The organism is Myceligenerans cantabricum (assembly GCF_054777735.1).
Window position 1 is genome coordinate 170,031 of record NZ_BAAHAJ010000009.1, and the last position, 112,546, is coordinate 282,576.

Here is a 112,546-nt window from a genome sequence, read left to right on the forward strand (position 1 = left end):
CGCACGCTGCACGATGCCGGCGCCCACGTCGTGATCACGGACGTGCTGACGGACGAGGGCGCCGCCCTCGCGACGGCGCTCGGGGAGCGCACCCGGTTCCTCGAGCTGGACGTGACCGACGAGGACGCGTGGGCGCGGGTGGTCGCCGAGGCCGCCGGGCGGACCGGTACGGTCGACGTCCTGGTCAACAACGCCGGCATCGCCAACGCGGCTCCGATCGAGCACTTCACGCTCGCCAAGTGGGAGGCCGTGATGGCGGTCAACGTCACCGGGACGTTCCTCGGCTGCCGGTCGGTGGTCCCCGTGATGAAGGCCGCGGGGCGCGGGTCGATCATCAACGTCTCCTCGGTGGAAGGGCTGTACGGCAGCCCGCACCTGCACGGCTACACGGCCTCCAAGTTCGCGGTGCGCGGGCTGACGAAGTCCCTGGCCGTCGAGCTCGGGGCCGCGGGCATCCGGGTGAACTCCATCCATCCGGGCTTCATCGACACCGCGATGACCGTGAAGATCGACCCCGCCCACCTCGACGTCCCGCTCGCGCGGCCGGGGGTCCCCGACGACCTCGCGGGCACGGTGCTGTACCTCGCGAGCGACGCGTCGGCGTACGTGACCGGGGCGGAGCTCGTCGTCGACGGGGGGATGACGACGGGAATCCCGCACAAGTAATGCTGCCCGTGACATTCCGTCCGGTCGGTTTTCCGAGACGGACATCTCACACCTGAGACCCCAGACCACGAAGAGGTGCCGACGATGGCGTCAGCAACGCACTCACCCCCCGAACCCGTGCCGCGGCTCGACGTCGCCGGCCTCACCGTCTCCTTCGGCGGCCTCGTCGCGCTCGACGACGTGTCGTTCACCGTCGGCGACGGCGAGACCGTGGCGCTCATCGGCCCCAACGGCGCGGGCAAGACCACCGCGTTCAACGCGGTCTGCGCGCTGGTCCGGCCCGCGCGGGGGCGGATCACGCTCGGGGGCGCGCGGGCGCCGTCGGCGGCCACGGGGCTGCTCGGCGCCGGGGTCTCCCGGACGCTGCAGGGCCTCGGCCTGTTCGACCGCATGACGGTGGCCGAGAACGTCCTCGCGCCGCTGACCAGCCTCGACGGCGCCCGGGCCGACCGGGCGGCGGACCACGCGGCGGTGGCCGAGACGCTCGCCCGGCTGGACCTGGCCGACGTCGCGCAGCAGCCCGCCGGGACGCTCCCGTACCCGGAGCGCAAACGGGTCGCCCTGGCCCGCGCGCTGGTGACGCGGCCACGCCTGCTGCTGCTCGACGAGCCCGCCGGCGGCCTCGGGTCCACGGACATCGACCTGCTGGCCGGCACCGTCCGGGAGGTCGCGGGCGGCGGCTGCTCGGTGCTGCTCGTGGAGCACCATGTGGACTTCGTCATGCAGGTCGCGGACCGCGTCGTCGTCCTCGACTTCGGCAGGGTCATCGCGTGCGGCACCCCCGACGAGGTGCGGGGCGACCCGGCTGTCGAGGCGGCCTACCTGGGGGTCCCCGCATGAGCGCGCTGAGGGTCGAGAGGCTGGTCGTCGGCCACGGCGACGGCGCCCCCGTGCTGGACGGCCTCGACCTGGAGGTGCCCGACGGCGACGTCGTGGCCCTGCTGGGCGCGAACGGCGCGGGCAAGACGACGCTCCTGCGCACCGTGGCCGGGCTGCTGCCCGCCCGCTCGGGTCGCGTCCTGCTCGGCGGCGCGGACCTGGCCGGCGTCCCGCCGGAGGAACGGGTCCGGCGCGGGCTGGCGCTCGTGCCGGAGGGGCGCAGCGTCGTCGTCGAGCTGACCGTGGACGAGAACCTGCGGCTCGGCGCCCTCTGGAAGCACGCCGGCACCGCCCGGCGGGCCGCCGTCGCCGGCATGTACGACCTGTTCGAGCCGCTCGCACAGCGGCGTGACGCCGCCGGGCACACCCTGTCCGGCGGCGAGCGCCAGATGCTCGCGCTGGCCCGGGCGCTCGTCGCCGAGCCGGACGTGCTGCTGCTGGACGAGCCGTCCCTGGGCCTCGCGCCGCTCGTCACGGCGCAGCTGCTCGCGGTGCTGCGCGACGCCGCGGGACGGACCGGCATGACCGTGCTGCTCGCCGAGCAGAACGTGACGGGCGCGCTCTCGGTCGCGGACCGGGGCGTCGTGCTGAGCCTGGGCGAGGTGGTGGCCGACCGGCCTGCCGCCGAGCTGGCCGCCGACCCCCAGCTCCGGCACGCCTACCTGGGCTTCTGAGGCCCGGACCACCGAGGAGGGAGGAAAGACCGTGGATCAGTTCGTCTTCTTGCTGGCCGCAGGGACCGCCCGCGGCGCCGTGCTGGCGCTCTTCGCGATCTCGCTGGTCATCGTGTGGCGCGCGGCCCGGGTGGTGAACTTCGCGCAGGCCGCGATGGCGATCGTCGGCGTGTACGTCGCGTTCGCGCTCACCGCCGTGAGCGGCTCGTACTGGGCCGGGCTGGCGGGTGCGGTCGCCACGGGCGCCGTCGTCGGCGTGCTCGTGGAGCGCGGGCCGCTGCGGCTCGTGCCGAAGGACGACCCGCTGCCCGGCATGATCGTCGCGATCGGGCTCGTCATGGTGCTCCAGGCGGGGCTCGCGATCGCGTTCGGCGCGGCGCACCGCCCGGTCGAGGCGCCGTTCTCGCAGCGGCCGTTCCTGCTCGGCGGGATCCCGGTGCTCTCGCGGTACGACCTGTTCGTGCTGCTCACCGCGGCCGTGGTGATGGCCGCGCTGGCGTGGGTGTTCAACCGGACGTCGCTCGGGCTGCGGCTGCGCGCGTCGGCGTTCGCGCCGGAGACGTCGCGGCTGCTGGGCGTGCGCGTCGGGCGGATGATCACCATCGGCTGGGCGGTGTCCGTCGCCGTCGCGGCGCTGGCCGGGCTGCTGCTGGTGCCCACCGAGCTGGGCCTGAACCCGCACGCCGCCGACATCCTCTTCGTGCAGGCGTTCGCCGTGGCGGTGATCGGCGGGCTCGACTCGACCGTCGGGGCGATGCTCGCCGGCGTGGCCGTCGGCGTGCTGACCAGCCTGGTGACCGGCTACGTCGCGTCGGCCGCCGCGCCGATCGCGGTGCTCGTCCTGCTCACGGCCGTGCTGCTGGTGCGGCCGGGCGGGATCTTCGCGGCGAGGGAGGCCCGGGCGGCATGAAACGGACGCTCGTCAAGGCCTCGCTCCTGACCGTCGTGGCGCTTGCCGCCACCTTCGGGCTCGACCCGTTCCGCAACTTCCAGCTCGCCACCGCGGCCGGCGTGTTCGCGGCCGTCGCCGGGCTGACCGTGCTGGTCGGGCTCACCGGGCAGCTCTCCCTCGGGCACGCCGTGCTCATGGCGGCCGGCGGGTACGGGTACGCGCTCGCGTCGTCGGCGACGTCCGAGGCGCTGGCGGCGAACGGGTCCGACGGCCCGCTCCTGCCCTTCCTCGCGGGGGTCGCCGGCGCGCTGGCGGCGTCCGGCCTGCTCGGGCTGCTGCTCGGCATGGCGGCCGCGCGGCTGCGCGGTCCCTACCTCGCGGGCCTCACGCTCGCCCTGGTCATCGCCCTGCCGTCGGCGGCCGTGGTGATCGGGCCGCTCGGCGGGGACCAGGGCCGCGGCGCGCCGTTCCTGCCCGTGCCGGAGCCGCTGGCCGCCCTGGTCGCCGTCGAGCAGTGGCACGCCTGGATCGCGATCCTGCTCGCGGCCGTCGCCGTGACGCCGCTGCTGGTCCTGCGCAACGGGCGCGCCGGCCTGCGGATGCGGGCCGTGCACGACGACGAGACCGCCGCCCGGCTGGCCGGGATCGACCCGGGCCGGGTCAAGGCGGGCGCGTTCGTCGCCAGCGCGCTCGCCGCCGGTCTCGGGGGCGCGTCCCTCGCGGTCACCACCCAGAACGTCAGCCCCGGCGCGTACGGGCTCGGGTTCTCGCTGCTGCTGGTCGTGGCCGTCGTCATCGGCGGGCTCGGCAGCATCGGCGGGGCCGCCGTCGGGGCCGGCATCGTCGTCGTCCTGCCCTGGGCCGCCGACACGCTCACCCGCGCCCTGCCCGCCGGCGCGGGCGAGCGCCTCAACGGGAACCTCGCGCTCCTCGTCCTCGGGCTCGTCGTGATCACCGTGACGGTGGTCGCGCCCGGCGGCGTGGCACGGCTGGCGGGACGGTCCCGCACGAAGAGGTCCCGCACGCAGAAGAGCACCACCCCCGTCCCCACCACCCCCGTCTCGAACACAGAGAGGTGATCGACATGAACCATTCCCTGAGGACCCGCCCGGCCCGGAGAGCCCTGACCGCCACCGCGGCGGCCACCGCCGCCGGCCTGACCCTGGCCGCCTGCTCCACACCGAGCGCCGCGGACACGCCCGGCGTCACCGACGACACGGTGACCATCGGCACGCACCAGCCGCTGACCGGCCCGGCCGCCGCCGGCTACGCGCCGATCTCGGCGGCGACGACGGCCTACTTCGAGTACGTCAACGACAACGGCGGCATCCACGGCCGCAGCATCGAGTACGTCGTCAAGGACGACGGCTACAACCCCGCCAACACGCAGACCGTGGTGCGCGAGCTCGTCAGCGAGGAGAACGTGTTCGCCCTCGTCAACGGCCTCGGCACCCCGACCCACACGAACGTGCTGGACTACGTCACCCAGAACGACGTGCCGGACCTCTTCGTCGCGTCCGGCTCCTCGACCTGGAACGACCCCGAGCAGCACCCGAACACGTTCGGCTTCAACGCGGACTACGTCACCGAGGGCGCCTCGCTCGCGCAGTACGCCGCGGACACCGACCCCGACGCGACCGTGTGCGTGCTCGGGCAGGACGACGACTTCGGTGCCGGCATCCTCGAGGGCGTCGTGTCCGTGGTCGGCGACGACGGCGTCGGCGCGGTCGAGTACTACTCGACGTCGAGCGAGGACATCACCGCGCAGATCGGCGCCCTCAAGGCGGCCGGCTGCGACGTCAACGTGCTCGGCACCGTCAACGGGTTCACCGCCCTGGCCATCGGCACCGCCGCACAGCTCGAGTGGTTCCCGCGGTGGTACGTGTCCTCCGCGGGCGGCGACTACGAGACCGTCCTGGAGTACCTCGGTGCGGAGAACGGCCCGCCGCTGCTCGAGGGCCTGGTCAGCGTCAACTACCTGCCGCAGGCCGCCGACGACGAGTGGGTCACCCTCTTCGAGGAGATCAACGAGGAGTACAACGACGGCGCGCTGTTCACCGGCACCACCGTGTACGGCATGAGCGTGGGCTACCTGTTCGCCGAGGCGCTCGCGGCCGCGGGCGAGGAGCCGACCCGGGAGTCGCTGCTGGAGGCCGTCGAGTCCGGCGAGCTGGTCGGCAACGGCGTCGTCCCGCTGTCCCTGGGCGCCGACGACCACGGCGCGTACCACGCGTCGGGCATCACGGTCGTCGAGGATGCCGTGCAGGACTACGTCGGCGCCACGTACGCGTGGGACGGCGGGTCCGTCGAGCCGGTCGAGGCCGAGCCGGTCCCGCTCGAGAACGACGGCATCCCCGGCTCCTGAGCACCGTGTACTGAGAACGCGGTACGGCGGACGCCGTGCCGAGAACGAAGGGGGAGCGATGAACGACGACGCGCAGACGCCCGGCCTCGACGTCGGGGGCCTGGGCCGGTGGCTCCGGCGTGAGCACCCGGACCTGTACGACGGCGGGACGGCGCAGGGCGGGCTGACCGCGAGCCTCGTCACGGGCGGGCGCAGCAACCTCACGTACCGGGTGGACGGTGCGCGCGTGCCGCTCGTGGTGCGGCGCCCGCCGCTCGGGCACGTCCTGGCCACCGCGCACGACATGCGGCGCGAGCACCGGGTGACCACCGCCCTGGCAGGGCGCGTCCCGGTGCCGCCCACCGTCGACGTCGTCGACGACACCCCCGGTGACGACGGGTCCGGCGGGGACGTGACCGGCACCGTGTTCTACGTCATGGAGCACGTGGCGGGCGAGGTGCTGTCCCGGCCCGAGCAGAACGCGGCGTTCACGCCCGCGGGCCTGCGCGGGCTCGGGCTGCACCTCGCCGACGTGCTCGCCGACCTGCACGACACCGACCCGGACGCCGTCGGGCTCGGCGACTTCGGCCGCGCGGCCGGGTACCTGGACCGGCAGATGGCCACGTGGCGGCGGCAGTACGACGCGTCGCGCTCGCGGGAGCTGCCGGACCTGGACCGGCTGCAGGACGTGCTGACCGCCTCGGTGCCCGACGACGGCGGCCGGGCGGGCATCGTGCACGGCGACTACCGGCTGGACAACGTCATCGTGTCCGGCGGTGCCGCGCCCCGCGTCGCCGCGGTCCTCGACTGGGAGATGGCCACGCTCGGGGACCCGCTCGTCGACCTCGGGATGCTCGGCATGTACTGGGGCATCCGTGACCTGGCGGGGGAGGACGTCGTCGCGGGCGCCGTCGTGCCCGGGGTCGGGTACCCGGAGTTCGGTGAGCTCGTGGAGACGTACGCGGCCCGGCGCGGGATCGGGATGCCCGACCTGTCCTGGTACCGCGCGTTCGCCTGCTACAAGCTCGCCGTCATCCTCGAGGGCGTGCACTTCCGCTACCGCGCCGGCCAGACCGTCGGCGGAGGCTTCGACATGATCGGCGAGCTGGTGGGCCCGCTCGCCGACGAAGGGCTGGCGCAGGCCGGTGCCACCACGACCGAGGGAAAGGGACGCTGATGGACTTCGCCCAGGACGAGACCACCGCCGGGATCACGCGGAGGGTCCGCGCGTTCCTCGACGAGCACGCGGTGCCCGCCGAGCCCGTGCTCGCCGAGCAGGTCGCCGCCACGCCGGACGACTGGTCGTTCCGGCCCGTCGTGCGCGAGCTGCAGGCCGCCGCCCGCGAGCAGGGGCTGTGGAACCTGTTCCTGCCGCCCACCGCGCCCTCGGGCGCGCGCGGCGCCGGGCTGACGAACGTGCAGTACGCGGCCGTCGCCGAGCTCACCGGGCGCAGCCCGGCGCTCGCGCCGCCCGCGTTCAACTGTGCCGCCCCCGACACGGGCAACATGGAGGTGATCGACCACTTCGGCACTCCCGACCAGCGGGAGCAGTGGCTCGAGCCGCTGCTGGAGGGCCGGATCCGGTCCGCGTTCTGCATGACCGAGCCGGACGTGCCGTCGTCGGACGCGGCGCAGATCGCCACCCGCATCACGCGGGTGGGCGACACCTACGAGATCACCGGGCGCAAGTGGTTCGCCACCGGCGCGATGAACCCGGACGCGAAGATCTTCGTCGTCATGGGCAAGACCGACCCGGACGGGCCACGGCACCGGCAGCAGTCCATGATCCTCGTGCCCCGCGACACCCCGGGCGTGACCGTGCGGCGCGGGGTCACCGTGCTCGGCTACGACGACCGGGACCACGGCGGGCACGCCGAGGTGACGTTCGATGGCGCCGTGGTGCCGGCGTCGAACATCCTGGCCGGGGAGGGCGAGGGCTTCGCCATCGCCCAGGCCCGGCTCGGGCCCGGCCGCATCCACCACTGCATGCGTGCCGTCGGCACGGCGGAGCGCGCCATGGACCTGGTGCGCGAGCGGGCCCTCGACCGCGCGCCGTTCGGGCGGCCGCTCGGCGAGCAGGGCGTCGTGCGGGAGTGGCTCGCGACCTCCCGCATCGAGATCGAGGCCCTGCGCCTCCTCGTGCTCAAGACCGCCTGGCTCATGGACCGCAGCGGCACCAAGGAGGCCATGACCGAGATCCAGGCCATCAAGATCGCCGTCCCGCGCGCCGTGCAGGCCATCCTGGACCGCGCCATGCAGCTCTTCGGCGCCGCCGGGCTCAGCGGCGACACGCCCCTGGCGGGCATGTTCGCCGGCGCCCGCGCCCTGCGGATCGCCGACGGGCCCGACGAGGTCCACCTCGCCTCGCTCGGCAGGGCCGAGCTGAAGCGCTGAGCCGGCGCCCCCGAGGCGCCGCGCACCCATCGACCGGATCAAGGGAGATCACCATGACAGACCCCGCAATCGACGGGCCCGGGCAGGGGACCCTGTCCATCGCCAGCATCCTCGCCGAGACCGCGACGCGGAAGCCCGCGCGGCCCGCGCTGCACTTCATGGACCGCACCATCACCTACGGCGAGCTCTGGGACCAGACCCGCGCGTACGCCGGTGCGCTCGCCGCCCGCGGGATCGGCCCCGGCTCGCGCGTCGCGATGATCGTGCCGAACGTGCCCGACTTCCCGCGCGTCTACTACGCCACGCTCGCCCTGGGCGCGGTGGTGATCCCCGTGCACCTGCTGTTCAAGGCGGACGAGATCGAGTTCGTGCTGCGCGACGCCGGGGCCGACGTGCTCGTCGTGGCGGCGCCGATGCTGGCCGAGGCCGCCCCCGCGGCCGCCCGGGCCGGGGTGCCGCTGCTGACCGTGCTCGCGCCCGAGGAGGTGGCGCGGGCGAACGGCCTGGCGCGACTCGAGGACGAGGCGGCCGCCGCGGCCCCGATCGAGCGGCACACCCCGGTGAACCCGCTGGCCGCCGCGACCGTGCTGTACACGAGCGGGACCACCGGCACGCCGAAGGGCGCCGTGGGCTCGCACCTGGCGATGGTGGAGCAGGTGCACTGCTCGCTGATCGACTCCATCAAGATGGATCCCGACGCCGTGATCTACGGCGGGCTGCCGCTGTTCCACTCGTTCGGGCAGATGGCCGTGATGAACGTCGGCTTCCGGGTCGGGGCGTCGATCATCCTGCTGCCGAAGTTCGACCCGGACGACGCGCTGGCGCTGCTCGTGAAGTACCGGGCGACGGTGTTCACCGCCGTGCCCACGAACTTCGCGGGCATGGTGGAGGCGGCCCGGCGCTCGTCCGCCCGCCCGCCGCTGGAGTTCGCGGTGTCGGGCGGCGCGGCGCTGCCCGTCGCGCTCCTGGAGGCGTTCGAGGAGGCGTACGGCGCGCAGGTGCACGAGGGGTACGGGCTCACCGAGACGTCGCCGTCGTGCACCTTCAACATCACCTCCGAGCCGATCCGCCCCGGGAGCGTGGGGCAGCCGATGTGGGGGGTCGACGTCGCGGTCGCGGCGTCCGACGTCGAGGAGCGGATCGAGCTGCTGCCGCGGCCCGCACCCGGGGCCACGAGCGGGCTCGGCGAGATCGTGGTGCGCGGGCACAACCTCATGAAGGGCTACCTGGGGCGGCCCGACGCGACCGCCACGGCCGTCGTGGACGGCTGGTTCCGCACCGGTGACCTCGGCACGGTGGACGGGGACGGCGTCGTGACGATCGTGGACCGGAAGAAGGACATGATCATCCGCAACGGCTACAACGTGTACCCCACGGAGGTCGAGGCGGTGCTCGCCCGGTTCCCGGGGGTGTCGCTCGGGGCGGTGTTCGGGCTGCCCGACGACGTGCACGGGCAGGAGGTGCACGCCGCCGTCGTGCCGTCGCAGGACGCGACCGTCCGCGCCGACGACGTCGTCGCCTGGATGCGGGAGAAGGTCGCCGCGTACAAGTACCCGCGCGTCGTGCACGTCGTGGACGACCTCCCCCTGGGGCCGAGCGGGAAGGTGCTGAAGCGGGACCTGGTGCAACGGTTCCGGGACGCCGGGTCCTGACGGTGTCAGCCCGTGACGTCGAGGTGTTCCTCGATCGCCGCCCGGATCCCGGCAGGGACCGGCACCGGGCGGCGGGTCCGCCCGCCGACGAACACGTGCGTGAACGTGCCCAGGGCGAGCGCGTCGCCGCGGCCGGGCGCGCCCGCCGGCAGGATCGCCAGGTCCCAGGTCACCGACGTGTTCCCGAGCCGCGCGACCGCGACGTCGACCTCCAGCTCGTCAGGGAAGGACGCCGGGGCGAGGAACTCGCAGTGCGAGACCCGCACGAGCCCGATGACGTCGCCTGCCGGGTCCAGGCCGCCGTGCCGGATCATCCAGGCGTTCACGCAGGTGTCCATCGCCTCGTAGTAGACGGTGTTGTTCATGTGGCCGTACTGGTCGTTGTCGTTCCAGCGCAGCGGGAACGGGATGCGGGCGGTCATCTACCTCTCCTCGACCCGGAGCAGGTGTCGGAAGGCGGTGCGAGCCCGCTCCGGGCTGGGCTCGTCGCCGGTGATCAGGTCGGCGTAGGTGAACGACTCCGACACCCGCACCACGAGGTAGGCCAGCTCGTCGGGGGTGATGGCGCCGCCGAACGGCGCGTCGCCGAGCTCGCGGCGCACCAGCCACTCGGCGGTGGCGCGGAAGCGGCGCTGGATCGGGCTCCCGGCGGTGGTCAGCAGGCGCAGGGCACGGGCCGGCTCGCGGCGCAGGAACGTGCGGAAGTAGTCCGCCTCGATGAGGTCGGTCGCGAAGCGGGTCAGCAGGCCGGCGACGCGGTCCGCGCCGGACGACGACGCCGTCGCGCGCCACGCCTGGACGAGCGTCGGCTCGGCGAGCGACCACAGGACCTCGCCCAGCAGCGCGTCCCGGTTGCCCACCCAGCGGAACACGGACGTGCGGTCGACGCCGAGGCTCGCCGCGAGCGGGCCCATGTCGAGACGCCGGCCCGCGATGAAGCTCTCCCGGGCGAGCTCCAGGACCCGCCGCGCCTCGGGGTGGGTGGTCAGCCGCGCGGACAGCCGCGAGGGGGCAGCGGCCAGCCCGACCGTCGCGATGCTCGGCGCGGCGGTCTCGGTGCTCGGCGGGATGTCGGTGCTCGGCATGGCGCACACCATAACCCGGCCGACCGGGGGTTGTGCAACATATTCAAGAATGATGCATACTGGACACGATGCAGGTACTGACCCGCGATCAATGACGACCGGAGGACCGATGGCACTCACATCCGACCCCGCGACCGAGCAGGCGACAGCGCTGCTCGACGCCGACTTCTACGCGTTCCAGACGCTCCTGGCCCCGCACGAGCAGGAGATCGCGGCCCGCGTCCGGGAGTTCATGGAGCGCGAGGTGCGCCCCGTCGCGGACGACTACTGGGACCGCGCGGAGTGCCCGGTCCACCTGTTCAAGCCGTTCGCGCAGCTCGGCACGCTCGGCTCGGCGTGGGAGGAGACCCGCACGGCCGAGGTGTCCGCCGTCGCGCGCGGCTGGTTCGGCCTGGAGACCGCCCGGGTCGACTCGTCGTTCTGCACGTTCATCGGCGTCTCCGGCGGGCTGGCGATGAGCTCGATCGGCGTGGGAGGCTCGCCCGAGCAGCGCGCGCAGTGGCTGCCGCCCATGGCGGCCGGCGACGTGATCGGCGCGTTCGGCCTCACCGAGCCGCTCGCCGGCTCCGACACCGCCAAGGGGCTGCGCACCACCGCGACCCGGCACGGCGACACCTGGGTGCTGAACGGCGAGAAGCGCTGGATCGGCAACGCGACGTTCGCCGACGTCGTCGTCATCTGGGCCAAGGACACCGCCGACGACCAGGTCAAGGGCTTCCTCGTGCGCAAGGGCACGCCCGGGTTCGGTGCGACGAAGATCGAGCGCAAGCAGTCGCTGCGCATCGTGCAGAACGCCGACATCGTGCTCACCGACGTCGAGGTGGCCGAGGCCGACCGGCTGCAGGGCATCAGCTCCTTCCGGGACGTGGCGCAGGTGCTGCGCATCACGCGCGACGGCGTCTCCTGGCAGTCTCTCGGCACCGCCTGGGGGGCCTACGACGCCGCCGTGAAGTACGTGGGCGAGCGGGAGCAGTTCGGGCGGACCATCGGCGGCTTCCAGCTCATCCAGGACAAGATGGCCACCGCGCTCGCGAACCTCACCTCCAGCCTGGCGATCTGCGTGCGCGTGGCACAGCTCCAGGACGAGGGCCGGCAGACCGACGCGCACGCGGCCATGGCCAAGTCCTTCGTGACCACGCGCATGCGCGAGACCGTGGCGCTGTGCCGCGAGGCGTGCGGCGGCAACGGGATCACGCTCGACACCGGCGTCGCACGGCCGTTCGCCGACGCCGAGGCCGTGTACACGTTCGAGGGCACCAAGGACATGAACCAGCTCATCGTGGGGCGGGCCATCACCGGGCAGGCGGCGTTCGTCTGAGGCGCGGGCACCCTGCCCGCCGCCGCGCACGCCACCCCGCACGAGCACCACAGACGCAGGAGGAATCATGACCGAGGCCTACATCGTGGCCACCGCGCGCTCGCCGATCGGGCGCGCGTACAAGGGATCGCTCACCGGGATCCGCGCCGACGACCTCGCCACCCTGATGGTGCGGGCGGCCGTCGCGAAGGTGCCGGGCCTGGACCCGGCCCGCATCGACGACCTGCTGCTCGGCTGCGGGCTGCCGGGTGGGGAGCAGGGCATGAACATGGCACGCGTCGTCGCCGTGCTGTCCGGCTGGGACGAGGTGCCCGGCACCACCGTGACGCGGTACTGCAGCTCCAGCCTGCAGACCACGCGGATGGCGTTCCACGCCATCAAGGCGGGCGAGGGCGACGTGTTCGTGTCCGCCGGCGTGGAGTCGGTGAGCCGGATGCAGGTCGGCTCCAGCGACTACATCCCGGGCGCCGAGCTTGAGAACCCCCGGTTCGCCGAGGCCCTCGAGCGGACGGCGGCGCGCGCCGAGGGCGGCGAGCAGGGCTGGACGGACCCCCGCGCGGCCGGGAGCCTGCCCGACCCGTACATCGCGATGGGGCAGACGGCGGAGAACGTCGCCGCGCTGCGCGGCATCACGCGCGCGGAGCAGGACGCGTTCGCCGCCCGCAGCCAGCAGCGCGCCGAGCAGGCGGTCGCCGACGGCTTCTGGGCGAACGACATCACGCCGGTCACGCTCCCGGACGGCACCACGGTGACCGCCGACGACGGCCCCCGGCCGGGCACCACCGTCGAGAAGCTCGCCGCGCTGGAGCCCAGGTTCCGTCCCGACGGAACCGTCACCGCCGGCAACGCCTGCCCGCTGAACGACGGCGCGGCCGCCGTGGTGGTGATGTCCGAGCGGATGGTCGAGGAGCTCGGCGTGCAGCCGGTCGCCCGGATCCTGTCGACCGGGGTGAGCGGGCTGTCGCCCGAGATCATGGGGCTCGGGCCGGTCGAGGCGTCGCGGCAGGCGCTGGGGCGGGCCGGGCTCGCCGCCGGCGACATGGACCTGGTCGAGATCAACGAGGCGTTCGCCGCGCAGGTCATCCCCTCGGCGCGCGAGCTCGGCATCGACGAGGAGCGGCTGAACGTGAAGGGCGGCGCGATCGCCGTCGGGCACCCGTTCGGGATGACGGGCGCGCGCATCACGTCCACCCTCCTGAACGCCCTGGCCGACACCGGCGGGCGGTACGGCCTGGAGACGATGTGCGTGGGCGGCGGGCAGGGGATGGCGATGGTGGTCGAGCGGCTCTGACCGGCACGCACGAGAGGGGCGCCCCGGCGATCGCCGGGGCGCCCCTCTCGTGCGTGCCGGTCAGTCCCGCGGGCCGCCCGCGACGTACAGCACCTGGCCCGAGACGAAGCCCGCGGCCTCCGACGCGAAGTACGCGACCGCGGCCGCGACGTCCTCCGGCAGGCCCACCCGGCCCACGGGGATCTGCTGTGCGGCGCCCTCCAGGAGCTGGTCGAAGGTGATGCCCATGCGCTCGGCCGTGGCTTGCGTCATCGCGGTCCGGATGGTGCCCGGCGCCACCGCGTTCGCGGTGACCCCGAACTTGCCCAGCTCGATCGCGAGGGTCTTGGTGAAGCCCTGCATGCCGGCCTTCGCCGCCGCGTAGTTCACCTGGCCGCGGTTGCCCAGCGCCGACGTCGAGGACAGGTTCACGATGCGGCCGTACCCCGCGGCCACCATGTGCGACTGCACGGCCCGCGTCATGAGGAACGCGCCCCGCAGGTGCACGCCCAGCACGGCGTCCCAGTCGTCGGCGGACATCTTGAACAGCAGGTTGTCCCGCAGGATCCCGGCGTTGTTCACCAGGACCGTCGGCGCCCCGAGCTCGCTCGCGACCCGCTCCACGGCGGTGGCCACGGCGGCCTCGTCGGACACGTCCGCGCCGACGGCGATCGCGGTGCCGCCCGCGTCCACGATCTCCTGGGCGGTCACCTCGGCCTGCTCCTGGAGGAGGTCCAGCACGGCGACCGCGTAGCCCTCCGCGGCGAGGTGCTTGGCGGTCGCGGCGCCGATGCCGCGCGCGGCTCCGGTCACGATGGCGGTACGAGAGGTCATCATCGTCCTTTCGGATCAGGGTGTGTGCTCGGTCTGGCGGGTCAGGGGAAGTCGATGAGCTGGCGCAGGGCGGTGCCGGAGGCGAGGCGGTCCAGGGCCGTGGGCAGATCCTCCAGGGTGATGCGGTCCGAGACCAGCTTCTCCAGGGGGAGCCTGCCCTCGCGCCACAGCCCGACGTAGCGGGGCACGTCCCGGCCCGGCACGGCCGACCCGAGGTAGGAACCGACGACGGTGCGCGCCTCCGCGGTCAGGCTCAGCGGCGAGACGGCGGCGCGGGCGTCCGGGTGGGGGAGCCCGACGGTGACCGTCGTCCCGCCCGGCGCCGTGATCGCGTAGGCGCCCTCGAACGCCCGCGGATGGCCCGCGGCCTCCACGACGACGGGCGCCCGGAACCCGGCCCCGGCCGCCTCCTGCGGCGTGTACGCGGCGACCGCCCCGAGCTCCCGGGCCAGGCGCAGCTTCTCCGGCACGGCGTCGACGCCGACCACCTCGTGCCCCAGCGCGGTGGCGACCAGCAGCGCGGCCATCCCCACCCCGCCCAGCCCGACGACGGCGACCGTGTCGCCCGCGCGCGGCCGGCCCGCGTTGACCACGGCGCCGCCCCCGGTCAGCACGGCGCAGCCCAGCAGGGCCGCGACGTCCGGCGGGACGTCGTCGTCCACCGCGACCACCGACGTCGAGGAGACGACGGCGTGTGTCGCGAACGCGCTCACGCCCAGGTGGTGGTGCACGGGTTGCGGGCCGCCGCCGGCGGTGCGGTGCAGGCGCGTGCCGCCGCCCACGAGCGAGCCCTGCGCGTTCGCCGCGCTGCCGACGGAGCAGGGCAGCCGCCCGTCGGTGCGGCACGCGTCGCAGTCGCCGCAGCGGGGGAGGAACGTCATGACGACGCGCTGCCCGACGTCCGCCGTCGCGCCCGGGCCGGCCTGCTCGACGCGGCCCGCCGCCTCGTGACCGAGCAGCATCGGCACCGGGCGCTCGCGGTTCCCGTCCACGACCGACAGGTCGGAGTGGCACAGCCCGGCCGCCTCGATGCGGACCAGGACCTCGCCCGGGCCGGGCGGGTCGAGCTCGAGCGGGCCGATGGTGAGCGGCTGGGAGTCGGCGTAGGGCGCCGGCGCGCCGCAGCGCTCCAGCACGGCACCGGTGATCTCCACGGTCTGGCCTCCTTGCCATGGGGGATGTGCCGACAGCATACCGACCAAGCGGTATGTTGCCTAGCAGGCCCGCGGCCGCCGTCAGGGAGCGGCGTGGTCCGGCAGGGCGCACACGCCGTCGACGCACGCGGCGCCGTCCACGGCGAGCATGTTCAGGACGGGGGCCGTGGGCGGCGACCCGGTCGTGGTGCCCTCGGCGGTCTCGGTGCCCTCGGCGGTCTCGGCAGCGGGCCGGGCGGCGTCAGGCATCGGCGGGCTCCGTGGTCCGGGCGCCGGAGGCCTCGTCGATCACCTGGACGAGCACCGCGGGGTCCTGCGCGCCCGAGACGCCGTACCGGCCGTCCAGCACGAAGAACGGGACCCCGTTGATGCCGTAGGCGCGGGCCTGGGCGATGTCGGCGGCGACGTCGTCGGTGAACCGGCCGCTCTCGAGCGCCGCGAGCACCTCGTCCCGGTCCAGCCCGACCTCGGCGGCCAGGTCCGCCAGGTCGGAGGCGTGCCCGACGTGGCGCCCGTCCGTGAAGTACGCCTTGAGCAGGCGCTCCTTCATCTCGTACTGCTTGCCGTGCTGCTTGGCCAGGTGCAGCAGCTCGTGGGCCTTGAGCGTCCTGGTGTGCCGCACCTCGTCGGTGCGGAACTCGACGCCCTCCGCGGCCGCGAGCTCGGCCACGTGGTCCTGCATCTGCCGGGCCTGGGCCAGGGGGATGCCCTTGTGCCCGGCCAGGAACTCGGTCGCGGTGCCCTCGAAGTCGACCGGCGTGTCCGGCGACAGCTCGAAGGAGTGGTACTCGACGGTCACGTCCGGGCGCGCGCCGTCACGCTCGGTGATGCGCTCCAGGGCGGACTCGAGCCGGCGCTTGCCGATGTAGCACCAGGGGCAGGCGACGTCGGACCAGATGTCGATCTTGAGGGTTTCGCTCACGTGGGGCGACAACGCCGCGCCCGGGCACTGCATTCCAGCCCTCAGCCCACCGAGCGGCGGTGCAGCTCGGCCAGCTTCCGGTACTCGACCGCGTTCTCCCGCACGCGCTCGCGGGCGGCGTCGTCCAGCTCGCCGCGGACCGTGGCCGGGAGTCCCGCGGCCAGGTGGCCGGCCGGGATCTCCTGGCCCTCGCGCACGAGCGCGCCGGCCGCGACGAACGATCCGGCGCGGACCACGCTGTCGTTCAGGAGCGTCGCGCCCATGCCGATGAGGCAGCCGTCCTCGACCGTGGCGCCGTGGATGACCGCCCCGTGCCCGACGCCGACCCCGGCACCGATGCTCGCCGGGACGCCCGTGTCCGTGTGCACCACGCAGTTGTCCTGGATGTTGCTGCCCGCGCCGAGCGTGATCGCGTCCATGTCGCCGCGCAGCACCGCGCCGTAGAAGACGCTCGCGTGCGGGCCGATCGTCACGCGGCCGACGACGGTCGCGGTCGGCGCGATCCACGCCGTGGGGTCGATCTGCGGTTCGTGTCCGTCGAACGGGAGAACTGTCGCCATGGACCGCACCCTACGTTCCCGGGCGCGTCGCCGGGACGCCCGGGCGCTCGCACCGGGAGACTGTGCGGCATGGAAAGTCAGTACAAGCCTCACGATGTCCGGTTCATGACGTTGAGTGACGTCTGCAAGACCCTCGACGTCTCCAGCGCGATCGTCTACGGCCTGCTCCGCAGCGGCGAGCTGCCCGGCATCCAGGTCGGGCCGAAGAAGGTCTGGCGGATCGAGCGGTCCAGGTTCGAGGAGTACGTCGCCGCCCAGTACGCGCAGGTCAGGGAGCGGATCGAGCGTGGCGACGTCTCGTAGCGCCCGGTCGTCGGGCAGCGCTCAGTCGCCGGCGACCTCCACCACGAGCTTGCCGTGGTTCGCCCCGCTGGCGAGGCGCTCGTAGGCCGCGCGCGCGTCGTCGAGCGGGAACACGCGGTCGATGACCGGGCCGACGGCGCTCGTGGTGACCAGGGCGGTCACCGCGACCAGGGCGTCGCGGCTCTGCGGGACCACGAGCACGCGCACCCGCTTGCGGGTGAGCCACTGGATGCTCGGCCCGGCGACGAGCGTGGCGAGCAGGACCCGGGTGCGCCCGCCCACCATGTAGTACGTCCCGCCGGGCCGCAGCGCCCGCTGCACGCGGTAGGGGGAGCGCCGGGCGACGAGGTCGACGACCAGGTCGTAGCGCTCGCGCTCCTCGGTCCAGTCCTCGGTGTCGAACGCGATCGTCCGGTCGGCGCCGACGGCGCGCAGGTAGTCGGCCTTGTCCCGGTGGTCGACGGCGGTGACCACGGCTCCGGCGTGCTTCGCCAGCCCGACGACGAACGACCCGCCGGCACCACCGGCCCCGTTGACGAGGACCTGGTGACCGGGCCGGACCTTGCCCGCCTCGTGCACGGCGCGCCAGGCGATGCAGCCGGCCTGCGGCACGGCGGCGGCCTCGGCGAACGACAGCTCGGCGGGCTTGCGGGCCAGGAGCCTCGGCGCGGCCGCGACGTACTCGGCGAGGCCGCCGCGGTACCCGGCCAGCTCGCCGAACACCTCGTCGCCGGGGGCGAAGTCGGTGACGTTCCTCCCCACGGCGGCCACGACGCCCGCGATGTCGGACCCGGGCACGGGGTTCCCGGGGCGCAGCAGCCCGTGGATGCGCGCGTAGAAGGGGGTCCCGGCGAGGTTCTCCCGGTCGGAGCCGTTGAGCGAGGTCGCGTGGACGCGCACCAGCACCTGGTCGTCGGTGGGCACGGGCTGGGGGACGTCCTCGAGACGGATGCCGTCGGCGGGTCCGTATCTGTCCTGGATGACCGCTCGCACGGAGCCTCCTCGGGCGTGGAAGTGCTGGTGAGAACGCTATCGGCCGAGGGCGGCCGGCACCAGGTGCGGCTCAGGTGAAAAACTTCGCGGGGTCAGGAGCCGCGGGTGAGGCGACCGTGGTCGTCGAACCGGGCGTCGTCGGACCGCCCTGACCAGAACTCGCGCAGGATCTCCTCGGGGCTGAGCAGGGTGTCCGGCCGGACGGCGGGCTCGGTGCCGCCGGAGAGCTGCTTGACCTCCTCGTGGATCCGCTCCATGGACGTGTCGAGGGACTGGGCGACGTCGGCGGCCAGCTTGAGCGAGTCGATCAGGTGGCGGGGGACCTCGCGGTCGTACTTGTAGTAGATCTTGTGCTCGAGCGAGGCCCAGAAGTCCATGGCGATGGTGCGCAGCTGCACCTCGACGATGACGTCCTCGACGCGGTCCGACAGGAAGACCGGCACCTGGAGGATGAGGTGCATCGACCGGTACCCGTTCGGCTTGGGCGTGGCGATGTAGTCGCGCTCCTCCACGAGCGTGATGTCCGCCTGCTTGGTGAGCATGTCGCGTACGTGGTAGATGTCCGAGACGAAGCTGCAGGTCACGCGGATGCCTGCGATGTCGAACATGTGCTTGCGGATGCCCTCGGGCGTGAACGGGATGCCCTTGCGCCGGCACTTGGCCACTATCGAGTCGAGCGACTTGAGCCGGGAGCCCACGTGCTCGACCGGGTTGTACTGCTGCATGTGACGCAGCTCGTCGCGCAGGATCGAGATCTTCGTCATCACCTCGTCGATGCCGAACTTGTAGGTCAGCGCCATGCGGCGGACCTCGTGCATCACAGTCCTGAGCTCGTGCGGGTCAGGGTCGACCGTGTCCATGGGCAGATCCTAGGCGGAGCGAGGGTTGACGGACGTGCGGCGCGTTCGTAGGCTCATGGGCGCGCAAGAAGTGAACAGTCGGCTGCACAAAGTTGTCAGTCGGTGAGAAACATTCCGATACCGCTCTTCGCCGCCGCCATCGTCGCCGGCCACGATCCCTGGAGATCCGATGAGAAGACGCAAGCGCATCACCACCGTCGCCGCGCTGGCCGGGCTGACCGGCCTGCTGCTGTCGTCCCTGGCCGCCGTCGTGACGCAGTCGGCGTCCGCGGAGCCGCAGGACCTCGCCGCCGGGCGCCCGGTGGTGGCGTCGTCGTCCACGCAGACCTACGTCGCGTCGCACGCCACCGACGGCGACGTCCGGAGCTACTGGGAAGGCGGCGTCGGGCAGTACCCGGCGACCCTCACGGCCGCCCTCGCCGGGCCCGCCGAGCTGGCCTCGGTGACGGTCCGGCTGAACCCCGACCCCGTGTGGGCCGAGCGGTCCCAGGCGTTCGCGGTGCTCGGGCGCACCGGGTCGGGGGAGTTCACCACGCTCGCCCAGCCGGCCGAGCACACGTTCAGCCCGGGCAGCGGGAACGTCGTGACCGTCCCGGTCACCGGCACGGCGCGGGAGGTGCGCCTGGAGTTCACCGCGAACTCCGGCGCGCCGGGCGCCCAGGTGGCCGAGCTCGAGGTGCACGGCACCCCCGTCGTCGACCCGAGCGACCCGCCCACCGACCCGAGCGACCCGCCGACGGACCCGAGCGACCCGCCGGAGCTGCCCGACGGGCGCGGGGCCGACATGCCGTACCGGCTCCTGGAGGCCGAGGACGGCACCGCCGGCGGCGGTGCCGAGCAGCTCGGGCCGAACCGGACCGTGGGCGACCTCGCGGGCGAGGCGTCCGGGCGGCGGGCCGTGCACCTCGCGCAGGACGGGGCGTACGTGGAGTGGACCCTGACCGAGCCGACGAACACCCTCGTGACCAGGTTCTCCATCCCGGACGCCGCCGGGGGCGGCGGCCGGGACGGCAGCGTCGACATCTTCGTGGACGGCGAGTTCCACCGGCGCCTCGACCTGACGTCGCGGTTCGCCTGGGTGTACGGGAACGAGGCGAGTCCCGTCGACCAGCCGTCCGCGGGCGGCCCGCGGCACCTGTACGACGAGGCGAGCACGTTCCTGGACGGGACGGTCCAGGCCGGGTCGACGATCCGGCTGCAGAAGACGGCCGGCAACCCGGTGCCGGTCGCGGTCGACCTGGTGAGCACCGAGCAGGTGAGCCCGCGGGCGAACCCGGACCCGGACCGGTACGTGGAGCCCGCCGGGTTCACGCACCAGGACGTGCAGAACGCGCTCGACACGGCCCGGACGGACACGGGCGGCGAGTACGACGGCGTCTACCTGCCCGAGGGCGACTACTCGACGTCGCACAAGTTCCAGGTGTACGGGGAGGCGGTCGACATCGTCGGCGCCGGTCCCTGGTACACACGGTTCCACGCGCCCGAGGGGCAGCAGAACACCGACGTCGGCTTCCGTGCCGAGGCGAGCGCGAACGGGTCGAAGTTCCGCAGCTTCTCCTACTGGGGCAACTACACGCGGCGCATCGACGGCCCGGGCAAGGTGCTCGACTTCAGCAACGTCGCGGACATGACCGTCGACGACCTGTGGGTGGAGCACATGGTCTGCATGTTCTGGGCGTCGAACATGGACGACTCGACGATCACGAACTCCCGTATCCGCAACACCTGGGCCGACGGCATCAACATGACCAACGGCTCGTCCGGGAACGTCGTGCGGGACATCGAGACCCGCGGCACCGGCGACGACTCCTTCGCTCTGTTCGCGGCGACCGACAGCGGCGGCTCCGGCCAGTCGGGGAACCTCTACGAGAGCCTGACGTCGCTGGTCACGTGGCGCGCGGCGGGCCTGGCCGTGTACGGCGGGCAGGACAACACCTTCCGCGACGTCCTCGTGGCCGACACCCTCGTGTACTCGGGCGTGACGATCAGCTCGCTCGACTTCGGGTACCCGATGGAGGGCTTCGGGCCGAGCGACACGACGTTCGAGGAGATCTCGCTGGTGCGCACCGGCGGGCACTTCTGGGGCGACCAGACCTTCCCGGCGATGTGGCTGTTCTCCGCGTCCGAGGAGTTCCGCGCGATCCGGATCTCCGACGTCGACATCGTCGACCCGACGTACTCCGGGATCATGTTCCAGACGGGCTACGTGGGCGGGCAGCCGCAGCAGGCCGTCGAGGACACGGTGCTCACGCGGGTCTCGATCAGCGGCGCCCGGCGCAGCGGCGACGACTGGGACGCGAAGTCCGGGTTCGGCATCTGGGCGAACGAGCTGCCCGAGCCGGGCCAGGGTCCCGCGGTCGGCTCGGCGAGGTTCGTCGACCTGACCCTGGCGGACAACGCCGTCGACATCCGCAACGAGACGAGCACGTTCACGATCGACCAGGAGTGACCCGGACGTAGAAAGGCGCGCGTTCGGCGCAAGATCTCGCAAGCCGTGCAAGCGGCTTGCGAGATCTTGTGTAAAGTCGCTTCCATGGGACGACGACTTGCCGATGTTGCCGAGAAGGTCGGGGTCAGCGAGGCGACCGTCAGCCGGGTGCTGAACGGGAAGCCGGGGGTGTCGAGCGCGACGCGCGAGGCGGTGCTGACGGCGCTGGACGTGCTGGGGTACGAGCGCCCGGTGAAGCTGCGCGGTGACCGCGCCCGACTGGTGGGGCTGGTGCTGCCCGAGCTGGCGAACCCGATCTTCCCGGCGTTCGCCGAGGTGGTGGGCGGCGCGCTCGCGCAGCAGGGCTTCACGCCGGTGCTGTGCACGCGCAGCGCGGGCGGCATCACCGAGGCCGAGTACATCGACCTGCTGCTCACCCAGCAGGTCTCCGGGGTGATCTTCGCCGGCGGCCTGTACTCCGAGCGGGACGCGGACCACGAGCACTACGAGCGCCTGGAGTCCCTCGGGCTGCCGGTGGTGCTGATCAACGCGTCGATCGACGAGCTCGGGTTCCCGCACGTGTCGTGCGACGACCTGATCGCCACGCACCAGGGCCTGGAGCACCTCGTCTCGATGGGGCACGAGCGGATCGGCCTGCTGCTCGGCACGAGCGACCACGTGCCCTCGGAGCGGAAGCTGGACGCGGCGCGGTCCTTCGCCGAGCGCGCCGGGCTCGACCTGCCGGACGAGCTCGTGGTGCACAGCCGGTTCGGCATCGAGCCCGGCCAGGCGGCCGCGTCGAAGCTGGTGGACCGCGGCGTCACCGCGATCCTGGCGGCGTCGGACCCGCTGGCGCTCGGCGCGATCCGGGCCGTGCGGCGCGCGGGCCTCGACGTGCCGCGCGACGTGTCCGTCGTGGGCTACGACGACTCGGCGCTGATGAACTCCACGGACCCGGCCCTGACCACGGTGCGCCAGCCGATCGACCAGATGGGCCGCGCCGCGGTGGACCTCCTGGCGAGCCTGATCGACGGCGGGACGGTGTCTCGCGACGAGCTGCTGTTCGAGCCGGAGCTCGTGGTCCGCCGGTCGACGGCGGCGGCGCCCCGGAGGTAGCCGGGACGTCTCCGCGCCGGTGCGCGGAGCCCTCGCCGAAATTTCCTGCACCTATTCCTGTCAGGTTCTTGCGCGAATTCTGTCGGGTCGTTACGGTCGTGCCCAGCAGCAGTGCACACGACCCACGACGTGGAGGGCAGCGTGAACGACCCGGACGAGCGCGCATGGTGGCGGGACGCGGTGATCTACCAGGTCTACCCCCGGTCGTTCGCCGACGCCGACGGCGACGGCACCGGCGACCTGGCAGGCATCAGGTCCCGGCTCGGCTACCTGAGAGACCTCGGCGTCGACGCCGTCTGGTACACCCCCTGGTACGCGTCACCGCTGGCCGACGGCGGCTACGACGTCGCGGACTACCGCGCCATCGACCCCGTGTTCGGCGACCTCGCCGAGGCCGAGGCGCTCATCGCGGAGGCCCGCCGGACGGGCATCCGCACCATCATCGACGTCGTCCCCAACCACGTCTCCGACCAGCACGCCTGGTTCCGGGCGGCGCTCGCCGCCCCGCCCGGGTCGCCCGAGCGGGACCGGTTCTGGTTCCGCGACGGCGCCGGCCCCGGCGGCGACGAGATGCCGACCGGCTGGATCTCCAGCTTCCAGGGCACCACCTGGACCCGCACCACCGACCCGGACGGCACGCCCGGGCAGTGGTACCTCCACCTGTTCACCCCCGAGCAGCCCGACCTCAACTGGGCCAACGCCGACGTGCGCACCGAGCACGAGGAGGTCCTGAGGTTCTGGTTCGACCGCGGCGCCGCCGGCATCCGCATCGACTCCGCCGCGCTCCCCGTGAAGGACCCCGCCCTTCCCGAGGTCCCCGAGACCTGGGACGCCGGCGAGCACCCCCACCTGGACCGCGACGAGCTGCACGACGTCTACCGCTCCTGGCGCGCCGTCGCCGACTCCTACGGCGACGAGCGCGTCCTGGTGGGCGAGGTCTGGCTGCCCGACCCCGAGCGCTTCGCCCTCTACCTGCGTCCCGACGAGATGCACACGGCGTTCAACTTCGACTTCATGACCCGCCCCTGGGACGCCAAGGAGCTGCGCGAGTCCATCACGCGCACCCTCGACGCCCACGCCCCCGTCGGCGCGCCCCCCACCTGGGTGCTGTCCAACCACGACGTCACCCGGCCCGTGACCCGCTACGGGCGCGCGGAGACCTCGTTCGACTTCGCCGCCAAGCGCTTCGGCACCCCCACCGACCTCGAGCTCGGCACCCGCCGCGCCCGCGCCGCCGCCCTCCTGACCGGCGCCCTGCCCGGCTGCCTGTACGTGTACCAGGGCGACGAGCTCGGGCTCCCCGAGGCCGAGGTCCCGCGCGCCGCCATCCAGGACCCGATGCACTTCCGGTCCGACGGCGTCGACCCCGGACGCGACGGCTGCCGCGTGCCGCTGCCGTGGACCGCCGAAGGCCCCGGCCACGGCTTCGGGCCCGCCGGCGGCGCCACCCCCTGGCTGCCGCAGCCCGACGGCTGGGGCGAGTACGCCGTGGACACCCAGCTCGGCGACGACGGCTCCATGCTCACCCTCTACCGGACCATGATCGCGTCCCGCCGCAGCGAACCCGGGCTGCGCGACGAGACGTTCGCCTGGCTCGACCTGACCGGCGCCGACGCGGACTCCCGCGTCCTGGCCTTCACCCGCGGTCCCGGCTTCGCCTGCGTCGTGAACCTCGGGCCCGACGCCGTGCCGCTGCCCCCCGGCGCCACGGCCACCCTCACGAGCGCGCCCCTCACCGACGACGGGCGCCTCCCCACCGACACGGCGGTCTGGTGCCGCCTGCGGGACTGACCCACAGGTCCCGTGAACAACCAAGGAGTGATGATGAAGTCACGCACAGCTGCCGTCGCAGCGATCACCGCCATCGGCCTGGCCACCGGCCTCGCCGCCTGCTCGGCCGACGACGACGCGCTCACCCCCGCCGACGCCGAGGCCGCGCTCGCCGACGAGGAGGTCACCCTCCAGGTCGCCATCGACGAGGGCCTCGAGGAGGAGGCCGTCCAGGCCTTCGAGGACCGCGCCGCCGAGTTCACCGAGGCGAACCCGAACATCACCGTCGAGCACCAGGAGTACACCTGGACCGGCACCACGTTCGCCGCCGACCTCGCCGGCGGCACCCTGCCCACCGTGTTCACCCTCCCCTTCACCGACGGGCGCGGCCTCATCGAGCGCGAGCAGATCGCCGACATCTCAGGCCTCGTGGCCGAGCTGCCGTACGCGGACCAGCTCAACGAGACCGTCGCCGTCGCCGGCCGGTCCGCGGACGGCGCGCAGTGGGCCGTCCCGATCGCCGCCTACGGGCAGGGCATCCACTACAACCGGACCCTGTTCGAGGAGGCGGGTCTCGACCCCGACGCCCCGCCCGCCACGTGGGACGAGGTCCGCGAGGCCGCGAAGACCATCAGCGACGAGACCGGGAAGTCCGGGTTCTCGATGATGACGCAGGGCAACACGGGCGGCTGGATCCTCACCACGCTCGTCTACGCGCTGGGCGGCCGCGCCGAGGTGGTCGACGGCGAGGAGGTCACCGCCACCATCGCCACGCCCGAGTACCGGGAGGCCCTGGAGTACCTGCACGCGATGCGGTGGGAGGACGACTCCATGGGCGACGAGTTCCTGTACGACTGGGCCACGAGCCACGCCGACCTCGGCGCCGGGAAGATCGGCATGCTGATCTCCGGCGGCGGCGACTACGGCAACCTCGTCACGCAGAACGCGATGGACCCCGACGACTACGGCGTCACCGTCCTCCCGCTCGAGGGGGACGACGCCGCGGCGCTGGGCGGCGGCACCCTCGCCGCCGTCGACGCGAAGGCGACCCCCGCCGAGCAGGCCGCCGCCGTGAAGTGGATCGACTTCTACTACATGGGCAAGCTCATCACGCGGGAGGGCGCGGTGTCCGACGCCGAGGCCGCCGCCGCGCAGGACCTGCCCGTGGGCGCCCCCATCCTGCCCGTCTTCGACAAGGAGACGTACGACCAGTCGCAGGAGTGGATCGCCGACCTGATCAACGTGCCGCTCGAGCAGTTCGCGCCGTACAGCGACGGGATCTACGACCAGCCGCTGGCCGCGGAGCCGCCGGCCGCCACGCAGGACCTGTACGCGGCCCTCGACCCGGTGGTCCAGGCGGTGCTCACCGACGAGGACGCCGACATCGACACCCTGCTGGCCGACGCCGAGCAGCAGGTCCAGACCCTGATCGAGCGCGGCTGATCCCATGGCCGTCTCCCTCGCGGTCCGCTCGCCGTCCCCTGCTTCCCAGCAGGCGGCGGCGGGCGGGCCCCGCCGCGGACGCGTGGCCGGCTGGGTCCGTCACGGAGGTTTGTCCACGCTGGTCATCGCGCTGCCGATGCTCGTGTGCTTCGGGCTGTTCTCCTGGTTCCCGATCGTCCGCGCCATCGTCATGAGCGTCCAGTACACCAACCTCGTCGCCCCGCCCGACTTCGTCGGGCTGGAGAACTTCGCCTACGTGCTGTCCGACCCGCTGCTGCCCGTCGCCGTGCGCAACACGCTGTACTTCGCCGTGCTCGCGCTCCTGTTCGGGTACCCGCTCCCGCTCCTGGCGGCCGTCGTGATGAGCGAGGTGCGCCGGGCCCGCGGGCTGTTCGCCGCGCTGGCGTACCTGCCCGTCGTCATCCCGCCCGTGGTGGCCGTGCTGCTGTGGAAGACCTTCTACAGCGGGTCCGACACCGGCGTGTTCAACACGATCGCGGCCTGGTTCGGGGCGGGCCCCTTCCCGTGGCTGCAGCACCCCGACTGGGCGATGCCGTCCCTCGTGCTCGAGGCGACGTGGGCGTCGGCCGGCGGCACGGTGATCATCTACCTCGCCGCGCTGACCGGCGTCTCGCCCGAGCTGTACGACGCCGCGGAGGTCGACGGCGCCGGGATCTGGCGCAAGGTCTGGCACGTCACGCTGCCGCAGCTGCGGCCCGTCCTGTTCATCACCCTCATCCTGCAGATCATCGGCACGTCCCAGGTGTTCACCGAGCCCTACCTGTTCACCGGGGGAGGGCCCGCGAACTCCACCACCACGATCCTGCTGATGATCTACAACTACGCCTTCGGCGGGCGCGGCGACTACGGCGCCGCGACGGCACTGAGCCTCCTGCTCGCCGTCGTCCTCGCGCTCCTGTCGGCGATCTACTTCCGGACCACCAGACGCTGGAGCACCTCATGAGTCGGCGTACCACCGTCCCGACGGCCGACCGCGGCATCGTCTCCGACGCCGACCTGCGCCGCCCCGGCGTGCGCCGGGGCCTGCGCGGGGCGCACGGCCTGCTGCTCGCCGCGCTCGTGGTGGCCGGGCTCGGGCCGGTCCTGTGGCTGGCCAAGGCCGCCGTCACCCCGACGCAGGACACGCTGCGCGCCCCGGTCGAGGTCTTCCCGCACGGCACCGACTGGGCGAACCTCACCGAGGCGTGGACCCGGTTCGACATCGACCTGCACTTCTTCAACACGCTCTGGCTCGCGCTCGGGTCCTGGGCCGTGCAGCTTCTCATCGCCGTGACCGGCGGGTACGTGCTGTCCGTGCTGCGCCCGGCGTACTCGCGGGTGCTGGGCGCGCTCGTGCTGTCCACCCTGTTCGTGCCCGCCGTCGTCCTGCTCGTGCCGCTGTACCTCACCGTGCTCGACGTGCCGGTGGTGCACGTGTCGCTCATCAACTCGTTCTGGGCCGTGTGGCTGCCCGCCGGGGCGAACGCGTTCAACGTCCTGCTCGTCTCACGGTTCTTCGACAGCCTGCCGCGGGAGGTGTTCGACGCCGCGAAGGTCGACGGCGCCGGGCCGTTCCGGCTCGGGTGGTCGGTGGTGCTGCCGATGTCCAGGCCGATCGTCGGGGTGGTGTCCGTGTTCGCGTTCATCACGGCGTGGAAGGACTTCCTGTGGCCCCTGCTCGTGCTGCGCGACCCCGCGGTGCAGCCGCTGTCCGTGCGCCTGCCCGCGCTGCAGGACTACGTCGAGCTCGACGTGCTGCTCGCCGCGCTCGCGATCAGCACCATCATCCCCGTCGCGATCTTCCTGGTGTTCCAGCGCCTCTTCCTCGACGGGGCCGGGCTCTCCGGAGCCGTCAAGGGATGACGGGTCCGCCGGGCGCCGGGGGAGCGGGTAGGCTGGTCCTCAGACTTCCGGCGCCGAGGCGCCGGCGGGATCCGACATGAGACAGCGGATCGCGCAGGGCCCCGCAGATTCCACAGCTGCGGGGCCCTGCGTGTGTCCCGGTCCCCCGGCGTCACCACCCGGCCGCCAGGTCGTCCGCCATCTCGACGACCAGCGGGCCGACCCGCTCGGCCCAGGTGCCGGCTGCCGGGCTCCGGGTCCCCGGCGGGGCCGGGGGCACCGGGGGCTCGGCCCGGGCCGAGGGCAGCCGCAGCGCCGGCCGGCGCAGCGCCTCCGTGACGGCGGCCTGCACGATGATCCGGGTCGCCCGGCGGGCCGGGCAGGCCGTCGTCCCGGACCCGAAGGCAAGGTAGGACCGGTTGCCGAGCTCGGCGGATCCCTCCGCGCGCAGCCGGGTCTGGGCCGCGTTCAGGCCGACGACGACGACCTCGCCACGCCGCAGCGCCTGCCCGCCCACCTCGGTGTCCTCGGTGACGAGCCGCCGCGGCAGCGCGAGCAGGGGCGGGTCCGACCACAGGACGGCGTCGAGCACCTCGTCGGCGTACAGGCGTCCGCCCGCCAGACGGGCCGCGACGTCGCCGTCGGTCACGACGCGCCGCAGGGTCAGGGCGGTCCAGACCGCCGTCGGCTCGGCGGCGTGCACGAGGAGGCGCACCACGGCGGCGACCGTCGCGTCGTGGTCCGGGGCGAGCCGGCCGCCGATCCCGGCGGCGAGATCGTGGGACCGGGCGGCAGGGCGCCCGGTCGCGAGATGGACGACGCCGTCGACGACGCGGGCGACGTCGGCCGCACGACCGTCGGCGCGCAGCCCCTCCACGACGCGGCGGCCCGCCGCCGGGCCGATCCGGAGCACCCGGGTGAGCACCAGGCCCGCGACGGGCAGCGCGTAGTCCGTGGTGAGGTCGAAGCGCGGGCGGGTCTCCAGCGCGTCGAGCACCTCGCCGCACACCGCGCGGGCGGTCGAGCCCAGCCACGCCTCGTCCAGGTCCGACAGTGCCTCGGCCACCGCGTCGCGCACGGGGCGCGGGACGTCGTCGACCGGGCGGAACACCCGCTCGTTGCGCAGGATGCCGATGACGGACGGCGGGTCCTCCACGAGCCAGCCCGTGACGCCCGCGGCCAGGACCACCAGGACGGGCGGCTCAGCCATCGAGGCCTCCCTCCGGGACGGGCGACGCGGCGGGCACCGTGGCGGGCGCGGACGCCCGCGTGATCTCGTCGATCAGGCGTCCCGCGGCGGCCACGCCGTCGTCCGCCTCGCGGCCGCCGACCGCGGCGAGACCGCGGTACAGGTGCAGGGCCTCCTCGGCCCGGCCGGCGACGACGTCGGGCCGGCTGAGCCGGAGCAGGCGGCCCGCGACCGCGAGCAGCGTGCCGGCCAGGGCCGCACGGCGGCGCGCGCCGCCCGACGGGCCGTCGGGCGCGGCCCGCCACAGGGCGACCGCCTCCCGGTCGACGGCGACGGCGTCGCGCGGACGGGCCAGCCGGTCGTAGACGTCCGCGAGGTCGGCGAGCAGCCGGCCGTCCTCGTCCGGGTCGCGGACCGTGCCGCCGGCCCGGAACCCGGCCACGCCGGCCTCCAGCAGCCCGAGCGCCGCCGCGAGGTCCCCGCGATCGGCGAGCAGACCACCGTGCACGCCCTGGACGGCGGCCAGCTCGGCGCCGTGCGACGGCTCCGCCGCGGCGACGGGCCGCAGCAGCTCGACCGCCTCCGCCGCGGAGGCCTCGCCCGCCTCGCCCGCACCGAGGGCCCGGCAGGCCGTGGCCAGGTTCGCGAGACAGACCGCCAGGGTGTGGGCCCGCAGGCCGGGGCGCTCGCGGTAGAGCACACGGGTCAGCGCGACGGCCTCGGTCAGGTCCCGGTGCGCCACCTCCGGACGGCCGCGGTGCACCTGTCGCACGCGGGTGGCCAGGGCGCGGACCAGGAGCTCGGTGAACTCGCCGGCGTCGCGGCCCACGCCGTCCCGCAGGATGCTCAGCGCCCGTTCCCCGGCCAGGTCGGCGGCGATCTCCTCGCCCGTGATCGACAGGCAGAGGGCGCGTTCGGTCAGGAGCCTGCCGAGCACCTCGGACGTCCAGCCGGTGCCCGTGCCGCCCGTGCCGTCCACGAGCGGGATCGCCCGCGCGGTCAGCGCCACGGCCTCGTCCGCGCGGCCGGCGATCATCCGCGCCGTGGCGGCGACGCCGAGCGCCCGTGCGGAGAGCTCGGGCGCGCCGGGGACGCCGTCCGCGGCGAGGGCCCGGGCCCGGTCGGCGGCCTCGACGGCCACGAGCGTGGCGACCTCGTGGTCCACGGACAGCAGGCCGGTCGCACGGTCGACGAGCGCGGCGAGGTGCTCCCGGCCGTCCGGGCCGGCGAGGTCGGCCGCCACCCGCGCCACGTCCTGCAGGACGCCGCGCAGCGGCACCTCGAGCCGGCCGGACAGCGAGAGATGGATCCGGTGCACCGCGGCGGGCTCCGGCGGAGCCCCGGCGTCGCGGTGGGCGACCGCGGCCACGGCGGCGGCGTACAGGTCCAGAGCCAGGCGGTCCGTACCGGGCGGCTGCGGGCCGTCGTGGTCCAGCCGGGCGGCGAGCGTGGCCAGCGAGGCGGCCTCGGACGGGCTGAGCGCCGTCGTGCAGGCGGCCGTCATGCCCGGTGAGCCGGTCAGGGTGCGGGCGACGTGCAACTCGGCCAGGCGGTCCGGGAGCCCGGTGGCCAGGGCCTCGGTGGTGAAGGTGGCGGCCGCCGGGTGCGGCGGGCCACCGAGCGCACGCTCGATCTCCCGCTCGGCGACGGGCCGCGTCCCGTCACCGAAGACCATGACGGCGGCCAGGGCGCCGTCGACCTGGCCGGGCGACAGCCCGGCGCCGGCTCCGGCGGCGTGCCAGCCGGTGCGGACGAGGTCGAGCAGCTCCGCCAGGCCGGTGGCGGGGTCCGCGTCGACGGGAAGGCCGCCCGGCGCGGGGGCCAGGACCGTCGCGAGAGCCGCCGCGTGCGCGTCCAGGTGGACGGACCCGGCCGACGGTGGGACGACGACGTGCGGGGTGCGCACGCCCAGCGACCCGGCGAACGCGGCGGCGGCGGAGCGGACCGTGGCGGGGATCCCGCTGGGCGCGGGGGCCGCCAGGCCGGTGCGGTCCGCGGCGGCGCCGTCGGCCCACAGCGGGGACCAGCCCAGACGGTGCCACCAGCCGCGGCCGGTGCGCGCGGTGAGCAGCACGCGCAGGCGCGACGCGGACGCGGCGGCGAGCGACTCGACGAGCGCCAGGACGTCGTCGCGCTCGCCGGCGTCGTCGAGGACGACGAGCAGCGGGCGGCCGCGGCGCAGCGCGGCGTGGCAGGTGCGGTGCGCCGCCTCGGGGCCCGTGTCCCGGGGGACGAAGGCGGTGCGCCACCGGCGGCGGTGCAGCGCCGCCTGGACCTCCACCGCGAGGCGGGTCTTGCCGACCCCGCCGCGCCCGGTCAGGAGGCGCACCCGGAGCGGCAGCGGGTCGGCCGCCCACTCCTCGAGGCCGGCCAGCTCGCCGTCCCGCCCCTGGAGGGGGACCACTCGGGCTGCCGGGTCGAGGAGGTGCAGGGGCGGGAGCCCGGCCGCCGGTCGTGGGGTCCCTTCGCGCAGCGTGCTCATCGCTGACAGTGAACCCCAGTGGCGATTGCGCGATCAAGACAAACAGGTAACAGTTGTGTGTGCTCAGCGTCCGTCGAAGAGCCGGCGGAACACATTGGTGTCGGCGAGGTCCACGAGCTCGTCGCCGCGGCCGGACATGATCGTGCGGATCGCGTACAGCGTGAAGCCCTTGACCTGCTGGGCCGAGACCGCCGGGGGGATGGACAGCTCCTGGCGCGCGGTGACGACGTCGACCAGGGCCGGGCCGTCGTGCTCGAACGCTGTCCGCAGGGCGACCTCCAGGTCGTCCGGCCGCTCGACCCGCTGCCCGTGGATGTCCATCGCGTTCGCGACGTCGGCGAAGCTCGGGTTGTCGAGCTCGGTGCCGAAGTTCACGAAGCCCGCCGCCTTCATCTCCACCTCGACGAAGTTCAGCGACGAGTTGTTGAACACCACGATCTTGACCGGCAGCGCGTGCTGCCGGATGGTCAGCAGCTCGCCGAGCAGCATCCCGAGTCCGCCGTCGCCGGCGAGGGCGACCACCTGACGTGCCGGGAACGCCGACTGGGCGCCGATCGCGTGCGGTACGGCGTTCGCCATCGTCCCGTGGCTGAACGACCCGATCAGCCGCCGCCTGCCGTTCATCCTCAGGTAGCGCGACGCCCAGACCACGGGGGAGCCGACGTCGGGGACGAACACCGCGTCGTCGGCCGCCAGCTCGCTCACCAGCCGTGCGACGTACTGCGGGTGGATCGGTGCGCGGTTGCGGTCGTTGTCGGCGAGGGCGTCGAGGTCCTCGCGCGCCTTCGCGTAGTGCGTGAGCGAGGTGTCGAGGTGCTTGCGGTGGGTGTGGTCGTCGAGCAGGGGCAGCAGGGCGTCGACCGTGTCGCCGACGTCGCCCACCAGGCCCAGGTCGATCGGCGTACGCCGCCCGAGCTGCTCGCCTCGGAGGTCGACCTGCACGATCTTCGCCGTCGACGGGTAGAACTGCTGGTAGGGGAAGTCGGTGCCGAGCATCAGCAGCGCGTCGCAGCTCTCCATGGCGCGGTAGCCGGAGGAGAAGCCCAGCAGGCCGGTCATGCCGACGTCGTAGGGGTTGTCGTACTCGAGGAACTCCTTGCCGCGCAGCGCGTGCACGACCGGCGCCTTGAGCCGTTCGGCGAGGGCGAGCACCTGCTCGTGGGCGCCTTCGGTGCCGGCCCCGCCCAGGATCGTCACCCGCTTCGCCGCGTTCAGGATCTCGGCGGCCCGCCGCAGCTCGCCGTCGCGCGGGCGGACGATGCTCTGCGTCGCCCGGATCGGCGCCGACGGCCTGCGGCCCGCCGCCTCGGCCAGGAACACCTCGCCGGGGACGACGACGACGGCGACGCCGCGCTTCTCCACCGCGGTGCGCAGGGCGATCTCGAGCACGCGCGGCAGCTGCTCGGGATCGCTCACCATCTCCGAGTAGACGCTGCACTCGCGGAACAGCTCCTGCGGGTGGGTCTCCTGGAAGTAGGTGCTGCCGATCTCGCCGGCCGGGATGTGCGCGGCGATCGCCAGCACGGGGACCCGGCTACGGTGCGCGTCGAACAGGCCGTTGATCAGGTGCAGGTTGCCCGGCCCGCAGCTTCCCGCGCAGACGGTGGGCTCGCCGGTCAGGGTGGCCTCGGCGGCGGCCGCGAAGGCCGCGGCCTCCTCGTGGCGCACGTGCTGCCAGGTGATCGTGTCGCTGGTGCGGACGGCGTCGGTGAAGCCGTTCAGCGAGTCGCCGGGCAGGCCGTAGACCCGCTCGACCCCCGCACGCGCGAGAGTCTCGACGACGGTCTCTGCTGCTGTGGTCATGTGTCGGCTCCTTCCTGTCCTGCCTGTCCTGGTGGGAACTCCTGAGAACGTAGACCGTGCGGTCCTGGACCGCACGGCGGGCGGACGTCAGTCCTCGCTGCGTGGCCTGGAGGAGCGCAGCCTCTTGGTCGCGGACCGCTGCTTCTTGGCCGTCAGCCGGCGTTCCTGCGAGCCGCGGGTGGCGCGCGTGGCCCGGCGCGCGGGCGGGCCGGGGGACAGGGCGCCGGCGACGAGGGCCGCCAGCCGCCGGGCGGCGGCGTCGCGGTTGCGCCGCTGCTCCCGGTGCTCGGAGGCGACGACGGTGAGGATCCCCCCGACGAGGCGGTCGCCGAGCCGTTCCAGGAGCCGCTCCCGCCGCGTCCTGTCCAGGACGGTGGACCGGTCGACGTCCCAGGACAGCTCGACGCGGGAGTCCGTCGTGTTCACGCCCTGGCCCCCGGGCCCGGAGGAGCGGGAGAACCGCTCCGTGAGCTCGGCCCGGGGGATGGTCAGCGAGGGAGCGACCCGGAGGCCGGGACGCGCAGGTGCGGGCATGCACCTATCGTGCCGCATCTCCGTGGCCGGACCGGGTCAGCGAGGTTCCCGGGGAGTCACGTAGATCATCCGCTTGCCCCACCACTCGGTCAGCGACCACAGGCCGCTGCGGCCGGGGTCGTCGCCGGGCCAGTAGGACAGGTCCTCGATGCCGATGCCCGCGGGGCGGCCGGCGAGCGAGAACCGGAGCACACCCGTGGTCTCCCCGGTCTCCTGCACGGCCGTCATCAGCACGCTGCGGTTCGTCATGCCGTTGCTCTGGGTGAGGTACCAGCTCCCGTCGTACCGCGTCGCCCCCTGGATGTTGCCGACGCCCGCGGGCAGGGCGAAGGCGTTGTCCGCGCGCCAGCAGGGGATCTGCTCGTGCGGGGGCGTGCGGGACGTGCAGGTGCCGTTGATGTCCGGCCTGCCGGTGCTGCCGTCCAGGGGCCAGGCGGCGACCCGGCCACCCGCCTCGCCGTCCTCGGGCGTCCGGCCCGGGCAGTACTCGCCGGTGATCAGGTGGTCGATGCCGCTGCGGTCGATCGAGACGAACGAGGTGTTCGGCGACCCCGCGTTCGTGCAGCGCTCGGCGGCCGGCGGCCGGGGCACGTTGTTGGTGTAGGCCGCGACCTCGGGCATCACGTAGCGGTAGCCGTGCCCGTAGAAGACCCCGTCCTGCCGGCCGATCTGATGCTTGTCGCTGGTGTCGCCCTTCTCCCCGGCCGCCTCCAGGTCGAAGATGTACCGCATGTCGAAGACGCGGACCCCTCGGGCCGTGTCGGCCACGTACAGGTAGTTCCCGTACCAGGCCACGCCGCCCGCGTGGAGCGATTCCCCGGCCGCGGTCTGCTGGGTGCGCAGGCTCATGTAGGTGGCGTTGCCGGAGTCGTTGATGAACGGGTACGCCAGCAGCACGTGCGCGTACCTGCCGGTGTCCGGGTCGACGAACGTGACACGCACGCCCTTGACGCACTCCTCGTCGTACCGGTCGCACAGCGAGTCGTCGTCGTCCCCGCACAGCTTCTCGCCGTCGACGGTGTGGCACTGGTACCAGGTGACCAGCAGCGGCTGGGTGCCGTTCCACTCCTTGTCCGCCTGGGCGTCCGCGACCGTCGTGATCCCCTGCGGCGTCCACTCGTAGGTGCCGTCGCCGGCCGCGTTGTCGGCCGCGTCCCAGCAGAAGCTGAAGGTGATGTCCGGCTCCAGCGCCCCGACCGCGTCGTCGTTGCACGCCTCGCCGGCCGCGGTGGTGCCCTGGCGCGGGGCCTGGGCCAGGATGTTCCGGACCCCCAGCTTGGGCAGCTGCTCGTCCAGCAGCTCCACCCGCTCCTGGAGCTGGTCCGCGTTGTTGGCGGGACGCATCCGGTAGTCCTCGAGGGACGGGACGGGCGGCTCGTCGGCGCTCGCCGGGATCGCCGGTACGACGACGAGCCCGGCCGCGACGAGCAGGGTTGCCAGGAACCCGCCGACGAGTGACCTCGGTTGCTGCTTCATGCGCTCTCCTCCTGTCGATCTTGGGTGTCGTGACCCGTGGGCGGCCCTGTCCACGGCTCGGTCGGCGTGCGCGGGTCCTCCGGCAGCAGCGTGCCCACCCAGGCGTCGCGGCGTCTCCCGCGCTGCAGGCCGTGCCGCCGGATCGTGCCCTCGACCCGGAACCCGAGGTTCCACGCCACGCGGCGCGACCCCCAGTTCCCGACGTAGGCCACCCAGGTGACCACCGACAGCCCCAGCCCCTCGGGGTCGAAGCCCCAGTCCACGACCAGCCGCGCCGCCTGGGTCGCGAGCCCCTTCCCCCGCACGGCGGGCGCCGTCCAGAACCCGAGCTCCGCCGACCGCTCCTCGTCCGCGGCGCCAGCGCGGCCCTCGAAGTGCAGGCCCACCATGCCGAGCAGGGGCCCGTCGGCGTCGCCCGGCGCACGGACCGCCCAGTTGAACTCGCTGCCGCGGGCCCAGCCGTCCGGCACGAAACGCCCCACGAACAGCTCCGCGTCCCGTCGCGTGTACGGGGACGGCACGACCGTCCAGTCGGCGATCTCCGGGTCCTGGCAGGCGTCCGTGATCGCGGCGACATCGGCCTCGACGGGGAGGGACAACCGGACGGAATCGTTGGCCAGGACAAAGGGTTCCACGCGCATACTCTGTCATAGACAGGCGCACTGACCTGCAAATTTAAGGGTCTTTACCCGCTTCGGCGGGACCCGGTGCCGACGCGTGCGCGACGTCGTTCCCGGAGGCGCCGTCGTCCGCGGACCCCCGGCGCAGCGCGTCGAACACCGCCCACGCGACCGAGACCAGCGGGACCGCCACCACCGCCCCGAGCACGCCCGCCACGAGCGTGCCGCAGGTGACCGCCAGCGCCACCACGACGGGGTGCAGGGAGACCTGCTTGCCCATGATGAGTGGTTGCAGCACGTGCCCCTCGAGCTGGCCGATGGCGGCGATCCCGATGATGACGAAGAGGGCGGCCAGGGGCCCGTCGGCGGCGAGGGCGACGACGGCGGCGATGATCATGGCGAGCGGCGCGCCGATGAGCGGGATGAACGTGCCGATGAAGACGAGCACGCCGAGCGGTGCGGACAGCGGCACGCCGATGATCGCGAGGAAGGTCCCGGCGAGGACGCCGTTGGTGACGGCGACGATGACGATGCCGCGCGTGTACCCGGAGAACGTGTACCAGCCGGCAGCGGCGGCGTGGCGCCAGTGCTCGCGGTGGACGGCGGGGACCTGGTCGAGGAACCACCGCCACATCCCGGATCCCCCGGAGAGGAAGAAGACGGTGCAGAAGATCGCCAGGACGATCGCGGCGAACGCCTCGACGACGGAGCCGGCGCCCTCGGCGGCCCGGCTGACGAGCTCCTCGCTGTTCTCACGGACCCAGCCGGAGACGTCGTCGAGCCACTGGCTGCGCTGGGCGATCTCGACCTCGAAAGGGCCGGGCAGGGCCTCGACGATCTCCACGAGCTGGTCGACGCCGCTGCTGAACTGCTGCGCGAGCCGCTCCCACTGCCCGGCCACGGACGCGACGACGTAGGTGAGCAGGCCACCGACGACGACGATCCCGGTGAGGATCGCGAGCCCCGTGGCCGCAGGGCGGGGCACGACACGCCCGTAGAGCGCGGTCACAGGGTTGAGCACGGCGGTGAACACGAGGGCGAGGAAGACCGCGACGAAGAGCAGCTGCACCTGCCACGTCAGCCAGAACACCGTCGCGACGGCAGCCAGGAGCACGATCAGCCGCCAGGACCAGCCCGCGGACGAACGCAGCCAGCCGGGCGGCACGGGGTCGGTGGCGCTCACCCCGCCAGTCTCCCGCAGAACGGCGGAACCGGCCCGGCCGGCCGCCGGGCGAGGCCCGCTCCCGAGGCACAGGTCACACCGATATCGATGTGAGGTCCGCGCCCGCTTCGTGCTATGTTTTTACCCGCACCGGAACGGAGCCGAGAGGCCCGGGAAGGTCCACCTGTCCGGGTGGCGGAATTGGTAGACGCGCTAGCTTGAGGTGCTAGTGCCCGTATTAGGGCGTAGGGGTTCAAGTCCCCTCTCGGACACATCGATCCTCACGCCCTGCTGTGATCGGCGGGGAAACGCTGAGGATGACTTCACGCTCACGAGCGTCGAAGTCGACCCGAACGCCGAGCGCCTCGTAGAGGTCTCGGCGTTCTTCGTCTGTGGCCTGTCCCAGCACCGCGACGCTGCCGCCGAGGCCGTGGAGTATCTCCGTGACCTGGTCGACGGTGGGGCTCACCGATGACGATGCCGTCGAACCGGCGGTTGCTCCGCTTGACCTCCTCGAGCAGAGCCGCGGCCTGTGGCTGGCGCTTCCACGGTAGGGACTGGCTCTGCCCGATGTCGGCCTGTTCGTCGCCAACGGGCCGTGGACGAACGACGACCTGACGAACCAGGCGATCGGGCGCCCGTGGATGATGGCTTACTGGTTGATCTACTGCGGGTCAGGTGGCCTCGCCTCGGGCGCATTCGGGCTGTCCGCGCTGCGCTCGAGCCGAGCGCTCGGCCTGCGGTATGGCTGGGGGATGGCGGTCGCCGCCGTCGGGGGAGCGGCTGGCCTCGCGCGGGCGGTCGTGTCGCTCGTCAACCATGCATCCAGGGATCCTCAGGCACGGGAATCGGTGTTGGGCATGAGCGCGAGCGCGCTCACGACCATGGCGACGGCGTTCCTGTCCATCGGCGTCGTGGGCCACCTGCTCCTCGCGATGGCGCGCAAGCGACGCCGCCAGGCCCACCTGCAAGTCCTGCACCAGCACCTGACGTCGACAGTCTCCGAGGCCTCGCTGGAATTACCCAGGTCCGAGCTCGCCCAGTTCCACGCCTCCATCGAGATCATGGACGCGCTGGCGGTCCTGTCGCGGTTCTCCGACGTGGACGACGTCGGTCGCGTCCGCGCGGTGGTCGGCGACGCCCCGAGAGAGGTCCATCTCGCCTTCCAGATCGACATCGCGCGGCCCGACGCGGCATGGACGACCCGCCGGACCGCAGCGACGACTGGAGGGCCTGGCTCTCGGACGACGACGCCCTGCGCCGACTCGGTCGAGCGTTTCGGGACGAGACCACCAGCGAGTCCCGCCGTCGCCTGGTCAAGCAGGTGGTCGGCTCCTGACCGCAGGTCCCGACGTCGGCCGACAGCAGTACAGGCCGCGCTGGGCGCACGTGGTCGCGTGGGTCTTTGAGCCGACGCACGTCTTCTCGATCGCCGTCGTGGCGATGGGCCTCGCCACGACCTCGGGTGCACGAGGGTTCATGTTCGCTGCGGCCGCTTTGCTGTTGTGCGTCCTCCTGCCTGCGACGCTCGTGAGGATTCTGGCGCGGGTTGGTGTCCTTGAGTCGAAGTGGGTCCGCCCGCGGGTGCGGCGGGCCGTCGCTCTCGCGGGCGTCGTGGTTGTCGAGCTGGCGGCGATCGCCGTCCTCGCGTGGCTCGGCGCACCTCCGAGACTGCTGACCTTTCTCGGCGCATGGTTGGTCGGGGTCGCCTCCCTCGCGGCGATCACGCCGTGGATTCGCGCGTCGATCCATACCGGCACGATGAGCGTCATCGCGGGTGTCATGACGCAGGTCGATCTGGTGCTGGCGGGCGCTCTGCTCCTGGGGTCGGCCGTCGTCGGCGCGTCGCGGCTCGTCCAGCGGGAGCACACCCCAGTCGAGGTGATCACCGGCTTCGCGTGAGGTTTCGCAGTGGGAGCTGCGGCGTCCTGGGTGGTCGGATAGTGGTTCGGTTGCGCTCCGCTGGGCTCGTTCAGGTGATCAGGTCTCGGCGACCGCGAGCAGCGTGCATTCCCCGTGGGGTTGTCCGTCCGCGGGCGGTTGCTCGTGGCGGTGGGTCTGGCGTAGTCCGGCGTCGGACATCCATCGTGTGACCTGGTCGGGTGTGAAGGGGTGGCGCACGAGTTCGATGTCGTGTCCGTGGCGGCGGTAGGCGGGGGCGACGTCGTGGACGCCCTGGCCGGTCTGGAAGCCGGCGAGGACGTGGCCGCCGTCGCGCACGACGCGGCGGATCTCGGCGAAGATGTCGGGCTGGGTGTGGGCTGGGGTGTGGATGATCGAGTACCAGAGCAGGACGCCGGTGAACGTGCCGTCGTCGTAGGGCAGGTCGGTGAGGGAGCCGACGTCGAACGTGACTCCGGGCTGTGCCAGGCGCGCCTGGGCGATCATGCCGGGGGAGAGGTCGATGCCCTGTACGGCCACTCCGCGGGCCGCGAGGTAGCGGCTCATGCGTCCGGTGCCGCACCCGGCGTCCAGGACGACACCGGGGAGTGGTCCCTCGGCCACGGCGTCGGCGAACTGGTCGACCATGGCGAGGTTGTCCGCGGTCTCGGTGCTGGCGTCGTGGAAGAACGTGGCGTAGTCCTCCGCAACGGTGTCATAGGCACGACGGACGCTCGCGAACTCCGACGTCTCACCCACGAGCCGATCGTATCAGCGACAGAACACGTGGGTCAGGTGGGCGGGAGGTTGGGTGAAGTGAGCTCAGTGCTTGACTCCTGAGTCAAGAGTTCCGTTCAGAAGGTAGTCTTGCCTGATGGGGCAGGTGGGACGGCCGAAGGCGGCGCTGGTGCTGAGCGCGGATGAGCGTGCGGCCCTGGAGGGGTGGGTGCGTAAGCGGTCGACGCCGCAGTCGTGGGCGTTGCGGTGCCGGATCATCCTGGAGTGCGCGACGGGCGCGACGAACATGGCTGTGGCGGAGAAGGTGGGGGCGACGCCGCATGCGGTGGGCCGCTGGCGGGCGCGGTTCGTGGAGCACCGGCTCGCGGGCCTGGGAGACGTGCCGCGCTCGGGTGGCCCGCGGTCGGTGACCGACGAGCAGGTCGCGGCGCTGGTGACCCGGACTTTGGAGACCAGGGCGAAGGACGCCACGCACTGGTCGACCCGGGCGATGGCGGCCGAGATGGGCATGTCGCAGTCCACGGTCTCACGCGTCTGGCGGGCGTTCGGCCTGCAGCCCCACCGCAGCGAGGGGTTCGAGCTGTCGACCGATCCGTTCTTCGTGGACAAGGTCCACGACGTGGTCGGCCTCTACCTGGACCCGCCGGAGCGGGCGCTGGTGTTCTGCGTGGACGAGAAGTCCCAGATCCAGGCCCTGGACCGTTCCCAGCCGGTGCTGCCGATGATGCCCGGGGTGCCCCAGCGAGCAACGCATGACGATGTGCGCGCCGGCACCACCACGTTGTTCGCCACCCTGGGGTCGTCACCGGCAAGGTGATCGGCTCCCTGCACCGGCGCCACCGCGCCGAGGAGTTCAAGAAGTTCCTGATCACGCTCGACAAGCAGACCCCCGCCGACCTGGACGTACATCTCGTGCTGGACAACTACGCCACGCACAAGACCCCGGCGATCAAGACCTGGCTGGTCGCCCACCCCCGCTTCCACCTGCACTTCACACCGACCAGCTCCTCCTGGCTCAACCTCGTGGAGCGATGGTTCGCCGAACTCACGAACAAGCAGATCCGCCGCGGGGTCCACAAATCCGTCCAGGCACTGGAGAAAGGCATCCGCGACTGGATCGCCGGCTGGAACACCAACCCACGCCCCTACGCCTGGACCAGAACCGCCGACGAGATCCTCGAACGACTCGCCACCTACCTGAACAGAATTCCTGACTCAGGGCACTAGTGAGCTCGCGTTCCAGTAATAGTGTGCCAAGCGGGCGGAAGTCGCGCTCTACTGCACCTCGGACCAGCTTCCGCGCGCACCACGTCTCGTCGGCCTGGTGCTCGCGCGAGGGCTGCTGGCGATAGTCGTCACCGCTGACCAAGTTGACCACGTCGATCTCGATGGACTCCGCCTTGAGCCCTGCGAGCCTTCGCTTCAGATCGCCGAGGTGGACCCCCTCGCTCACGAGGGCATCGGTGATCGCCTCTGAGGTGGCGGGTGAAATACGGGCCAAATCATGACAAACCACGGACATCCTGTTTGACTGTCTCGTACGCCTGCTTCAACTGCACCACCCGTCTGGCGTTCTTCACGATCCGATGGGAGGCACCCTTGAACCGCGCCGTCAAGCTTGCGACCACCCTCTTCGCCAGTACCGTCCTCGCCTCGATGGCTGTTGTCGGCGCTGCCGCGCCCGCCACCGCCCGGGCCTACGCCTCCTCCGTACAAGTGGCTCCGGAGAACGCTCCCCTCCTGGAATCCTTCGGGATGGATCAGCGGAACGGCGGCCCGCTCTACCTCCGGGGCACCGGCCTCGCTCCCGATACCGACTACCGCATCAACGCCCGCCACCTCGACAGCGACGCCACGGTGTTTCCGGAGGGCGCGGAACCTGTCGTCACCACCGATGCGGACGGCTACTTCGACGCCCGGCCCGACAGCCCGTTCAGCATGACCACCAGCGGCTTCTACCGCGCGTTCGTCGTCGCCCCGGACGACACCGTGATCGAGGCCGACCGGACTGTCCTGTTCGACGTGTTCGGCATGCCGACGGTGTCGTGGTTCGAGATCGACGGCGGCTGGCTGCCCGACCCCGACACAGTCCTGCGCGGATCCAGCTACGACGTCATCGCCGGCGCGTTCCCGGACGGAGTGCTCGTCGAGTACGAAGTGCGGGATCCATCAGGTCAGGTCGTGGAGAGCGGCACGGAGAACAGCGGCGAGGCGGGCGCCGTCTACCACCAGTTCACGACCGGCCCGAACACCGCGCTCGGGCTCTGGACCTGGGAGTACCGTTACGGCGAACTCGTCGCGACCAGCAAGATCACCGTCGTGTGCGGTTGACCCGTTCGGCAACGCGAAGCGGGTGTCGCGGCTACGCCGTCACCTTTGCCGGCTGCGCCTCGCGCTGCTTCTGCTTGAGCGCCTTCACCTGCCGCTCGGACCTTGAGGGGCGATGACCCGAACCAGCCGAGCGCGCCCGCCCAGGCGGTCAGGGTCTTGAGCAGCCCGTCGGCCCGATCAGGTCCTCCCCGGGGTCGCGCAGCCCGCACAAGCTGTGCGATCGCAGCCCGCTCAGACGCCTTGCCCAGATCTGACGGATGAGGCGTGGGCGGTGGTCGGGCCGTTGCTGCCGGTGGCGGCGCGTGGTCGTCCGGCACGGAATCTGCGGCGGCAGGTCGACGGGATCCGGCACCGGGTACGGCTCTGGCGCACTTCCGGTGGTCAACGGCTCGTCCCGAAAGTTCTTGCTCCGACGGCCCCAGAGTTGGCGCTGTCGTGGTGCTGCCCGCTGACCGCGACCACCGGAAGTGCGCCAGAGTCGAAAGTGCGACAGAGCCGTTAACTCGACAGACCCCTACTCGGGGGAACCCCCGTGGCGAACTGGTGCATGCGTCTGGCGACGATGACGACTCGAGCGCGCGCAAGCCGTGGCAAGAAAAGTATGCCAAGCGGCCGGCTCATCTCCCTCGCTGAAGCTGCGCGAGACCTGAGTGTGTCCGTGAAGACGATCCGGTGGCGGATCGCGGACGGGACCGTGCGTGCGTACCGGGTCGGGCGGCTCATTCGGATCGACGCCGACGAACTGCGGGCGGCGTTGCTGATCCGGATCCCCGGGGCGAGGTGGTGGGCGCATAGGCCTCCGTGTGGCCCGTATCCGACGACGGCCAGTGCGGCGGGCCGTTCGGTGCGGGAACCCATGCGGGCCAGCTGTTCGGCGACCGTCGGCGTGCTTGCTGAGCACCGGCCGGCCGAGAGCCGACGCGTCGCCACGTCGTCAGCCCGTGAAACTGCCGCCGAACTGCTCAGGTACCAGGTCAGCCCGTTCGGCACCTGTCCTGATGAGCTCAAGGATCGTCTCGGCGACCTGTTCTGGGCTCTGCGGGCGTGGTCCGTGGTCGGACTCCAGCTGTGCTGCGGACTCGTGCCCGGCTCGCACCGAGTCCAGGAACTCGGTGGCAGTGATGAACGGGTACACCGTCGAGACCGTGATGCCCGCGCCGGCGAGATCGGCTCGTGCTACTGCGGAGAGCTGGTTGAGGCCCGCCTTGGAACTTGCGTAGGCACCGCTGCCGGGGATGGTGGACAAGGTGATACCCGAACTCACGTTGATGATGCTGCCGGTGCCCTGCTGGCGCATCACCGGAACCACCTCGCGCATGGTGAGCAGCGGCGCGACCAGGTTGAGCTCGAGCACGGCGCGGAAGTCGTCGGGGTCGATCTCATCGACAACAGCTTGCAGGCCCTGCCCGGCGTTGTTCACGAGGACGTCGATCCGACCGAACGTCTCCATCGTCGTCCGCACGGCCGAGGCGACCTGGTCAGGGTCCGTGACGTCACAACGAACGGGTATCGCGCCGCCCAGCTCGTCGGCCAGGGCCCTGAGTCGCGTCTCCCGGCGCGCGGCCAGCACCACTTGTGCGCCGGCGTGGGACGCGGCTCGTGCCGTGGCCGCCCCGATGCCCGACGAAGCACCCGTCACGAGAACTACTGCGCCAGCGATCTTCATGTCTCACTCCACTTCTGCTCTGCGGTCTGGCGTGCCAGGATTCACCGTCCGGTGGCACGCCCCGGGTGCCCGCCGCACCCGGGCGACGGGGGAGTCGGCAGTGGCGTACCGGTGCGCCACTGCCGATTATAGTTAATGGGTAGGCTACTAGTTAACGTTTGGAGTGGCAATGTTCAGGACTCGCGATCTGTGGCGGGAGAACGCTCCCGATGTGGACACCTCACCGATGACCATCGTGGCCTTGGTCAAGGGCGCCTCAGCGATGTTCGAGCGCGCGCTGGAGCCGCTCTTCGACGGGACCTCTGTGAGCCCGCCGGAGCTCGACATGCTTATCGTCCTTCGCCACACTCCCGGGCGAATGATCGCGCGGCACCTGGCGGACGAGATGCGGATCTCACGGCCGGCTGTCGGTAAGACTCTCGCCAAGCTGGAGGGCCGGGGGCTGGTCGAGCGCGCACGCAGCCCTACGGACGGCCGTGCACAGCTGGTGACCGTCACCGACGCGGGCAAACGGATCGTGGACACGCTGTTTCCCCGGCAGCTGGCCATCGAGGCGGACCTCCTCGCCGGGCTCGGCGAGGATCGCGCTCGGGTGATCGACGCTCTGAACACCCTAGTGACGGCGATGGCCAGCCGGTCCGCACATCCCGGAAACCACTGAACCTGCCGCGGGGGTGCGCAGCGAAGCGGGTACGGACCACCGCGTGCGGGTTACCCGGCGGTCTCCGGACCGTCGGGGCGTGCATCGGCGACCTCCACGGGGAACGGATATGTGCGGGCCGCGGTGAACGCGTCGTGGATCGGCAGGATGAGCGAGGCGAGGCGACGAGCGTCGGTGTCACCGGTCGCCGTCCACAGAGCGGCACAGTGCTCGTCGGTCTCGACCTCGAGCTGCTCACGCGCCGCGATGCCGGCGTCGGTCGCCGCACCGCCGGCGTCGAGCCATCCGCGCGCCACGAGACGCGCCGTCGCCGCCGTCACCTCCTCCTCGCTCCACAGCCGGGTCGCACGTGCGAGCGCCTCCGGGAGGTGCCCCGTCGCCGTCTGCAGCACGTTGCAGTCGCAGGGCCCGATACCGTTCGCGGCGAGCACGATGACGTGCGCGTCACCACGCCACTCCCGCAGCACCGTGATCTGCTGCCACAGCGCGAGGAGCGGATCGCCAGGAAGGGGGACCGCGGCGTTGGCGGCGGCCATCGTCTTTCCCGCGTAGTCGGCACCCGCGACGACCGGGTCGATCAGCGAGCGCGCCTCCGCGACCTGATCGTCGCTGAGGTTCGCACCGACGCGCTGGAACGCACGGTGGACCGCCGTGAAGCGAGCTGCCTGCCACTGCTCGGGCGGCGCGACGTCCCACACGCCCGACACGGCCTGGACCGACCGTGGACTGAAGTTGTAGAAGGCCGCGAGCGTGACCTGCCACGGGACCGGCCCCAACGCGGCCGACCGGAACGCGAAGTACGCCCGCCGGCCACCGGTCACACCGAGCCCGGCCGCCTCTTCGCGAACCTCCGGGATGAAGTAGACGAACAGGTGGGCCGCGTTGAGGGCCAGACTGACCTCACGAACGGCGCCCAGGTCCAGGTCCGAGGGACGAGAGGTGGTAGGGAACCGCATCGCGGATCGTCTCCTGACAGAGTGACGGGACAGCTTCGGGCGCGGGCACAGCGCCACCGTACGACCTCTCCCCACGGCGAAGAACAAACAGGAGAGCGTGGGCCCCTCCGGAGCCTCAGGACGACTCCAGGACGACTCCAGGACGACTCCAGGACGACGATCCGCACGAGAACCACGCCGAGCTCACAGGCCTGGCTGACGGTGCCGTCCCCGCCGGCCGCCCTCCCCGCATTGCTGACATGACGCTCGAACGCAGCGAAGTCCCGGACCGCCGGGGGGCGAGTCCCCTCTCGGACACTCGACCACGGACCACCATGGCCTTGCGGCTCATGGTGGTCTGGTCTCGTTCGTTCTTGTGGGGGCGGTGCCCTCACGCCCGCCCCGGGTTCTGTGGAGACTTCAGCTGTTGACGATGACCGGCTCTCCCGCGGCTGAACCGCGCACTGCGCACAGCGGTCACCACCGGTTGATCCCACCCGCAGAATGGGCGTATGCCTCAGCAACCCCACAGGCGCCTGTTCTCCTCGATACACAGGGTGCTGCGCAGCGATCCGCCGGAGGCGATCACCGAACCGATCCCGATCCTCGACGACGCCTGGATGCTTCGGACGCTGGACCTCGCCATGCGGATCGGGGAGTCGATGTTCGCGGTCGGGGCGTCGGCGCACGAGGTGACGCTGGTGATCACGCGCGTGGCAGGTGCGTACGGGCTCGAGGGCGTCCACGTGGACGTGACCTACAGCTCGATCGCCGTGTCGTACCACCGCGGTGGCGAGGGCTGGCCGCACACTCTGTTCCGCGTCGTGCGGGTGGCGGCACCGGACCACACGAAGCTGCAACGTCTGCAGGCGCTGATCGTCGACATCACCGACGGTCAAGATCTCGAGGAGGCCCGCACGAGGTTCCGGGCCATCCGTCGCGTGCCGTTCAGGTACAAGTCGCCGGTCGTCGTGATCGCCCGCGCCCTGCTCGCAGTCGGCGTGAGCATCCTCGCGGGAGGGTCCGCGGTGCTTCTGGGGCTCACCTTCGTCGCCGCGCTGGGAGCCGCGGCGACCCAGGCGGGGCTGGCACGGCTCCGGGTGCCCTCGTTCTTCAGCCAGATCGCCGGGGCGTTCGTGACCACGGCGGTCGCGGTGGCCGTGTCCGCTCTCATCACCGCGGGCTTCGAGCCGTTCACCGGGGTGCGCCCGTCCATCATCGTGGCGTCCGGGATCGTCCTGATGCTCTCCGGCCTCACGGTGGTCGGCGCGGCCCAGGACGCCATCGACGGGTTCGCGCTCACGGCGGCCGGCCGCATCCTCGACCTCACGCTGCAGACCGTGGGCCTGGTCGTCGGAATCCTCATCGGGCTCGAGCTCGGCAGCGTGCTCGGGTTCCGGATGACCTTGCCGGACGCGCCGTCGGCATTCGGTCCGCTGCCGAACCAGCTCGCGGGCGCCGTCATCATCGCGATCGCCGTCGCCCTGTTCAACGGTGCCGGTGCGCGCATCATCGCCGTCAGCGGTGTGCTGGGCACGATCGCGGTACTCGGGCACGCGTTCACGGTGGCGCTGGACCTGCACGAGGCCGCCGCGAGCGGCGTCGCGGCGCTGCTGGCCAGCTTCGTCGGGATCCTGGTCGCGCACCGGCTGCACGTCCCGTCCGTCGCGGTCACGACGGCGGCCATCGTGCCGCTCGTACCTGGCGGTGCCGTGTTCTACGGGCTGCTCGGTGTGGTGCAGGCCGATACACCGGGTGCCGGCGCGAACTCCCTCGTCCTGGCGGCGTCCATCGCCGTCGGTCTGGCCGCGGGCGCCTCGCTGGGGATCTATCTCGGCACACCCGTACGAGCCACGCTGGCCGGTGTGGCTCGCTCCCGCGCCCGCGTCCGCCACTGAGCCGACCACCGCACGACGGCGTGTCCACCCGTCCGGCTCAGCGCAGCAGCACGCCCACCAGCCGCTGTGCGGCGCCCGGTTCGACGGGGGAGCGCTGCAGCACGTGGAGGATCACCGCCCCGACCGCGGCGTCGATCAGCTCCCGCAGGGGCGTGCCTTCGGGGAGGTCTCCGGACTGTGCCGCCGTTGCCAGCCGCGTGGTCAGCAGCGACGAGACGCCGAGCGACGTGTTGAGCTGCCGGCCGACGTCCTCGTTCTCCGCCGCCACCGTGATGAGCGACCTGACCAGCCCGTTGTTCCCCGGGGCGTCGACGAACCGGAACAGCTCGTCCAGCCAGGTGGTCATGTCGGTCCGGATGTCGCCGGTATCGGGTGGCGTGAGCTCGGCGGGCAGCAGGAGGCCCTCGAAGAGGCACTCCGCGACGAGCGCGCTCTTGGACCGCCACCACCGGTAGATGGTCTGCTTGGACACGCCCGCCTCGGCGGCGATGCCCTCGATCGTGAGGTGGTCGTACCCACGCTGCGCGAACAGTTCAGCCGTCGTCCGGAGCACGGCGAGGCGGGCGCTCTCGCTCCGGGCGGCTCCTCGCCGACGCTCTGCCATGTGCAGATCCTACGGATTGATCCACTGGACGCAACGTTGCGTATGATGCTTGCGTCACCACCTGACCGGCGAGGAGTACGACCATGGCGGAACTGCTGTACAGGCTGGGCAAGGGTGCCGCACGGCGCGCGTGGGTGGTGATCGGCTCGTGGGTCCTGGTGCTCGCCCTTGCCGGAGGTGCGTTCGCCACCTGGGCCGGGACGCTCGCAACCAGTTTCGACATCCCGGGGCTGGCTTCCTCCGAGGTGGTCGAGGAGCTCGAGTCCGGCTTGCCGGATCTCGCGGGTGCCTCCGGCACGATCGTGTACCGGACGCAGGATGGTTCACCGCTCACGGACGCTCAGCGGGTGCAGATCGGCGCCCTGGTCGACGATGCCGACGACCTGCCCGACGTCTCGACGGTGACCGACCCGTTCGAGGCCGAGCGGGAACGCGCCGATCAGGCGAAGCAGCTCGAGGACGGCAGGACGCGGCTCGAGGACGCCCGGGCGGAGCTGAGGGCCGGCCAGAGGGAGCTGGACGCGGGCCAGGCCGAGCTGGACGCGGGCCAGGAGCAGCTCGACGCCGGTCAGGAACAGCTCGACGCCGCGCGTGCGCAGGCCGAGGCCGCCGGGTACCCGACCACCGAGCTGGACGCGCGCCAGGCCGAGCTCGACGCGCAGCAGGAGCAGCTCGACGCCGGCCGTGCCGAGGCCGAGCAGGGTCAGGCCGACCTGGACGAGGGACGCGCCACGCTCCGGGAGAACGAGCAGGAGCTCGAGGAGGGATCCGAGCTGCTGGGCTTCGCCGAGAACATCCGTCTGGTCTCCGAGGACGGTTCGACCGCGCAGGTGAACGTCGCGTTCGACGTGCCGCGCCTGGAGCTGCAGGACGAGTCCAAGCAGGCCGTCGTGGAGCACTTCACCGCCGAGCCGATCGACGGGGTGGAGGCTGCCGCGTCGTCGGACATCTCGCAGGGCGTGCCGAGCCTCGTGGGGCCGGGCGAGATCGCAGGGCTCCTGGTCGCGGCCGTGGTGCTGCTGGTCATGCTCGGCACCGTGCTCGGAGCGGGTATCCCTATCGTCACCGCCCTGACCGGTGTGGCGATCGGCGCGCTCGGCGCACTGTCGTTCTCCGGCCTGGTGGAGATGGCGTCGGTGACCCCGGTCCTCGGTCTCATGCTGGGGCTGGCGGTCGGGATCGACTACTCGCTGTTCATCCTCAACCGTCACCGCAAGCAGCTGCTGCACGGCATGGGGGTGCGCGAGTCGATCGGGCTGGCGAACGGCACGTCCGGCACGGCCGTCGTCTTCGCGGGCAGCACCGTGATCGTCGCGCTCCTGGCCCTGAACATCACCGGCGTCCCGTTCCTGGGTCTGATGGGCACTGTCGGCGCTGCCTGCGTGGCCATCGCGGTACTCGTCGCGATCACGCTCGCCCCGGCCCTGCTGGGGCTGCTCGGCGAGCGGATCGTCAGCCGTCGCGCTCGCGCGAAGGTTGCGAGGCAGGACGACGCCGTCGCGCACGTCAAGCCCATGTCCGTCGTTCGTGCCGTGGTGGCGGTGCTGGTCAGCGGCGTCGCCCTGCTCGCGCTGGCGATACCCGCCCAGTCGATGCGGCTCGGCCTGCCGGACGGTTCCTCCGAGCCCTCCGGCTCCCAGGCGGAGCGTGCCTACACGATCTCGGAGGACGCCTTCGGCGCCGGGACCAACGCCCGGCTGCTGGTCGCCGCGAACCTGCCCGAAGGGCTCGGCGAGTCCGAGCAGACCACGGCCCAGCTCGCGGTGGCCCGCGTCCTGTCCGGCGTCGAGGGCGTCACCGCGGTGGCACCGATCGCCGTGTCTGACGACGGCCTCCTGGCTGCGTTCCAGGTGGTGCCCAGCGAGGGGCCGAACAGCGAGTCCACCGAGCGGCTGGTGCGCGACCTGCGGGAGCTTCCGCCCGTCGACGGCGAGCTGGCGCTCGGCGTCGCCGGCCAGGCCGCCATCAACATCGACATCTCGGAGAGCCTCAACGAGGTGCTGCCGCTGTACCTGGTGGTGGTCGTCGGCCTGTCGCTGCTGATCCTCGTTCTCGTCTTCCGCTCCATCCTGGTGCCGGTCATCGCGACCGGCGGGTTCGTGCTGTCGCTGCTGGCGACCTACGGAGCGATCACCGCCGTGTTCCAGCAGGGTTTCGGCGCGGGCCTGATCGGGCTGGACAGCACGGGCCCGATCCTGAGCTTCCTGCCGATCATCCTGGTGGGCATCCTGTTCGGCCTGGCCATGGACTACCAGCTCTTCCTCGCCACCGGCATGCGAGAGGCCTACGTGCACGGCGCGTCGGCGCGGCTCGCCGTCGCGCGCGGCTTCCGCGCCGGCCGATCCGTCGTGATCGCCGCCGGGCTCATCATGGTCTCGGTGTTCGGCGGCTTCGTCTTCGCGGACTCGGCCATGATCCGGTCGGTCGGGTTCGGCCTCGCGTTCGGTGTCCTCGCGGACGCTTTCGTGGTCCGCATGCTGCTCATGCCCGCACTGATGCACCTGCTGGGCAAGAGCGCCTGGTGGCTGCCGAAGTGGCTCGACAAGATCCTGCCCGACGTCGACGTCGAGGGCGCGACCCTGGAGCGACGCCACCGCACGGAGGCCTGAGGGGAGCGTCCACCGGTGTCGTCGGGTCCTTCGGAAGGTTCGTGTGCCGATTCGCTCCCGCGACACCATCAAAGATGGGGCACCGACCACCTCGGCCGCACTCCACGAACCCAGGTGCGAGACACCAGGTGCAGGGAGGCGCTCCTCAGATCTTGACATTAATAATCGTTCTCAAATATGCTCGGACGTGCCCCTTTTGTGGTTGAATGAGTGCTTCATGGACTGTTCATCAGCTTCTATCGCGGAGCGGGGTACCGCGCGGGAACCGGCCGTCATGAGAACGGAGTGATCGTCTGATGAGAGCTCGCAGCGCCTGGGCCGCTGTCGTACCCCTTCTGCTGGTGGTGGCCACGGGGTGTGGCGCCCCGGCCGATACCGCCGCGGGCCGCGGTGACTCGGATGCGGGGCCGGTCAGCATCGACAGCTGTGGCAGGGAGGTCGTCTTCGACTCTCGCCCGGAGCGGGTGCTCGCGGTAGGTTCCGAGGCGCCGTCGCTCCTCGTCGCTGCCGGTGTCGGTGACCAGCTGACGCACTATGCCGGCATCATGGAGGTTCCCTTCGAGCCGGAGACCAAGGCCGTGCTCCACGAGGCCGAGCACGTGACCGACGACTCGTACTCCGTGTCGTTCGAGATGATCGTCAGCGCGGGCGTCGACACCGTCATCGGCACCGACATCGCCTCGGGTGTGGACATCGACCTGCTCGCGGCCCGCCTCGACGAGGCCGGCGTTCAGCTTGTCACCGTGAGTGGTTACTGCGCGGGCGTCGAGGGACGGTCCACGGGTGGTGCGAGCGGCTTCGACCTCATCTACCGGGACGTGGAGAGCTACGGCCGGCTGTTCGGCACCGAGCAGGTGGCAGCATCCGCGGTGCAGGACATGCAGGAACGCGTCGAGGCGGCCACGGGGCTGGTGGGGGACCGGCCGGGTGAGAGTGCGGTCCCGCTCTACGTCTCGTCCGGCGGGCCGTTGGGCTCGTACGGCGGCCTGTCGTTGGTGTCGGAGCAGATGTCGGCGCTGGGCCTGGAGAACGTGTTCGCCGACGTGCCGAAGCGCTACTTCGAGCCGAGCACCGAGGAGGTGGTCGGCCGCGAGCCCGACCTGGTCTTCGCCATGTATCTGCCCATGGGCTCCTCGACCATCGGGTCGGACGAGGCCGTGGTGGAAGAGCTGCGCGGCCGGCCCGAGCTCGCGGGCCTCCCGGCGGTCGACGACGACGCCGCCGTGCTGCCGCTCAACTACTACTACACCTCTCCCGGTCCGCTGGCCGTGGACGGGCTCGAACGGCTCGCCGAGCTGCTGGCCGACGCGTGAGCGGACCGGGAGGGCTGCGTCATGGCTCCCGCGCCTCCGCCGTCCGGCACACGCATCCGCATGTGCGCAGGCGGTCGCTGCGGGCACTGGCGCGGGCCGCCACGGAGGTCGACTTCGTGAAGCTGAGCCCGACGCAGAACATGACCGTGCTGGTGACGAGCACCCATGCCCTCGCCGACTACCGGGCCATCGCGGCGCAGATCCTGTCCGCAGGGCACCTGCAGGCCGAGCAGGTGGGATTCGTCCGTGGTGCGACGACCACCGAGGCTCAGGCGCGCCTGCACATGGCAGGAGACGAGTTCTGCGGCAACGCCTGCATGGCACTGGCGGTGCTGATCGCCGCGGAGCGGGAGCCCGCCGTCGGCGACCGGACCGACGTCGTCCTGGAGGCTTCGGGCGCAGAGGGCCCTCTGACCTGCCGGGTCGAACGTCAGGATGCCTCGTACCGGTGCGAGCTCACGATGCCGCTGCCGGGCCCGATCGAGCCGTACCTCTTCCCGGGGGTGGGCGCCGGCCGGTCCGCCTTGGTCCGCTACCCGGACGTCGTGCACCTCGTGGTCGAGAGCGGGCGGCACGACCAGGCGCTGAGGGAGCGTGCCCAGGAGGTCGCCGTGCGACTCGCGGCGACCGCGGGCGTCCCCGTGGTGGGCGTCATGCTCTACGACCCCCACCGCCAGGAGCTGGCTCCCCTGGTCGCCGTCCCCTCGCTGGACAGCATGGTGTGGGAGCGTAGCTGCGGGTCCGGGACGGCCTCGGTCGGTGCCTACCTCGCTGCGACGTCCCGGGTTCCGGTGCGCACGTGCGTGCACCAGCCCGGTGGCACCATGCACGTCCGGGCCGACCACGGGAGCCGTGGGGTGACCGATCTGCGGATCTGCGGGCAGGTCCAGGTCGTGGCCGAGGGGACGGCGTACGTCCATGGCTGATACCGCTCCCCGCGGGCCCGCCGCAGACCTCACCCCGACGCGCCCCGACCTGCTCCGATCACTGCACGAGTACCGACGCCGATTCGTCGCAGCCGCGGACGGGTACGACGGGTCGACCCGTCGCGCCGCCGACCTCGAGGCGGTGATGGCTGACTACTGCGTGTTCGTGACCGACCAGCGCCACGAAGCACCGTTTCTCTCGCTCGACCAGGAGGGGCCGCCCGGCTCCGCCGAGCTGGTGAGCGACCTGCGAGCGCAGTCCGCGCGGTGTGCCGCGGTCGTGGAGAAGTACCGCGCACTGCGGCTGCTGGACGGCACCGAGGGGGCGGCCGGCTACTTCGCGAACGTGGAGTCGAGCATCGCGGAGGAGTTCGGCGCCCTCGAGCCGACCCCGGACTCCGCGGTGCTCCTCGTCGGCTCGGGCTCGTTCCCGATGACCCTGCTGCACATCGCGGAGCGCACCGGTGCGCCCGTGGCGGGGGTCGACATCGACGGGGAAGCCATCGCCCTCGGGCGTCGCGTGGTGCAGCGGCTGGCGGACTCCTCGGACATCACGCTGGAGCACGAACCGGTCGAGGACCTGCCCTTCACCGGACGCGCCACCCATGTGGTCTTCAGCTCCACGGTCGAGGCCAAGTACGACCTCCTGCACCGGATCCACCCGCTGACCCGCGACGACGTCGTCGTCGTCATGAGATTCGGGGACGGGCTGAAGTCGCTCTTCAACTACCCGATGCAGCCGGTCGACCCGCAGCGATGGCGCCTTGCGGAGACCGTCCGCCGGCCGGGCCAGGTCTTCGACATCGCGGTCTACACGAAGTCACACGTCGGAGGGGCGGGATAGCGCATGGCCGAACTCGGGAAGGTGCTCGTCGCCGGTACGGGACCGACCGCGGTACAGACCGCCGTGCTGATCGGACGAGCCGGAGGGGCTGTCGGGATCGTCGGACGCGAGTCGGTGCGCTCGGAGGCGTTCTTCGCCTCCCTCGCCGAGAGCGGCGGCGTCCTGCGGGTCGCCGTCCAGAACGACCAGCACCAGGCGCTGGCCGGAGAATGCCGGCTCGACCAGTGGTTCCGGGGCTACGAGGCGGTCGCGGGGGAGTGGAACACCCTGGTCCTCACGGTGACCGCCGATGCCTACGTCCCGGTGCTGCGACGGCTGGACCGACGCCTCCTCGCGCAGATCGAGCGCATCGTCCTGCTCTCGCCTACGCTCGGCTCCAGCTCCCTGGTTCGTGGGTATGCCGTGCAGGCGGGCGCGGACCCGGAGGTCATCAGCTTCTCGAGCTACCTGGGTGACACCCGGTGGGCGAACGGTACGCCCGGCGGCACCGTGCTGACCGCCGGGGTCAAACGGAGGATCTACATGGGCTCGACCACCCCGGCCTCGCCGGTGCTGGGACGCCTGCGCGCCCTGCACGGGTCGGTCGGCGTCACCGCCGAGGTCCTCGACCACGCGATCGAGGCCGAGAGCAGGAACATCTCGCTCTACGTGCACCCGGCACTGTTCATGAACGACGTCGCGCTGGGCGCGGTGTTCGCCGAGCCCGGACCCACGACCTACGTCTACAAGCTGTTCCCCGAGGGCCCGGTCACCCCGTCGCTGATCCGCACCGTGGTCGCCATGTGGCGGGAGCTGACGGCCGTCGTCGTCGCGCTGGGAGGCACCGGCGTCAACCTGCTCGCGTTCATGCTCGAGGACAGCTACCCCGTGCGCCCGGAGAGCATCGGCGTGGCCGACGTGGCCGCGTTCGAATCCTTGCCCACCATCCACCAGGAGTACCTCGTCTACGTGCGCTACGCCTCCTTGCTCATCGACCCCTTCTCTGCGCCCGACCGCGACGGAAGATACTTCGACTTCTCAGCCATCCCGATCCGGCCGGTCTTCCGCAACACCGCCGGTGAGTGGGACGTCCCCCGCATGCCGAAGGAGGACTACTACCGCACCAAGGTCATCCAGGGTGTCGCGCGGCACCTCGCCGTGGCGTGTCCGACGATCGACACGCTCCTGACCGCCTACGAGGCGCGACGGGAGCTGGCGGCGGAGGCGCTGGCGGGTGAGCCCCTGTCCGAGGCCTTCACCGTGGAGGACTTCGACACCGACCTGGCCATGATCCGCGCCGGGCTGTCGGAGGCATCGTGAGCGAGACAGGCGTGGTCGAACCCGAGACGCTTCCCGGCGAGCGACGGATCATCGCCGCGGTCTGGCCGACCCTGCTCGCCTCCGCCGTGGGCCTGCTGCCCTTCACCGTGTTCAGCACCTACCTGGTGCAGATCGCCGACGCCGCCGGCGACGGATACGCCGAGATCGGTTCCCTGCGGGGACTCGGCGGCATCGGAGCGGTCCTGACCGGTGTCGCGCTGGCTCCGCTCATCGGCCGGCTGGCGCCCCGGCTGGCGGCCGCCGGGGCGCTGGTCCTGCTCGGGGTGGCCGCTGTGGTCGGCACACTGTCCTGGGTGCCCGCCCTCGCGGCGTTCTGCCTGCTCACCGGTGTGTCGAACGCTCTGCTGTACCCGGCGCTGTCCACGGCGGCGGCGGACCGGTTCGGGTCCGGGCCTGCCGCGAGCCGTGCCGCGACGCTGGTCATGACGTCCCAGACGCTGGCGTCCACGCTGGGGGCGCCCCTGATCGTGCTGCCGACCCTGTGGTGGGGCTGGCAGGGAGACCTGATCGCGATCGCCGTACTGGCCTTCGCTCTGGCCCCGCTGCTGTCCCGCTTCGGCCGCGACGACTCTCCCACCGAGCACCACGGCCCACGGCTCGGCTACCTTGCCGCCTTCCGCGCGCTCGCGGCCGTGCCGGGAGCCCTTGCGCTGCTCCTCGTGGCGTTCGCGCGGGCCGGTGCCTTCATGGGCCACCTGGCCTTCCTGGCCCCCCTGTATGCCGACAGGTTCGATCTGACACCCACGCTGTTCGCCTTCGTCTGGGGGCTCAGCGGAGGGTCGTTCTTCGTCGGCCACCTCCTTGCCGGCCGGCTGCTCAACCTCGACGAGTCCGATCATCGGGCACGTCGCGTCATGGCGACCAGCCTCCTGACCGCACTGGCGGCGCTCGTCGGGGTGTATGTCGCCCCGGTGCCGGCGCTCGCGCTGCTCTGCACGGCGGTGCTGTCGGCCGGCCACGCCGTGGTCGCGGCAGCGGTGGTGACCATGCTGGTGCGGCGCTGCTCAGAGGTTCGCGGGCCCGCGCTGAGCCTCAACGCCGCGGGGATGAGCCTGGGCCTGTTCCTCGGGACGGCGGCCGCGGGGGCCGGGCTGGGAGCGGCCGGCTACGCCGGGGCGGCCGTGGCGCTCGCCGCCCTGACCGTGGTCGCCCTCGGCGCCGTCCTGACGCTCCGGGACCCTGCCCGGTGAGCGCGGCCCGTCCGGACAGCGCGCGCACGGAGCCGGGGAAGGGCCCGGCCGGGAACCAGGGGGCAGGCCTCTACGACGACGACCTGGAGCACGACCGGCGTCGGCGGCACGGCGGGCTCTGGACCGGCGGGCTGCTGGCCGCCCTGCTCGTCACGCTCCCGGTGGCGTTCGGGCTCGGCCCCGTGGCGATCCCGCTGGACACGGTGGCCCAGGTAGTGGGTCGGCATGTCTTCGGCGTGCCGGTCGAGGTCACCTGGACTCCGGCTGAGGAGTCCGTCGTCTGGCTGCTGCGGGTGCCGCGCGTGCTGCTGGGCGCGGCAGTGGGTGCGGGACTCGCGATCGCCGGTGTCGCCCTCCAGGCGCTGACGCGCAACATCCTGGCCGAGCCCTACCTCCTCGGGGTGACCTCCGGGGCGTCGACCCTGGCCGCCGCGTCCATCCTGTTCGGCTTCGGCGCCACCGGTGTCGGCTCGAGCTCGCTCGCGGGAAGTGCCTTCGTGGGCGCCCTCGCGGCAGGAGTCGGGGTCTTCCTGCTCGCCCGGGTCGGTGGGCAGATGACCTCGACCCGACTGGTGCTGGCCGGCGTCTCGGTCGGCTACGTCCTGCATGCGATGACGTCGTTCCTGATCTTCGCCTCCGACGACCCGGACGCCGGACGCTCCGTGCTGTTCTGGACGCTCGGGTCCCTGACGCTCGCGACGGGCCAGTCCGCCCTCCTCACGTGGGCAGCGGTGCTCGCGACCGTGACGCTGCTGATGGCCCGCGCCCGCCACCTGGACGCCCTGGCGATCGGGGACAGCACCGCTCAGGCGCTCGGCATCTCGCCGACCCGTCTGCGCGCGGCCGTCATGGTGGTGGTCGCACTCTGCGTCGGGGCGCTGGTCGCGGCCTCGGGCGGCATCGGGTTCGTCGGCCTGATCATCCCGCACGTCGCGCGCAGGTGCGTCGGGACCGGACACCGGCTGCTGCTCCCGGTGGCTGCGTTGTTCGGGGCGATCTTCTTGGTCTGGGCGGATGTCTTCGCGCGGACCGTCCTCGCGCCGCAGGAGCTGCCCCTGGGAATCCTCACCGCCCTGGCCGGGGCACCTCTGTTGTTCCTGCTCGTCCGCCGCCTCGACCCGACCCGCTGACCCGCGACCACGCAAGGAGCCGGTGACGATGATCTCAGCGAGCGATGTCTCGGTCGACTACGACGGCAGGCTCGTGGTCGACGGCGTCGAGCTGCATGCCGGCCCGGGGGAGACGGTCGGGCTGATCGGACCGAACGGGAGCGGCAAGACCACGTTCCTGCGCACCCTGTACGCCGCCCTGCGCCCGCGGGCAGGCCTCGTCACGGTCGACGACGAGCCGGTCACCGCTCTGCGCGGAAGCGAGCTCGCCCGGCGGATCGCCGTGGTTGCCCAGGAGACCCCTTCGGACCTGCCCGTCACCGTCGCGGACATGGTGCTGCTCGGCCGGGCTCCGCACCGTAGCGCTCTCGCTGCGTTGAGCAGGGAGGACCACCGGGCGGTCGCAGCCGCCCTGACCCAGGTCGGTGCCCGGCAGCTCGCCGACCGTCGCTACGCCACGCTGTCCGGCGGGGAGAAGCAGCGCGTGCTGGTCGCCCGGACGCTGGCCCAGCAGGCCGACCACCTCCTCCTGGACGAGCCGACCAACCACCTCGACATCGGCTACCAGCACGATCTGCTGCGGATGGTCGGCCGGCTCGGGGTCACCACGATCGTCGTCCTGCACGACCTCAACCTGGCCGCCCGCTACTGCACGAAGCTGATCCTGCTCGACGGCGGCCGGGTCGTGGTCGCCGGGGCGGCCGACGAGGTCCTGACCCCGGACACCCTCCATCGGGTCTACGGGGTCCACGTGGAGCGGGTGACCGTGAGCGGCTGCCTGCAGCTGGTGTTCAGCCCCGTCGAGGAGCAGGGGACACCTGTGAGGGGGGCGCGGATGAGCGGGGACACGCGTGCCGCCGGTCCGGCCCAGGGCGAGGCGCTCCGCAGCTGACGTCCCCGAGGCCTGTGACGGCGCCCCGCGTGCCGACGCCTGATGGATGCACAGGGCGCCGGCACGCGGCGGTCAGGCGAGGGGGTAGGTCGCGAACGCGCGCTGGAGGGCGGAACGAGTCACCTTGACGGTGCTCCTGCTGACCCCCGAGCGTCGCCCGACGCGAAGCGCCAGGGGGACCGGGTGCGGCGGGGCCGGGAGGGACCGCTTGCTCGGACGCGGCAGGCCCCAGAGGCGGTCCCCGTTGTCCAGCAGGCACCCGACGCCGATCCCGGTCTTCATCGCGGCCCGGAGACCCGGTAGATCGGATCCCTCGTAGGCGACGTGCCAGGGCACGGACTCCGCGTCGAGCACCCCGATGACCTTCCCCCGCAGCGACGACGGCTCCGTCGGCAGGGTGAGCGGCAGCCGGTCGCCCTCGTCCGCGGACTCGCCGAACCAGCCGAGCCGGACGCTGCCGAGCTCGAGGTCGGACAGGGTCGAGCTGGCGCGGTCGGAGGGGTCGATCAGGACCGCCAGATCGAGCCCGTCGGTGTCCACGGCAGCTTCGAGGCTGGCGCTCGCGGCCGTCCGGAACGAGATCTTGGCGCGTGTCAGGACGGTGGTCAGCTGCGTGAGGACCTCGGGCAGGGCCTCGGCGAGCTGATCTCCGACGCCGATGACGAGGCGTTCGCCGCTCGGCACGGCGGTCAGGAAGCGTTCCACGGTCTCGTCGTTCAGAGCCACGATGCGGCGTGCGTATCCTAGGAGCTCCTCGCCGCGTGGCGTCAGCCTGAGCTCTCGTCCCGTGCTGGCGAACACGGGTCCCTTGATGAATCGGTCGAGGTGGCGGATCTGCTGACTCACGGCCGGCTGGGTGATGCACAGCACGCTTGCCGCGCGGCGGAAACCGCCATGGTCCACGACGGCTGTGAGGGTGCGTAGACGGTTGATCTGAAGGTCCTGAGTCATCGGTGTGCTCCCAAGGCTTCGTCCTGCGCCCGGGTTTCCGGGGGGTTGTACCCACACTTGCGACGACCCCTGTCTGCCACAAGGTAACCAGTTGCCATGGCATCTTCTGCGCGGCGGTGCGGCGCGTCAGCGCGGCGGCAGAGCGGCTCCCTGAGGGTCGCGGACTGCTCCGCGCGCTGTTCTCAACGAGAAGGACCACTGATCGGTGACGGTCTTGTCGGACATGCGTTACTTGCGTCAAGGTTTAGTCGGTAACGGACCCGATGAGGAGGAGTGCCCCATGCAACTCGACGATGTCTGGATCAACGGTCTGGGCAGTTATGTGGGCTCGCGGGCGTTCGTCGACGCGGCGGTCGAGTCCGGTGACTATTCCTCCGAGAAGGCGGCGAGCACGCGGATCAGGTCGGTCGCCGTCACCGACCTGGCCCCGCCTGACATGGCGCTTGCCGCCGCGGCGCCGGCGATCGAGCAGGCGCGCGCGGCCGGGGTGACGGTCGACGCCGCCTCCCAGCTGATCCATGTCCACGTGGGGTTCCAGGGCCTGGACCTGTGGCCCGTCGAGAACTGGCTGGCGAACCAGCTCCTCGGCGAGGAGCTCTCGGAGCGGCCGTTCCGGGTCGACGCCGCGTCGAACGGATCGCTCGCCGGTCTCGAGACGGCGGGTGCGCTGCTCGCGGCCAAGCCCTCCATGCCTTCAGCGCTGGTCACGGTCGCAGACCGGTACGGAAAGCCCCTCGACAGGTGGAACCTGTCGCCCGGCATGGTCTTCGGCGACGGTGCCGCCGCGGCGGTGCTCTCGCGGAGACCGGGCCGCCTGCGCCTGCTGTCCGTGAGCTCCGTCGCCGACACGGCACTCGAAGGACTGTCCCGGGGCGACGCCCCCTTCACCCACGAGCCACGTCCGGTGGACACCGTCGCACGCACCCGCGAGTTCTTCACGTCCGGCAAGGTCTCGCTCAAGCAGATCCGCAACAAGTCGCACGACGGCGTGCGCCGTTGTGTCGCGGGAGCGCTCGCGGACGCCGGTCTCGACGCCTCGGACGTGACGTGGCTGGTGCCGCCGTTCGTCGGGGCGGACCTGCTCAGGGACAGCTTCCTCGGTCCCCTGGACTTCGAGCCCGCGAAAATTCTGTCCGATCCCGGCCTCACCGTGGGCCATCTGGGGCCGGCCGACCAGATCTACGCCCTGGACCACCTCAGCGGGCACGAGTCCCTGCACCCGGGAGACCACCTGCTCCTGATCGGCACGGGGATGGGGTTCACGTTCTCCGCGGCCGTGGTCCGGGTCGAGAACAACCCGACCGAAGGAGCCTGAAGATGTCTGATCTGACCGTCGCCCCCGAGCTCGATGTCCACCTTCCTTCCCCCGGGGAGCTCCGAGAAGCGTTGCCGCTGCACCCTGCGAAGCGCGAGCTCGTGCGGGAGACCCGGAACCAGATTCGCGCGGTCCTGCGCGGCGACGACGACCGGATCCTGGTTTTCGCCGGCCCGTGCTCGCTGCACGACCGGGCTGCGGCCCTGGAGTACGCCGCACGTCTCGCGGAGATCGCCGCCCAGTCGGCGGACGACCTCCTGATCGTCATGCGCGCGTACGTGGAGAAGCCGCGTACCCGCCTCGGCTGGACCGGTTTCCTGAACGACCCGTCCCTGTCCGGCGCGCCCGACCTCGAGGCTGGTGCGACCGCGTCCCGGCAGCTCCTGCTCGACCTTCTGGACCAGGGGATCCCGCTGGCCACCGAGGTCCTCGACCTGGCGCTCCAGCCCTACCTGGAGGATCTGATCTCCTGGTCGTGCATCGGCGCCAGGACGGTCCAGAGCCAGCCCCACCGCCAGGCGGCGAGCGGGTTCGACGTCCCCGTCGGGTTCAAGAACGGCACGGACGGATCCCCTGACGACGCGATCGACGCCCTGGTCGCCGCGTCACGCCCGCACACCGTCACCCGCGTCGGCGCGGACGGTCGCCTGGTGCAGCGCCGCACGAGCGGCAACCGGGACGCCCACCTGATCCTGCGGGGCGGCGTGACCGGTCCGAACTTCGACGCGCTCACCGTTGCCCGCGCCGGGCGCCAGTGCGCCGAGGCCGGGGTCGACACCGGGATCGTCATCGACGCCAGCCACGGGAACTCCGGCAAGTGCCACCTGCGCCAGGCCGAGGTCATCGACGAGCTCGCGGCGAGGCTCGCGACGGGGGAGAACGGGATCAGCGGCCTCATGATCGAGAGCTTCCTCGAGGCCGGACGACAGAACCTGCCCGTCGGACCCGCCGCGCCCGGCGAGCTCGTCTACGGCCTGAGCGTGACCGACGCCTGCATGGGCTGGGACGCGACCGTCGCGGCGATCGAGGGGCTCCGGACCGCCGCCCGCCGGCGTTCCGGCATCCCCGAGGCCGCCGCCGTCGCCTGAGATCCCGCAACCCGCCCACCCGGACCGACCACGGAGGAAGAAACCATGACATCCAGCGATATCCAGCTCCCGCTGACGCGCCCTCGCCCGGCCGATGCCGCCGAGGGGTGCACCACCGCCCCCGTCCCCGTCCCGGCCGGCCTCCCGGCCGAGGAGCGACGCAGCGTCGCACAGGTCGCGCTGGCGACCCTGCTCTACCGGTACGCCGGTACGCCGTCGTTCGCGCTCGACGTCGTCACGCCGACCGGCACCGAGACGGCCGAGTACTGCCTCGACCCCACGGCTTCCTTGGAAGACCTGGAACCGCAGGACGTCGTCCGGCACGCACCCGGCACGTCGGACGCGGTGGCGACCCTGACGGTCGACGCCCCGGCGCCGTCGGCAGTGGCCGACGTGGAGCTCCGCGTCACTCCCGAGGCGTGGACGGTCCGCCTGGGCGCCAGGACGTTCGTCCCCCAGGCCGCGGAGCAGTACGCCCGTCACCTGGGCGCGGTGATCGAGGCAGCGGTCGGTGACGAGAAGACCGCCGTCGCCGACGTCGCGCTGCTGTCTCCCGACGAGAACGACACGATCGTCTTCGACTGGAACCGCACCGAGGAGCCGGTCTCGCCGCTCTACATCCACGAGCTCGTCGCCCGGATCGCCCAGCAGGACCCCGGCCGTCACGCCGTGCGAGACGGGCAGGAGGTGCTCACCTACGGCGAGCTCGAGGACCAGGCGAACGAGCTCGCGGCCACGCTCGAGGCGCGGGGCGTCACGCAGGGCGACCGGATCGGCGTGTGCATGCCGCGTTGTGGGCTGAGCCTGGTCGCGCAGATGGCCTGCTTCAAGCTGTCGGCCGCGGCGATCCTCCTCGACCCCGACTTCCCCGCCGACCGCCTCGAGTTCATGCTGCACGACGCCGGAGCAGTGCTGGCTCTCACGCTCGACGCACATCGCGCGGTCGTGGACGGTGGCGTTCCGGTCCTGGCGCTGGACGCCGACGACTGGAGCAACCCGGGCCGAGCGGCCCACGACGCGCCCCCGGCCGGCGACGACCTCATCCACATCTGCTACACGTCCGGCTCCACCGGCAAGCCGAAGGCGGTCATGGTCCGCTTCGAGGCGGCCCGCAACCTCGTCCACAGCATGCGCGAGGTCTGCGGGATGGACAGCGGTACCCGGGGCGCGTGGATGGCCGCACCCGGCTACGGGATGGTCGAGGTCGAGGTCTTCCCGGTGCTCGCGGCCGGCGGCACGGTGCTCGTCCCGGACGCCGACGTGATCCCCTCGCCGGAGCGGCTGCAGCAGTGGCTGCTCCAGGAGTCGGTCACGCACGCCCTGATGATGAAGGCGATGGCGGAACGCCTGTGGACCCTGCCGTGGCCCCAGGACACGCCGCTGCGCAACATCCGCATCTGTGGCGAACGCGTCCAGGCCTGGCCTCCGGCCGACCTGCCGTTCGCGGTGATGAACCTCTACGGGTCGGCAGAGGCGACGGTCGTCGCGTGCTGCGACCTCACCGAGATGGCCCGGACCGAGGGGGAGGGGCTCGAGCTGCGCATGCCGCCGATCGGCAGGCCCACCGCCAACGTCCGTACCCACGTCCTGGACCCGCGGCTGCGTCCGGTGCCGGTCGGGGTCATCGGCGAGCTGTGCGTCGTCGGCGACAGCCTGTCCGCCGGGTACCTCGGGCTGCCCGAGGCCACGGCGGAGAAGTGGGTCGCCAACCCGATCGACCCCGAGCGCCGGCCGACCCTCTACCGGACCGGTGACATGGCCCGGTACTGGATCGACGGCAGCATCGAGATCGTCGGCCGGACCGACCACCAGGTCAAGATCCGTGGTCACCGTGTCCACCTCGGCGAGATCGAGGTGCTGATCGCCGAGCAGCCGGGGGTGCGGCAGACCGTCGTGCTCGCGAAGCGGGACGCCCAGGGCGACGCCTGGCTCGCCGCCTACGTGGAGCCGCGCCGCGGTGAGGTGCCCGACGTCGTCGCGATCCGCGCGGCGCTCGCCGAGCGCCTGCCGGCCTTCATGGTCCCGACCGCGTACGTCGTCGGTGAGTTCCCGCTCACGACGAACGGCAAGATCGACCGCAAGGCGCTGCCGGAACCGCCACGTGCCCGCCCGGAGCTGTCCACCCCGTACAGCGCTCCTCGCGGTGACGTGGAGGAGCGTCTCGCCGGACTCTGGAGGAGCGTCCTCGAGATCGAGGGGATCGGCCGGGACGACAACTTCTTCGAGCTCGGCGGGACGTCGCTGCGAGCGGCCCGGATCGGGGAGCAGGTGCAGCGCGCGTTCGAGGTGCAGATCCCGGTCGAGGACCTGCTCGAGGGCCCGACGATCGCCGTCATGGCCGAGCTCCTGGCCGCGACGGAGAGCGACGACGGCAGGGCGGTGGCCTGAGATGCGTGTCGTCGTCGCCGGTGGTGGCATCGGTGGACTGGCGACGGCGCTCGCCGTGGCCGCCACCGGTGCCCGTGTCGAGGTCCTGGAGCGTGCGACCGAGCTCAGAGAGCTGGGCGCGGGGATCCAGCTCGCCCCGAACGCCTTCCGGGCGCTGGAGCAGCTCGGCGTGTCGGACGCGGTCGAGGCGGTCACCACGCGCATCGACAGTCTCGATCTCCTGGACGGAGAGAGCGGCGATGCTCTGGTTCGCGTCGACACCGGACCGGACTACGTGTCCGAGTTCGGGCACCCGTACGCCGTGGTCCATCGTGGTCAGCTGCATGCCGCGCTCGTCAGGGCGTGCTCGGCCGACCCGAACATCCAGGTGCACTGCTCCGCACACGTCGTCGGGTACCGGGAACGGCGTGGCACGGTGGCCGTGACGCTCTCGGACGGGCGCACCTTCGTCGGTGACGTGCTGATCGGTGCCGACGGGATCCGGTCCGCCGTACGCCGGCAGCTCCTCGGCGACGGTCCGCCGAGGATCTCCGGGCACACCATCTACCGGACCATGGTGCCCATGGACCGGGTCCCCGCGGAGCTCCGGGCGCCCCGTGTCACCCTGTGGGCGGGGAACAAGTGGCACTTCGTGCACTACCCGGTGGCCGGGGGCGGCATGCTCAACATGGCCATCACCCGCGACGACGACGCACCCGCCGAGAAGAGCGGCGTACCCGTGGACCGGGATCAGGTCCTGCGCGAGTTCGGCGACCTGTGTCCGCGGGCCGCCGGACTGCTCCGGCTCGGCGAGGACTGGAGGTCGTGGGTGCTGTGCGACCGCGACCCGCAGACCCGATGGGCCCGGGGCAGGGTGGCGCTCCTCGGGGACGCCGCCCACCCGATGCTGCAGTACGCCGCCCAGGGAGCGTGCATGGCCCTCGAGGACGCGATCGTGCTGAGCCGCGCGCTGGCCGGGGACGGCTCGGTCCTGCGGGCGCTGCGCACGTACGAGCGGCTGCGCCGGCGACGCGCCGGCGATGTCCAGGTCGTGGCCCGGGACATGGGCAGCTACTTCTACCACCCGAGCGGGGGCGCCGCGGCGGACCGCGACGGGCTGCTCGCGGCCCTGGACCAGACGGCGCTCCGTGCGGAGCTGGCCTGGCTGCACGGCGCGACCACCTTCACCGAGGGGCGTGGCGCGATGCTCGAGCAGCCGCTCGCTGCCTGAGCACCGGTGCCGGGGGTGCCCCGGCGGAGGACCGGTCCGGCGGTGATGGAAAGGAGAACGAGCACTGATGAGGAACCCGTTCACCCCATCGTGTTACCTCCGTAATGTCATAGCCAGTAACAACCTGATCGTGCAGAAAGCGAGCAGCGATGAACACCCGTGAATACATCGTGTCCACCGATCCTCTTCCGGCGACGTTCCGTCCGATGGACCTCATGACGGGCCTGGCGGCGGCGAAGGTCTTCGAGGACTACGTGGTCTTCGAGGGCGAGCGCCGCGAATGGTGCTACGCCGGCGGTGCCGAGGCCGAGGTCCGCCTGACCGCGAACCGGATCACGTTCTCCCGGCGGGGGACCGTGGAGATCGACAGGCCTTGGACCGGTGACCCGCTTCGTGAGATGCAGTCCCTCATCGAGGACGTCGGCGTACCGGCCTGGCGGGCCTACGGATGGGCGGCGTTCGAGCTGTCCTACCTGCTTGCCGGCGACCACGTGGAGGGTGACGAGACCCTCGCCTACCTCGTCGTCCCGAAGGTCGACATCCGCGTCCTGGACGGGCACCTCAGCGTCCGGGCACTCGACGAGATCGACCTGCGCCGCGTGAACCGGGCCATCCTGGAGGCTTCCCGGTACGTCTCCGACGCGGTCCCCACCGAGACCGACGTCCGGGCGTCCGGCGGCGCGGAGTACAAGGAAGCCGTCACGAACGCGGTGGAGGACATCAACGACGGCCGGCTGGCCAAGGTGATCCTCTCGCGGGTCCTGCCCATCGAGCCGGACTTCGACATGGTCGCCTCCTACCGTGCCGGGCGCGCCGGCAACAATCCCGCACGGTCGTTCCTGCTCGATCTGCCGGGCATCGAGGCCATGGGATTCAGCCCGGAGATCGTCGTGAACGTCACGCCCGACGGGAAGGTCACCAGCCAGCCGCTCGCCGGTACGCGCGCGCTGACCGGGAACGCCGTCGTCGACTCGGATCTGCGGGCCGAGCTCGTCGCCTGCCCGAAGGAGGTCTACGAGCACGCCATCTCGGTGAAGGTGGGCACGGACGAGCTGATCGACGCCTGCGAGCCGGACTCGATCGAGGTCCCCGACTTCATGGCTGTCCTGCCCCGCGGCAGCGTGCAGCACCTGGCCTCGCGCGTGACCGGCCGGCTGCGCGACGGGAAGAACCACTGGGACGCGTTCCGGGCCGTCTTTCCCGCCGTCACGGCCTCCGGCGTCCCGAAGAAGGCCGCGTACGAGACCATCCGCCGCTACGAGCACGGCTCCCGCGGTCTGTACAGCGGGACGGTCATGACGCTCGACAGCGACGGGCGGCTCGACGCGGCACTCGTGCTGCGCAGTGCCTACCGCCGGGACGGCAAGGCCTGGCTGCGCGCCGGGGCGGGCATCGTCGGCCAGTCCACGCCGGAGCGGGAGTACGAGGAGACGTGCGAGAAGCTCGAGAGCGTCGCGCGCTTCATCGTGCCGATACCGGAGAGGGCGGCCGCGGCATGACCTCGCTGTACCTCAACGCCATCGGGGCGCACATCGCGGAGAAGGTCGGACTGGACCAGGCGGTCGAGGAAGGCCGGCTGAGCAGTGCTGCCCACGAGCAGATCGGGCTGACGTCCGTCGCGGTCTCCCCGTGGACCTCGGCGCCCGAGATGGCGGTGCACGCGGCACGGGCGGCCGTCGCCGAGGCGGCCGCGACCGCATCGCTCACCGCCGACAGCTTCCGCATGCTGATCCACGCCGTCACCCACCATCAGGGACCCGACGGCTGGTCCGCTCCGCACTACATCCTGAACCAGGCTCTCGCCCGGCCGATCACCGCCTTCGAGCTGCGGCAGGGCTGCCTCGGCATGGTCACGGGGATGGGCCTGGCCGAGAGCCTGCTGGCCGGCGCGGGTCCGGAAGAGCCGGCGGCCGTGCTCCTGACGTCGGCGGACAACTTCTCCGTCCCGCTCGTCGACCGCTGGACGGCCTCGCGCCTGTTCGTCCTCGGCGACGCGGCGTCCGCCGTCGTCCTGTCCAACCGGCCCGGCTTCGCCGAGCTCGTCTCGCACCACAACATGTCCGCGCCCGAGATGGAAGGGATGCACCGCGGAGCCGAGCCGCTCTACCCGCCCGCCGTCACGGTCGGGCGGCCGATGGACTTCGACTCGCGCAGCGCGCACTGGCAGAAGCGCTGGGCCGAGCAGGGGGAGCCGCCACCCGGCGACCTCGCTCTGCTGGTCGAGTCCACGGTCGAGGTCGCGCTCGCCAAGGCCGGTCTGAAACCGGACCAGATCGACGCGGTCGCCCACGTCGGCTACGGGAAGCAGGCGATGCAGGCGCTGGTCCTGGAACCGCTGGGTCTCGGCGACACACCGACGTCCTGGGACCTGCACCGCCAGGTCGGGCACGCCGGGGCCAGCGACCCCTTCCTCGGCCTGCGCCACCTCTGGCGCGGCCGGACCGTCGGGCCGGGCGACCACGTGCTGCTGCTGGCCGCCGGACCCGGCATGGAGGTCGCGTCCGCCGTCGTCCGCATCATCGAAGCAGTTCCCGCGCACAGCGGACCAGACACGAAGGAGGAGGCAGATGTCTGAGGACTTCACGCCCTGGCCCGCCGACGTCGCGGACCGCTACCGGACCGACGGGGTGTGGGAGGGAACCCTGCTGTCCACGCTGCCGGCACGCTGGGCCGAGACCTTCGCGGACCGCACGGCCCTCGTCGACGGCGCACGCCGCATCACCTTCCGCGAGCTCCACGAGCTCGTCCTCGAACGAGCCGCCGGATTCGCCGGCCGCGGGCTGGGCCCCGGCGACCGGGTGCTGCTGCAGCTGCCCAACTGCGCCGAGTTCGTCGTCACCTTCTTCGCGCTGATCCATGCCGGGGCGCAGCCGGTCTTCTCCCTGGCGTCGCACCGCTCCCACGAGCTGGGCCACCTGGCCCGCATCTCCGGCGCGCGGGCGTACATCGCACCCTGGCAGCACCAGGGGTTCGGACATGCCGAGCTCGGCGCCGCCCTCCGTCGCGATCACGGCGTCGAGCTGGAGCTCTACCTGGGCGCGCCGGAGGACCTGACGGAGAGCGACCTCGAGCTGGTCCGGGGCGACACGGCCCGGCGGCCCGCTGCCCTCGCCCCCGGTGAGCCCGCGTTCTTCCTGCTCTCGGGCGGCACGACGGCGCTCCCGAAGCTCATCCCGCGCACCCACGACGACTACCTCTACCAGCTCCGCCGCACCGCCGACGTCTGCGGTGTCACCGGGGACGACGCGTACCTGGTGGTGCTGCCCATCGAGTTCAACTTCGCCTGGGGGTGCCCCGGCGTCCTGGGCGTGCTGAACCAGGGCGGCAAGGCGGTCCTGGCCCCGGGGACGTTCCTCGAGGACTGCCGCGACCTGGCCGCGACGGAGGGCGTGACGTTCACCTCCGTCGTCCCGACGATCGCGCGACTGTGGACGGAACAGGCCGCCGAGGACGGCACCACGTTCCCGGTCCGGTTCATCCAGATCGGCGGGGCGCGTCTCGAACCCGACCTCGCCGCCACGGTGGAGGACACGCTGGACGTGCGCCTGCAGCAGGTCTTCGGCATGGCCGAGGGACTCCTGTGCATGACCGACGGCGACAGCAGCCGGGAGCAGCGCATCCACACGCAGGGCCGGCCGGTCTCGCCGCACGACGACATCCGGATCGAGTCGGCGGACGGCACCGAGGCCGCCCCCGGTGAGTCGGGCGAGCTCCTCACCCGCGGCCCGTACACGCTGCGCGGCTACTTCCGTGCGCGGGAGCACAACGCGCGGGCCTTCACCTCGGACGGCTACTACCGGTCCGGCGACCTGGCACGCCGCCGCACGGACGGCAGCATCGTGGTCACCGGACGGCTCAAGGACGTGATCATCCGCGGCGGGGAGAAGATCTCCGCACCGGAGGTCGAGGCGCATCTGACGGCGCTGCCCCAGGTGCGGCAGGCAGCGGTCCTGCCGATCCCCGACACGATGCTCGGCGAGCGGACGCTCGCCGTCGTCGTCGCTTCCGAACCCGCACCGACCCTGCAGACGGTCCGTCAGCAGCTGATGGCCCGCGAGATCTCGACCACCAAGCTGCCCGACCGCGTCGAGACGGTCGAGGTGCTCCCGCTGACCCCGCTCGGCAAGGTCGACAAGAAAGCCCTTGCCGCGCGATTCGTGCAGACCGCCTGAGGAGGAGCCATGACCGCACTCACCATCGACGAGATCCGCGCGGACGTCGCGGAGATCGTCGCCAAGGACCCGTCCGCGATCGACCCGGGGCAGAACCTCATCGTCCTCGGCCTGGGATCGATCGAGATCATGCGGCTCGCCACCCGCTGGCGCCGCGGCGGGCACGCCGTCGACGTCGGCCGGCTCGCCGCCGACCCGACGATCGACGCGTGGCACGGACTGCTCGCCGGGGAACGGGGCGAGACACCATGAGTACGACAGTCGTGACCGGCGGCTTCGTCTACGACGGCGATCCCGCGAGCGCGCCACGACCCGACACCGACATCCTGCTGCGCGACGGGAGGATCCACTCCATCGGCCCGGCCGCCACACGGGAGGCGCGGCGGCTGAGGCAGCAGCGCCTCACCACCGACCACACCGAGATCGACGCCGCCGGCATGCTGGTGCTCCCCGGGTTCGTCAACGCCCACTGGCACGACATGTTCGCGATGCGGGTCGCGTTCAAGGGGGCGCTGCGGCCCGCGGCCGACCAGGACGACACCGCCGCGTTCATGGCGGCCGGCGGGGACATGTACGCCATCGCGGCCGCGTTCGACAAGCTCGGCGCCGCGGCCCGCGCGCTCACCCCGGACGAGGCCGTCCGCATCGCCCGCTACTCGATCGCGACGCAGCTCCTGTGCGGGTCCACCACGCTCGGCGACGTCGGATCGGTGAACCTGCCGCCGGCGCTGGCGCAGGCCGCCCTCGAGCTCGGGGTCCGCTGCTCCGTGAGCACCTGGGCGGCCGACGGGCTGATCGTGCCGGACAGCGGCGCGTACCAGCAGACGCGCGACCCCGCGGAGATCATCGAGGAGCTCCGGCACCTGGAAGAGCTGACCAGCGCACACCCGGAGCACCTCCGGATGCGTCCCACCGCCGCCTACGGAACGAACATGAGCGACTCCCTCGGTGCGGCGCTCGCGGACCTCTGCCGGGAGTCGGCCCTGCCGTTCGCGACCCATGTCGGAGCGCTCCGCCACGAGGCCGAGGTCGTCCGCCGGCACTTCGGGACGACCCCGGTGCGCCGGTTGCACCGTCTCGGCCTCACCGGGAGCGGGCTGATGGCGGTGCACACCGGGTTCGTCGACGACGGCGAGACCGGGATCCTGCTCGAGACGGGGGCCCATGTCTCGCACTCGCCCGCGAAGTACGGGGCCACGGGTGAGGACACGATCACCGGTACCGGCGCGATGACCGAGTTCCTGCGCCGGGGGATCCCGGTCTCGCTGTCCACCGACGGCGCACCGACCCCGGTGGGCGGCATGGTCGAGTCCATGTCCGCTGCCTGGCGCATGCACAACGAGTACACCGCGGACCCGACGACGGTGCTCCCGTCGCGGGCGCTGGCCATGGCGACGTCGACCGCGGCCGCGGGGCTGGGCTGGTCCGATGTCGGCACCCTCGCTCCGGGCCACGCGGCCGACCTGGTGCTCGTGCCGCGCACCGACTGGAGGTTCACGCTCAGCTCCCGGCCCCTGGAGGCGCTGCTCCAGCTCGGGGGGAGCCGGGACGTCCACACGGTCGTCGCGGGCGGGCGGGTCGTGGTCCGGGACCACGCGCTGGTGGGGGCCGACCTGCGGCAGCTCGAGGCGGACTACCTCGACGCGCTGCGCAGCTTCAGCGCCCGGGTGCTCCACGTGCCGGCCGACGCCCTCGCCTCGGTCCTCGGCGCGACCCGGAACCGGGAGGTGCTGACATGAGTCATGTCGTCGTCACCGGATCGGCCGGAGGGATCGGCAGGGCCGTCGTCGAGACGCTCCTGGCGCGGGGCCACGCGGTCACCGGCTGGGACGCGGACCCGGGAGGCGACGCGGGAACGGTCGCCTGTGACATCACGGACCCCGATGCCGTCGCGCACGCGCTGAAGATCAGCACGGAGGCCGGCGGCACCGTCACCGGGCTCGTCAACGGTGCCGGGATCCTGGAGAGCGGCGAGCTCGTCACGGGAGACGCCGGAGCATGGCACCGCGTCCTCACCGTGAACGTGATCGGTACGTTCCTGGTGACCCGGGCGATCGCCCGGCACATGATCGACGAGGGAACACCGGGCTCGGTCGTCACCATCGCCTCGAACGCCGCCCGCACCCCCCGCTGGGGGATGGGCGCCTACGGGGCCTCCAAGGCCGCGGTCGTCGCGCTGACACGCACGTTCGGACTCGAGCTCGCCGGGTCGGGGATCCGCTGCAACGTGGTCGCTCCCGGGTCGACGCTCACGCCCATGCTGACCGGGATGCATCCCGCCGGCGACGCGGCCGGGCGGTCCGTCGACGGCGATCCCGGCGTCTACCGGCTCGGGATCCCGCTGGGCAGGGTGGCCACGCCGAGAGACATCGCTGCCACCTGCGGCTTCCTGCTCTCGGACGATGCCCGGCACATCACGATGGAGACCATCACCATCGACGGCGGCGCCACGCTCGGCGCGGCCTGACATCGCACTCACCGTCCAAGGAGGAACTGTCATGGCCATACCTGCGATTCCGTCGTACCGACTGCCGGCGGCCGACGAGCTCCCGGCCAACCGGCCGGCCTGGGAGGTCGACCCCGCGCGGGCGCTCCTGCTCGTGCACGACATGCAGGAGTACTTCGTGCGTCCCTTCGGCGACCGGCTGCGGGCCGAGCTGGTGAGCGGCGTGGCCGCGCTCCGGCGCGCCTTCCACGCCGCGGGGGCCCCCGTCGCGTACAGCGCGCAGCCCGGCGCCATGACACCCGAGCAGCGCGGGCTCCTGGCCGACATCTGGGGGCCGGGCATGAGCGGCGACCCGGCGGACACCCAGATCGTCGACGACGTCGCCCCGTCGGGCGGCGACACGGTGCTGACCAAGTGGCGGCCGTCGGCGTTCTTCGGCACCGGGCTGCTCGAGCTGCTGCGGGAGTCCGGACGTGACCAGCTGGTCGTCACCGGCGTGTACGGGCACGTCGGTCTGCTCATGACGGCGCACGAGGCCTTCTCGCACGACATCGAGACCTTCGTCGCCGCCGACGCGATGGCCGACTTCAGCCGCAGGCACCACGTCGAGACCCTCGAGTACCTGGCGGGACGCTGCGCCAAGGTCGCCCTGGCCGCGGACCTCGCCGCGGCCGTGTCCGTCGAGTCCTGGGAGGTGGCGGCATGACGCTCACACCGGAGCGGTTCGTCGCGGCGCTCGACCGTCCCGATCCGCCGCCCTTCGCGGTCCTGCGTCGCGAGTCGGACCCCGGGAAGGTGGACTACTGGATCGGCGCGTGCACGACGGCCGACCGGCTCGCCGACCTCACCGCGGCCCCGGCGACGACTCCGCACCTCGCCCTCGTGCCGTACCGCCAGGTCCACGAGCGGGGGTACGAGGCGCATGACGACGGCACACCGCTGACGCTGGTCACTCCCGTGGAACGGGGCTCCTGCCCCGTGGGCCGCTTCGCCGAGGCGGTCGCGCACGTCCCCGCACCCGAGCGGGTCGGTCCCGGGGTCTTCGACCTGTCCGACGACGAGTACGCGAGGGCGGTCGAGCGGGTGCTCCGGGAGGAGGTCGAGGGCGGCGAGGGCGCGAACTTCGTCCTCAGCCGCGGCCTGCGGTTCGCCGTCGACGGCTGGCGGCCGCAGCAGGCGCTCCCGCTCCTGGTCCGTCTGCTGTCCGGTGCGCCCTCGGCCTACTGGACCTTCGCCGTGCACACGGGCGAGCGCACCCTCGTCGGGGCCTCACCGGAACGGCACATCACGTTGCGTGACGGTACGGCCACCATGAACCCGATCAGCGGAACCTACCGGCACCCCGCCGGCGGGCCGGACCAGGACGAGCTGCTGGCGTTCCTCGCCGACACCAAGGAGGCTCGCGAGCTGGCGATGGTCGTCGACGAGGAGCTCAAGATCATGGGGGACGTCTGCCGGCACGGCGGACGGGTCGCCGGTCCCTTCCTCAAGGAAGCCCCGGGCATCACCCATACGGAGTACTACCTGAGCGGCGAGACGGATCTCGTTCCCGGGGAGCTGCTGCGCCGGAGCATGATGGCGCCCACGGTCGTCGGCGGCCCCCTCGAGAACGCGTGCCGGGTCATCGCCCGGCACGAGACCGGCGGCCGCGGGTACTACGCCGGGATCATGGCGCTCGTCGAGGACGGCGGGCGCCCGTCGCTCGACTCGGCCATCCTGATCCGGACCGCCGACATCGGCAACGACGGCACCGGGACGATCCGGGCGGGCGCGACCCTGGTCGCCGAGTCCGACCCCGCGGCGGAGGCCGCCGAGACCCGTGCCAAGGGGACCGGCCTGCTGCGGCTCCTGAGCGACCCGACGACGCGGGCGGCCGCGGAGGCGACCGACGTCGCCGGGTCGTCGCGGGTGGAACGGGCGCTGCGCCACCGCAACGACGTGCTCGCGCCGCTGTGGTTCGCCGAGCCGGCCCGTCGCCGCCTGGGGCCGGGCCCGCTCGACGGGCTCCGGCTGCTGGTGATCGACGGCGAGGACACGTTCACCGCCATGGCCCGCCACGTCCTGGCCGGCCTCGGGATGGACGTCACGGTGTGCCGCCACGACGACGTGCCGGACCTCGACGGGTACGACGCCGCGGTCCTGGGCCCGGGGCCGGGCAACCCTCTGTCCTTCGACGATCCGAAGATCGTCCGGATGCGCTCGCTGGCCGCCACGCTCCTCGGTTCGGGACGTCCGTTCCTCGCCGTCTGCCTCGGGCACCAGCTCGTGGCGCAGCAGCACGGGCTGGACCTGCACCGGCACGTCCCGGCGACCCAGGGGCGCCAGGAGGTCATCGACCTCTGGGGCCGGTCCGAGCGGGTGGGCTTCTACAACTCGTTCGTCGCCGCAAGCCCGGACGACACCGTCGCCTCACCGCGCGGGGGCACCGCGGTGGTCGACCGGGACCCGGTCTCCGGCGTCGTCCACGGTCTGCGCGGTCCCGGGTACACCACCGTCCAGTTCCACCCGGCGTCGATCCTGACGCCGGCCGGCCAGCAGATCCTCCGCGAGGCGTTCGAGCACGCGCTCGCGACCGCGAGCCGGAGGCCCGACGGGAGGCGCGATGCGCCACGAACCGTCTGAGGACCCCGGGCTCCCCACCATCGGCGGCCGCGAGGTGCAGGTGTGGTGGTCGACCCCCTCCCGGGTCAACTGGCGTCTGACCGACGTCATCAGCCCCGGCGAGCAGGGTCGGCTGGAGCTCCTGGCCCGGGAACCCGACCGGCGCAGGTTCCTCGCCGCCGCGTCGCTGCTCCGGCTCGTGGGCGCCCACCACCTGCGTACGGACCCGTCGCTGGTGGTCGTCGACCGCACGTGCCCGGACTGCGAGCGACCGCACGGCAAGCCGAGCCTGCCCGGGGCGGGGATCGAGGTGTCGCTCAGCCACGCCGATGATCTCGTCGTGCTGGCAGCGACCCGGCTCGGCGAGGTCGGCGTCGACATCGAGAAGGTGGGGCACCTGCCTGACGCCGAGGCGATGGCAGACCTCGTCGTCGGCCCGGACGAGCCGGTGGCTCCTGGCCGCGCCGAGGAACAGCTGCTGCGCTACTGGACCAGGAAGGAGTCGCTGCTCAAGGCGACCGGTGCCGGACTACGGGTGCCGATGCGTGAGCTCACCGTGAGCCCGGCCGACGGGCCGGCGCGCCTGCTCTCGTGGGCCGGTGACGAGGCCCCCGGGACGGTCAGCATGGTCGACCTCGTCACCAGGGACGGCTACTGCGGGGCGCTCACCGTGCTGGCCTCCGGGCCGTTCACCGTCGTCGACCACGACGGGGACCGCCTGACCGCCTGTCCCGCTGAAGCTCTCGCCTGAGACCCGGATGCCTGGTGGTGCGAGATCTGTCTCGCACCACCAGGCATCCGGGTCTCAGGCGAGAGCTCCCGGCAGGATGGGCCGCTCCGGCGGCGACACCGGCCGGGGCCCAGCCTTCACGGCGTCGCCGTCTGCGTCGCCGCGAGGCGTTCGACGTGGCGTGCGATCCGGCGTGCCCGTGTCTCGGGCTTCACCGCCTTCTGGATGTCGAGCAGGATCTGGTAGCGGGCGCTGCGGCTGAGCGCGTCGAAGGCGGTGGTCGCGTCCGGGGACGCGTCGAGGGCCGCCTGCAGGTCGGGTGTCACCTCGGCGGTGCTCTGCGGCGCGTAGGCGGCCTCCCACCGCCCGTCGGCCTTGGCCTGCTCGACCTGTGCGATCCCGGTCGGGCGCATCCGGCCGCCGGCGAGCAGCTCCTCGACCCGGCCGCAGTTGATCTTCGACCACGGGCTGCGCTTCCGGCGCGGGGAGAACCGTTGCGACCACCAGCCGTCGGGGACGTGTCCCGAATAGGCCTTGCCGTCGATCCAGCCGAAGCACAGTGCGACGTCGAGGGCCTCGGACCGCGTGAGCGAGGCGACGTCCGTGCCCTTCTTCGGCAAGGCGACCCAGACCTCGTCCGCGGTCTCGTGATTCTCCTCCATCCACTGCTCGAACTCGTCGATCGTGTCGCAGTGCACGATGCCCTCGCCCATCATCCTCACGGGGATCTCCTCTCGTCGGTTCTCGTTCTCGGTACCACGTCGAGAACCCCCGCCGGGTTCCGGCGGGGGTGTCTCGCGTCGTGCTCACGCCACGGCGTCTTCCCGGGGCGCGTCGTTCTCCGGCGGCGCCACGGACGCCATGGCCAGCGCGGCCGTGGGCATCGCCCGTGCACCGTCACCGGGCGCCGCGGCACGCGCCGGCGCCTCGTCACCCCGGTCCCGGTGCGGCGCGGCGGCCTCGGCCGAGGCTTTCACACGCGCCAGCGTCGCACGCATTCCCGCGCGGAGCTCTGCCGTGTGCGCCGGGAATCCTCCGAGCGCCGAGTTCGCGAAGGACGCCGACAGCCGGTGCTGTCTGTCGCTCTGCCCCGAGACGTCCCACCACTCGGTGATCAGGGTGCCGCCGTCGCGCGGCGTGAGGCGATAGCCCCACCGGACTCCGTTGGTGGTGGTGCGGAACGCGAAGGCTCGGCCCGGCTCCCACTCCTCGACCCGGTTGTTGGTCACCCACACCACCCCCCGGCGGCGGTTCCAGCCGATGAACTGCGCTCCGACGCCGCGCGCGCGGCCCCGCCAGCTGCAGCGGCGGCACTCGGGGCTCCACTCACCCATGCGCGTGACGTCGCTGATCAGCTCCCAGACGGCCCGGGGCTCGGCGTCGATCCACACCGACTCCTCCTGGGGCTCGCGCGCGGGCGGGCGCACGCGCTCGACCAGCCGTGCCCCGGCACGCCGGGCCTTCCGCAGCTCGTCGAGGTACGGGAAGTGGTCCACCTGCATCGTGTGCCGCTTGGACCGCACGTACCGCTTGGCGAGCCGTTCACGGTACCGGCGGATCTCCTTGCCCATGGCCGCGGGCGACGGCAGGGCCGCGGTGCCGGTCAGGAGGTCGGCGATCCACCTGGCCTGGGCCTCGGCCAGCACGGGGGTCGCGCCCAGGGGCTGGAACAGGCCGACGAAGTAGAGGCCGGGGTGTGCCGGGTCGACGACGCGGTGGAACAGCGCGACCTCGTTGTCCGTCGGCGCGGCGACCGACTCGTCGAGGAACGGGAAGCTGATCCGGTACCCGGTGCAGTAGACGACGGCGTCGATGTGCTCGCTGGTGCCGTCGCTGAAGTGCACGGTGTCGCCGTCGTAGCGCACGATGGCCGGCTTGACGCCGATGTCGCCGTGGCCGAGCTTCGGCAGCAGGGTCTCCGAGACGGTCGGGTGGGAGTTGAACAGCTTGTGGTCCGGCTTCGGCAGCCCGAAGTCCGTGACCTTGCCGATCGAGAGACGCAGCAGCGCGGCCATGATCCAGCGCTGCACCTCGCGCGGCAGCATCTTGGTCACGAACGGGTTGATCATGTCGTCGCCCGGCTTGCCGAACATGAACTTGGGGAAGACGTACCCGCCGCGGCGGGTGGACAGGAAGGTGCGCTCGGCCACCGAGGACGTCTCGACCGCGATGTCCGACGCCGAGTTGCCGAAGCCCACGACCAGGACCCGCTTGCCCGTGTACTCGTCGGGCACGCGGTAGTGGTGCGAGTGGGTCACCGTCCCGGTGAAGGTCTCGGCCCCGGGATACTCCGGCTCCGGGTGGCGGGGGTCCCAGTGGTGGCCGTTGGCCACGAGCACCGCCCGGTACCGGCGGACGGTCTCCGCACCGGTGTCGCGGTGGCGGGCCGTGACCGTCCAGCCGCCGCCCTCGGCGGCCTCGACCCGGGTCACCTCGGTCCGGAAGCGGATCGCGTCGCGGAACCCGAAGTGGTCGACGAACCCGTCGAGGTACCGCGACATCTGGAACACGCTGGGGTAGGGCGGGTAGTCCGCCGGCATGGGCAGGCTGCGGTACTCGGAGATCTTCCTGGAGGTGTTGATGTGCAGGGAGCGGTAGGCGGAGGACATGTCGTTGTCGTTGTCGTACCGCCAGTTGCCACCCACCTGCGAGCCGGCCTCGTAGCAGTCGTAGGCGATCCCGCGCTCCTGCAGTACCTGGCACGCGGCGAGCCCGGACCAGCCGGCCCCGATGATGCAGACGTCATCCATGACGGATCCCTCCTGAGGTGGTTGCCCCGGACCGGGGGTGCGGCAGCTCCGGGTCGCGAAGGTGGTGGCCGCCTGCCGTGACCCGCACGGGTCCGGCGACGGCGGTGAGGACGTCGTGGGCGACGCGGACGAGCACCCTCCCGGCGGCGGAGTCGATCGCGCCGGCGAGGTGCGGGACGCTCGTGCCGAAGCTGACGTCGTAGGTGACCTCGCAGCCGTCGGGCCGCTCGGTGCACGTCCAGGACCCGAGCAGGTGCTGGAAGTCTCCCCGGAGCTGGACGAACTCGATGCGGTGCGGCGCGTCGTCGGGCGTCCGGGTGGCCTGGCTCCACGACGCGGTGCCGCCGCGGAAGCGGAGGACCCACTCGCGTGCGCCGTCGCCCGCCTCGGTGACGGAGACCAGGTCGGAGGCGTGGTCGGGGTATGCGGTGTCGTCGGCGAGGTGCCGTAGCACGGTGGCGGGGGGCGCCGGCACGTGTGCCGTCAGTGTGCGGGTCGTCATGACGTGTGCTCCTTGCGGCCGATGCTGACGCCCTGCAGGCGGGTCGTGCGCAGCATGGGGTGGCTCGCTTCGCCGAACGCGCCGCCGGTGAGGCCGGGCCCGCCCTGGTTGGGCAGGAAGGGGACGAAGCCGCTGTGCGAGTCGTTGATCTTCAGGTTGCCACCGTTGGTGACGCCGGTGAGGAACTCCGTGATCGTCGCGGACCCGGAGGACCAGAACGAGTTGCGCAGGCCGTAGGCGTTGGAGTTCACGAACTCCAGCACCTGGGCCAGGAGCTCGTCCTCGCCGGCGCTCCCCGGCACGATGATCGGCAGCAGCGGGAAGAACGTCTCGTCGCGGACGACCGACATGGACCGGGCGTCCTCGAGGCCGTCGATCCGGACGATGGTCGGCTCGACGAAGAAGCCGGTGTCCGACTCGGTCCCGTCCACCTCGAGGCGCCGGCCGCCGTGGAGGAGCTCGGCGCCGTTGCCGAGCGCCTCGCTGAGGCAGCCCTGGAACCAGTCGACGCCGAGCACCGGGGTGAGGACGACGCCGGGCTCGTCCGGGTAGCCGGGCCGGATCTTCGCCGTGGCGTCCACCAGCCGCTCGATGAGCTCGTCGGCGATCGCCGGGTGGGCGATCACCTGGTTCGGCACGTTGCAGATCTGTCCGGAGTTGAGGAAGAACTGGGTGATCGACGCGACGGCGTCGTCGAGATCGGCGTCGTGCCAGACGACGCAGCAGTCGTTGCCGGCGAGCTCCAGGATCGGCTTCTTGCCGGCCGCGACGCACTCCCGCTCGAACTCCAGCCCCTTGCGGCTGCCGCCGAAGTAGAGGATGTCGTCGACGTGCTCGCTGGCGAGCCAGTCCTCGAGCAGGGGCGGGCCGCACAGGGCGTTGAGGGTGCCGGGCGGGGCGCCGGCCTCCTCGAGCACGGGCGCCACGACCTCGCGCATCGTGTACATGCAGCTCAGCGCGACGCCGCGCGGGGCGCGCACCACGACCGTGTTGCCCGAGAGCAGGGCGACGAGCCCGTTGAGCGCGTTGGCCGTGGCGGCGTTCTGCGGCGGGTTGATGCAGACCACGCCGTCAGGGACGCGGCGCAGGATCATCTCCCGCTCGCCGTCGCGGCGCACGACCTCCAGCTGCTCGGCGCACCATTCGAGGGTCTCCCGGCTCCAGCTGGTGTGCGGGATGCCGCCGATCATGCCCCGGGCGGAGTCGTGCGGCATGCCCTCGGCGACGAGGATCTCGGTGATCGGGTCGAGGTGCTCGAGCAGCCGCTCCGCGATGCGCCGGCCGATCTCCAACCGGTCCTCGAGCGGGGTGCGGGCCCACGCGGGCGCGGCCGCCGCGGCCGCCTCGAGCGCCGCCGCCGCCAGGTGCTCGTCCGCGACGGCGCAGGCCCCGGTGACGCGGTCGTCGGCGGATCGCGCGTCGGCGACTCCCCGGTCGAGATCATGCTTGAGCCGCAGGGCAGGAAACGTGTCCTCGATCAGGGCCCGGGCGGACACCGTGTGCACGTACCGCGGGTCGTCGCCGACCACGTCCTGCCCCCCGACGTACGCCTGATACGTTCCGAACTTCATGCCGTCCTCCTTTCGTCGGTCCTACTCCTGTGAGGGTCACCACCAAACTAGGCAGCGCTGCCACGGGGCGGAACGGTCGCGCGATAGGGATCTCTTATGCCGGTGATTCCGCAGGTGGCCGGGCGCGGGTAGCATGTCGGCGTGGTTACGCGACAGCCCGGCGACCGGGTGCCCGCACCCGATCCGGCATGGTTCGTCCAGGACTTCGTCAACAGCGTGAACATCGAGTTCGGGCCGGATCGGTTCGCCGACCTGGCCGGGTTCACCGCATGGGTGCGTGAGCGCTGTCCCGAGGCCGCCCCGGACACCCTGTCCGAGGCGGACCGGGAGCTCGCCGTCTCGGCCCGTGAGCACCTGCGCACGCTGCTGCGGGCGAACGCCGGCCACGGCACGGCGGACTGGGCCGGCATGGCGGCCTACGCCGCCGTGGCCCGGGTCACGCTCGCGCCGCGGGACGGTTCCCTGTCGCTGCTGCCCTCGGGAGCCGGGATCGAGGTGCTCCTGGGCAGGCTCCTGGAGTCGGTCCACCGCTCCCAGGTCCTGGGCCTGTGGCCCCGGTTGAAGGCGTGCGAGGAGGACCGCTGCCGTTGGGCCTTCTACGACCGTTCGCGGAACGGAGCAGGGCGCTGGTGCTCGATGTCCGTGTGCGGCAGCCGGGCGAAGATGGCGGCGTACCGCGGCCGACGCCGGAGCACGGCGTCCGGTGCCCGTCGCTGAGGCGTCACGAGCGTGACGTCGTCACGGCGCGCTCTCCCGGCCGACCAGGGCGCGGGCGACGACCATCTTGGTCGCCGCCGCCGTCCCGTCGGCGAGCTGCATCCCGATCACGTCGCGCAGCCGCTTCGCGACCGGGCCGTCCTCGTCCCACCCGTAGTGGCCCATGGCCAGGAGCGCCTGGTGCGTCGCCTCGACGGCCGCCTTGGGCGCCCACCACTTGACCATGTTCGCCGGGACCCGTGGGTCTTCGCCGCGGTCCGCCGCCTCGAGCGCCTCGTACGCCAGCGAGCGTGCGGCGCGGATCGTCGTCGCGTGCTCGACCAGCGGGAAGATCACCGACTGGTGGCTGCTCAGCGGTGCCCCGAAGGAGTCGCGTGCCGTGACGTGGTCGAACGCCGCGGTCAGCGCGGACTGGGCGACGGCGAGTGCCATGAGGGCGATCAGCGGCCGCGAGATCCCGAACCCGCGCATCACCTCGACGAAGCCGGAACCCGGTGCACCGACCATGTCGTCGTCGGACACGTCGAAGCCGGAGAAGTGCAGGTTCCCGCGCCCGCCGGCACGGCAGCCCAGGTCGCGCAGCCGTTCCCGCCGGAGCGTGGGCCCGTCGGCCAGGGGCGTGAAGAAGGCCGAGACCCCTCGCGCCCCGGGCGGGCCGGTACGGGCGAACACGAGCCCGCTCGTCGCGTAGTGCGTTCCCATGATCGACGCCTTGGTCCCGGTCAGCCGCCAGCCGTGCGGCGACCGTTCCGCGCCCATGGTGATGCCGGCGGCGTCGGTGCCGTGCCCGGGTTCGGTGAGGGCGAGGACGCTGACACCGCCGTCGAGGACGGGGAGCCAGCGTTCCAGCTGGTCCGGTCTGCCGTTGTGCACGAGGACGCCGCCGATCAGGGAGGCGTTCAGGACGGGGAAGCACACGGAGAGGTCCACCGACGCGAGCTCTTCGAGAACCTGGCCGAGCGCGACCGCGCTCAGGCCGCGGCCGCCCTGGTCGACGGGGAGGCGCAGCCGGAACAGGCCGAGGTCGGCCATCTCGGTGATCAGCCCGGGCCGGTAGCCGGCGCTCCGGTCCGACGCGGTGCGGTCGTGCCGCACCACGGTGCGTGCGAACTCGCGGACGGCGGGATCCACCTCACGGGTCCGGGTGCCGTGCATGGCGGCCTCGACAGGGTGCCGCTCGGCGAGGTCCGGCAGGGGCTCCGCGAGACGGCGGGGGGACAGGTCTGTGGGCGTGCTCATCAGGACTCCTGGAGTTGTTCGCGGAGCTCGAACTTGCGGACCTTGCCCGACGGCGTCCGGGGGAGGTGATCGACCAGGTGGATCCGCTCCGGCCAGTAGTGCTTGGCCATGCGGAGGGAATCGAGATGCCGCTGGAGATCGTGGAGCGTCAGCGACTCGCGGCCCTGGATCACGGCGCAGGCACGCTCCCCGAGCCGGTCGTCGGGGTATCCGACGACGGCGACGTCGTGGACGTCGGGGTGCCGGAGCAGGAGTCCTTCGACCTCGACCACCGGGATGTTCTCCGCTCCCCGCGTGATGATGTCCTTCGTGCGTCCGGCGATCCGGATGCCTCCCTCGCCGTCGTCACGGGCCAGGTCGCCGGTGTCGAACCAGCCGTCGGGGTCCACGAGGGACCCGTAGTGCTCGTCGCGCCCGTAGTACCCGCGGCACTGGGAGGCGCCCCGCACCTTGAGGACGCCGGGCTCGCCCGGCGCGGCGAGCCGGCCGGTCTCCCGGTCGAAGACCGCGACCTCCATGCCGTCCACGACGACGCCGTCGCTGCGTGAGGACCGCAGCGGGTCGTGCTCCGGCCGCGTGACCGTGACGCAGCCGTTCTCGGTCATGCCCCACAGGGAGTACACGCGTGCGCCCAGGGCCTCCTCCGCCTGCTCGACCAGGACGGGCGGCACCGGCGCGCTCCCCGTGGCGAACATCCGTAGCGAGCGCAGGTCCCGCGGCGTCCGGCGCTGCGCGGTGATGAGGTCGGACAGGAAGGTCGGCGCACCCATGAAGAACGTGACGCCGTGAGCCTCGATCAGCTCGAGCATCCGGTCCGGGTCCCACCGCGGGACGTGCACCGACGGCGCACCGAGCAGCAGCGGCATGATGAAGTTCCAGGTGAACCCCGCCTGGTGCGCTGTCGGTGCCCCCATGGCGAAGACGTGGGAACCGTCCAGCCCGAGCGCCCGGATCTGCGCGAGGTTGATGGCATGCATCGTGTTGTGGGTGTGCACCACGCCCTTGGGCTCTCCGGTCGTCCCGGACGTGAACGCGATCTGCGCGGGCGAGTCGGGCGTCGCCGCCGGCCACGACTCCGGAAGGAGCCGTGCGGGGGCGAGGAGCTCCGCGTCGAGATCGAGCGCGTCCGGATCGTCGTTCTCGAGGTGGAGGCGGAGCTCGACGGACGGGACGCCGGCGGCCACCGCGCGGCTGAGCGCCGAGTAGGACCTCCCGCCGTGGGACGCGGGACCGATGTAGATCCGGCTCCCGGTCAGCTCCATCATGTAGCCGACCTCACGCTCGCGCATGATCGTGACGACCGGTGCCGGTACGGCGCCGATCCGGTAGCAGGCGAAGCACAGCGCCATCAGCTGCCAGCAGTTGGGCAGCTGCACGGTGACGACGTCGCCGGCCCGGATGCCGAGCCGGGCCAGGTTCGCCGCCATCACCTCGACGCGGTCCGCCACCTGCCCGAAGGTGAGCGTGGTGGTGCCGTCCGAGGAGTCGAGGAGATAGGCGACGGCCCCCGGATCGCGACGGGCGGCCGCGTACAGGTCGTCGAGCAGGGTGGCGTCCGTGCGCCACAGCCCGGACGCGTAGTGGCTGGATTCATCGGGCAGCATGAGCGTCGCTCCGTTCGAGTAGTTCCATGACGCGGGCCGCGACCCGCGTGGCGCTGATCCCGACCCGGTCCAGGAGCGCGGGATGCGAGCCGGGCACCGAGACGAACGTGTCCGGCACGCCGATCCGCGACGCGCGGACCGGCAGGTGTTCCGTCAGGGCCTCGACGACCGCGGATCCCATGCCTCCCGCGCACCAGTGCTCCTCCACGGTGACGACGCGCCGGTGCCCGGCCACGAGCGGGAGGAGGCGCTCGACGTCGAGGGGCTTGACGGTGTGCACGTTGACCACGCCCGCGGACACGCCCCGCTCAGCGAGCCGGCCGGCGGCGTCCAGAGCCGCGTGCACCGGCAGGCCGCCGCACGCGGCGATGAGGACGTCGCCGCCGTCCCGCAGGACCTGGATCTCCCCGATCCGGATCGTGTCGTCCGCCGCGAGATCCGGGGTCGGGTTGCGGCCGAGCCGGAGGTAAGCGGGTCCGGGGAGGTCGGCCGCCTGCCGGGTCAGCGCGGCGGCCTGGCACGCATCCGCGGGCACCAGCACCGCCATGTGCGGGAGCATCCGCATCGCGCCGAGATCCTCCAGCCCGTGATGGGTCGGCCCCAGATGGCCCGCGGACAGGCCCGAGTGGGTGCCGGCGACCAGCACCGGCAGGCCCGGGAGGGCGACGTCGAGCTTGACGGCCTCGATCGCGCGGCTGGCGGCGAACGCGGCCATCGTGTTGATCACCGGCCGGAAGCCCTGTCGCGCGAGCCCGGACGCCGTCCCGACCAGCGTGTGCTCGGCGATACCGACGTTGACGTACCGCTCGGGGTGGTCGCTGAAGGCCGACGCCGGGAACAACCCGGTGTCGGTGTCCAGCACCACGATCTCCGGACGCGCCGAGGTGAGGTCGACCAGCGTGTCACGGTAGGCCTCCCGGGTGGACACGGTCGTCTCCCGGGTGGGCGTCACACGCTGCCGGTCCGGCTGCACGGCCTGCAGGTCCGTCGTCATGCCGCACCTCGCAGGGCAGCGGGTCCGCGCAGGGCCAGCCGCGCACGACGCGCCTGGCGCTCCGACAGCTTGGCGAAGTGGCTCTTGGGGTTGCCCTCGATGAACGGGACACCGTGTCCCTTGACCGTGTCCGCGACGATCACGCGGGGCCGGCCCGACCGGCCCTCCGGGCCGGTCCACTCCAGCAGGGCGTCGACGTCGTGGCCCGGCGTCCGCACGCCGTGCCAGCCGAACGCCTGCCAGCGGTCCACGAGCGGCTCCAGGGCCTGGACCTCCTCGGTGGCGCCGGTGATCTGCAGGCCGTTGCGATCCACGACGGCCGTCAGGTTGTCCAGCCCCAGGGACGCCGCGACGCTCGCGGCCTCCCACACCGAACCTTCCTGCAGCTCCCCGTCACCCAGGATCACGAAGCAGCGCGAGTCGCGGCCGGCGAGCCTGGCACCCAGGGCGACACCGACACCGATCGCCAGGCCGTGCCCGAGGGACCCGGTGGCGACCTCGACCCCCGGCGTCTCCGGATGGGGGTGCGCCAGCAGGTTCGACTCGGCGGTGCCGTACCGGTCCAGCTCGTCGTCGTCCAGGAACCCGCACTCGGCCAAGGTGGCGTACAGGGCCAGGGCACCGTGTCCCTTCGACAGGACGAGCACGTCGCGGTCCGGCAGATCCGGCCTCTCCGGGTCCACGCGCATCTCGACGAGGTAGAGGGCGGCCAGGATCTCCGTCAGCGACATCGCCCCACCGAGGTGTCCGCCGTCGGGCCCCGCGCACAGGTCGATGATCCGTTCCCGGATCCGCAGACGGGCGTCGTCGGTGGCGTCGTGGTGCGACGCCGTCTGCCGGGCATCAAGTGTTCTCATCATTCGTCCCATCAGTTCGGGTGCAGTCCCGGGAACTCGAGGCCGTCGGCCTCGTCCCAGCCACGACGGATGTTCAGGCACTGCACGGCGTTGCCGGCGCCGCCCTTGACCAGGTTGTCGAGCGCCCCGATCACCGTGCCGTTCGCCATGTCCTCCTCGAGGGCGAACCCGACGTCGCAGTAGTTCGACCCGGCGAGGATCTTCGCGTCCGGGAACCGGTGGATCCCTCGGCGGGCCGCGACCACCCGGACGAACGGCTCGTCCCGGTAGGCGTCCCGGTAGGCCGCCCAGACCTCCTTCTCGCTGGTGCCGGGCGCCATCCGCACGCGCGCGACGATCTGCACCCCCCGCACCGCCTCGACCCCCGTCGCCGTCATCCGCACGGGGTGACCGGTCGCCTGGGCGATCTCCGCCTCGTGGCGGTGACGCGTCGGCGCGAACACGCGCAGCGTGCCGCTGCGCTCGGCGTGCAGGTTCTCCGACCCGGCGTTCGCGCCGGCGCCGCTGGAGCCCGTGCGTGCGTCGAGGGTGATCTCGCCGTCGATGAGCCCGCCGCGAGCGAGGGGAGCGAGGGTGAGGACGCCGGCGTTGGCCATGCACCCCGGGACGCTGATCCGGTCGGCGGTCCGGAGGCGCTCGCGGTGATACTCGGGGATCCCCGGGACGAACTCGCCGACCAGCTCCGGCGCCGCGTGCGCGACACCGTAGTAGCGCTCGTACGCCGCCAGGTCGGTGAGCCGGAAGTCGCCCGAGAGATCGATGACGGTCGGAGCCATCGCGAGGAACTCCCGCATCCGTCCCATCGTCTCGCGGTGCGGCATCGCCAGGAACACGACGTCGACCTCGGGCAGGTCCTCCTCGCCGACGAACCGCAGACCGGTTCGCCCGCGCAGGTTCGGGTGCAGGCTGCTGACGGGCTTGTCACGCTGGCTGCGCGACGTGACGGCCACCAGCTCGGCCCGGGGATGTCCGACGAGCAGGCGCACGAGCTCGCCGCCGATGTAGCCGGCGCCGCCGATCACTGCTGCCCTCATGACGTCACCCCCACCTGTACCGGGGCGGCGGGCTCCGGCGGCGTTCCGCGCTCCGCCGTCGACATCGCGAGACGGACGAACGCGTCCGCCAGGTCGATCTGGTCGCCGTGAGCCCGCTGGAACCCCTTGAACTCGACCCTGTCGTTCACCTCGATCACCCACAGCCGTCCGTCGCGGTCCTCGAGCAGGTCCACTCCGGCGATGTCCGCACCGACGCAGGCGGCGGCGCGCACGGCGAGGGCGGCGACGGGCGGTGTCAGGATCTCGGGCCGCGGCTCGGCCCCGAGGGCGACGTTGTTCCTCCAGCCCTCCGCACGGCGGCTGATGACGCCGACGGCTTCGCCGCCGACGACGACCACCCGCAGGTCGCGGGTGACGCCGGTGATCTCGCGCTGCAGGTACACGATGTGCGACTGCGGGGACGGGAGTGCTGCCACGTACTCGAAGATCGAGCGCGCGGTCTCCTTGTCCGGCAGCCGGCTGATCAGCCGCCCCCAGGAGCCCACCAGCGGTTTCACCAGCGCGGTGCCGCCGAGCTCGGTGAATGCCAGCCCGGCTTCCTCGGGAGTGAGCGCGAGCCGGCTCGGGGGAGTGGGCAGCCCGGCCGCGTGCAGCCGGCAGGACGTCAGCCACTTGTCGCCGGCGAGGCGGGTGGCGCGGGCCGTGTTCACGACCCGCGCGCCGTGGTGCTCCAGCAGCTGAGCGCCGTAGTAGGCGCGGGCATGGCCGATCTCGCGGTTGATGACCACGGCGTCGGAACCGAGCGCGTCGTCGACGCCTCCCGAGAGACGCCGCGGATCGATCACCGAGACGTCGGCGCCGCGTGCGGTGAATGCCTCGAGGAGCTGCTTCTCCTCGAGGCGCACACGCGACGCCAGAATGGCGAACGGTGTGATTCTCATGCCGTCACTCGCCCCAGTCCTCTTCGACCTCGGGCGCGAGTGCGACCTCGATCGGAGTGGTCTCCAGCACCTCGAGCTCGACGAGGCACTCGTCGCACTCGAGGATCTCCGAGACGGTCACGGAGCCGGGGATCAGAACCGTTCCCGAGCACTCCGGGCAATCGATGGTCAGCGCGGTGGCGGTCATGGTCGGCACTTCCTCTCGTCAATGAATCGTTGAACGCCACGACCGTAGGGGCCCGCGATCGACGCGGTCCAATTAGTTCTCGTTATTGCGATAAATCCACCAATTCAAGCACCGGCGTCTTTCGCTCGGGTGATTCTCCGGATTGATCGAAGACGCTTCCGGACGTGATCGCATCCGTGGTCAGGAACTCTTCAGAGAACGGTAGTTTCTAGGCGAATCGGAATGCATGGCACGGGAGGAGTCACCAATGACAGCGATAGTTGAGGCACCGCAGCCCTCGGTGGACGTCGCCGCTGGGCCGGCCGACGCCCGGTCTGCCGGCACGACGCCGGAGGCGACCCCCGGCGAGCTCCTGGCCGGGGCCGTCCGGCGGGGGTCCGTCGGCCGCGAACCGGACTCGGGCCGGACCGCCGTCCGGGTGGGCGCACATCTGCCGGCGGCGTTCCCGCTGTTCGCTCATCGGCCGCGGTACGCCGTGCGGCACCTGCTGCGCGTGGCCGACGACGCCCCGGAGACGATCCCGTACGTGTCCGAGGCGCCCCGGGTGGGCGACGTCGACGCCCCGCGGGGCGAGGCCCGCGCCGGGACCCGGTACGCGGCGACGCCGGAGGCCGACGTCAGTCCCGAGCTGCGCACCGCGGAGCTGGCCTTTCCCACCCTCGAGGTGCCGGTGCCCGCCGACCTGTGGGACGCCCCCGCCGACCTGTTCGCACGGTTCGTCGACATGCGGGTTCTCGTGCGGGCGTCGGTGGTCGAGAACCAGACGCTGCTGCACGGGTCGGAGGACGGCAGGATCACCGGCCTGCTGCACCACGAGGCGTCCCGGCGCCTGCACGCCGCCGACGCGGACCTGTCCGAGACGATCCTGCGGACCTGCGCCGACGTCGAGGAGACCGGAGGGTCGTGCGACGGCCTCGTCGTCCACCCCGAGACCTACTGGGCGATGGTCGGCAGCGGGCTGCTCGGCAGGCTGACCGCGCTGAGCATGAAGGTGTCGCGCACCCGGATGTGCCCGCGTGACACGATCCTGTTCGGGGACTTCGGTGCCGCGGCGCAGCTGCACCTCGCCAACCGCTCGGAGCTCGCGCTGGTGCGTGAGCCCGGTCGCGCCGTCATCCGGGCGACCTTCGGCATCGGGCTCACCGTGCCGCTGCCACAGCATCTGGTGATCGTCACGCGCGACCTCGACGGCGGTGGGCCGGCATGAGTATCCCGCTCCTGTACATCACGGGCTGGACGCGCAGCGGCAGCACGCTGCTCGGCAACATCCTCGGGGAGCTGGACGGCGTCGACCACGTCGGTGAGCTGCACTACCTGTGGCAGAACGGCGTGCTGCAGCAGGGCACCAACTCGCTGTGCGGGTGCGGGGTGGCGGTCGCCGACTGCCCTCGCTGGGCACCGGTCGTGCGCGCGAGCGTCACGGCGGGGGACCACGACGTGATGCCCGAGCTTCAGCGGCGCCACCTGCGCACCCGGCACACCCTGCGCCGCCTGCTCGAGCACCGCGGCGTCCTGCACCGGCCGGGCGGTGCCCAGGAGTCGTTGCGGCGCATGGTCGCGCTCTACGGCGAGATGCGGGCGGCGGGATTCGGACGACGGCTGATCGTCGACGGGTCCAAGTTCCCCGCCGAGCCGGCGACCCTGCTCGGGTGCCCGGACATCGACCTCCGAGTCCTGCACGTCGTCCGGGACCCCCGGTCGACCGCCGTCTCCTACCAGAGCGCCAAGGAGTACATCGACCCGATGGGCCCGTGGCGCAGCAGCGGCTACTGGGTGGCCTTCAACGCCGCGTCGGAAGCCGTCGGCAGGGCGGCCGGGGACCGCTACCTGCGGGTCCGCCACGAGGACCTGTGCGCGTCACCGAGGGCGGTGCTGCGGCAGATCTTCGACTTCGCCGGCATCCCGGACGAGATCCCGATGAGCCCCGACGAGGCCGTCGAGCTCGGCGTCAACCACACCGTGACGGGGAACCCGGACCGCCTCACCACCGGCGCCACGACCATCCGCCGCGGGCCCGGGTGGGCCGGCCGGCTCACCCGGGCGCAGGCGACGCACGCCACCGTGCCGGCGCTGCCGCTCCTGGCGCGCTACCACTACGGAATCGCGGGAGGATCCTGATGGACCTACAGCTCGCCGGAAAGCACGCGCTGGTCTCGGCGTCGACCAGCGGCCTGGGCCTGGCGATCGCCGTCGAGCTCGCGCGGGAGGGTGCCGACGTCGCGATCTGCGGCCGGGACCCCGACCGGCTGGACGCGGCGCGGCGTCAGGTCGAACGTGCGGCGACCGGGCGAGTCCTGGCGGACAAGGTCGACCTGCGGGACGACGAGCAGACGCGCGGGTGGATCTCCGCGACGGCCACCGAGCTCGGCGGCCTGGACATCGCCGTCACCAACACCGGCGGTGTCCCGTTCGGACCCGTCGAGACCTTCACTCTCGAGGAGATCCGGTCCGCCTTCGACGGCAACTTCTTCCCCTCGGTGAACGTCGCGGCGACCGCGCTTCCCTGGCTCCGGGAGAGCGGCGGGGGACGGCTGATGTTCGTCACCTCGGAGGCCGTCAGGCAACCGCACCACGGCAGCGGTCTGTCGTCCGTCGCGCGGCTCGGGCTCGTCGGATACGCCAAGGGACTGGCCGAGGCCGCCGGCCCCGACGGCGTCACCGTGAACGTGATCGCCCCCGGGTTCCACCGCACGCCGATCCTCGACGTGCAGTACGGGGACCGTGTCGAGGCCGAGCTGGCGAAGGTCGCCGACAGCCTGCCCGTCCGGCGGGTCGGGGATCCGGCGGACCTCGGGAGGCTCGTCGCCTTCCTCGCCTCCGGGCACGCCGCCTACATCACCGGAACGGTCCATCTCGTCGACGGCGGTAACAGCCGTGGACTCGGTTAGGAGGAGGAGCACCGTGGTCACCAGTCTCGGCGAGGTCGCCGTCACCCACTCCGCCGCGCTGCACGTCGTCAAGGTGGGCAGCGCGAGCCTGGCTCATCCCGGTGTCTACGACGAGCTCGCGGCTCTCTGCGCGCGGGGTGCCCGTGTGCTGCTGGTCGTCGGCGGTGCCACGGGCATCGCCCGGCACTACGAGCGGATCGGTCGCGTCATGGCGACCCGCTCGCTGAGGGACGGCCAGGAGATCCGCTACTGCCCTCCGGAGGAGATGGCGCACGTCGTCGGCGCCTACGAGCGCGAGATCCTGCCGGTGGTCGAGCACGAGCTCCGGGAGCGCGGGCTCCGCGTCCATGCCGAGACCGGGACGAAGGCGGTCACGGCCCGGCTGAACCCGCCGCTGTCGGTCGTGGACGAAGGACGCCGGAAGATCCTCCGCGACCATCGCGCCGGGCGGGTGTCCGGGATCGACGCCGCACGACTGCGGACTCTGCTCGACGGCCATCAGATCGTGTGCCTGAGCCCGCCCGTCGCGGGCGACGACGGCGCCGGGCCGGTGAACGTGGACGCCGACGTGCTGGCCGCCGAGATCGCCGTCGCCCTGGAGGCGCACCACCTGCGTCTCGTCACCGGAACGCCGGGCATCCTGCGCGACGTCGACGACCCGGCCAGCACCGTCCCCGACCTGTACCACGGCGAGGGGCTCCGGTACGCCGGGGGCCGGATGCGCCAGAAGATCCGCGCCGCCGAGATCATGCTCGAGCGCGGCGTCGCCGACGTCGCGATCACTGGCCCGCACACCCTGGACACCGCGCGGGCGACCCGCCTGTGGCCCTGCCGGGCTCCCGACGACGAGCTGGAGCTGTTCTCCCGGGCCGTCGCGATCCCGTCGGTCACCCGGGACGAGGCGGAGCTGGCCACGTACCTGCTCGGGTGGTGCCGTCGACGTGGCCTCGAGTCCTCGATCGACGACGCCGGGAACCTCGTCGCCCGCAAGGGCCGCGGGCCGCGCCACCTCATGATGCTGGGACACCTCGACACCGTGCCGCACGTCTGGCCGGTGCGCTGGGACGGCGACGAGTGCACCGGGCGGGCCAGCGTCGACGCCAAGGGGTCGTTGATCAACTTCCTCGAAGTCCTGGCGGCCACCGACGTGCCGCCGGGCTGCGCCGTGACCGTCGTCGGTGCGGTCGAGGAGGAGCAGACCGCGCGCGGCGCGGACCACGTCCGCCGCACGCACGCTGCCGACGCCGTCGTCGTGGGGGAGCCGTCCGGGGTGGCGGCGCTCACCGTCGGCTACTTCGGCCTGCTGAAGTTCTCGCTCCGTGTCGAGGCGCCCCTGGGGCACACCGCCGGCCAGGAGCACGCCACGGCAGCGGACCGGCTGACGGCGGTCCTGACGGAGCTGCGTGCCGTGCTCGCCGCCTGTGCCGGGGACGCGCTGATGGCGACGCTCGGCATCGACGCCCGGAACACAGGAAGGGCCCAGGTGGGGGAGGCCGTCGTCGACGTCCGCGTGCCGCCCGGGACCGACGTGGTCGAGCTGGCCGTCGCGCTCCGGGAGCCGGCCGAACGGGCCGGCGCGTCCTTCACCGTGCACCGGGCCACGCCCGGGGTGCACACGTCGCGGGCCACGGACGTCGTGCGCAGCTTCGCCCGGACCTTCCGGTCCGACGGCGTCACGCCGCGATACCTGGCCAAGAAGGGAAGCAGCGACATGAACACCCTCGCCCTGTCGTGGGTGGGCGTGCCGATGGTCGCCTACGGGCCGGGTGCCGCGGCGCTCGACCACACCCCCCACGAGCACGTCTCCGGCTCGGAGGTGCTCCGGGCGCGGCGGATCCTGCAGCACGCCGTCGACGACTGGCTCGGCACGCCGACGGCGACCGCCTCTCGGGGCCCCGGGCTCCGGCAACGAGCCCTGGCCGACTCCCGATGAATACAGACACCTCAAGAAAGGACTGACATGTCTACGACGAAAGACACCACCGCGGGGACCACGGCGCGCCCACCGCTGCTCCTGCTGTGCCTGGCGCAGTTCATGCTCGTTCTCGACTTCGCGATCGTGAACGTGGCCATGCCCTCGGTCCAGCGCGACCTCGGGTTCTCGACCGGAGAGCTGCCCTGGATCGTGGGCGCGTACGCGCTGTTCTTCGGCGGCTTCCTCCTCGTCGGCGGCCGCGCGGGCGACCTCGTCGGCCGGCGGAACCTCTTCCTGGGCGGCCTGGCGGTCTTCACCCTGGCCTCCCTCGTCGGTGGCTTCGCGACGACGCCGATCGTGCTGATCGTCGCGCGCGCCGTGCAGGGTCTCTCGGCCGCGGCCGTCTCGCCGGCGGTGCTCGCCCTGATCGCGGAGGGCTTCCCGGAGGGAGGGGCGCGCACCAAGGCGATGGGCATCTTCGGCGCCGTGAGCTCTGCCGGGTTCACCGGCGGCGTCCTCCTCGGCGGCATCCTCACCCAGGTCTTCGGCTGGCAGTCCGTCATGTTCGTGAACGTGCCCGCCGGGATCGCGCTGATCGCCGTCGCCGTGCGCAAGATCGCCCCCGACCACGGTCGCCGCGGCACGCAGCGCATCGACTTCCTGGGCGGGTTCCTGGTCACCGCGAGCATGTGCTCCGCGATCTACGGCTTCACCGTGGCCTCCGAGCAGGGCTGGGACAACTCCACCGTGCAGGTCTCGCTCCCGCTCTCCGTGGTTCTCATGGCGGTGTTCCTGGTCCTCGAGTCGAAGATCGCCAACCCGCTGGTCCCGCTCGGCATCTTCCGCGGGCGCAGCGTCTCCGGGGGAGACGCCATCTCGTTCCTGTCGGGCGGCGTCATGTCGGTCACGACGTTCTTCACGAGCCTCTACATGCAGCAGGTCCTCGACTACTCGGCGATCGGGGCGGGCATCGCGTTCTTCCCGCAGGCCTTCATCGTGGTCGTCGCGAGCCTGCCGGTCGTCAAGCTCACCGCGCGCTACGGCCCGCGTCTCACGCTCCTGGGCGGCGGCGTCCTGCTCGCGATCGGCTCGCTGGTCATGACCAGGATCGTGTCCGACGGGTCCTTCTGGGTGCACATCCTGCCCGGCGGTCTCCTGCTGGGTCTCGGCGTCACGGTCATGATGATCACGACGGCGGTGTCGGCCACCAGCGGCGTGCCGGGCCACCTCATGGGCCTTGCCTCGGGCGTCTACAACTCGTCCCGCCAGATGGGCGTGGCGCTGTGCCTCGCGGTGGCGGTCGCGGCCGCCGGTGTCGGCGGGTATGTCGGTGGCGTCTCGGTGGAGTCGCTGCGGATCGGTTTCTGGATCACGCTCGGGCTCTCGGTCGCGATCGCCGTGATCGCCGTCGTCGTCCTTCCCCGGGACCATGCCGCCGGGGCGGACGCCGCGGCACCGGGTGCGGAGCCGGGTGCGGAGCCGGCGGGTGCCGGGGCGGACGGGACGGCAGTGCCGGAGACGGCCGAGAAGTCGCAGGCGGCCGCCTCCCGATAGCTCGGCCGACAAGAAAGCGATCGCGCCGGACCGGAGGAACCGGTCCGGCGCGATACCTCGGCGTGACCGTGGACTGCCGCGGTCACGCACTTTCGCGCCGTGAAAAGCAGGGTGCCGGGCCGGATGATCCGGCCCGGCACCCTGCCTGCGGCTAGTACGACGCGGCCTGAGGCCTGCGGGGGCTCGATGCTCAGCCCGGCGTCCAGCAGCCGACACAGCTGGCCGTGGAGAAGCCGATGGCGTGCTCGGTGGCGCCGGCGGCCGCCCCCGTGAGGACGGCACCGAGAATGGCGATCACGAGAGTCGTGGAAGCGAGGAAGTGACGAGAGTACATTTCGTTCTCCTTCGTGAATGCCTGCTGAGTACTATTTCCTGATGCATTCACTCTCCCGGCACGCGGCCGGGCGGAGAAGGTAAGGAACTGCCTTGGCAACTTGTACCCGGGGGCGTCACTCCTGGTGGCCGCGCACCCGTGGACGTGCGTCCAGGACACGCGTCCAGGACACGTGTCCAGGACGTGCGTCCAGTCTCCTGAGCCAGGAACTCTGCTCGGCCGTGGTCCGCTGCCGCGGCGCAGGTCGCCGCACTGGTCACCAGGACGCTGGGGCACTCAGGCCCCGGAGAGACCTCCGGGACCTATCTCCGGGTCTTCACCGGTAACACCGAATCCAGGCCGCTCTGCCCGGGCCGAGACCGGCGAGAGGAGCCTCGAACGGCTCCCCGTCCCACCAACGGCACACCTGACCCAGGAGACCTGGGCCTAGCGAGCGCCGGGACGGCCGTCCGCCGTCGCCTCGCGCGTCCCGCCGGTGCCGGCCTCCAGGGGCATGGTCTCGGTGATCCACCCACGCCGGGAGCACTGGATGGCGAGCTCGAAGCGGCTCTGCGCGCCGACCTCGTCACCCACCCGCGAGATCAGGCGGCGGACCGAGCGCAGCGACATGCCCACGCGCCGTGAGATCGCCTCGTCCTTGCCGCCCTGCGCGAGCAGCTCCAGCACCTTGAGAGTCAGCGCGTCGGGTTCCCAGCAGCTGTTGACCGTGCGTCGCCTGAGGTCCGCGGCGTTGTGCCAATACGACTCGAAGGCGTCGAACGCAAGCTGGACGAGCGTGCGGTGGTTCACGATGCTCGCGGCCTGGCGGGGGTCGTCGAGGTCCGCCGGGACCACCGCGATCGCGCGATCAAGGATGACCTGACGTGTCGGCAGGGTCGTCGCGACCCGCACCTCGGCTCCGCGTGAAGAGATGTCGTGCAGGTGGGCCGCATAGTCGGTCGAGCCGCGCACGTGCGCCTGGAGCACCAGCAGGCGAACCCTCACCCCGCGATCGAGGAGCAGCTGGTCCTCCTGCTGGGCGGAACGGATGGATTCGCTGGTGGGCTGCCACGTCAGCATGCTGAGCACCTCCGCGTGGGTGTCGCACATCAGTTCCATGAGCCTGGCGGCGACCGCGGCACCGCCCTCGATCGTCTCGATCCCGGGGACGTTGCGTCGCCGGCGCTGCTCGACGTGCAGTGCGAGCTCGCTCGCGGCCTCGCGGGCCAGCGCCGTCTGGGCGAGGCGCTGGCGTAGCTCCGCGTCCTGCCGCTCCGCCAGCCGTGTCAGTCCGAGCCGTGGGTCGATGGCGACGATGTCGCCACTTCCTGACTGCACGACGAGGCCGAGCGCTGCCAGGGCTCGGGTGTCATTCAGATTGAGTTCGACACGTTGGTCCGGATTGTGATCCGCGGTAAGGAGGCGCAGGTATGCCTGGAGCACGGCAGGCGGAAGCTGAAGGCTCTCAAGTGCCGCGACCATGCTCGCGCTGAGGCCTTCGATCGGTGGATCGTTCGGTCCCTGTGTCACATTCACCACTACAAGCCCGGCCGCGCCGAGCTAACGCTGCAGGTGCATACCTGTTTGTCGCACCCGCAGTAGTGCTCGATGCCCCGTGCAGTTTAGAGGTTCCGGCACTAGATGCTCGGGTGAACTTGTCGGTCTACGGGACCTGGTGAATGCCTCGTGGCGACCGGCCTGACCTCGCCGGGCGTCGGTATCAGCTGCGCAGCGCGCCGAGGACCTCGGAGTAGTGGGCGTTCTCCATGACACCGAGCAGGTTCCCGAAGGGGTCGAGAACGGTTGCGGTGACGAACCCCGGGCCGCGTTCGGTCGGCTTCTCGTGTCCGGTGGCGCCGAGCGAGACCAGCCGGTCATAGGCCGCCACGACGTCGTCGACGGCCCAGTACGTGACCGCACCAGCCGGCTCGTCGGTGGGCGTGACGGGTGCGTACCTCCGGTCGATGATCCCGAGCTCGTGCTCGTAGTCGCCGATCCTGAACTCGGCATAGGCGAGGTCGTCCGCGATCTCGCGCACGAAGTAGGCGTCGACGCCGAGCACCTGTGCGTACCAGTCACGTGCGGCGGCGACGTCGTCGGCGAAGTAGGAGATGGTGGTCAGTCCGCGCAGCATGCGAGCTCCTTCGTCCAGGCGCCCGGGTCGACGCCGTCGGGACCATGCTTCCGTGGTCCGGCGGTCGCGCAACACGGGTCCGTGAACCCAGCCGCACGGAGTCCGGTACGTGAGACGTGCTCGGGCCCGGCTGGACTTCAGCCCGGCCGACGAGCACGGGCCGGGCGACGGGCGCCCGGGTGGGTCCTGCGCCGCGGCACGGGTGGTCCTCCCGGACCGAGGGAGGCCAGGACGCCGGTGGTTCGCCCGGGGCGGCCTAGCGTCCCCGCCATGACCTCGTGGAACGCAGCAGACATCCCTGACCAGACCGGCCGGCTCGCCGTCGTGACCGGGGCGAACTCCGGCCTGGGGCTCGTGACGGCGACCGAGCTCGCCCGGCACGGCGCCGACGTCGTCCTCGCCGTGCGCAACACCGTTGCCGGTGACGAGGCGGCCCGATCCATCGCGGCCGTCGCACCGGGCGCGAAGCTGCGCGTCCGCGAGCTCGACCTGGCCTCGCTGGAGTCCGTACGGGCCTTCGCCGTGGGCGCCCTTGCCGAGCTCCCGAAGATCGACCTGCTGGTCAACAACGCCGGGCTCGTGATCCTCGGGCCGCGCCGGACCACCGCCGACGGCTTCGAGCTGCACCTGGGCACCAACATGCTCGGGCACTTCGCGCTCACCGGGCTGCTGCTCCCGCTGATCGGCCGGGGTGACCGCCCGCGTGTCGTCTCGCTCAGCTCGATCACCCACAAGAGCGCGCGCCTCGACCTCGAGGACCTGATGTCCGAGCAGGACTACCGGGCCGCCCCGGCCTACGGCGCGTCGAAGCTCGCCACGACGGTGTTCGGGATCGAGCTCGACCGTCGGTTGCGCGCCGCCGGCTCGCCCGTCCTCAGCGTCCTTGCCCACCCGGGCATCTCCGGCACCAACCTCACCCCGCGCGCCCTCGAGGACCGTGGGCCGCTCGGCAGGCTGGCGGCGCGGCTCTTCCTGCTGGGCACCCAGCCGGTGCAGCGCGGGGCACTGCCCCAGCTGCACGCCGCCACCGCCCCGGGAGTGCGGGGCGGGCAGTTCTTCGGCCCGGCGGGGTTCCGCGAGATGCGCGGGCGCGTCAACGAGGTGCGCGCCTCCGCCGAGGCTGTCGATCCCGCCGTCGGGCGACGGATCTGGGACGCGGCGCAGGAGCTGACCCGGGTGACCTTCCCGTGACGCGGCAGCCAGGTCCGTCTCCGCGTCGGGCCGCGCACCCCTGCCCGTGCGCACAAACGCGCGGCCCGCTGGCCGACGGCATCGCGCCCGCCGGTTCGTCGCCCTGTCCTCCCTCGGTCCGGGAGGACCACCCGTGGCGCGGCGGGAGGGCGCACACTGGTGGGCATGGCGACGGAACAGGCCTACGCCCGCGAGCTCGGAGACTTCCTGAGGTCCCGGCGCGAGCGCACCACACCGGCGGACCTCGGGCTGGAGCCAGGCCCCCGGCGCAAGGTCGCCGGCCTGCGGCGCGAGGAGATCGCGTTGCTCGCGGGGCTGAGCGCCGACTACTACCAGCGGCTGGAGCAGGGCCGGAACGTGCGCCCGTCGGACACCGTGCTCGACTCGATCGCCGACGCACTGGCGCTGGACGAGGTCGAACGGCGGCACATGCTGATGCTCGCGCGCGCGACCCGTCAGCCTGACGTGCGGGTCCGGAGGCGTCCCGAGCAGGTGCCGGCGAGCACCGCACGGCTCCTGCCGCTGATGGGCGTCCCGGCCGTGGTGCTCGGCCGGCACCTCGACGTGCTCGCGTGGAACGAGCTCGCCGCCGAGCTGATCGGTGACCCGGCGCTCTATCCGCCGCAGCGGCGCAACTTCCTCACGGCGCTGTTCAGCGAGGAGGGTTCCCGGCTGCACTGCGCGGACTGGGAGTCCATGGCACTCGACTACATCGGCATGCTCCGTAGCGCCGTCGCCGCCGATCCGGGCCATCCGCGTGCGGTCGCGGTCGTGGGCGAGCTCAGCATCCGCAGCGCCGAGTTCCGGCGCCTGTGGGCGCGGCACGACGTGCGCGAGAGCGTGCACGGCGCCAAGGTGATCCACCACCCGCGCCTCGGTGACATCCCGATGGAGTGGGACGCCTACCCGCTGCCGGGGAACCCGGGACCGGTCATGCTCGTCTTCACCCCCCGCGGGGGACCTGCCGACGACCAGCTGCGCCTGCTCGGCGCCCTCGCCGGCCCTGGCCTTCGCGCGGCGAGCGACACGGCGCCGTCGGACGGTGGGACGCGGCCCGCCGTCGTCGGGGAGGGCAGCTAGGACCCTGTCCCGGAATCCCTTCACGCCGGGAGAATGGTTCCGCCGGCCTCGCGCTGCTGGTCGTCGCCGGGACCCCAGGGGGCCTCCCGCTTCCGGCGCGGACCGGTGGGACACTGGTGGCATCCGAGGGGGTGAATGCTTGGAGCGGACGAGACTCTTGACCATGCTCGCGCGATCCCTGGCCAAGGTCGATGCCGATCGCCCGTTCGCGATGCGCCTGTGCGTGGCCTGTGTTGACATTCTCCGGGCGCAGGGTGGAGCGCTCACCATCGCGGTCGCTCCGGACGAGCGTGTGTCGGTCAGTACTCCAGGGATGTTCGACCAGCTGGAACCCCTTCAAGAAGTCGTCGGTGAGGGCCCTGTTCGGCAGGCGATGGTTGAGAATCGCCTGGTCAGCCTACGCGTCGGCGGCGGGGTGGAGGACGATCCTGTCTTCTCTCAGCTGGCTGGGCCGCTGAGCAGTGACGTGACGGTCTACGCGGTGCCGATGCGCGGGGGCGGTCGCGTGGTCGGCGTCTTCAGCGTCTATGTGACGACCGAGCCGCAGTTCCGCAGCCCGGAGGATCTGCAGTTCCTGGCAGATGCTGTCGGTGCTTCGCTGCTCGGGGGCACCGAGTCGCTCGACTGGTCGGAGCGTGCGCGGATCCACCAGGCGACGGGGATGGTCGTCGCTCAGCTACGGATCCATCCCGATGACGCACTCGCAGTGATCCGAGCGCATGCTTTCTCACGATCGACGAGCCTCTTGGCCGTCGCGCAGGACGTGCTCGACAGGCAGGTGACGTTCTCTCCGGACGAGGCGAGCGGTGGTACGACCGAACGAACCGAGGAGCCATGACGCGCACACCCGCTGACACGCTTGCGGACGCAGTGTCCGCTCTGGTGCACGAGCACGACACCAGCGACATTCTCGACCGGCTGATCCGAGATGCCGCCCACCTGATCAGCGGATCCGCAGGTTTGCTCGTGCGGCCTGCGGACGGTGCTCCCCTTGAGGTCCTGGCTGTCACCGACCATGCTACGACTCACCTTGAGATCTATCAGAAACAGAAGGGCGAGGGCCCGTGCGTGGAGGTGTGCGCCACCGGGCAGCCAGTTGTCGCGACCGGGGCGGCGGACATTCTCTCGCGGTGGCCGGAGGTGGGGCAGGCGATCCTGAATGCTGGCTTCGAGCAGGTCTATGCCTATCCCCTCGCCTGGCAGGGCAAGGTTCTCGGCGGACTCAACATCTTCGGCCCCGAGGTCCGTGTGCTCGACAGCAAGGGGGTCCGCACGGCCCGGGCTTTCGCTGACATGCTGACGCTGGTGGTTGCTCAACCCGATGTTGTTCCCGACCAAGAGATCTACGAGCGACTGGCCCGGGTGCTGGAAGGCAGGGTCGTCGTCGAGCAGGCCAAGGGTGTGATCGCGCACGGTATGGGCGTCGACATGCCCCAGGCCTACGACAACCTTCTCCGTATGCGTGAAAGCAACGGCGAGACGTTGATGGAGACGGCGCAGCGCGTTGTCGCCGAGGCGTACAGGCGCTGATCACGCGGACCACGATCTCGCCGGTGCGTGGCGAGTCGCGGATGGTGAGTCCCGAGTCCGCCACCGGGTGGTCCGCCCGCCGCGGCGACGCATGCTCGGCCGGGTACTCGTCCCGCCGCGGCGAGCGGCGTCTCCAGTGTCATCACTCGGTGTCATCACTCGCACCTCGGCTCCGGGTCCGCAGCCGGCTCAGGAGGCGGGGGCGCGCCGGTTGCCGGCGGGCGTCCCGGGAAGCGGGACAGGCGAGTGCCGACCGTTCGACCTAGGGTCGAAGAGACGCGCCGGTCGGCAGACGTGGCAAGGAGTTCCATGCGTATCGGATACACCCTGATGACTGAGCAGAGCGGCCCACGAGACCTGCTGCGGTACGCTGCGGCGGCCGAAGAGGTGGGCTTCGACTTCGAGCTGTCGAGCGACCACTTCACTCCATGGCTCACCGAACAGGGGCACGCCCCGAATGCGTGGGTGCTCCTCGGGGCCGTCGCCCAGGCGACGCGCAGTGTCCAGCTGATGAGTTTCGTGACCTGTCCGACGGTGCGGTACCACCCCGCGGTGGTCGCGCAGCAGGCCGCGACGCTGCAGCTCTTGGCAGAGGGCCGGTTCACGCTGGGCCTCGGCAGCGGGGAGAACCTGAACGAGCACGTCGTCGGTGCTGGATGGCCGAGCGTGGAGGTGCGTCAGGACCGCCTCGAGGAGGCGATCCACATCATCCGGGAGCTCCTGACCGGAGAACTCGTGACCTGGGAGGGGGACCACTTCCGCGTGGACTCCGCACGGCTGTGGGACGTCCCCGACGCCGGCGTCGAGCTCGGTGTCGCTCTGTCCGGCGCCGAGGGCGTCGCGCGTTTCGCGCCGTTGGCCGATCACCTGATCCAGGCTGCGCCTGACAGCGAGGTGGTGCGTGGCTGGACGAACGCTCGTCCCGGCTCCTCACGGGTGGTCGGCCAGCTCCCGGTGTGCTGGGATCCGGACGAGGAAGCCGCCGTCGAGCGTGCGCTCTCCGAGTTCAGATGGTTCGCCGGCGGCTGGGCGGTGAACGCCGACCTCCCTACTCCTGCTGGATTCGCGGCTGCGACGCAGTTCGTCCGGCGCGAGGACATGGCCTCGTCCATCGCCTGCGGGCCCGACCTCGACAAGCTGGCCGAGAGCGCTCGTCCCTTCCTGGACTCCGGATTCACCGACCTCGCCATCGTGCAGATCGGTAACCACCAGCAGGACCGCTTCCTGGCCGAGGCGGCTGCGCCGCTGCTCGACCGCCTTCGCTCGCTCTAGCCAGGCCCCCTCGCTCCGCGCAGCGTGCTCGAAGCGTCTCCGGATGCGAGCGGGTGGGGATCTCAGCACAGTGGAAGACGTCGGCGGGGTAACCCGCCGTCCGGCAGGAACGCACGTCGTGAACGAAACGAGAGGAGCATCGGCATGGCGACACAGACGGTTTCCGATTTCATGACCCCTGCGCCGACCACGGTCGACGTGGACGACTCGGTCCAGGTCGCAGCACAGGCGATGTCAGCAGACGACATCGGAGCGGTCCTTGTCGAGGAAGGTGACCGCGTGGCAGGGCTGGTGACCGACCGCGACCTGGCTGTGCGAGGCATCGCGGCGGGAAGGGGCCCCGAAGCGTCGGTGCGCTCGGTCATGAGCGACCGGCTCGTGGCCGTCGGGCCGCACGACACGGTCGATGCTGCCGTGAGGGTCATCAGGGACGCCGCGGTCCGGCGTGTTCCGGTGATGGACGGCGAGAACGCCGTCGGTATCGTCTCGCTCGGCGATCTGGCGATGGCGCTCGACCCCCGCTCCGCACTGTCCGACGTCTCGTCGGCGGAGCCCAACAGGTGACCAGCCTCTGCGGGCGACTCGCCCGTGCCGGTCTTGGCGGCGAGGCGCGTCGGCCCATGTGGGCATGGCCGACGCCCCGGCGAACCTCCTGGCCGGGGTCGTCGCGCTCGGTGTGGCCGGGATCCGCCGCTTCGCGAGCGTGGCGGGGCGCGTGGTAGGTGTGAGCGCCCGTGCCACGCTCGCGGGATCGTGCGAGCCGTGGACGCCTGACCGGGGCGTCAGTGGTTCCGCAAGGCCTGGATGAGTTCGGCCTTTCGCATGGTGGACCGGCCGGAGATGCCGATCTCGGCGGCCCGACGGCGGAGGCTGGCGACGGTCCAGCTGTCGTAGTCGCCGGCCTCGCCGCCCTTGCGTCCCACCTTCGCGCGCGACGACGCGGCGGCGGCGTTGGCGACGCGCGCCGCCTTCTCCTTGGAACTGCCTTCGTCGCGCAGGCTCTCGTAGAGTTCTTTGTCCTTCACGCTGGGTCCTGGGTCTCGCTTCGGCATGGTTCGTCCTCTCATGGCTCGGTCCGTGACTCCACGATGGGGCAACTCCGCGCCACCCGCACGCGTGGACGATTCTCGGGGGGATGCGAGTGCCCGGAGTGCGACTTACCGTCGACGCAGCCCGGACGATCCGTCCCGGGCTGCGTCCACGAGGAGAACGGAGAACGACATGCCGGTCTACACCTTGCCGGATCTGCCCTACGACTACGCGGCGCTCGAGCCGCACATCAGCGGGCGCATCATGGAGCTGCATCACGACAAGCACCACGCCACGTACGTCGCGGGCGCCAACACCGCGCTCGACGCTCTGGCCGAGGCCCGGGAGAGCGGTGACCTCGCCGCCGTCAACCTGCACGAGAAGAACCTCGCGTTCAACCTGGGCGGGCACACCAACCACACGGTGTTCTGGCACAACCTCTCGCCCGACGGCGGCGGCGAGCCGGATGGCGAGCTCGCGGCGGCGATCACCGACCAGTTCGGCAGCTTCGCGGCCTTCCAGGCCCACTTCGCGGCGGTCGCCACCGGGATCCAGGGCTCCGGCTGGGCCGTGCTCGGCTGGGACAGCGTCGGCCAGAGGCTGGCCGTGTTCCAGCTCTTCGACCAGCAGGCGAACGTGCCGCTGGGCATCATGCCCCTGCTGATGCTCGACATGTGGGAGCACGCCTTCTACCTGGACTACCTCAACGTCAAGGCGGACTACGTCCAGGCGTTCTGGAACCTTGCCAACTGGCCCGACGTTGCCGCGCGCCTGGACCGGGCCCGTGCCACGACGAACATCCTGAGCGCCGCGCCCTGAGCGTCGCGCCCCTGGAGAGGGCCGGCGGCTCGGAAAGGGGAGAACATGGAAGACAGGAAACGCCATGATCCGGCGTCGGCCGAGGACAGCGACTCTCCGCCCGACAGGTCGGAGAGGTCGAAGAGCGAGGCCGATCGTCCGAAGTCGCGCACTGAGGACGAGGCCGGCTCCGAGATCCCGGGCGAGGTCCCGGAGGACGACCCGGACCGCGAGGGGGAGGACCGCTTCGACGCCGGATAGGGGACGGTGGCGGTGCCGGGGCCCGAGTGCTGGGACATCAGGGCGGGGGCGGGAGACACGGCGATCGCCGTGTCTCCCGCCCCCGCCCGGAGATCCCGGCGGGAGCCATGGAAGCGCCTGTACGGTGCCAGCCGGGCGACACGGGTGTTGCTCCCCGAGAGACTCCCGGTCTACCGTGTCACGACGGAGTCATGAAGCGGCACCGGACCAGCCGGATCTGGAGGCCAGCATGTCATCGCCGATCATCTTCTCGTCCGAGCGCGACGATGCCGGCCGCGACGCGCCGCGTCCCGACGTCCTGAGCGAGGTGGCGATCGAGCGGGCCAAGAGCGCCGTCGTCGCGCTCCGTGGCGTCGATGACGCTGCTGCCGAGCGGCTGCTCTCCGACGTGGCCGACAGCGCGGGCGTACCGCTGCGCGTGGCGTCCGACCAGGCTCTCGCGAAGCTGGAGTCGCGGGCGGACAGCGAAGGTCTGACCTCGGACGCTCTCGACACGGCGCTCGACGAGGTCGGCCCCCGTGGTGCTTAGGGCGCGGCTCGCGCGTTGGCTGGCTGTCACGTGGCCGGGCGAACATCTCCCTGCGTGATCGGAGGCAGGACATAGCCTCCGTCCAGGACGGCCGGGTGAGGTTCGTACATGCGAAGGACGGGCCGGAACTCGCCGGCCGGGCTGGGGAGCCAGTTCGCGGCGGCCTGCGGATCGCTGGGCCGCTCGTGACCGATGGTGATGGTCAGGGCCCCGTCGTCGTCCAGGACGATGCCGGGGGTGCGGTCGCCGATGGAGTACCGGTCCAGGGGGTTGTCCACCAGGTAGAAGTCGGGCACCGAGTACATGGTCAGCGACCAGAACGCGTCGACCGGTGGGGTGGGGTCCAGGCGCAGCGTGTACACGTGCGCACCGGTGAGCTGTTCACCGTGGTCGTCGACATACGTCATGACGTAGGCGGCCTCGTAGGGATGGTTGCCCCACAGGCCCCCGACCGCGGCGGCGGCGCGCTCGACGATCCGCAGCTTCGGGTCCTGGATCTTGAACTGGTCGTCGTCGATGGTCCCGACCTCGAAGAAGTCGAGGTTGTAGTCGAACGCGTGGAAGACGAGCTTCCAGCCGTTCACCTCCGGCGAGCTGCCCGAGACCAGTGCCTCGTGCAGCGTCGTCCTGGCGTGCTCCAGGCCGGCAGCCAGCGCGGCGGCGTCGGGCCTGGCGAGGTTCGCGTAGGGGGACGGGCCGGCGGCCGTCAGCCCGAGTGGTGCGAAGCTCTCCTGCAGGGGCTCGTCCCGGTGGGCCGGGGGGAGCTGCTGGGACCAGACCCGCAGCTTCTCCAAGAGCGTGAGCTCGTCGGGGACCGACGGGTCGGGCCGCGCGAGACCTGCGGGGACCGCCGTCGTGTCGAGCGGTGCGAGGGTGGTGGCGTCCTGGAGCGCGTGGACGACGGCGAGGTCCTGGTCGGTGCCGACCGCCCACCGGCCCACGATGGACGCGATGCGGGTCGGGAGCCGCACGACGGTGGTGCGCTCGGGTGCCTCGCCGTCCCAGCCGGGCGGCACCAGCAGGAACTCGCCCGCACCCGTGCCGGTCGCGCGGTGGCCGATGTAGGCGAAGTTGTTGGTCCAGGCGTCCACGAACTGCAGCACGTAGTACCGGCCGTGGGCGTCGGGGACACGGAGGGTGACAGGTCCCACGCTCAGGTCGAGCTGTGCGACGGAGTACAGCGTGTCGTTGTTGATCGTCACGAACGTGTCTGCGGGACCTGCCAGCGTGCGGGCGTGGCTGAACCTGTTGAAGGGGGCGGCCGGGATCGCGCCGACCCCCTCCTGGACGAACCGGGTGACCTGGTCCAGATTGAACACCAGGGGGAATCCGTAGAGGTACGCCTGGGTGACGAGCCCGGGGTCGGTGTCGAGGGTGCTCATGATGTCCTTCCGGTCGAGCAGGACGGCCGGCGCCGCAGTTCTCGTCGGCATGAGCTGCACATCCCTGATCTCCACCCGGACGAGTCCGCGGAGCCGTGCCCGACCTGCCGTGCCACCGAACCTAACGCGCGGCCGGCGCAGGGGGCGTCACCCGAACAGGGTGACGCCCGCCGGAGCCGACGAGCCCGAGCGGGAAGGTGCCGTCGGCGGTCAGGCGTCGTCGTCCGGGGCGAGCGCGTCGGTGAGCAGTGCGAGGAGGGCTTCGAGCTGAACGTCCGTGGACGATGCGACGTCCTCGTCGCCTGCCCCGTCCAGCGCCCTGGCGGCCAGCCCTGCCTTGCTGTCGATCAGCCCGGCGATCGTGGAGTCGATGGTCTGGGCGGCGATGATCCGCCAGGCGGTGACGGGCTCGGCCTGGCCGATCCGGTGGATCCGGTCGATGGCCTGGGTCTGCTCGGCGTGGGTCCAGGACAGCTCGGCCAGCACCAGGTTGGAGGCAACCTGCAGGTTCAGCCCCACGCCGGCGGCCGTCAGGGAGCACACCACGATCGAGACGTCGGGATCCTGGGTGAACGCGGCGATGTTCTTCTCGCGCACCTTGGGTGTCTGGTCGCCGCGGATCGAGGCGTAGCCGATGCCGCGGTCGGCGAAGGTCTGCTCCGCCTGGTCCATCACGTCGACGTGCTTGGCGAAGAACACCACCTTGCCGACGTTGCGCGCCAGCTGTGCGGCGTAGTCGGCGGCCAGCCGGGCCTTGGCCCGGCCGATCCCGCGCACCATGGTGAAGACGTTCTCACCGCCGGTCCGTGAGCTCGAGTCCTTCAGCTCCGCCGCCGCCACCCGGCGCGCGAGGTCGAGGTCGATCTCGCCCGCGACGTCGGCGGCGCCGCGTGCCTCGACGGCGGACCGGTAGCGGCTGACCAGGCGGCGGGTGAGCGCGGCCTCCGCGGCGCGGATGGAGCGGCCCGCCGCGCCGTCGAGCTCGACCGGCAGGTCCGCCACCCGGCGGGCGGGGATGTCGGCGACGACGTCGGCCTTGCGGCGGCGCACGATGCCCCGCTCGATCACGCTGGTCCGGGCCGCGGCGTAGAAGCCCGGGTCGGCCGGGGTGAGCCCGGTGTCCTCGAGGGCGGTCAGCAGCGCGGCGAGCGGCTTCGTGTCGTCGATCCAGCCGAGGAACTGCCAGATCGCCCGGAAGTCCTCGATGTCGTTGATCAGCGGGGTGCCGGTGAGCGCCATCAGGAGCGGCCGGGTGCTGCGGGCGCGGATCCGCTCGGCGACGGCGAGCACGTGCTGGGAGCGCTGGGAACCCTTGTTCTTGATGAAGTGCGCCTCGTCGACGATCATGCCGCGGAAGCCGAGCTCACCGAGCCAGCCGACGTGCCGGTCCAGGAGCTCGTAGTTCACGATGACGACGTCCGCGAACCCGTCGACCCGGTCGCCGTCGCCGTGGACGACCGTCGCACGCCGCTGCGGCGTCCACATCCCGACCTCGTGCGCCCAGTTCGTCTTCACCACGTTGGGCGCCACGACCAGCAGCGGGTAGGCGTCGGCCGCCTGGGCGGCGAGCAGCGCCTGGGCGGTCTTGCCGAGCCCGGGCTCGTCGGCGAGCAGGAAGGTGCGATGCCCGCGGGCCGTGGCCTCGACGACCTGGGCCTGGTGCGGCATCAGCCGCTGGCCGGGGGGAGCGGACACCGAGCGGGTCTCGGGCAGCGGCATGCAGGCGGGCGCGCCGGGGCCGGCGTACTCGAAGGACCGGAAGAGCGGCTCGAGCAGCTCCCAGCCGGCCAGGCGGCGGACCTGTGGAGCCAGCCGCTCGGCCGCGGCCTCGAAGTCCGGGGCGAGAAAAGGGTTCGCCAGCTGGCGTGAGATCACCGAGCGGGGCACCACCCGCTTCTGACCACCGGGTGCCGGCGGGGCCGGCGCGGCCGGCGCGGGCTCCTCGGGGGGCTCCAGTCCGCCGGCGCGCATCATGGTGGCCTTGAAGGCGCGCGCCGCGTCGGACACCCGGGCGTCCTCGGCGAGCAGCTCGAGCAGCGACGTGTCCCGGGCTGCGATCTTGGCCAGCAGCGTCGCCACCCCGTCGAGCCGCTTGAGCTGCTGGGTCCGCCGGGACTCGGTCAGGGCGCCGTCGCCCTTGACCCGGGCCCGCTCCTCACGCATGAGCAGCGCGACGACCTGGAACTTCGTGCGTACCGCGGGGCGCGTCGGCGGTCGCTGCACGGCCCCGTCGACCTCGCGGGCGACCTCCGCGAGCACCGGGATGATCCCCTGCTCGGTGCGCTGCGGGGCCCGGCGGCGCTGGGCGCCCGATCCGGTCCGCGCGCGACCGGACCGGCGTTGGCCTGGTCGTGCCACATCTCCTCCTTCAACTGCATCCGTACTGCGACGGCGCGTCGCGCCGTGCCCCGCCCGCGCACCACCCGTCGACCGCGGGACGGCCGGCCCGGGTCAGGGCGCTCCCACCGGTCGCCGGGTCGCGGGGTCCGGCCGACGCCGTCCTGGGCACCGCGCTCACGCCGATCGTGACACGCCGCACGGTGAGCCACCGCGGGGCGCGGCCATGGCGCCGCCTGATCGCCGGAGAACCTGAAGTCTACCGCCGCACACCGCAGCTCGGACCGGGCTCCTTCGTCCTCCGTCCCCGGCGATCCCGGCGCCCGCCGCCGCGTCACCCGCGCGGTGCGGCGAACCTCTCCGCGAGGGCCGTCGAGCCGCGGGCGAGGAGGGTGACGTCGGCGCCGGTGAGGATGAAGGAGGCGCCGGCTGCGAGGTAGTGGTCCGCGACCGCGGGGTCGAAGGCGTTGACGCCGACGGGTGTGCCGGTGGACCGGACCGCTTCGAACGTGCGCAGGACGCCGGCGGTGACGTCGGGGTGGGTCTGCTGTCCGAGCAGGCCCATGGAGGCGGCGAGGTCGCTGGGTCCGACGAAGACCCCGTCGACCCCGTCGACCGCCGCGATCTCGGCGGCGTTCGCGACGCCGGTGGTGGACTCGATCTGGACGGTGAGGGAGACGTGGTGGTCGCCGTCGGCGAGGTAGTCCTCGATGCGGTTCCAGCGGGCGGAGCGGGCCAGGGCGGAGCCGACCCCGCGGGTGCCGTGGGGTGGGTAGCGGACCGCTTGGACGGCGGTCGCGGCTTGTCCGGGGGTGTCGATCATGGGGATGAGGAGGTTCTGTGCGCCCAGGTCGAGAACTTGTTTGATCATGACGGGCAGGAGGGCGGGCAGGCGCACGACGGTGGTGGGCGGGTAGGCGGCGGTCGCCTGGAGCTGGGGGAGCAGCCCTTCGATGCCGTTGGGGCCGTGTTCCATGTCGATCAGGAGCCAGTCCAGGCCGGAGCCGGCGCAGATCTCGGCGACCAGGGGGCTGCCGGTGCTGATCCACATGCCTGCCAGTGGGTGTCCGGCGGCCTGGAGCCTGTCGCGGAGGGTGGGTGTCAGGTGAAGCGGCATGTGAGGGTTCCCATCGGTCCGTAGTCGCACAGCACGGAGTCGCCCGGGCTGACCCACATCGGCCGGGTGAAGGACCCGGCCAGGATGATCTCGCCCGCCTCGAGGCGCGTGCCGTGCGACGCGAGCTTGTTGGCGAGCCAGGCGACGCCCGTGGCGGGGTGGCCCAGGACGGCGGCGGCGACGCCGGTCTCCTCGATGGTCTCGTTGCGGTAGAGCAGTGCGCCGACCCAGCGCAGGTCGATGTCGTGGGGGCGGGTGGGGTTGCCGCCCAGGACCATGGCGCCGTAGGCGGCGTTGTCGGCGATGGTGTCGATGATGGTGCGGCCGGTCAGCTCGATGTGCGAGTTGAGGATCTCCAGGGCCGGGGTGACGTACTCGGTGGCGCGCAGCACGTCGAACACGCTGCAGTGCGGGCCCTGCAGCGGCGCGTCGAGCACGAACGCGAGCTCGACCTCGATGCGCACGTTCGAGAAGTCCGCGGTGGCCAGGGTGGCGCCGCTGTCGTGCACGGTGTCGTCGAACATGACGCCGTAGTCGGGTTCGCTGATGCCGGTGGCGGCCTGCATGGCGCGGGACGTCAGCCCGATCTTGCGACCCACCAGCCGGCGTCCGGCGGCGATCTGGTCGTCGCGCCACACGCCCTGGACGGCGTAGGAGTCCTCGATGGTGGCCGTGGGGTAGCGGCTGGTGATGCGGGGGATCACGGTGCGGCGCCGGCCGGCCTCGGCGAGCTCGCCGGCCAGGGCGGTGATCGTCTCGGGGGGCAGGGTCATGGCGTCTCACCCGCCTCGTATCGGGTGCGCCAGGTGGTGTTCATGGGGAACAGCCCTTCGACCGGGTGCCCCTCGGCGACGCGGGCTGCGATCCAGGCGTCCTCGTCCTCCTTGGCCAGTGCGGCGTCGGTGACCTCCTGGGCGAGTGCGGGAGGGATGACGACCACGCCGTCCGCGTCGCCGACGATGATGTCGCCCGGCTGCACGGTGGTTCCGCCGCACGCGACGGCAAGGTCGGTGTCCCAGGGCACGTGCCGGCGTCCCAGGACCGCGGGGTGCGGCCCGGCGCAGTGCACCGGCAGGCCCACCTCACGCACGGCGGCGAGGTCGCGCACGCCGCCGTCGGTCACCACGCCCGCGGCACCGCGGGAGTGGGCGCGCAGGGCCAGGACGTCACCCAGGGTCGCTGCGCCGGTCTCCCCGCGGGCCTCGATGACGATGACCTCACCCGGCCCGACGGTGTCGAACAGCCGCTTCTGCGCGTTGTGACCGCCACCGAACCTGTCGAACAGGTCCTCACGGTGCGGGACGAACCGCAGCGTCCGGGCGGTCCCGACGAGCTTGGCGTCCGGGTCCAGGGGCGTGAGCCCGTCGATATGGACATCGTTCAGCCCACGGGCACGCAGCTGCGCCGACAGACCCGCCACCGGGGCGCGGGTGAGCCTGTCGCGAAGGTCGTCGGGCAGGGCGGGCAGGTTGCCGCCCGGTGGCGGCGCGGACACCGTCGTACTCGAGGTCATGAGCTTCCTTGCTGTGATGAGTCGGTGGTTACTTCATACACGATGCGACCAGGAGCGCGCTGCGCCGGTGCCGCCGCGACAGGCCGCGCGGTCGCGACCACCGGTCCGCGCCAAAAAACTGTGCCAAGCACTGTCCGATACCCTGACGACGACAGACCGTCTTGCCGAGTTCCGTGATCGCGCCGCTCTCGACGGGGAGCGGGAGAAGATGTTCCCCGGCCGGGGAACTGCCCGGCGCGCCACGCGACGGCCGCCTCCCTGGACCGCGGCCGGCCGATCCGTTGCGACCTGCCGGCCGTACCGCCGCCGGACACCACGATGTCCGACGACGGCGGGCCTGGTCCGCACACCCCGCGAGACGAAGGAGTTCGAGCAACCATGACCGACCCCCGCGAGACCCAGCTCCTGGACGCCGTGCCCGACGGCCTCCACGTCGGCGGCCGCTGGCGCCCCGCCGAGGACGGCGGCACCCTGGCCGTGCGCGACCCGGCCACCGGAGCGGTCATCAAGGAGATCGCCAGCGCCACGGTCGCCGACGGTGCCGCCGCCCTCGACGCGGCGTGCACCGCCGCCGACGACTGGGCCGCCACCCCCGCCCGGCAGCGCGGCGAGATCCTGCGCCGTGCGTTCGACCTGCTCATGCAGCGCAAGGAGGACGTCGCGCTCCTCATGACCCTCGAGATGGGCAAGCCCCTGGCCGAGTCCCGCGGCGAGGTCGCCTACGGCGGCGAGTTCCTCCGCTGGTTCAGCGAGGAGGCCCCCCGCATCCAGGGCCGCTACGGTCCGAACCCCGAGGGCACCGGACGCATGATCGTGTCCCAGCACCCCGTCGGGCCCTGCTTCCTCATCACCCCCTGGAACTTCCCGCTGGCCATGGCCACCCGCAAGATCGCGCCGGCGCTGGCCGCCGGCTGCACCGTGGTCGTCAAGCCGGCGTCGCTCACGCCGCTGACCACTCTCCTCGTCGCGCAGATCCTCGAGGACGCCGGCCTGCCGGCGGGCGTGCTGAACGTGGTGACGACGTCGAACACCGGGCCCGTCTCGGAGCGGATCATCCGCGACCCGCGGCTGCGCAAGCTGTCCTTCACCGGCTCCACGCCCGTGGGGCGCAAGCTGCTCGCGCAGGCCGCACCCGGCGTGCTGCGCACGTCGATGGAGCTGGGCGGCAACGCGCCGTTCGTCGTGTTCGACGACGCCGACCTGGACGCCGCGGTCGACGGGGCGCTCGCGGCCAAGTTCCGCAACATCGGGCAGGCGTGCACGGCGGCCAACCGGTTCATCGTGCACCGGTCGGTCGCCGAGGAGTTCGCGCAGCGGGTGATCCGGCGCGTCGCGGAGTTCCGGATGGGCCGCGGCACCGAGGACGGCGTCACGATCGGGCCGCTCATCGACGACGACGCGGTGACCAAGTCCGCCTCCCTGGTGGCCGACGCCGTGGAGCGGGGCGCGACGCTCCGCCTCGGCGGCGAGCCGGTCGAGGGCACCGGCTCGTTCTTCCCGGCCACGGTCGTCACCGACGTGCGCCCGGGCAGCGACATCCTGCGCGAGGAGATCTTCGGCCCGGTGCTCGCCGTCGTCCCGTTCGAGGACGAGGACGATGCCGTGCGGCTCGCCAACGACACGGAGTTCGGCCTCGTCTCCTACGTCTACACGCAAGACCTCGCCCGTGGCCAGCGGATGATCGATCGCCTCGCGACGGGCATGATGGGCCTCAACATGGGCGTCATCTCCAACGCGGCGGCCCCGTTCGGCGGCTGGAAGCAGTCGGGGCTGGGCCGGGAGGGCGGCGCGGAGGGCATCCACGAGTACCTGCAGACGAAGTACACCCTCACCCCCGACCCGCACCGGAGGTAGTACGGCAGATGCTGGCAGCGCACGAGACGGCACTCCCGGAGGCGGTCCGATGACCCGCCGGGTCCTGGTGGTCGATGACGACGAGGCGATCCGGGAGGTCGTGCAGACCGGGCTGGAGCTCGTCGCCGGCTGGAAGGTGGAGACCGCCTCCACCGGGGCCCAGGCGATCGCCGTGTGCCGCGCGGACCTGCCGGACGCGGTCCTCCTGGACGTCATGATGCCCACGATGGACGGGCCGACGACGTTCGTCCGGCTCCAGGAGGACCCGCGCACCCGGAACGTCCCGGTGATCCTGCTGACCGCCAAGGTGCAGCCGGCGGAGCGGCGCCAGTACGAGGACCTCGGCGTCGCCGGTGTGCTCCCCAAGCCGTTCGACCCGTTGACCCTGCCCGGTCAGGTCGCCGAGCTCCTCGGGTGGCACGAGGGCTGAACTGCGGGGCGGGCGATGGTGTCCTACGCTCGGCGGTATGCGAGCGCAACGCGCTGCAGCGCGGGCAGGGGACAATTTCGTTCGTTGGTGCTGGGTCGCCGGCATCGCCGTGCTGCTGCTCGTCCTCGTGCTCGCCGGCCCGCTCGACCAGGCAGTGCGTGAGCAGGTCTCGATGCTCGCGATCGCCGCCGCCGGCTTCGTCACGGCGGCGAGCTGCGGGCAGCGCTCGCTGCGGTCGACCGGCCGCCGACGCCGGGCGTGGGGCTTCCTCTCCCTGGGCGGGGTCGTCGGGCTGGCAGGCAACGTCTACGCCGGCCTCGTCGGGGACCCGGAGGCGGGGGACGCCGCCTACATCGCCGCCCTCCTGCTCGGCGTCGTCGGGCTCTCGCTGTTCCCGGCGCTGCGCCCGCGTGGGCGGGACGTCGTGCGCATGCTGCTGGACAGCATCGTGGTCGGCGGCTCGGTCCTGTACATCGCGTTCTTCGCCGTCGCCCTCGACCCGCAGCGCTGGGAGACGCAGCCGGCGCTCACGGCCTACGTGCTTCCCGTGGTCGACGCCCTGCTCGCCACCCTCGCCGT

The 112,546-nt window shown here is 72.1% G+C and carries 102 protein-coding genes, 1 tRNA gene and 4 pseudogenes (2 of these 107 only partly in view); 65 read left to right on the forward strand and 42 right to left on the reverse strand.

What is annotated here, in order from left to right:
• From ACYU96_RS09905 to ACYU96_RS09945, 9 genes and pseudogenes are all read left to right on the forward strand, one after another.
• Positions 1 to 666, forward strand: partial view of a glucose 1-dehydrogenase gene (locus ACYU96_RS09905; RefSeq protein ID WP_460752377.1) — the 3' portion only. It extends 75 nt beyond the left edge of the window; 666 of the gene's 741 nt are visible here — the last part of the coding sequence; its start codon lies beyond the left edge, outside the window; the stop codon is at positions 664 to 666.
• Positions 667 to 750: 84 nt separating this feature from the next.
• Positions 751 to 1,506 (forward strand): ABC transporter ATP-binding protein, encoded by a 756-nt coding sequence (locus tag ACYU96_RS09910; RefSeq protein WP_460752380.1) that lies wholly within the window; start codon positions 751 to 753, stop codon positions 1,504 to 1,506.
• Positions 1,503 to 1,997 (forward strand): annotated as a pseudogene (locus ACYU96_RS09915) (ABC transporter ATP-binding protein); the annotation flags it as partial. The gene ACYU96_RS09910 and the pseudogene ACYU96_RS09915, both read left to right, overlap by 4 nt.
• Positions 1,998 to 2,250: 253 nt before the next feature.
• Positions 2,251 to 3,129, forward strand: a complete 879-nt coding sequence (locus ACYU96_RS09920) for a branched-chain amino acid ABC transporter permease (protein WP_460752383.1) — start codon at positions 2,251 to 2,253, stop codon at positions 3,127 to 3,129.
• Positions 3,126 to 4,190: a branched-chain amino acid ABC transporter permease gene (locus tag ACYU96_RS09925; RefSeq protein WP_460752386.1), complete on the forward strand. Its 1,065-nt coding sequence runs from the start codon at positions 3,126 to 3,128 to the stop codon at positions 4,188 to 4,190. Before ACYU96_RS09920 ends, ACYU96_RS09925 begins: the two co-directional genes overlap by 4 nt.
• A gap of 5 nt (positions 4,191 to 4,195) precedes the next feature.
• A complete protein-coding gene (locus tag ACYU96_RS09930; protein ID WP_460752388.1) occupies positions 4,196 to 5,476 on the forward strand; it encodes an ABC transporter substrate-binding protein in 1,281 nt (426 codons plus the stop codon).
• A 58-nt stretch (positions 5,477 to 5,534) separates the two neighbouring features.
• Positions 5,535 to 6,632, forward strand: a complete 1,098-nt coding sequence (locus ACYU96_RS09935; protein WP_460752391.1) for a phosphotransferase family protein — start codon at positions 5,535 to 5,537, stop codon at positions 6,630 to 6,632.
• Positions 6,632 to 7,849, forward strand: coding sequence for an acyl-CoA dehydrogenase family protein (locus tag ACYU96_RS09940; RefSeq protein WP_460752394.1), 1,218 nt, complete (start codon positions 6,632 to 6,634; stop codon positions 7,847 to 7,849). The genes ACYU96_RS09935 and ACYU96_RS09940 overlap by 1 nt, the downstream gene beginning before the upstream one ends.
• Before the next feature lie 53 nt (positions 7,850 to 7,902).
• Entirely contained in the window at positions 7,903 to 9,501 is a 1,599-nt protein-coding gene (locus ACYU96_RS09945; RefSeq protein WP_460752397.1) for an AMP-binding protein, read from the forward strand.
• 5 nt (positions 9,502 to 9,506) lie between these two features.
• Here the strand turns inward: ACYU96_RS09945 and ACYU96_RS09950 are convergent, their stop codons facing one another.
• A complete protein-coding gene (locus ACYU96_RS09950) occupies positions 9,507 to 9,923 on the reverse strand; it encodes an acyl-CoA thioesterase (protein WP_460752400.1) in 417 nt (138 codons plus the stop codon).
• Positions 9,924 to 10,586 carry a QsdR family transcriptional regulator gene (locus ACYU96_RS09955; RefSeq protein WP_460752403.1) on the reverse strand — a complete coding sequence of 221 codons (663 nt, stop codon included), beginning with the start codon at positions 10,584 to 10,586 and terminating at the stop codon, positions 9,924 to 9,926.
• A 109-nt stretch (positions 10,587 to 10,695) separates the two neighbouring features.
• On the opposite strand from ACYU96_RS09955, the gene ACYU96_RS09960 reads away from it, so the two are divergent.
• Together ACYU96_RS09960 and ACYU96_RS09965 are read left to right on the forward strand one after the other, a co-directional pair.
• A complete protein-coding gene (locus ACYU96_RS09960) occupies positions 10,696 to 11,904 on the forward strand; it encodes an acyl-CoA dehydrogenase family protein (RefSeq protein WP_460752405.1) in 1,209 nt (402 codons plus the stop codon).
• A 67-nt stretch (positions 11,905 to 11,971) separates the two neighbouring features.
• Positions 11,972 to 13,195 carry an acetyl-CoA C-acetyltransferase gene (locus tag ACYU96_RS09965; protein WP_460752408.1) on the forward strand — a complete coding sequence of 408 codons (1,224 nt, stop codon included), beginning with the start codon at positions 11,972 to 11,974 and terminating at the stop codon, positions 13,193 to 13,195.
• A gap of 60 nt (positions 13,196 to 13,255) precedes the next feature.
• Here the strand turns inward: ACYU96_RS09965 and fabG are convergent, their stop codons facing one another.
• The 5 genes from fabG to ACYU96_RS09990 all read right to left on the reverse strand — a co-directional run bounded on the left by fabG (position 13,256) and on the right by ACYU96_RS09990 (position 16,644).
• A complete protein-coding gene (gene fabG / locus ACYU96_RS09970) occupies positions 13,256 to 14,011 on the reverse strand; it encodes a 3-oxoacyl-ACP reductase FabG (protein WP_460752411.1) in 756 nt (251 codons plus the stop codon).
• A 38-nt stretch (positions 14,012 to 14,049) separates the two neighbouring features.
• Entirely contained in the window at positions 14,050 to 15,162 is a 1,113-nt protein-coding gene (locus ACYU96_RS09975) for an alcohol dehydrogenase catalytic domain-containing protein (protein ID WP_460752414.1), read from the reverse strand.
• 81 nt (positions 15,163 to 15,243) lie between these two features.
• Positions 15,244 to 15,411 (reverse strand): hypothetical protein, encoded by a 168-nt coding sequence (locus tag ACYU96_RS09980; RefSeq protein WP_460752417.1) that lies wholly within the window; start codon positions 15,409 to 15,411, stop codon positions 15,244 to 15,246.
• On the reverse strand, positions 15,404 to 16,084 hold the full coding sequence (locus ACYU96_RS09985) for a DsbA family oxidoreductase (RefSeq protein ID WP_460752420.1): 681 nt from the start codon (positions 16,082 to 16,084) through the stop codon (positions 15,404 to 15,406). The genes ACYU96_RS09980 and ACYU96_RS09985 overlap by 8 nt, the downstream gene beginning before the upstream one ends.
• 41 nt (positions 16,085 to 16,125) lie before the next feature.
• On the reverse strand, positions 16,126 to 16,644 hold the full coding sequence (locus tag ACYU96_RS09990; protein ID WP_460752423.1) for a gamma carbonic anhydrase family protein: 519 nt from the start codon (positions 16,642 to 16,644) through the stop codon (positions 16,126 to 16,128).
• Between the two features lie 69 nt (positions 16,645 to 16,713).
• Between ACYU96_RS09990 and ACYU96_RS09995 the strand changes: the two genes are divergently transcribed.
• Entirely contained in the window at positions 16,714 to 16,947 is a 234-nt protein-coding gene (locus ACYU96_RS09995) for a helix-turn-helix domain-containing protein (RefSeq protein WP_460752426.1), read from the forward strand.
• 21 nt (positions 16,948 to 16,968) lie between these two features.
• Here ACYU96_RS09995 and ACYU96_RS10000 read toward each other — a convergent pair whose 3' ends face one another.
• Together ACYU96_RS10000 and ACYU96_RS10005 are read right to left on the reverse strand one after the other, a co-directional pair.
• Positions 16,969 to 17,940, reverse strand: coding sequence for an NAD(P)-dependent alcohol dehydrogenase (locus ACYU96_RS10000; protein ID WP_460752429.1), 972 nt, complete (start codon positions 17,938 to 17,940; stop codon positions 16,969 to 16,971).
• Positions 17,941 to 18,032: 92 nt separating this feature from the next.
• Positions 18,033 to 18,800 carry a GTP pyrophosphokinase gene (locus ACYU96_RS10005; RefSeq protein WP_460752431.1) on the reverse strand — a complete coding sequence of 256 codons (768 nt, stop codon included), beginning with the start codon at positions 18,798 to 18,800 and terminating at the stop codon, positions 18,033 to 18,035.
• A gap of 169 nt (positions 18,801 to 18,969) precedes the next feature.
• Here ACYU96_RS10005 and ACYU96_RS10010 point away from each other — a divergent pair, with 169 nt between their 5' ends.
• The 6 genes from ACYU96_RS10010 (at position 18,970) to ACYU96_RS10035 (ending at position 27,420) form a co-directional block, all read left to right on the forward strand.
• Positions 18,970 to 21,249: a discoidin domain-containing protein gene (locus tag ACYU96_RS10010; RefSeq protein WP_460752434.1), complete on the forward strand. Its 2,280-nt coding sequence runs from the start codon at positions 18,970 to 18,972 to the stop codon at positions 21,247 to 21,249.
• Between the two features lie 45 nt (positions 21,250 to 21,294).
• Positions 21,295 to 22,344, forward strand: coding sequence for a LacI family DNA-binding transcriptional regulator (locus tag ACYU96_RS10015; RefSeq protein WP_460752437.1), 1,050 nt, complete (start codon positions 21,295 to 21,297; stop codon positions 22,342 to 22,344).
• 111 nt (positions 22,345 to 22,455) lie between these two features.
• Entirely contained in the window at positions 22,456 to 24,135 is a 1,680-nt protein-coding gene (locus ACYU96_RS10020; RefSeq protein WP_460752440.1) for a glycoside hydrolase family 13 protein, read from the forward strand.
• 33 nt (positions 24,136 to 24,168) lie between these two features.
• Entirely contained in the window at positions 24,169 to 25,557 is a 1,389-nt protein-coding gene (locus tag ACYU96_RS10025; RefSeq protein WP_460752443.1) for an ABC transporter substrate-binding protein, read from the forward strand.
• Between the two features lie 4 nt (positions 25,558 to 25,561).
• Positions 25,562 to 26,521 carry a carbohydrate ABC transporter permease gene (locus tag ACYU96_RS10030; protein ID WP_460752446.1) on the forward strand — a complete coding sequence of 320 codons (960 nt, stop codon included), beginning with the start codon at positions 25,562 to 25,564 and terminating at the stop codon, positions 26,519 to 26,521.
• Positions 26,518 to 27,420, forward strand: a complete 903-nt coding sequence (locus tag ACYU96_RS10035) for a carbohydrate ABC transporter permease (protein WP_460752449.1) — start codon at positions 26,518 to 26,520, stop codon at positions 27,418 to 27,420. The genes ACYU96_RS10030 and ACYU96_RS10035 overlap by 4 nt, the downstream gene beginning before the upstream one ends.
• A 151-nt stretch (positions 27,421 to 27,571) precedes the next feature.
• Here ACYU96_RS10035 and ACYU96_RS10040 read toward each other — a convergent pair whose 3' ends face one another.
• The 7 genes from ACYU96_RS10040 to ACYU96_RS10070 form a co-directional block, all read right to left on the reverse strand.
• Positions 27,572 to 28,609, reverse strand: coding sequence for a cytochrome P450 family protein (locus ACYU96_RS10040; protein ID WP_460752452.1), 1,038 nt, complete (start codon positions 28,607 to 28,609; stop codon positions 27,572 to 27,574).
• The gene (locus tag ACYU96_RS10045) at positions 28,602 to 31,070 is read right to left on the reverse strand and encodes a hypothetical protein (protein ID WP_460752455.1); all 2,469 of its coding nucleotides are present in this window, start codon (positions 31,068 to 31,070) and stop codon (positions 28,602 to 28,604) included. The genes ACYU96_RS10040 and ACYU96_RS10045 overlap by 8 nt, the downstream gene beginning before the upstream one ends.
• Before the next feature lie 63 nt (positions 31,071 to 31,133).
• A complete protein-coding gene (poxB, locus tag ACYU96_RS10050; protein WP_460752458.1) occupies positions 31,134 to 32,873 on the reverse strand; it encodes a ubiquinone-dependent pyruvate dehydrogenase in 1,740 nt (579 codons plus the stop codon).
• An 87-nt stretch (positions 32,874 to 32,960) separates the two neighbouring features.
• The gene (arfB, locus tag ACYU96_RS10055) at positions 32,961 to 33,407 is read right to left on the reverse strand and encodes an alternative ribosome rescue aminoacyl-tRNA hydrolase ArfB (RefSeq protein WP_460752461.1); all 447 of its coding nucleotides are present in this window, start codon (positions 33,405 to 33,407) and stop codon (positions 32,961 to 32,963) included.
• Between the two features lie 36 nt (positions 33,408 to 33,443).
• Positions 33,444 to 34,883 (reverse strand): hypothetical protein, encoded by a 1,440-nt coding sequence (locus ACYU96_RS10060; protein WP_460752464.1) that lies wholly within the window; start codon positions 34,881 to 34,883, stop codon positions 33,444 to 33,446.
• Complete coding sequence (locus ACYU96_RS10065) at positions 34,880 to 35,518, reverse strand: GNAT family N-acetyltransferase (protein ID WP_460752467.1); 639 nt, start codon at positions 35,516 to 35,518, stop codon at positions 34,880 to 34,882. Before ACYU96_RS10065 ends, ACYU96_RS10060 begins: the two co-directional genes overlap by 4 nt.
• A 40-nt stretch (positions 35,519 to 35,558) precedes the next feature.
• Positions 35,559 to 36,686 carry an AI-2E family transporter gene (locus ACYU96_RS10070; RefSeq protein ID WP_460752470.1) on the reverse strand — a complete coding sequence of 376 codons (1,128 nt, stop codon included), beginning with the start codon at positions 36,684 to 36,686 and terminating at the stop codon, positions 35,559 to 35,561.
• A gap of 165 nt (positions 36,687 to 36,851) precedes the next feature.
• Between ACYU96_RS10070 and ACYU96_RS10075 the strand changes: the two genes are divergently transcribed.
• Positions 36,852 to 36,937, forward strand: a tRNA-Leu gene (locus ACYU96_RS10075).
• Here ACYU96_RS10075 and ACYU96_RS10080 read toward each other — a convergent pair.
• The gene (locus ACYU96_RS10080; protein WP_460752472.1) at positions 36,919 to 37,134 is read right to left on the reverse strand and encodes a hypothetical protein; all 216 of its coding nucleotides are present in this window, start codon (positions 37,132 to 37,134) and stop codon (positions 36,919 to 36,921) included. The two genes, ACYU96_RS10075 and ACYU96_RS10080, sit on opposite strands and share 19 nt — an antisense overlap.
• A gap of 391 nt (positions 37,135 to 37,525) precedes the next feature.
• Between ACYU96_RS10080 and ACYU96_RS10085 the strand changes: the two genes are divergently transcribed.
• The gene (locus tag ACYU96_RS10085) at positions 37,526 to 38,074 is read left to right on the forward strand and encodes a hypothetical protein (RefSeq protein WP_460752475.1); all 549 of its coding nucleotides are present in this window, start codon (positions 37,526 to 37,528) and stop codon (positions 38,072 to 38,074) included.
• Positions 38,055 to 38,567, forward strand: a complete 513-nt coding sequence (locus ACYU96_RS10090; RefSeq protein WP_460752478.1) for a hypothetical protein — start codon at positions 38,055 to 38,057, stop codon at positions 38,565 to 38,567. The genes ACYU96_RS10085 and ACYU96_RS10090 overlap by 20 nt, the downstream gene beginning before the upstream one ends.
• Before the next feature lie 78 nt (positions 38,568 to 38,645).
• Here ACYU96_RS10090 and ACYU96_RS10095 read toward each other — a convergent pair whose 3' ends face one another.
• Positions 38,646 to 39,305 carry a class I SAM-dependent methyltransferase gene (locus tag ACYU96_RS10095; RefSeq protein ID WP_460752481.1) on the reverse strand — a complete coding sequence of 220 codons (660 nt, stop codon included), beginning with the start codon at positions 39,303 to 39,305 and terminating at the stop codon, positions 38,646 to 38,648.
• A gap of 115 nt (positions 39,306 to 39,420) precedes the next feature.
• Between ACYU96_RS10095 and ACYU96_RS10100 the strand changes: the two are divergent.
• The 3 genes and pseudogenes from ACYU96_RS10100 to ACYU96_RS10110 form a co-directional block, all read left to right on the forward strand.
• A pseudogene (locus ACYU96_RS10100) lies at positions 39,421 to 40,511 on the forward strand (IS630 family transposase).
• 372 nt (positions 40,512 to 40,883) lie between these two features.
• Positions 40,884 to 41,615 (forward strand): hypothetical protein, encoded by a 732-nt coding sequence (locus ACYU96_RS10105; protein WP_460752484.1) that lies wholly within the window; start codon positions 40,884 to 40,886, stop codon positions 41,613 to 41,615.
• 601 nt (positions 41,616 to 42,216) lie between these two features.
• Positions 42,217 to 42,357: pseudogene (locus ACYU96_RS10110) on the forward strand (excisionase family DNA-binding protein); the annotation flags it as partial.
• A gap of 192 nt (positions 42,358 to 42,549) precedes the next feature.
• Here ACYU96_RS10110 and ACYU96_RS10115 read toward each other — a convergent pair.
• The gene (locus ACYU96_RS10115; protein ID WP_460752486.1) at positions 42,550 to 43,281 is read right to left on the reverse strand and encodes an SDR family oxidoreductase; all 732 of its coding nucleotides are present in this window, start codon (positions 43,279 to 43,281) and stop codon (positions 42,550 to 42,552) included.
• A gap of 169 nt (positions 43,282 to 43,450) precedes the next feature.
• Here ACYU96_RS10115 and ACYU96_RS10120 point away from each other — a divergent pair, with 169 nt between their 5' ends.
• Complete coding sequence (locus tag ACYU96_RS10120) at positions 43,451 to 43,942, forward strand: MarR family winged helix-turn-helix transcriptional regulator (protein ID WP_460752489.1); 492 nt, start codon at positions 43,451 to 43,453, stop codon at positions 43,940 to 43,942.
• A gap of 50 nt (positions 43,943 to 43,992) precedes the next feature.
• On the opposite strand, the gene ACYU96_RS10125 is transcribed toward ACYU96_RS10120, so the two are convergent.
• Entirely contained in the window at positions 43,993 to 44,898 is a 906-nt protein-coding gene (locus ACYU96_RS10125; protein WP_460752492.1) for an SCO6745 family protein, read from the reverse strand.
• 491 nt (positions 44,899 to 45,389) lie between these two features.
• Here ACYU96_RS10125 and ACYU96_RS10130 point away from each other — a divergent pair, with 491 nt between their 5' ends.
• Positions 45,390 to 46,775 carry a threonine/serine exporter family protein gene (locus tag ACYU96_RS10130; protein WP_460752496.1) on the forward strand — a complete coding sequence of 462 codons (1,386 nt, stop codon included), beginning with the start codon at positions 45,390 to 45,392 and terminating at the stop codon, positions 46,773 to 46,775.
• Positions 46,776 to 46,812: 37 nt separating this feature from the next.
• Here ACYU96_RS10130 and ACYU96_RS10135 read toward each other — a convergent pair whose 3' ends face one another.
• Positions 46,813 to 47,379 (reverse strand): TetR/AcrR family transcriptional regulator, encoded by a 567-nt coding sequence (locus tag ACYU96_RS10135; RefSeq protein ID WP_460752499.1) that lies wholly within the window; start codon positions 47,377 to 47,379, stop codon positions 46,813 to 46,815.
• An 83-nt stretch (positions 47,380 to 47,462) separates the two neighbouring features.
• On the opposite strand from ACYU96_RS10135, the gene ACYU96_RS10140 reads away from it, so the two are divergent.
• From ACYU96_RS10140 to ACYU96_RS10175, 8 genes are all read left to right on the forward strand, one after another.
• A complete protein-coding gene (locus tag ACYU96_RS10140; RefSeq protein WP_460752502.1) occupies positions 47,463 to 49,988 on the forward strand; it encodes an MMPL family transporter in 2,526 nt (841 codons plus the stop codon).
• 296 nt (positions 49,989 to 50,284) lie between these two features.
• Positions 50,285 to 51,301, forward strand: a complete 1,017-nt coding sequence (locus tag ACYU96_RS10145) for an ABC transporter substrate-binding protein (protein ID WP_460752505.1) — start codon at positions 50,285 to 50,287, stop codon at positions 51,299 to 51,301.
• A gap of 62 nt (positions 51,302 to 51,363) precedes the next feature.
• Positions 51,364 to 52,227, forward strand: a complete 864-nt coding sequence (locus ACYU96_RS10150; protein WP_460752506.1) for a hypothetical protein — start codon at positions 51,364 to 51,366, stop codon at positions 52,225 to 52,227.
• A complete protein-coding gene (locus tag ACYU96_RS10155; RefSeq protein WP_460752509.1) occupies positions 52,220 to 53,071 on the forward strand; it encodes an SAM-dependent methyltransferase in 852 nt (283 codons plus the stop codon). Before ACYU96_RS10150 ends, ACYU96_RS10155 begins: the two co-directional genes overlap by 8 nt.
• 3 nt (positions 53,072 to 53,074) lie before the next feature.
• On the forward strand, positions 53,075 to 54,370 hold the full coding sequence (locus tag ACYU96_RS10160; protein WP_460752511.1) for an opine metallophore biosynthesis dehydrogenase: 1,296 nt from the start codon (positions 53,075 to 53,077) through the stop codon (positions 54,368 to 54,370).
• On the forward strand, positions 54,367 to 55,581 hold the full coding sequence (locus ACYU96_RS10165; protein WP_460752514.1) for an MFS transporter: 1,215 nt from the start codon (positions 54,367 to 54,369) through the stop codon (positions 55,579 to 55,581). Before ACYU96_RS10160 ends, ACYU96_RS10165 begins: the two co-directional genes overlap by 4 nt.
• On the forward strand, positions 55,578 to 56,711 hold the full coding sequence (locus tag ACYU96_RS10170) for a FecCD family ABC transporter permease (RefSeq protein WP_460752517.1): 1,134 nt from the start codon (positions 55,578 to 55,580) through the stop codon (positions 56,709 to 56,711). Before ACYU96_RS10165 ends, ACYU96_RS10170 begins: the two co-directional genes overlap by 4 nt.
• A gap of 28 nt (positions 56,712 to 56,739) precedes the next feature.
• Positions 56,740 to 57,582, forward strand: coding sequence for an ABC transporter ATP-binding protein (locus tag ACYU96_RS10175; RefSeq protein WP_460752520.1), 843 nt, complete (start codon positions 56,740 to 56,742; stop codon positions 57,580 to 57,582).
• Positions 57,583 to 57,654: 72 nt separating this feature from the next.
• On the opposite strand, the gene ACYU96_RS10180 is transcribed toward ACYU96_RS10175, so the two are convergent.
• Entirely contained in the window at positions 57,655 to 58,533 is an 879-nt protein-coding gene (locus ACYU96_RS10180; RefSeq protein WP_460752523.1) for a LysR family transcriptional regulator, read from the reverse strand.
• A gap of 280 nt (positions 58,534 to 58,813) precedes the next feature.
• On the opposite strand from ACYU96_RS10180, the gene ACYU96_RS10185 reads away from it, so the two are divergent.
• The 13 genes from ACYU96_RS10185 (at position 58,814) to ACYU96_RS10245 (ending at position 74,504) form a co-directional block, all read left to right on the forward strand.
• A complete protein-coding gene (locus ACYU96_RS10185) occupies positions 58,814 to 59,848 on the forward strand; it encodes a ketoacyl-ACP synthase III family protein (protein ID WP_460752526.1) in 1,035 nt (344 codons plus the stop codon).
• A gap of 2 nt (positions 59,849 to 59,850) precedes the next feature.
• Positions 59,851 to 60,936, forward strand: coding sequence for a 3-deoxy-7-phosphoheptulonate synthase (locus ACYU96_RS10190; protein ID WP_460752529.1), 1,086 nt, complete (start codon positions 59,851 to 59,853; stop codon positions 60,934 to 60,936).
• Between the two features lie 45 nt (positions 60,937 to 60,981).
• Complete coding sequence (locus tag ACYU96_RS10195) at positions 60,982 to 63,324, forward strand: amino acid adenylation domain-containing protein (protein ID WP_460752531.1); 2,343 nt, start codon at positions 60,982 to 60,984, stop codon at positions 63,322 to 63,324.
• 1 nt (position 63,325) lies between these two features.
• Entirely contained in the window at positions 63,326 to 64,534 is a 1,209-nt protein-coding gene (locus ACYU96_RS10200) for an FAD-dependent monooxygenase (protein WP_460752534.1), read from the forward strand.
• Positions 64,535 to 64,683: 149 nt separating this feature from the next.
• Entirely contained in the window at positions 64,684 to 66,033 is a 1,350-nt protein-coding gene (locus ACYU96_RS10205; RefSeq protein WP_460752537.1) for a salicylate synthase, read from the forward strand.
• On the forward strand, positions 66,030 to 67,109 hold the full coding sequence (locus tag ACYU96_RS10210) for a ketoacyl-ACP synthase III family protein (RefSeq protein WP_460752539.1): 1,080 nt from the start codon (positions 66,030 to 66,032) through the stop codon (positions 67,107 to 67,109). Before ACYU96_RS10205 ends, ACYU96_RS10210 begins: the two co-directional genes overlap by 4 nt.
• Entirely contained in the window at positions 67,102 to 68,706 is a 1,605-nt protein-coding gene (locus tag ACYU96_RS10215; protein WP_460752542.1) for a (2,3-dihydroxybenzoyl)adenylate synthase, read from the forward strand. The genes ACYU96_RS10210 and ACYU96_RS10215 overlap by 8 nt, the downstream gene beginning before the upstream one ends.
• Positions 68,707 to 68,715: 9 nt before the next feature.
• Complete coding sequence (locus tag ACYU96_RS10220; RefSeq protein WP_460752545.1) at positions 68,716 to 68,958, forward strand: phosphopantetheine-binding protein; 243 nt, start codon at positions 68,716 to 68,718, stop codon at positions 68,956 to 68,958.
• Positions 68,955 to 70,445, forward strand: a complete 1,491-nt coding sequence (locus tag ACYU96_RS10225; protein WP_460752548.1) for an amidohydrolase family protein — start codon at positions 68,955 to 68,957, stop codon at positions 70,443 to 70,445. The genes ACYU96_RS10220 and ACYU96_RS10225 overlap by 4 nt, the downstream gene beginning before the upstream one ends.
• Positions 70,442 to 71,173, forward strand: coding sequence for an SDR family oxidoreductase (locus tag ACYU96_RS10230; protein WP_460752551.1), 732 nt, complete (start codon positions 70,442 to 70,444; stop codon positions 71,171 to 71,173). The genes ACYU96_RS10225 and ACYU96_RS10230 overlap by 4 nt, the downstream gene beginning before the upstream one ends.
• Before the next feature lie 31 nt (positions 71,174 to 71,204).
• On the forward strand, positions 71,205 to 71,858 hold the full coding sequence (locus ACYU96_RS10235) for an isochorismatase family protein (protein ID WP_460752554.1): 654 nt from the start codon (positions 71,205 to 71,207) through the stop codon (positions 71,856 to 71,858).
• Positions 71,855 to 73,774 carry an anthranilate synthase family protein gene (locus ACYU96_RS10240; RefSeq protein ID WP_460752557.1) on the forward strand — a complete coding sequence of 640 codons (1,920 nt, stop codon included), beginning with the start codon at positions 71,855 to 71,857 and terminating at the stop codon, positions 73,772 to 73,774. The genes ACYU96_RS10235 and ACYU96_RS10240 overlap by 4 nt, the downstream gene beginning before the upstream one ends.
• Positions 73,755 to 74,504, forward strand: coding sequence for a 4'-phosphopantetheinyl transferase family protein (locus ACYU96_RS10245; RefSeq protein ID WP_460752560.1), 750 nt, complete (start codon positions 73,755 to 73,757; stop codon positions 74,502 to 74,504). The genes ACYU96_RS10240 and ACYU96_RS10245 overlap by 20 nt, the downstream gene beginning before the upstream one ends.
• A 116-nt stretch (positions 74,505 to 74,620) precedes the next feature.
• Here ACYU96_RS10245 and ACYU96_RS10250 read toward each other — a convergent pair whose 3' ends face one another.
• The 4 genes from ACYU96_RS10250 to ACYU96_RS10265 all read right to left on the reverse strand — a co-directional run bounded on the left by ACYU96_RS10250 (position 74,621) and on the right by ACYU96_RS10265 (position 79,306).
• Positions 74,621 to 75,199, reverse strand: coding sequence for a YdeI/OmpD-associated family protein (locus ACYU96_RS10250; RefSeq protein WP_460754565.1), 579 nt, complete (start codon positions 75,197 to 75,199; stop codon positions 74,621 to 74,623).
• Between the two features lie 90 nt (positions 75,200 to 75,289).
• The gene (locus ACYU96_RS10255) at positions 75,290 to 77,233 is read right to left on the reverse strand and encodes an NAD(P)-binding domain-containing protein (protein WP_460752562.1); all 1,944 of its coding nucleotides are present in this window, start codon (positions 77,231 to 77,233) and stop codon (positions 75,290 to 75,292) included.
• Positions 77,226 to 77,735, reverse strand: a complete 510-nt coding sequence (locus ACYU96_RS10260) for a type II toxin-antitoxin system RatA family toxin (protein ID WP_460752565.1) — start codon at positions 77,733 to 77,735, stop codon at positions 77,226 to 77,228. The genes ACYU96_RS10255 and ACYU96_RS10260 overlap by 8 nt, the downstream gene beginning before the upstream one ends.
• A complete protein-coding gene (locus ACYU96_RS10265; protein WP_460752568.1) occupies positions 77,732 to 79,306 on the reverse strand; it encodes an aldehyde dehydrogenase family protein in 1,575 nt (524 codons plus the stop codon). Before ACYU96_RS10265 ends, ACYU96_RS10260 begins: the two co-directional genes overlap by 4 nt.
• 141 nt (positions 79,307 to 79,447) lie before the next feature.
• Here ACYU96_RS10265 and ACYU96_RS10270 point away from each other — a divergent pair, with 141 nt between their 5' ends.
• Positions 79,448 to 80,023: a CGNR zinc finger domain-containing protein gene (locus ACYU96_RS10270; RefSeq protein WP_460752571.1), complete on the forward strand. Its 576-nt coding sequence runs from the start codon at positions 79,448 to 79,450 to the stop codon at positions 80,021 to 80,023.
• Positions 80,024 to 80,044: 21 nt separating this feature from the next.
• Here ACYU96_RS10270 and ACYU96_RS10275 read toward each other — a convergent pair whose 3' ends face one another.
• The 7 genes from ACYU96_RS10275 to ACYU96_RS10305 are packed head-to-tail and all read right to left on the reverse strand — an operon-like array spanning position 80,045 to position 86,840.
• Positions 80,045 to 81,262 carry an acyl-CoA dehydrogenase family protein gene (locus tag ACYU96_RS10275; RefSeq protein WP_460752574.1) on the reverse strand — a complete coding sequence of 406 codons (1,218 nt, stop codon included), beginning with the start codon at positions 81,260 to 81,262 and terminating at the stop codon, positions 80,045 to 80,047.
• Entirely contained in the window at positions 81,262 to 82,866 is a 1,605-nt protein-coding gene (locus tag ACYU96_RS10280; protein WP_460752578.1) for an AMP-binding protein, read from the reverse strand. The genes ACYU96_RS10275 and ACYU96_RS10280 overlap by 1 nt, the downstream gene beginning before the upstream one ends.
• Positions 82,853 to 83,860, reverse strand: a complete 1,008-nt coding sequence (locus ACYU96_RS10285; RefSeq protein WP_460752581.1) for a transketolase family protein — start codon at positions 83,858 to 83,860, stop codon at positions 82,853 to 82,855. The genes ACYU96_RS10280 and ACYU96_RS10285 overlap by 14 nt, the downstream gene beginning before the upstream one ends.
• Positions 83,857 to 84,717, reverse strand: a complete 861-nt coding sequence (locus ACYU96_RS10290) for a transketolase (RefSeq protein ID WP_460752584.1) — start codon at positions 84,715 to 84,717, stop codon at positions 83,857 to 83,859. Before ACYU96_RS10290 ends, ACYU96_RS10285 begins: the two co-directional genes overlap by 4 nt.
• A gap of 11 nt (positions 84,718 to 84,728) precedes the next feature.
• Complete coding sequence (argC, locus tag ACYU96_RS10295; protein WP_460752586.1) at positions 84,729 to 85,751, reverse strand: N-acetyl-gamma-glutamyl-phosphate reductase; 1,023 nt, start codon at positions 85,749 to 85,751, stop codon at positions 84,729 to 84,731.
• A complete protein-coding gene (locus ACYU96_RS10300; RefSeq protein ID WP_460752589.1) occupies positions 85,748 to 86,653 on the reverse strand; it encodes a RimK family alpha-L-glutamate ligase in 906 nt (301 codons plus the stop codon). The genes argC and ACYU96_RS10300 overlap by 4 nt, the downstream gene beginning before the upstream one ends.
• Before the next feature lie 4 nt (positions 86,654 to 86,657).
• Positions 86,658 to 86,840: a hypothetical protein gene (locus ACYU96_RS10305; protein WP_460752592.1), complete on the reverse strand. Its 183-nt coding sequence runs from the start codon at positions 86,838 to 86,840 to the stop codon at positions 86,658 to 86,660.
• A gap of 247 nt (positions 86,841 to 87,087) precedes the next feature.
• On the opposite strand from ACYU96_RS10305, the gene ACYU96_RS10310 reads away from it, so the two are divergent.
• Genes ACYU96_RS10310 through ACYU96_RS10330 form a run of 5 tightly spaced genes read left to right on the forward strand, consistent with a single transcriptional unit; the run spans position 87,088 to position 93,197 of the window.
• Positions 87,088 to 88,047 carry a family 3 encapsulin nanocompartment shell protein gene (locus ACYU96_RS10310; protein ID WP_460752594.1) on the forward strand — a complete coding sequence of 320 codons (960 nt, stop codon included), beginning with the start codon at positions 87,088 to 87,090 and terminating at the stop codon, positions 88,045 to 88,047.
• Positions 88,044 to 88,958, forward strand: coding sequence for a sulfotransferase (locus ACYU96_RS10315; RefSeq protein ID WP_460752597.1), 915 nt, complete (start codon positions 88,044 to 88,046; stop codon positions 88,956 to 88,958). Before ACYU96_RS10310 ends, ACYU96_RS10315 begins: the two co-directional genes overlap by 4 nt.
• Positions 88,958 to 89,728, forward strand: a complete 771-nt coding sequence (locus tag ACYU96_RS10320) for an SDR family NAD(P)-dependent oxidoreductase (protein ID WP_460752600.1) — start codon at positions 88,958 to 88,960, stop codon at positions 89,726 to 89,728. The genes ACYU96_RS10315 and ACYU96_RS10320 overlap by 1 nt, the downstream gene beginning before the upstream one ends.
• Before the next feature lie 13 nt (positions 89,729 to 89,741).
• Positions 89,742 to 91,661, forward strand: coding sequence for a M20/M25/M40 family metallo-hydrolase (locus ACYU96_RS10325; RefSeq protein WP_460752603.1), 1,920 nt, complete (start codon positions 89,742 to 89,744; stop codon positions 91,659 to 91,661).
• A gap of 27 nt (positions 91,662 to 91,688) precedes the next feature.
• Positions 91,689 to 93,197 carry an MFS transporter gene (locus ACYU96_RS10330; protein ID WP_460752606.1) on the forward strand — a complete coding sequence of 503 codons (1,509 nt, stop codon included), beginning with the start codon at positions 91,689 to 91,691 and terminating at the stop codon, positions 93,195 to 93,197.
• Between the two features lie 190 nt (positions 93,198 to 93,387).
• Here the strand turns inward: ACYU96_RS10330 and ACYU96_RS10335 are convergent, their stop codons facing one another.
• The 3 genes from ACYU96_RS10335 to ACYU96_RS10345 form a co-directional block, all read right to left on the reverse strand.
• The gene (locus tag ACYU96_RS10335; protein ID WP_460752609.1) at positions 93,388 to 93,531 is read right to left on the reverse strand and encodes a hypothetical protein; all 144 of its coding nucleotides are present in this window, start codon (positions 93,529 to 93,531) and stop codon (positions 93,388 to 93,390) included.
• A gap of 426 nt (positions 93,532 to 93,957) precedes the next feature.
• Positions 93,958 to 94,848 (reverse strand): hypothetical protein, encoded by an 891-nt coding sequence (locus tag ACYU96_RS10340; RefSeq protein ID WP_460752611.1) that lies wholly within the window; start codon positions 94,846 to 94,848, stop codon positions 93,958 to 93,960.
• A 382-nt stretch (positions 94,849 to 95,230) separates the two neighbouring features.
• Positions 95,231 to 95,644: a VOC family protein gene (locus ACYU96_RS10345; RefSeq protein ID WP_460752614.1), complete on the reverse strand. Its 414-nt coding sequence runs from the start codon at positions 95,642 to 95,644 to the stop codon at positions 95,231 to 95,233.
• Positions 95,645 to 95,914: 270 nt separating this feature from the next.
• On the opposite strand from ACYU96_RS10345, the gene ACYU96_RS10350 reads away from it, so the two are divergent.
• From ACYU96_RS10350 to ACYU96_RS10375, 6 genes are all read left to right on the forward strand, one after another.
• A complete protein-coding gene (locus ACYU96_RS10350; RefSeq protein ID WP_460752617.1) occupies positions 95,915 to 96,835 on the forward strand; it encodes an oxidoreductase in 921 nt (306 codons plus the stop codon).
• Between the two features lie 165 nt (positions 96,836 to 97,000).
• Positions 97,001 to 97,915: a helix-turn-helix transcriptional regulator gene (locus tag ACYU96_RS10355; protein ID WP_460752620.1), complete on the forward strand. Its 915-nt coding sequence runs from the start codon at positions 97,001 to 97,003 to the stop codon at positions 97,913 to 97,915.
• A gap of 163 nt (positions 97,916 to 98,078) precedes the next feature.
• Positions 98,079 to 98,753 (forward strand): GAF and ANTAR domain-containing protein, encoded by a 675-nt coding sequence (locus ACYU96_RS10360; RefSeq protein ID WP_460752623.1) that lies wholly within the window; start codon positions 98,079 to 98,081, stop codon positions 98,751 to 98,753.
• A complete protein-coding gene (locus ACYU96_RS10365; protein WP_460752625.1) occupies positions 98,750 to 99,445 on the forward strand; it encodes a GAF and ANTAR domain-containing protein in 696 nt (231 codons plus the stop codon). The genes ACYU96_RS10360 and ACYU96_RS10365 overlap by 4 nt, the downstream gene beginning before the upstream one ends.
• A 309-nt stretch (positions 99,446 to 99,754) precedes the next feature.
• Entirely contained in the window at positions 99,755 to 100,717 is a 963-nt protein-coding gene (locus tag ACYU96_RS10370; protein WP_460752628.1) for a TIGR03557 family F420-dependent LLM class oxidoreductase, read from the forward strand.
• 24 nt (positions 100,718 to 100,741) lie between these two features.
• Positions 100,742 to 101,281 carry a CBS domain-containing protein gene (locus ACYU96_RS10375; protein WP_460752631.1) on the forward strand — a complete coding sequence of 180 codons (540 nt, stop codon included), beginning with the start codon at positions 100,742 to 100,744 and terminating at the stop codon, positions 101,279 to 101,281.
• 218 nt (positions 101,282 to 101,499) lie between these two features.
• Here the strand turns inward: ACYU96_RS10375 and ACYU96_RS10380 are convergent, their stop codons facing one another.
• On the reverse strand, positions 101,500 to 101,769 hold the full coding sequence (locus ACYU96_RS10380; protein ID WP_460752634.1) for a DUF7218 family protein: 270 nt from the start codon (positions 101,767 to 101,769) through the stop codon (positions 101,500 to 101,502).
• 169 nt (positions 101,770 to 101,938) lie between these two features.
• Here ACYU96_RS10380 and ACYU96_RS10385 point away from each other — a divergent pair, with 169 nt between their 5' ends.
• The 3 genes from ACYU96_RS10385 (at position 101,939) to ACYU96_RS10395 (ending at position 103,334) form a co-directional block, all read left to right on the forward strand.
• Entirely contained in the window at positions 101,939 to 102,565 is a 627-nt protein-coding gene (locus tag ACYU96_RS10385) for a superoxide dismutase (protein ID WP_460752636.1), read from the forward strand.
• Positions 102,566 to 102,610: 45 nt separating this feature from the next.
• A complete protein-coding gene (locus tag ACYU96_RS10390; protein WP_460752639.1) occupies positions 102,611 to 102,805 on the forward strand; it encodes a hypothetical protein in 195 nt (64 codons plus the stop codon).
• 229 nt (positions 102,806 to 103,034) lie between these two features.
• Positions 103,035 to 103,334, forward strand: a complete 300-nt coding sequence (locus ACYU96_RS10395; protein ID WP_460752641.1) for a hypothetical protein — start codon at positions 103,035 to 103,037, stop codon at positions 103,332 to 103,334.
• 26 nt (positions 103,335 to 103,360) lie between these two features.
• Here the strand turns inward: ACYU96_RS10395 and ACYU96_RS10400 are convergent, their stop codons facing one another.
• The 5 genes and pseudogenes from ACYU96_RS10400 to ACYU96_RS10420 form a co-directional block, all read right to left on the reverse strand.
• On the reverse strand, positions 103,361 to 104,767 hold the full coding sequence (locus tag ACYU96_RS10400) for a DUF1254 domain-containing protein (protein ID WP_460752644.1): 1,407 nt from the start codon (positions 104,765 to 104,767) through the stop codon (positions 103,361 to 103,363).
• Positions 104,768 to 104,926: 159 nt separating this feature from the next.
• On the reverse strand, positions 104,927 to 107,074 hold the full coding sequence (locus ACYU96_RS10405) for a DEAD/DEAH box helicase (protein WP_460752647.1): 2,148 nt from the start codon (positions 107,072 to 107,074) through the stop codon (positions 104,927 to 104,929).
• Positions 107,075 to 107,387: 313 nt separating this feature from the next.
• On the reverse strand, positions 107,388 to 108,170 hold the full coding sequence (locus ACYU96_RS10410; protein WP_460752649.1) for an HpcH/HpaI aldolase family protein: 783 nt from the start codon (positions 108,168 to 108,170) through the stop codon (positions 107,388 to 107,390).
• Positions 108,155 to 108,943 carry a fumarylacetoacetate hydrolase family protein gene (locus ACYU96_RS10415; protein ID WP_460752652.1) on the reverse strand — a complete coding sequence of 263 codons (789 nt, stop codon included), beginning with the start codon at positions 108,941 to 108,943 and terminating at the stop codon, positions 108,155 to 108,157. The genes ACYU96_RS10410 and ACYU96_RS10415 overlap by 16 nt, the downstream gene beginning before the upstream one ends.
• A pseudogene (locus tag ACYU96_RS10420) lies at positions 108,940 to 109,635 on the reverse strand (RraA family protein); the annotation flags it as partial. The pseudogene ACYU96_RS10420 and the gene ACYU96_RS10415, both read right to left, overlap by 4 nt.
• 426 nt (positions 109,636 to 110,061) lie before the next feature.
• On the opposite strand from ACYU96_RS10420, the gene ACYU96_RS10425 reads away from it, so the two are divergent.
• The 3 genes in view from ACYU96_RS10425 to ACYU96_RS10435 are tightly spaced (at most 49 nt apart) and all read left to right on the forward strand, a layout consistent with a single transcriptional unit that may run on beyond the window.
• Positions 110,062 to 111,537, forward strand: coding sequence for an NAD-dependent succinate-semialdehyde dehydrogenase (locus ACYU96_RS10425; RefSeq protein WP_460752655.1), 1,476 nt, complete (start codon positions 110,062 to 110,064; stop codon positions 111,535 to 111,537).
• Between the two features lie 49 nt (positions 111,538 to 111,586).
• Positions 111,587 to 111,967, forward strand: a complete 381-nt coding sequence (locus tag ACYU96_RS10430; protein WP_460752657.1) for a response regulator — start codon at positions 111,587 to 111,589, stop codon at positions 111,965 to 111,967.
• 37 nt (positions 111,968 to 112,004) lie between these two features.
• Positions 112,005 to 112,546: the start of a hybrid sensor histidine kinase/response regulator gene (locus tag ACYU96_RS10435; RefSeq protein ID WP_460752660.1), read on the forward strand. The gene runs 2,356 nt beyond the window's last position; 542 of the gene's 2,898 nt are visible here — the first part of the coding sequence; it begins with the start codon at positions 112,005 to 112,007; its stop codon lies off the right edge, out of view.

Excerpts from the sequence above, each read along its gene's own strand:
- ACYU96_RS10285 (WP_460752581.1), bottom strand. The coding sequence starts at position 83,860 with ATGACGACGGACCTGCAGGCCGTGCAGCCGGACCGGCAGCGTGTGACG.
- ACYU96_RS10145 (WP_460752505.1), top strand. The coding sequence starts at position 50,285 with ATGAGAGCTCGCAGCGCCTGGGCCGCTGTCGTACCCCTTCTGCTGGTG.
- ACYU96_RS10010 (WP_460752434.1), top strand. The coding sequence starts at position 18,970 with ATGAGAAGACGCAAGCGCATCACCACCGTCGCCGCGCTGGCCGGGCTG.
- ACYU96_RS10155 (WP_460752509.1), top strand. The coding sequence starts at position 52,220 with ATGGCTGATACCGCTCCCCGCGGGCCCGCCGCAGACCTCACCCCGACG.
- fabG (WP_460752411.1), bottom strand. The coding sequence starts at position 14,011 with ATGATGACCTCTCGTACCGCCATCGTGACCGGAGCCGCGCGCGGCATC.
- ACYU96_RS10430 (WP_460752657.1), top strand. The coding sequence starts at position 111,587 with ATGACCCGCCGGGTCCTGGTGGTCGATGACGACGAGGCGATCCGGGAG.
- ACYU96_RS10255 (WP_460752562.1), bottom strand. The coding sequence starts at position 77,233 with ATGGATGACGTCTGCATCATCGGGGCCGGCTGGTCCGGGCTCGCCGCG.
- ACYU96_RS10335 (WP_460752609.1), bottom strand. The coding sequence starts at position 93,531 with ATGTACTCTCGTCACTTCCTCGCTTCCACGACTCTCGTGATCGCCATT.
- ACYU96_RS10060 (WP_460752464.1), bottom strand. The coding sequence starts at position 34,883 with ATGAAGCAGCAACCGAGGTCACTCGTCGGCGGGTTCCTGGCAACCCTG.
- ACYU96_RS10140 (WP_460752502.1), top strand. The coding sequence starts at position 47,463 with ATGGCGGAACTGCTGTACAGGCTGGGCAAGGGTGCCGCACGGCGCGCG.
- ACYU96_RS09940 (WP_460752394.1), top strand. The coding sequence starts at position 6,632 with ATGGACTTCGCCCAGGACGAGACCACCGCCGGGATCACGCGGAGGGTC.
- ACYU96_RS10195 (WP_460752531.1), top strand. The coding sequence starts at position 60,982 with ATGACATCCAGCGATATCCAGCTCCCGCTGACGCGCCCTCGCCCGGCC.
- argC (WP_460752586.1), bottom strand. The coding sequence starts at position 85,751 with ATGAGGGCAGCAGTGATCGGCGGCGCCGGCTACATCGGCGGCGAGCTC.
- ACYU96_RS10395 (WP_460752641.1), top strand. The coding sequence starts at position 103,035 with ATGTCATCGCCGATCATCTTCTCGTCCGAGCGCGACGATGCCGGCCGC.
- ACYU96_RS10350 (WP_460752617.1), top strand. The coding sequence starts at position 95,915 with ATGACCTCGTGGAACGCAGCAGACATCCCTGACCAGACCGGCCGGCTC.
- ACYU96_RS10225 (WP_460752548.1), top strand. The coding sequence starts at position 68,955 with ATGAGTACGACAGTCGTGACCGGCGGCTTCGTCTACGACGGCGATCCC.
- ACYU96_RS10410 (WP_460752649.1), bottom strand. The coding sequence starts at position 108,170 with ATGCCGCTTCACCTGACACCCACCCTCCGCGACAGGCTCCAGGCCGCC.
- ACYU96_RS10205 (WP_460752537.1), top strand. The coding sequence starts at position 64,684 with ATGAACACCCGTGAATACATCGTGTCCACCGATCCTCTTCCGGCGACG.
- ACYU96_RS10215 (WP_460752542.1), top strand. The coding sequence starts at position 67,102 with ATGTCTGAGGACTTCACGCCCTGGCCCGCCGACGTCGCGGACCGCTAC.
- ACYU96_RS09995 (WP_460752426.1), top strand. The coding sequence starts at position 16,714 with ATGGAAAGTCAGTACAAGCCTCACGATGTCCGGTTCATGACGTTGAGT.
- ACYU96_RS10130 (WP_460752496.1), top strand. The coding sequence starts at position 45,390 with ATGCCTCAGCAACCCCACAGGCGCCTGTTCTCCTCGATACACAGGGTG.
- ACYU96_RS09990 (WP_460752423.1), bottom strand. The coding sequence starts at position 16,644 with ATGGCGACAGTTCTCCCGTTCGACGGACACGAACCGCAGATCGACCCC.
- ACYU96_RS10415 (WP_460752652.1), bottom strand. The coding sequence starts at position 108,943 with ATGACCCTGCCCCCCGAGACGATCACCGCCCTGGCCGGCGAGCTCGCC.
- ACYU96_RS10040 (WP_460752452.1), bottom strand. The coding sequence starts at position 28,609 with ATGGCTGAGCCGCCCGTCCTGGTGGTCCTGGCCGCGGGCGTCACGGGC.
- ACYU96_RS09910 (WP_460752380.1), top strand. The coding sequence starts at position 751 with ATGGCGTCAGCAACGCACTCACCCCCCGAACCCGTGCCGCGGCTCGAC.
- ACYU96_RS10425 (WP_460752655.1), top strand. The coding sequence starts at position 110,062 with ATGACCGACCCCCGCGAGACCCAGCTCCTGGACGCCGTGCCCGACGGC.
- ACYU96_RS10320 (WP_460752600.1), top strand. The coding sequence starts at position 88,958 with ATGGACCTACAGCTCGCCGGAAAGCACGCGCTGGTCTCGGCGTCGACC.
- ACYU96_RS10085 (WP_460752475.1), top strand. The coding sequence starts at position 37,526 with ATGAGCGCGAGCGCGCTCACGACCATGGCGACGGCGTTCCTGTCCATC.
- ACYU96_RS10300 (WP_460752589.1), bottom strand. The coding sequence starts at position 86,653 with ATGAGAATCACACCGTTCGCCATTCTGGCGTCGCGTGTGCGCCTCGAG.
- ACYU96_RS09980 (WP_460752417.1), bottom strand. The coding sequence starts at position 15,411 with ATGCCTGACGCCGCCCGGCCCGCTGCCGAGACCGCCGAGGGCACCGAG.
- ACYU96_RS09960 (WP_460752405.1), top strand. The coding sequence starts at position 10,696 with ATGGCACTCACATCCGACCCCGCGACCGAGCAGGCGACAGCGCTGCTC.
- ACYU96_RS09945 (WP_460752397.1), top strand. The coding sequence starts at position 7,903 with ATGACAGACCCCGCAATCGACGGGCCCGGGCAGGGGACCCTGTCCATC.
- ACYU96_RS10275 (WP_460752574.1), bottom strand. The coding sequence starts at position 81,262 with ATGAGCACGCCCACAGACCTGTCCCCCCGCCGTCTCGCGGAGCCCCTG.
- ACYU96_RS10210 (WP_460752539.1), top strand. The coding sequence starts at position 66,030 with ATGACCTCGCTGTACCTCAACGCCATCGGGGCGCACATCGCGGAGAAG.
- ACYU96_RS10030 (WP_460752446.1), top strand. The coding sequence starts at position 25,562 with ATGGCCGTCTCCCTCGCGGTCCGCTCGCCGTCCCCTGCTTCCCAGCAG.
- ACYU96_RS10250 (WP_460754565.1), bottom strand. The coding sequence starts at position 75,199 with ATGATGGGCGAGGGCATCGTGCACTGCGACACGATCGACGAGTTCGAG.
- ACYU96_RS10330 (WP_460752606.1), top strand. The coding sequence starts at position 91,689 with ATGTCTACGACGAAAGACACCACCGCGGGGACCACGGCGCGCCCACCG.
- ACYU96_RS10135 (WP_460752499.1), bottom strand. The coding sequence starts at position 47,379 with ATGGCAGAGCGTCGGCGAGGAGCCGCCCGGAGCGAGAGCGCCCGCCTC.
- ACYU96_RS10180 (WP_460752523.1), bottom strand. The coding sequence starts at position 58,533 with ATGACTCAGGACCTTCAGATCAACCGTCTACGCACCCTCACAGCCGTC.
- ACYU96_RS10160 (WP_460752511.1), top strand. The coding sequence starts at position 53,075 with ATGGCCGAACTCGGGAAGGTGCTCGTCGCCGGTACGGGACCGACCGCG.
- ACYU96_RS09930 (WP_460752388.1), top strand. The coding sequence starts at position 4,196 with ATGAACCATTCCCTGAGGACCCGCCCGGCCCGGAGAGCCCTGACCGCC.
- ACYU96_RS09950 (WP_460752400.1), bottom strand. The coding sequence starts at position 9,923 with ATGACCGCCCGCATCCCGTTCCCGCTGCGCTGGAACGACAACGACCAG.
- ACYU96_RS10185 (WP_460752526.1), top strand. The coding sequence starts at position 58,814 with ATGCAACTCGACGATGTCTGGATCAACGGTCTGGGCAGTTATGTGGGC.
- ACYU96_RS10360 (WP_460752623.1), top strand. The coding sequence starts at position 98,079 with ATGCTCGCGCGATCCCTGGCCAAGGTCGATGCCGATCGCCCGTTCGCG.
- ACYU96_RS10370 (WP_460752628.1), top strand. The coding sequence starts at position 99,755 with ATGCGTATCGGATACACCCTGATGACTGAGCAGAGCGGCCCACGAGAC.
- ACYU96_RS10355 (WP_460752620.1), top strand. The coding sequence starts at position 97,001 with ATGGCGACGGAACAGGCCTACGCCCGCGAGCTCGGAGACTTCCTGAGG.
- ACYU96_RS09925 (WP_460752386.1), top strand. The coding sequence starts at position 3,126 with ATGAAACGGACGCTCGTCAAGGCCTCGCTCCTGACCGTCGTGGCGCTT.
- ACYU96_RS10280 (WP_460752578.1), bottom strand. The coding sequence starts at position 82,866 with ATGCTGCCCGATGAATCCAGCCACTACGCGTCCGGGCTGTGGCGCACG.
- ACYU96_RS10220 (WP_460752545.1), top strand. The coding sequence starts at position 68,716 with ATGACCGCACTCACCATCGACGAGATCCGCGCGGACGTCGCGGAGATC.
- ACYU96_RS10400 (WP_460752644.1), bottom strand. The coding sequence starts at position 104,767 with ATGCCGACGAGAACTGCGGCGCCGGCCGTCCTGCTCGACCGGAAGGAC.
- ACYU96_RS10045 (WP_460752455.1), bottom strand. The coding sequence starts at position 31,070 with ATGAGCACGCTGCGCGAAGGGACCCCACGACCGGCGGCCGGGCTCCCG.
- ACYU96_RS10120 (WP_460752489.1), top strand. The coding sequence starts at position 43,451 with ATGTTCAGGACTCGCGATCTGTGGCGGGAGAACGCTCCCGATGTGGAC.
- ACYU96_RS10385 (WP_460752636.1), top strand. The coding sequence starts at position 101,939 with ATGCCGGTCTACACCTTGCCGGATCTGCCCTACGACTACGCGGCGCTC.
- ACYU96_RS10305 (WP_460752592.1), bottom strand. The coding sequence starts at position 86,840 with ATGACCGCCACCGCGCTGACCATCGATTGCCCGGAGTGCTCGGGAACG.
- ACYU96_RS10390 (WP_460752639.1), top strand. The coding sequence starts at position 102,611 with ATGGAAGACAGGAAACGCCATGATCCGGCGTCGGCCGAGGACAGCGAC.
- ACYU96_RS10200 (WP_460752534.1), top strand. The coding sequence starts at position 63,326 with ATGCGTGTCGTCGTCGCCGGTGGTGGCATCGGTGGACTGGCGACGGCG.
- ACYU96_RS10175 (WP_460752520.1), top strand. The coding sequence starts at position 56,740 with ATGATCTCAGCGAGCGATGTCTCGGTCGACTACGACGGCAGGCTCGTG.
- ACYU96_RS10235 (WP_460752554.1), top strand. The coding sequence starts at position 71,205 with ATGGCCATACCTGCGATTCCGTCGTACCGACTGCCGGCGGCCGACGAG.
- ACYU96_RS10260 (WP_460752565.1), bottom strand. The coding sequence starts at position 77,735 with ATGACGACCCGCACACTGACGGCACACGTGCCGGCGCCCCCCGCCACC.
- arfB (WP_460752461.1), bottom strand. The coding sequence starts at position 33,407 with ATGCCCGCACCTGCGCGTCCCGGCCTCCGGGTCGCTCCCTCGCTGACC.
- ACYU96_RS10345 (WP_460752614.1), bottom strand. The coding sequence starts at position 95,644 with ATGCTGCGCGGACTGACCACCATCTCCTACTTCGCCGACGACGTCGCC.
- poxB (WP_460752458.1), bottom strand. The coding sequence starts at position 32,873 with ATGACCACAGCAGCAGAGACCGTCGTCGAGACTCTCGCGCGTGCGGGG.
- ACYU96_RS10005 (WP_460752431.1), bottom strand. The coding sequence starts at position 18,800 with ATGGACACGGTCGACCCTGACCCGCACGAGCTCAGGACTGTGATGCAC.
- ACYU96_RS10380 (WP_460752634.1), bottom strand. The coding sequence starts at position 101,769 with ATGCCGAAGCGAGACCCAGGACCCAGCGTGAAGGACAAAGAACTCTAC.
- ACYU96_RS10310 (WP_460752594.1), top strand. The coding sequence starts at position 87,088 with ATGACAGCGATAGTTGAGGCACCGCAGCCCTCGGTGGACGTCGCCGCT.
- ACYU96_RS10240 (WP_460752557.1), top strand. The coding sequence starts at position 71,855 with ATGACGCTCACACCGGAGCGGTTCGTCGCGGCGCTCGACCGTCCCGAT.
- ACYU96_RS10190 (WP_460752529.1), top strand. The coding sequence starts at position 59,851 with ATGTCTGATCTGACCGTCGCCCCCGAGCTCGATGTCCACCTTCCTTCC.
- ACYU96_RS10315 (WP_460752597.1), top strand. The coding sequence starts at position 88,044 with ATGAGTATCCCGCTCCTGTACATCACGGGCTGGACGCGCAGCGGCAGC.
- ACYU96_RS10230 (WP_460752551.1), top strand. The coding sequence starts at position 70,442 with ATGAGTCATGTCGTCGTCACCGGATCGGCCGGAGGGATCGGCAGGGCC.
- ACYU96_RS10265 (WP_460752568.1), bottom strand. The coding sequence starts at position 79,306 with ATGAAGTTCGGAACGTATCAGGCGTACGTCGGGGGGCAGGACGTGGTC.
- ACYU96_RS10115 (WP_460752486.1), bottom strand. The coding sequence starts at position 43,281 with ATGAAGATCGCTGGCGCAGTAGTTCTCGTGACGGGTGCTTCGTCGGGC.
- ACYU96_RS10035 (WP_460752449.1), top strand. The coding sequence starts at position 26,518 with ATGAGTCGGCGTACCACCGTCCCGACGGCCGACCGCGGCATCGTCTCC.
- ACYU96_RS10245 (WP_460752560.1), top strand. The coding sequence starts at position 73,755 with ATGCGCCACGAACCGTCTGAGGACCCCGGGCTCCCCACCATCGGCGGC.
- ACYU96_RS10125 (WP_460752492.1), bottom strand. The coding sequence starts at position 44,898 with ATGCGGTTCCCTACCACCTCTCGTCCCTCGGACCTGGACCTGGGCGCC.
- ACYU96_RS09935 (WP_460752391.1), top strand. The coding sequence starts at position 5,535 with ATGAACGACGACGCGCAGACGCCCGGCCTCGACGTCGGGGGCCTGGGC.
- ACYU96_RS09955 (WP_460752403.1), bottom strand. The coding sequence starts at position 10,586 with ATGCCGAGCACCGACATCCCGCCGAGCACCGAGACCGCCGCGCCGAGC.
- ACYU96_RS10365 (WP_460752625.1), top strand. The coding sequence starts at position 98,750 with ATGACGCGCACACCCGCTGACACGCTTGCGGACGCAGTGTCCGCTCTG.
- ACYU96_RS09965 (WP_460752408.1), top strand. The coding sequence starts at position 11,972 with ATGACCGAGGCCTACATCGTGGCCACCGCGCGCTCGCCGATCGGGCGC.
- ACYU96_RS10290 (WP_460752584.1), bottom strand. The coding sequence starts at position 84,717 with ATGAGAACACTTGATGCCCGGCAGACGGCGTCGCACCACGACGCCACC.
- ACYU96_RS10025 (WP_460752443.1), top strand. The coding sequence starts at position 24,169 with ATGAAGTCACGCACAGCTGCCGTCGCAGCGATCACCGCCATCGGCCTG.